At 39.2% G+C, this 89,769-nt stretch carries 85 protein-coding genes, 1 tRNA gene and 3 pseudogenes (1 of these 89 running past the window's edge); 30 read left to right on the top strand and 59 right to left on the bottom strand.

The features are described 5' to 3' along the window. Window positions 1–792: 792 nt before the first annotated feature. The 3 genes from L1283_RS09790 to L1283_RS09780 are packed head-to-tail and all read right to left on the bottom strand — an operon-like array spanning window position 793 to window position 2,890. Window positions 793–1,380, bottom strand: coding sequence for a M15 family metallopeptidase (locus L1283_RS09790; protein ID WP_115046004.1), 588 nt, complete (start codon window positions 1,378–1,380; stop codon window positions 793–795). Window positions 1,381–1,430: 50 nt separating this feature from the next. Beyond that, window positions 1,431–1,955, bottom strand: coding sequence for a hypothetical protein (locus tag L1283_RS09785; RefSeq protein WP_115046006.1), 525 nt, complete (start codon window positions 1,953–1,955; stop codon window positions 1,431–1,433). Beyond that, entirely contained in the window at window positions 1,952–2,890 is a 939-nt protein-coding gene (locus L1283_RS09780; protein WP_115046008.1) for a hypothetical protein, read from the bottom strand. The genes L1283_RS09785 and L1283_RS09780 overlap by 4 nt, the downstream gene beginning before the upstream one ends. A 260-nt stretch (window positions 2,891–3,150) precedes the next feature. On the opposite strand from L1283_RS09780, the pseudogene L1283_RS09775 reads away from it, so the two are divergent. Beyond that, a pseudogene (locus L1283_RS09775) lies at window positions 3,151–3,357 on the top strand (IS66 family transposase); the annotation flags it as partial. 48 nt (window positions 3,358–3,405) lie between these two features. On the opposite strand, the gene L1283_RS09770 reads toward L1283_RS09775, so the two are convergent. The 6 genes and pseudogenes from L1283_RS09770 to L1283_RS09745 form a co-directional block, all read right to left on the bottom strand. After that, window positions 3,406–4,257, bottom strand: coding sequence for a substrate-binding domain-containing protein (locus tag L1283_RS09770; protein ID WP_115049350.1), 852 nt, complete (start codon window positions 4,255–4,257; stop codon window positions 3,406–3,408). A 130-nt stretch (window positions 4,258–4,387) separates the two neighbouring features. Then, window positions 4,388–4,828, bottom strand: coding sequence for a hypothetical protein (locus L1283_RS09765; protein WP_424544477.1), 441 nt, complete (start codon window positions 4,826–4,828; stop codon window positions 4,388–4,390). Window positions 4,829–4,871: 43 nt separating this feature from the next. Next, window positions 4,872–5,111: pseudogene (locus tag L1283_RS09760) on the bottom strand (hypothetical protein); the annotation flags it as partial. 251 nt (window positions 5,112–5,362) lie between these two features. Beyond that, complete coding sequence (locus tag L1283_RS09755) at window positions 5,363–5,725, bottom strand: hypothetical protein (RefSeq protein ID WP_021188776.1); 363 nt, start codon at window positions 5,723–5,725, stop codon at window positions 5,363–5,365. Between the two features lie 47 nt (window positions 5,726–5,772). Further along, a complete protein-coding gene (locus L1283_RS09750) occupies window positions 5,773–5,952 on the bottom strand; it encodes a hypothetical protein (RefSeq protein WP_084825473.1) in 180 nt (59 codons plus the stop codon). A 137-nt stretch (window positions 5,953–6,089) separates the two neighbouring features. Beyond that, window positions 6,090–6,863, bottom strand: a complete 774-nt coding sequence (locus tag L1283_RS09745; RefSeq protein WP_115046010.1) for an NIPSNAP family protein — start codon at window positions 6,861–6,863, stop codon at window positions 6,090–6,092. Between the two features lie 305 nt (window positions 6,864–7,168). On the opposite strand from L1283_RS09745, the gene L1283_RS09740 reads away from it, so the two are divergent. Next, window positions 7,169–7,282 carry a winged helix-turn-helix transcriptional regulator gene (locus tag L1283_RS09740; RefSeq protein WP_201649433.1) on the top strand — a complete coding sequence of 38 codons (114 nt, stop codon included), beginning with the start codon at window positions 7,169–7,171 and terminating at the stop codon, window positions 7,280–7,282. Between the two features lie 271 nt (window positions 7,283–7,553). On the opposite strand, the gene L1283_RS09735 is transcribed toward L1283_RS09740, so the two are convergent. The 19 genes and pseudogenes from L1283_RS09735 to L1283_RS09645 all read right to left on the bottom strand — a co-directional run bounded on the left by L1283_RS09735 (window position 7,554) and on the right by L1283_RS09645 (window position 29,653). Continuing rightward, window positions 7,554–8,414 carry an RteC domain-containing protein gene (locus tag L1283_RS09735; protein ID WP_021188773.1) on the bottom strand — a complete coding sequence of 287 codons (861 nt, stop codon included), beginning with the start codon at window positions 8,412–8,414 and terminating at the stop codon, window positions 7,554–7,556. A gap of 86 nt (window positions 8,415–8,500) precedes the next feature. Beyond that, window positions 8,501–9,085 carry an HD domain-containing protein gene (locus L1283_RS09730; protein WP_236590823.1) on the bottom strand — a complete coding sequence of 195 codons (585 nt, stop codon included), beginning with the start codon at window positions 9,083–9,085 and terminating at the stop codon, window positions 8,501–8,503. A gap of 68 nt (window positions 9,086–9,153) precedes the next feature. Next, the gene (locus L1283_RS09725; RefSeq protein WP_115046016.1) at window positions 9,154–9,843 is read right to left on the bottom strand and encodes a VIT1/CCC1 transporter family protein; all 690 of its coding nucleotides are present in this window, start codon (window positions 9,841–9,843) and stop codon (window positions 9,154–9,156) included. A 165-nt stretch (window positions 9,844–10,008) separates the two neighbouring features. Further along, a complete protein-coding gene (locus L1283_RS09720; protein ID WP_429626081.1) occupies window positions 10,009–12,507 on the bottom strand; it encodes a cation-translocating P-type ATPase in 2,499 nt (832 codons plus the stop codon). A gap of 98 nt (window positions 12,508–12,605) precedes the next feature. Then, window positions 12,606–13,181, bottom strand: a complete 576-nt coding sequence (locus tag L1283_RS09715; RefSeq protein WP_021188771.1) for a cytochrome b/b6 domain-containing protein — start codon at window positions 13,179–13,181, stop codon at window positions 12,606–12,608. 3 nt (window positions 13,182–13,184) lie between these two features. Further along, window positions 13,185–13,883 (bottom strand): phosphatase PAP2 family protein, encoded by a 699-nt coding sequence (locus tag L1283_RS09710; protein WP_236590822.1) that lies wholly within the window; start codon window positions 13,881–13,883, stop codon window positions 13,185–13,187. A 59-nt stretch (window positions 13,884–13,942) separates the two neighbouring features. Beyond that, window positions 13,943–15,124, bottom strand: a complete 1,182-nt coding sequence (locus tag L1283_RS09705) for a DUF3570 domain-containing protein (RefSeq protein WP_021188769.1) — start codon at window positions 15,122–15,124, stop codon at window positions 13,943–13,945. 31 nt (window positions 15,125–15,155) lie between these two features. After that, window positions 15,156–15,374, bottom strand: coding sequence for a DUF4266 domain-containing protein (locus L1283_RS09700; protein ID WP_021188768.1), 219 nt, complete (start codon window positions 15,372–15,374; stop codon window positions 15,156–15,158). After that, on the bottom strand, window positions 15,371–16,300 hold the full coding sequence (locus L1283_RS09695) for an FAD:protein FMN transferase (protein WP_429626080.1): 930 nt from the start codon (window positions 16,298–16,300) through the stop codon (window positions 15,371–15,373). Before L1283_RS09695 ends, L1283_RS09700 begins: the two co-directional genes overlap by 4 nt. Then, window positions 16,297–16,737 carry a thioredoxin family protein gene (locus tag L1283_RS09690; RefSeq protein WP_021188766.1) on the bottom strand — a complete coding sequence of 147 codons (441 nt, stop codon included), beginning with the start codon at window positions 16,735–16,737 and terminating at the stop codon, window positions 16,297–16,299. The genes L1283_RS09695 and L1283_RS09690 overlap by 4 nt, the downstream gene beginning before the upstream one ends. Before the next feature lie 108 nt (window positions 16,738–16,845). Next, window positions 16,846–18,015: an efflux RND transporter periplasmic adaptor subunit gene (locus tag L1283_RS09685; RefSeq protein ID WP_286735076.1), complete on the bottom strand. Its 1,170-nt coding sequence runs from the start codon at window positions 18,013–18,015 to the stop codon at window positions 16,846–16,848. 12 nt (window positions 18,016–18,027) lie between these two features. Continuing rightward, a complete protein-coding gene (locus L1283_RS09680; RefSeq protein WP_286735074.1) occupies window positions 18,028–22,368 on the bottom strand; it encodes a CusA/CzcA family heavy metal efflux RND transporter in 4,341 nt (1,446 codons plus the stop codon). Between the two features lie 475 nt (window positions 22,369–22,843). Continuing rightward, window positions 22,844–23,239, bottom strand: coding sequence for a hypothetical protein (locus tag L1283_RS09675; protein WP_115046024.1), 396 nt, complete (start codon window positions 23,237–23,239; stop codon window positions 22,844–22,846). 108 nt (window positions 23,240–23,347) lie between these two features. Then, window positions 23,348–23,686, bottom strand: a pseudogene (locus L1283_RS09670) (conjugal transfer protein TraG); the annotation flags it as partial. 101 nt (window positions 23,687–23,787) lie between these two features. Then, on the bottom strand, window positions 23,788–23,946 hold the full coding sequence (locus L1283_RS09665) for an SDR family oxidoreductase (protein WP_021190864.1): 159 nt from the start codon (window positions 23,944–23,946) through the stop codon (window positions 23,788–23,790). A 98-nt stretch (window positions 23,947–24,044) separates the two neighbouring features. Beyond that, a complete protein-coding gene (locus L1283_RS09660; RefSeq protein ID WP_115046025.1) occupies window positions 24,045–24,659 on the bottom strand; it encodes a type I glyceraldehyde-3-phosphate dehydrogenase in 615 nt (204 codons plus the stop codon). Between the two features lie 119 nt (window positions 24,660–24,778). Then, window positions 24,779–25,969 (bottom strand): FecR family protein, encoded by a 1,191-nt coding sequence (locus L1283_RS09655; RefSeq protein ID WP_115046027.1) that lies wholly within the window; start codon window positions 25,967–25,969, stop codon window positions 24,779–24,781. 48 nt (window positions 25,970–26,017) lie between these two features. Then, window positions 26,018–26,623: an RNA polymerase sigma factor gene (locus L1283_RS09650; protein ID WP_115046028.1), complete on the bottom strand. Its 606-nt coding sequence runs from the start codon at window positions 26,621–26,623 to the stop codon at window positions 26,018–26,020. 810 nt (window positions 26,624–27,433) lie between these two features. After that, window positions 27,434–29,653, bottom strand: coding sequence for an NADP-dependent isocitrate dehydrogenase (locus L1283_RS09645; protein ID WP_286847985.1), 2,220 nt, complete (start codon window positions 29,651–29,653; stop codon window positions 27,434–27,436). 618 nt (window positions 29,654–30,271) lie between these two features. On the opposite strand from L1283_RS09645, the gene spt reads away from it, so the two are divergent. From spt to L1283_RS09630, 3 genes are all read left to right on the top strand, one after another. Next, entirely contained in the window at window positions 30,272–31,465 is a 1,194-nt protein-coding gene (spt, locus tag L1283_RS09640) for a serine palmitoyltransferase (RefSeq protein WP_286847984.1), read from the top strand. A gap of 291 nt (window positions 31,466–31,756) precedes the next feature. Beyond that, the gene (locus L1283_RS09635) at window positions 31,757–31,933 is read left to right on the top strand and encodes a hypothetical protein (protein WP_182982982.1); all 177 of its coding nucleotides are present in this window, start codon (window positions 31,757–31,759) and stop codon (window positions 31,931–31,933) included. Window positions 31,934–32,004: 71 nt separating this feature from the next. Further along, window positions 32,005–32,601, top strand: coding sequence for a methyltransferase domain-containing protein (locus L1283_RS09630; protein WP_182982981.1), 597 nt, complete (start codon window positions 32,005–32,007; stop codon window positions 32,599–32,601). Window positions 32,602–32,647: 46 nt separating this feature from the next. Here the strand turns inward: L1283_RS09630 and L1283_RS09625 are convergent, their stop codons facing one another. Next, window positions 32,648–33,370, bottom strand: coding sequence for a YoaK family protein (locus L1283_RS09625; protein ID WP_286847982.1), 723 nt, complete (start codon window positions 33,368–33,370; stop codon window positions 32,648–32,650). 960 nt (window positions 33,371–34,330) lie between these two features. Here L1283_RS09625 and L1283_RS09620 point away from each other — a divergent pair. Further along, window positions 34,331–35,059: a hypothetical protein gene (locus L1283_RS09620; RefSeq protein ID WP_286847981.1), complete on the top strand. Its 729-nt coding sequence runs from the start codon at window positions 34,331–34,333 to the stop codon at window positions 35,057–35,059. Between the two features lie 259 nt (window positions 35,060–35,318). On the opposite strand, the gene L1283_RS09615 is transcribed toward L1283_RS09620, so the two are convergent. The 3 genes from L1283_RS09615 to L1283_RS09605 are packed head-to-tail and all read right to left on the bottom strand — an operon-like array spanning window position 35,319 to window position 37,861. Continuing rightward, window positions 35,319–36,053, bottom strand: coding sequence for a prolyl oligopeptidase family serine peptidase (locus tag L1283_RS09615; protein ID WP_286847980.1), 735 nt, complete (start codon window positions 36,051–36,053; stop codon window positions 35,319–35,321). Between the two features lie 31 nt (window positions 36,054–36,084). Next, window positions 36,085–37,293: a hypothetical protein gene (locus tag L1283_RS09610; protein ID WP_286847978.1), complete on the bottom strand. Its 1,209-nt coding sequence runs from the start codon at window positions 37,291–37,293 to the stop codon at window positions 36,085–36,087. A gap of 25 nt (window positions 37,294–37,318) precedes the next feature. Beyond that, the gene (locus L1283_RS09605; protein WP_286847977.1) at window positions 37,319–37,861 is read right to left on the bottom strand and encodes a hypothetical protein; all 543 of its coding nucleotides are present in this window, start codon (window positions 37,859–37,861) and stop codon (window positions 37,319–37,321) included. 605 nt (window positions 37,862–38,466) lie between these two features. Here L1283_RS09605 and L1283_RS09600 point away from each other — a divergent pair. From L1283_RS09600 to L1283_RS09585, 4 genes are all read left to right on the top strand, one after another. After that, window positions 38,467–38,841 (top strand): hypothetical protein, encoded by a 375-nt coding sequence (locus tag L1283_RS09600; RefSeq protein ID WP_286847975.1) that lies wholly within the window; start codon window positions 38,467–38,469, stop codon window positions 38,839–38,841. An 81-nt stretch (window positions 38,842–38,922) separates the two neighbouring features. Further along, window positions 38,923–41,121 (top strand): TlpA family protein disulfide reductase, encoded by a 2,199-nt coding sequence (locus L1283_RS09595; RefSeq protein ID WP_312352262.1) that lies wholly within the window; start codon window positions 38,923–38,925, stop codon window positions 41,119–41,121. Between the two features lie 18 nt (window positions 41,122–41,139). Then, window positions 41,140–44,358, top strand: coding sequence for a SusC/RagA family TonB-linked outer membrane protein (locus L1283_RS09590; protein ID WP_286848423.1), 3,219 nt, complete (start codon window positions 41,140–41,142; stop codon window positions 44,356–44,358). A gap of 97 nt (window positions 44,359–44,455) precedes the next feature. Continuing rightward, entirely contained in the window at window positions 44,456–45,844 is a 1,389-nt protein-coding gene (locus L1283_RS09585; RefSeq protein WP_286848424.1) for a RagB/SusD family nutrient uptake outer membrane protein, read from the top strand. A gap of 53 nt (window positions 45,845–45,897) precedes the next feature. On the opposite strand, the gene L1283_RS09580 is transcribed toward L1283_RS09585, so the two are convergent. The 4 genes from L1283_RS09580 to L1283_RS09565 form a co-directional block, all read right to left on the bottom strand. Continuing rightward, window positions 45,898–46,254: a hypothetical protein gene (locus L1283_RS09580; RefSeq protein WP_286848426.1), complete on the bottom strand. Its 357-nt coding sequence runs from the start codon at window positions 46,252–46,254 to the stop codon at window positions 45,898–45,900. Between the two features lie 26 nt (window positions 46,255–46,280). After that, on the bottom strand, window positions 46,281–46,997 hold the full coding sequence (locus L1283_RS09575) for a MauE/DoxX family redox-associated membrane protein (RefSeq protein ID WP_312352261.1): 717 nt from the start codon (window positions 46,995–46,997) through the stop codon (window positions 46,281–46,283). A gap of 445 nt (window positions 46,998–47,442) precedes the next feature. Then, complete coding sequence (locus L1283_RS09570) at window positions 47,443–48,528, bottom strand: hypothetical protein (RefSeq protein ID WP_286849666.1); 1,086 nt, start codon at window positions 48,526–48,528, stop codon at window positions 47,443–47,445. Beyond that, window positions 48,525–49,220 carry a hypothetical protein gene (locus L1283_RS09565; RefSeq protein WP_286849664.1) on the bottom strand — a complete coding sequence of 232 codons (696 nt, stop codon included), beginning with the start codon at window positions 49,218–49,220 and terminating at the stop codon, window positions 48,525–48,527. The genes L1283_RS09570 and L1283_RS09565 overlap by 4 nt, the downstream gene beginning before the upstream one ends. 463 nt (window positions 49,221–49,683) lie before the next feature. On the opposite strand from L1283_RS09565, the gene L1283_RS09560 reads away from it, so the two are divergent. Continuing rightward, window positions 49,684–50,709, top strand: a complete 1,026-nt coding sequence (locus L1283_RS09560) for a hypothetical protein (RefSeq protein ID WP_286849663.1) — start codon at window positions 49,684–49,686, stop codon at window positions 50,707–50,709. Window positions 50,710–50,741: 32 nt separating this feature from the next. Next, window positions 50,742–51,050, top strand: a complete 309-nt coding sequence (locus L1283_RS09555; RefSeq protein ID WP_286849662.1) for a hypothetical protein — start codon at window positions 50,742–50,744, stop codon at window positions 51,048–51,050. A 717-nt stretch (window positions 51,051–51,767) separates the two neighbouring features. Here the strand turns inward: L1283_RS09555 and L1283_RS09550 are convergent. From L1283_RS09550 to purD, 3 genes are all read right to left on the bottom strand, one after another. Then, window positions 51,768–53,078: a site-specific integrase gene (locus L1283_RS09550; RefSeq protein WP_286849661.1), complete on the bottom strand. Its 1,311-nt coding sequence runs from the start codon at window positions 53,076–53,078 to the stop codon at window positions 51,768–51,770. Window positions 53,079–53,390: 312 nt separating this feature from the next. After that, window positions 53,391–53,462: transfer RNA gene (locus tag L1283_RS09545), tRNA-Glu, on the bottom strand. An 89-nt stretch (window positions 53,463–53,551) separates the two neighbouring features. Next, on the bottom strand, window positions 53,552–54,826 hold the full coding sequence (gene purD / locus L1283_RS09540) for a phosphoribosylamine--glycine ligase (RefSeq protein WP_112375194.1): 1,275 nt from the start codon (window positions 54,824–54,826) through the stop codon (window positions 53,552–53,554). 124 nt (window positions 54,827–54,950) lie between these two features. Here purD and L1283_RS09535 point away from each other — a divergent pair, with 124 nt between their 5' ends. The 7 genes from L1283_RS09535 to idi all read left to right on the top strand — a co-directional run bounded on the left by L1283_RS09535 (window position 54,951) and on the right by idi (window position 63,445). Next, window positions 54,951–57,623: a carboxypeptidase-like regulatory domain-containing protein gene (locus L1283_RS09535; protein WP_115046064.1), complete on the top strand. Its 2,673-nt coding sequence runs from the start codon at window positions 54,951–54,953 to the stop codon at window positions 57,621–57,623. Window positions 57,624–57,659: 36 nt separating this feature from the next. Next, window positions 57,660–58,424, top strand: coding sequence for an enoyl-CoA hydratase/isomerase family protein (locus L1283_RS09530; protein WP_115046066.1), 765 nt, complete (start codon window positions 57,660–57,662; stop codon window positions 58,422–58,424). 17 nt (window positions 58,425–58,441) lie between these two features. Then, the gene (locus L1283_RS09525) at window positions 58,442–59,125 is read left to right on the top strand and encodes a hypothetical protein (protein WP_115046068.1); all 684 of its coding nucleotides are present in this window, start codon (window positions 58,442–58,444) and stop codon (window positions 59,123–59,125) included. Between the two features lie 32 nt (window positions 59,126–59,157). After that, window positions 59,158–60,894: a phospho-sugar mutase gene (locus tag L1283_RS09520; protein WP_429626076.1), complete on the top strand. Its 1,737-nt coding sequence runs from the start codon at window positions 59,158–59,160 to the stop codon at window positions 60,892–60,894. Continuing rightward, window positions 60,894–61,436 (top strand): NUDIX hydrolase, encoded by a 543-nt coding sequence (locus L1283_RS09515; protein ID WP_088159778.1) that lies wholly within the window; start codon window positions 60,894–60,896, stop codon window positions 61,434–61,436. The genes L1283_RS09520 and L1283_RS09515 overlap by 1 nt, the downstream gene beginning before the upstream one ends. A gap of 79 nt (window positions 61,437–61,515) precedes the next feature. Beyond that, on the top strand, window positions 61,516–62,829 hold the full coding sequence (locus L1283_RS09510) for a nicotinamide mononucleotide adenylyltransferase (protein ID WP_075990474.1): 1,314 nt from the start codon (window positions 61,516–61,518) through the stop codon (window positions 62,827–62,829). A gap of 76 nt (window positions 62,830–62,905) precedes the next feature. Beyond that, window positions 62,906–63,445 (top strand): isopentenyl-diphosphate Delta-isomerase, encoded by a 540-nt coding sequence (gene idi / locus L1283_RS09505; RefSeq protein ID WP_429626075.1) that lies wholly within the window; start codon window positions 62,906–62,908, stop codon window positions 63,443–63,445. A 72-nt stretch (window positions 63,446–63,517) separates the two neighbouring features. Here idi and L1283_RS09500 read toward each other — a convergent pair whose 3' ends face one another. The 3 genes from L1283_RS09500 to gcvP form a co-directional block, all read right to left on the bottom strand. Further along, entirely contained in the window at window positions 63,518–64,345 is an 828-nt protein-coding gene (locus L1283_RS09500; RefSeq protein WP_429626074.1) for an N-acetylmuramoyl-L-alanine amidase, read from the bottom strand. 207 nt (window positions 64,346–64,552) lie between these two features. Then, window positions 64,553–65,209 carry a hypothetical protein gene (locus L1283_RS09495; RefSeq protein ID WP_075990471.1) on the bottom strand — a complete coding sequence of 219 codons (657 nt, stop codon included), beginning with the start codon at window positions 65,207–65,209 and terminating at the stop codon, window positions 64,553–64,555. Between the two features lie 211 nt (window positions 65,210–65,420). Next, window positions 65,421–68,294 carry an aminomethyl-transferring glycine dehydrogenase gene (gene gcvP, locus L1283_RS09490; protein ID WP_429626073.1) on the bottom strand — a complete coding sequence of 958 codons (2,874 nt, stop codon included), beginning with the start codon at window positions 68,292–68,294 and terminating at the stop codon, window positions 65,421–65,423. Between the two features lie 575 nt (window positions 68,295–68,869). Between gcvP and ctlX the strand changes: the two genes are divergently transcribed. Continuing rightward, window positions 68,870–69,820 carry a citrulline utilization hydrolase CtlX gene (gene ctlX / locus L1283_RS09485; protein WP_286898468.1) on the top strand — a complete coding sequence of 317 codons (951 nt, stop codon included), beginning with the start codon at window positions 68,870–68,872 and terminating at the stop codon, window positions 69,818–69,820. Window positions 69,821–69,971: 151 nt separating this feature from the next. Here the strand turns inward: ctlX and L1283_RS09480 are convergent, their stop codons facing one another. From L1283_RS09480 to rpmB, 9 genes are all read right to left on the bottom strand, one after another. Further along, window positions 69,972–70,379, bottom strand: a complete 408-nt coding sequence (locus tag L1283_RS09480; RefSeq protein WP_333621308.1) for a hypothetical protein — start codon at window positions 70,377–70,379, stop codon at window positions 69,972–69,974. Next, entirely contained in the window at window positions 70,376–72,691 is a 2,316-nt protein-coding gene (locus L1283_RS09475; protein WP_429626072.1) for a hypothetical protein, read from the bottom strand. Before L1283_RS09475 ends, L1283_RS09480 begins: the two co-directional genes overlap by 4 nt. A gap of 123 nt (window positions 72,692–72,814) precedes the next feature. Further along, window positions 72,815–73,108 (bottom strand): carboxypeptidase-like regulatory domain-containing protein, encoded by a 294-nt coding sequence (locus L1283_RS09470; protein ID WP_254667657.1) that lies wholly within the window; start codon window positions 73,106–73,108, stop codon window positions 72,815–72,817. A 341-nt stretch (window positions 73,109–73,449) separates the two neighbouring features. Continuing rightward, a complete protein-coding gene (gene bshC, locus L1283_RS09465) occupies window positions 73,450–75,039 on the bottom strand; it encodes a bacillithiol biosynthesis cysteine-adding enzyme BshC (protein WP_429626071.1) in 1,590 nt (529 codons plus the stop codon). Between the two features lie 362 nt (window positions 75,040–75,401). Then, complete coding sequence (gene rimO / locus L1283_RS09460) at window positions 75,402–76,739, bottom strand: 30S ribosomal protein S12 methylthiotransferase RimO (protein ID WP_070562563.1); 1,338 nt, start codon at window positions 76,737–76,739, stop codon at window positions 75,402–75,404. 18 nt (window positions 76,740–76,757) lie between these two features. Next, a complete protein-coding gene (gene ftsY / locus L1283_RS09455) occupies window positions 76,758–77,720 on the bottom strand; it encodes a signal recognition particle-docking protein FtsY (RefSeq protein ID WP_046672598.1) in 963 nt (320 codons plus the stop codon). Window positions 77,721–77,859: 139 nt separating this feature from the next. Continuing rightward, window positions 77,860–78,021 carry a DUF4295 domain-containing protein gene (locus L1283_RS09450; RefSeq protein ID WP_070562566.1) on the bottom strand — a complete coding sequence of 54 codons (162 nt, stop codon included), beginning with the start codon at window positions 78,019–78,021 and terminating at the stop codon, window positions 77,860–77,862. Window positions 78,022–78,072: 51 nt separating this feature from the next. Continuing rightward, window positions 78,073–78,255: a 50S ribosomal protein L33 gene (rpmG, locus tag L1283_RS09445; RefSeq protein ID WP_002998409.1), complete on the bottom strand. Its 183-nt coding sequence runs from the start codon at window positions 78,253–78,255 to the stop codon at window positions 78,073–78,075. 76 nt (window positions 78,256–78,331) lie between these two features. Beyond that, complete coding sequence (rpmB, locus tag L1283_RS09440; protein ID WP_046672597.1) at window positions 78,332–78,565, bottom strand: 50S ribosomal protein L28; 234 nt, start codon at window positions 78,563–78,565, stop codon at window positions 78,332–78,334. A 217-nt stretch (window positions 78,566–78,782) separates the two neighbouring features. Here rpmB and L1283_RS09435 point away from each other — a divergent pair, with 217 nt between their 5' ends. The 3 genes from L1283_RS09435 (at window position 78,783) to L1283_RS09425 (ending at window position 80,461) form a co-directional block, all read left to right on the top strand. Beyond that, a complete protein-coding gene (locus L1283_RS09435; RefSeq protein ID WP_046672596.1) occupies window positions 78,783–79,034 on the top strand; it encodes a hypothetical protein in 252 nt (83 codons plus the stop codon). Beyond that, window positions 79,018–79,740 carry a DNA repair protein RecO gene (gene recO, locus L1283_RS09430; RefSeq protein ID WP_429626069.1) on the top strand — a complete coding sequence of 241 codons (723 nt, stop codon included), beginning with the start codon at window positions 79,018–79,020 and terminating at the stop codon, window positions 79,738–79,740. The genes L1283_RS09435 and recO overlap by 17 nt, the downstream gene beginning before the upstream one ends. Window positions 79,741–79,972: 232 nt before the next feature. Further along, window positions 79,973–80,461 carry a DUF805 domain-containing protein gene (locus tag L1283_RS09425; RefSeq protein WP_201639939.1) on the top strand — a complete coding sequence of 163 codons (489 nt, stop codon included), beginning with the start codon at window positions 79,973–79,975 and terminating at the stop codon, window positions 80,459–80,461. Window positions 80,462–80,612: 151 nt separating this feature from the next. On the opposite strand, the gene L1283_RS09420 is transcribed toward L1283_RS09425, so the two are convergent. Both L1283_RS09420 and L1283_RS09415 read right to left on the bottom strand, forming a co-directional pair. Further along, on the bottom strand, window positions 80,613–80,807 hold the full coding sequence (locus L1283_RS09420; protein WP_046672594.1) for a hypothetical protein: 195 nt from the start codon (window positions 80,805–80,807) through the stop codon (window positions 80,613–80,615). Window positions 80,808–80,982: 175 nt separating this feature from the next. After that, window positions 80,983–81,174 carry a cold-shock protein gene (locus tag L1283_RS09415; protein ID WP_046672593.1) on the bottom strand — a complete coding sequence of 64 codons (192 nt, stop codon included), beginning with the start codon at window positions 81,172–81,174 and terminating at the stop codon, window positions 80,983–80,985. Between the two features lie 162 nt (window positions 81,175–81,336). Between L1283_RS09415 and L1283_RS09410 the strand changes: the two genes are divergently transcribed. From L1283_RS09410 to gcvT, 6 genes are all read left to right on the top strand, one after another. Further along, a complete protein-coding gene (locus L1283_RS09410; protein ID WP_046672592.1) occupies window positions 81,337–82,053 on the top strand; it encodes an SIMPL domain-containing protein in 717 nt (238 codons plus the stop codon). Window positions 82,054–82,055: 2 nt separating this feature from the next. Then, on the top strand, window positions 82,056–82,553 hold the full coding sequence (locus tag L1283_RS09405; RefSeq protein WP_070562577.1) for a DUF4112 domain-containing protein: 498 nt from the start codon (window positions 82,056–82,058) through the stop codon (window positions 82,551–82,553). A gap of 140 nt (window positions 82,554–82,693) precedes the next feature. Beyond that, the gene (locus L1283_RS09400; RefSeq protein WP_070562579.1) at window positions 82,694–83,062 is read left to right on the top strand and encodes a DUF4359 domain-containing protein; all 369 of its coding nucleotides are present in this window, start codon (window positions 82,694–82,696) and stop codon (window positions 83,060–83,062) included. Window position 83,063: 1 nt separating this feature from the next. Then, window positions 83,064–83,756, top strand: coding sequence for a pseudouridine synthase (locus L1283_RS09395; protein ID WP_429626068.1), 693 nt, complete (start codon window positions 83,064–83,066; stop codon window positions 83,754–83,756). Continuing rightward, window positions 83,750–84,568: a DUF6929 family protein gene (locus L1283_RS09390; protein ID WP_429626067.1), complete on the top strand. Its 819-nt coding sequence runs from the start codon at window positions 83,750–83,752 to the stop codon at window positions 84,566–84,568. Before L1283_RS09395 ends, L1283_RS09390 begins: the two co-directional genes overlap by 7 nt. 80 nt (window positions 84,569–84,648) lie before the next feature. Beyond that, complete coding sequence (gene gcvT / locus L1283_RS09385) at window positions 84,649–85,731, top strand: glycine cleavage system aminomethyltransferase GcvT (protein WP_070562585.1); 1,083 nt, start codon at window positions 84,649–84,651, stop codon at window positions 85,729–85,731. Window positions 85,732–85,764: 33 nt separating this feature from the next. Here the strand turns inward: gcvT and L1283_RS09380 are convergent, their stop codons facing one another. Genes L1283_RS09380 through L1283_RS09370 form a run of 3 tightly spaced genes read right to left on the bottom strand, consistent with a single transcriptional unit; the run spans window position 85,765 to window position 86,612 of the window. Then, a complete protein-coding gene (locus tag L1283_RS09380; RefSeq protein WP_070562589.1) occupies window positions 85,765–85,995 on the bottom strand; it encodes a DUF6358 family protein in 231 nt (76 codons plus the stop codon). 1 nt (window position 85,996) lies between these two features. After that, window positions 85,997–86,296: a hypothetical protein gene (locus L1283_RS09375; RefSeq protein WP_046672585.1), complete on the bottom strand. Its 300-nt coding sequence runs from the start codon at window positions 86,294–86,296 to the stop codon at window positions 85,997–85,999. 1 nt (window position 86,297) lies between these two features. Beyond that, window positions 86,298–86,612, bottom strand: a complete 315-nt coding sequence (locus L1283_RS09370; protein ID WP_070562591.1) for a rhodanese-like domain-containing protein — start codon at window positions 86,610–86,612, stop codon at window positions 86,298–86,300. Between the two features lie 247 nt (window positions 86,613–86,859). Between L1283_RS09370 and L1283_RS09365 the strand changes: the two genes are divergently transcribed. Beyond that, window positions 86,860–88,164, top strand: a complete 1,305-nt coding sequence (locus tag L1283_RS09365; protein WP_429626066.1) for a M20/M25/M40 family metallo-hydrolase — start codon at window positions 86,860–86,862, stop codon at window positions 88,162–88,164. A 9-nt stretch (window positions 88,165–88,173) separates the two neighbouring features. On the opposite strand, the gene L1283_RS09360 is transcribed toward L1283_RS09365, so the two are convergent. The 3 genes in view from L1283_RS09360 to L1283_RS09350 are tightly spaced (at most 7 nt apart) and all read right to left on the bottom strand, a layout consistent with a single transcriptional unit that may run on beyond the window. After that, the gene (locus tag L1283_RS09360; protein ID WP_286844807.1) at window positions 88,174–88,662 is read right to left on the bottom strand and encodes a GNAT family N-acetyltransferase; all 489 of its coding nucleotides are present in this window, start codon (window positions 88,660–88,662) and stop codon (window positions 88,174–88,176) included. Then, the gene (locus L1283_RS09355) at window positions 88,659–89,237 is read right to left on the bottom strand and encodes a hypothetical protein (RefSeq protein ID WP_070562597.1); all 579 of its coding nucleotides are present in this window, start codon (window positions 89,235–89,237) and stop codon (window positions 88,659–88,661) included. Before L1283_RS09355 ends, L1283_RS09360 begins: the two co-directional genes overlap by 4 nt. 7 nt (window positions 89,238–89,244) lie before the next feature. Further along, a protein-coding gene (locus L1283_RS09350; RefSeq protein WP_112375450.1) for a M20 metallopeptidase family protein crosses the window boundary here: on the bottom strand, window positions 89,245–89,769 show its final stretch. The gene runs 666 nt beyond the window's last position; 525 of the gene's 1,191 nt are visible here — the last part of the coding sequence; its start codon lies beyond the right edge, outside the window — the gene reads right to left on this strand; it ends in the stop codon at window positions 89,245–89,247.

Below are 89,769 nucleotides of genomic sequence, written 5' to 3'. Positions count from 1 at the left end.
ATGTTTGTCACTTTTGTGCTTTGAAACCAAATCTTTGAATAATTCGCGGTCGATAAGAGATAAAATCTGACTAAAAACATTTAAATTTATCATGGGGTGTGTTATAATTTTGTGATTTAAATATAGCGATCTCGCTATATCAAAACACCGCCATTTTTTAAACGTTTAGGACGCAAGTGATATTTAAACAATAAATTTTTATCGTTAGCAATGTTCATTTACAGCTTTAATATAATATCAAGGTAGATACTATTTCAAATTTTTGTATAAAGTATCCCATATCCTTCTAAATATGGACTTATCCTGTGCTATGATTTAAGCATCTCCCCAGATTCCCGGTTTAAGTCGAATTAAGGAATCTTTTTCACTTCTAGATAAGGTAAGCTTAGCAAAAATTAGAAAAGTCCAATCCAAGCTATAGGAAAAATGGGGCACTAACAATGGGGGCACTGAAAAACTATCAACAAAAAAAGGGCTTATGAATTTTTATGTTCGTAAGCCCTTTTCCTTTGTCTATTTGAAAGCTTTTATCAATAATGCTACAAATAACCGATTTCTCAAAGGGTTTAATCCGTGATTTTCGACCTTCTTGAAAATGCTAATTTTTCAAGGGGACTTTTTCAGTGCCCTCCTAACAATCGAACCATTTTTTTGCATCTTAAGAAATGGAACATAGGTGTAACTTGAAGAGGTATAACCAATTTATAATATTTATTTTACATCATAATAAATTTGGATTACATACGGGGGATGACCTATTTTCGGTGAAATTTCCAGTTTTTTAGACCACAATTAGATTTTCAATAAATGACCAAATCTCTTTTCCATTGTATTATTGATCTCTTTCCAAGAGAACATTTGTGATGGGGTAGCGAAGTTCGCTTGTAAATGGCAACTATCTTTTAGGGTTGTCCAACTATGACCCGAACAGATATTTAGTCGTTCAGCTTCATTAGCTAGAATTTCATAACCGTTTATACCATTAAATAAAAATTTGTTATCCCAACATAACTTATCCCCGATAAGCCACGCACAGTCAACCGCAAGACCAAACTGATGCCAAGATTCTCCAGGTAATGCATTAGTAGAAGTATCATTAATACTTGTTAAATCATCAATTTTCAATAGGCAGTTCGCTATGAAAGAAGCGTTTTGAATCCTTAAAAATTCAATTTTTTCTGCTATGTCAATATCTGAACGACCATTTTTCCAAAGATTTGCCTGTTTATAAGGATCTCTTAAACCTTCTGTTAATAGAAAGTCGACACCTTTACTTTCACAGCTTCTTAATAGAAGAGTGACTTTAAACGCAAAACTTGGATCTACCCCATTTAATACCATTTTGCTTCTTCTCCTATACTTCAATTTTAGCGTTTGCATAATACTAAAGTTAAATAACTTCAAACATCCATTAAAAGGTTCTTTTTCAGTTAATAATTGTCTTTGTAAACTTTTGAACTAGAAAAGTATGCGCTAATTTTGGTTGCGCAAAAAATAATTGTCATGGATAATAGTAATTTGATACCTTGAGTGACAAAATTAATAAATTCAAATTCTCTATTTCGAACGTCATTCTGAACTAAATATATGTATTTAAACAGATTCACTATAAAGCTAGGTAATGATAAAATAACCAAAGTGATACCAATTAAGATTAATCCACATCTATATGCTTCAAATTTATTGCAAGCTAATGCTTTATTATTTGTAGGATCATCGTTAATAAAAAAATGTACAAATACTTCAGATTTTAGTAGGAAGAGAAAGGCGATCAATAGTTGCAGAATCAGATTTGACAAAAGAATAAGAAGAACCGAATTTTGTTCATTCATATTGGCACTGCTATTTGATACAGCGTTATATAATAATAATTCTTTGCTTGAATTGATACTAAATAAAACTAGAAATATTCCTATGATTTTTATTGAAATATCAAATAGATCCTTTTTTTTCATAATTGAAAATTTTTATTTTTTATTGACCTTATGCTATTAATCTTTTTGTTTTTGTCAAATCCTACCTCTAGAATAAAATTTTCTATACCTTTTCTGCCACCTTGATATTTGTAATTCAGAAAAACATAATCTTCAGAGAATGTTGCTAATTTCTCAATCTGATTTATAAACACCATATCTTCACTTTGATTAAACTGTTTAGAAAGGTTTTGCCAATCACTTTGATTAATTTTCCCATTTAATCTTTGGGTAATGTAGTAGGAAGCATTTTTTAATTCATTACTTTTTACTTTTTTATAGAACTCTTTGAAGTTTGTGTCTAGCTCTAATAATTCATTTTGCTTAAGCAACCAAGATCTCTTCTTACTTAAATATACACTAATCTTATAAAATGGCTTTTTCCCTGCAACATTTAGAGGTAAATCTATCAGTTTTAGAGATGACTTAATCGAAATCGAATCATTTACTTTCCATGAATTTGATTGTACTATATTAACAAATTCTTTTTTTATATCATCAGGTGTATAATAGCCCTCTTTTTTACCAATTCCATGCTTTTCAGTAATTTCTTTTACTATATCTTCATATTTCAAGCACATTGCATAAATAAATTCTTTTGGTTTATTGCTCTGGGTACCTGTTTGAAAATTGCTGGTATCCCAGTCATATTGTATTTCTGCGAGGGCAGAGTCTTTTTTAAACGTTGTATAAAAAACTAATAGATTAGGAATAGTATTTTGCTCCCTTTGGAATATAATTGGTTGATTCCAACTGGCAACTGTTATGATTTTTGCAGTTGGCAGAAAAATTGCGTTCCCCATTTCTTTTTCTTTAGCTAGAAAATGCTGTAGCTTTTGGTTTATATCCGTATCTATCAATTTCTGTGATAGAACAAAATTAGGGATTAGGAGCAAAAGGATAATAAAATGTTTCATTTAGATTTTTCGATAGTAGTTTATTAAATATGTCGACAGCTTTTTTATGATATTTGAGGTTTGCGGACATGTATTTTATCCCCAATGTTTCATTGATAATCTCTAAAATAATCTTATGTGCATATTCCGATGATGTTGACCCCATTCCGGGCATACTGACCCCCCTGATTTTGGTTCAAGGGTTATCATTACCAATGACCTGACAATATTACCTTTTTTTTCTTAGACTTTCTCCCAGGTTATGTAAAACTTTACATAACCTGGGCCGGAAAAATTACCTCTTCGCCGGAAGCCATGAAGCAGCACAGCGTGCAGCGATGATCTACTCATTCTTTGCTATCTGCAAAAAGCATGATGTCAACCCTTTCGAGTGGTTAAAGCATACGCTGCAAAACATCATGTCAATAAACCATAAAAACTTAAAGAATCTTTATCCGCAGAACTTTAAAAAATCAACAGAACTGTAGTTCATAGGACGGATACATAGTTATTCGTTGTTTGTACTGCATGTTATTTTAGTGAATAAGGTAATAACCTGAGTTTTCGATGATCTTAGTCCCTTCACCCTTTGTCTCAAATTGAATAAATGAAAGCACTTTGCTCCATGATTTTTCGGGAATAAACTGATAGAGGGGGCGTTGAAAGAAGTATAATCTGTTTTTTATAGCTGTTGGGTCTAATGGGGATATGGCAATGGAATCCACGTTGTTTTTGATTTTCAATACCTTGATTCCATTGTTGTCTTGAATCTTCTTCGAAATATAACCAGCCCCGACATAACCGATACCAGACTTGTCAATTTTGATGGCTTCCAGAATTTGTGCGTTTCCGGTCATTTCCTTCGCCTTTTGACTATAGGCTATTTTTAGCTTTTTGCGAATAAATGAGTAAGTACCTGAGCTGCTCTGCCTGCCGTATATGTTTATTGGAACATGCTGTCCGCTTACTGATTCCCAGTTTTCGACTTCGCCACTCATGATTTTTGATAGTGTATTTACGTCCAGCTCCGTGATGGGATTATCACTGTGAACGACAAATGCAGTGGCATCTTCGGCAAAAACAACAGTCTTTAAAGGCATATTGTTCTTTTTGAAGAGCGCCAGTTCTTCTTCGGTCAGGGGACGTGATGAGTTGGCGATATCTGCTTGTCCATTTAATAGCGAAGTAATACCGAGTCCCGAGCCTCCGCCTGAAATGGCCATACTGAATGTAGGGTCCGTTTGGTTATATGCTTCGGCTAAATTAACGGCGAGATTGACCTCCGTATCTGAACCTTTCATTTTGATGGTGTGGTCGGTATTATCGCAAGACAGAAAAATGATATTAAGACCAAATAGGATTATAAAAACAAGGCGATATAAAATCATATTACTCATTATCACCAAAATAAAAAAATAAAAATGATCCTATGTTTACAAAATATTATCTTTTTATGAATATAAGATAGTATTTTGCTTACTATTTTTTTAAAAAAACGTTAGAAAAAGCTAAAGTAGCTTATAAATAACAGCTTACGAGGCGATCTATCGTTGTCGGTAACGATTTAGTAATGGTGCTCATCGCATTCAAATTCTTCGAATTTCCTTGTAAATCAATTACAAAAGTACAAAAAAAATGGGATGGAATATTCCTGCTCTTACTCATTTTTTGAGAACCATCTATTCCTAAAATCACAGGAGTTTCACTTAATAAACCAATCGGTTCTTTAAAAACATTTGTTTTAAATTTCGTATTAAACCTTTTTGTTATTGTTCTTGCCATTTCAATATGAGGGAGTTGGTCTTTCCCGACAGGAACAACATCACTTTTACAAAATAAAATATCAGCCGCCTGATGAACGGGATATGTATACATTCCGGCATTGATAACACTTTGACCCGAAGCTGTAATTTCTTCCTTTGTAGTGGGATTTCTATTAAGTTCTGCATTTGAAACCAATGATAAAAATGGTATCGTTAGTTGATTAAGTTCCGGTATGTGACTATGGGGAAAAAATATGTGTCTTATTTTTTAAAGGGTCTAATCCACAAGCCAAATAATCTAAAGTAAGTTCTGTAACGAATTTAGAAATATCCTGAAAAATATCTCTATCAGTTAATACTTGATAATCTGCAATTAAAATATAGGTTTCCACACCCAAATCTTGCAAACGAACTCTATTTTGTAATGAATCAAAATAATGTCCAATGTGCAAATTCCCAGTAGGTCTATCTCCAGTTAAAACTCTATGTTTTGAGGATTAAGATGTAAATCCTTTTCTAAGTCATTACTTCTTTTAATAGCAATATCTAATGATGTATAGTTAATCTCTTTATTATTTGAATCTGTCATATTTTAAAATTAGAATTTGGGATGGTGCGGAAATAGCGAACCGTCAGCCGAGTTTTGTCCTAAAGTTAAATAGAATTACCAAAGTCGAGCATTTAATGTCAAGCCGCACTATTGCAAATACCCTGTTAGCGGTTCGTTGTTCTATTTTTCATCTTTCTCAATAGCAATAATTGGCTGGTCAATACTCCATTTCCAAGTTCCGTCATTTTGTTGTCGCGCAACTTCGGCAGTCACAAATCCATTTAAAAGTCTGGATGAAGTCAACGCTAAATTTCCATTGATAATTGCTGGTCGCTGTTGACCTTTTTCAAATATAGGTTTATCAACCAATAATGAAATGTAAAAATCTCCTATTTCTACTTTACCTTTAGCAAATGAGTGATTTCTGTCTGTAATTAAAACAGCGTCATCTTCATATATTGATATTAGTCCATCAATATTTCCTGTGTTTATGTATTCCAAAAATAAGTCTGTAATATCTTCTGGTTTTAATGCTTTTTCCATTGTTTGTTAGTCGCTTTATTTTTAACTTGTCATGATATTTTTTAGGGTTACTTTGTCTTTGTTACAATGACCACTAATGACACGTAGCAAAAGTCAATGGCCATAGCTACACCAATAGCAATGCTGGCCACTGATAATATAACATTATTTGCACCAAGGACTGCCGCTCTAAGCCAATTAGTTTTATGGATATAATGGTTGTCGAAATAGTTATCGAAATTACTCATTTCATTATTTTGTGTGTTATTTTGTTCTTTAACTTTAATCTCATGCCAGTATGCCTCCTTTAGAATTTAACACAATACCGGTGAACTTTTCTTTGAAGACGGACATTATAAGGGAAGTAGGGTTTTAGCTGAAAGGTTTAATAGTCTGAATAAGCAGTAGCCTTCATCAGTATGATGTCTGCCTTGGAAACATTTTTTTGATATTCGGGTTTTGCAGACAAAGTTTTCCATTCATTATCGTCTCCGAAAGTTTTCCAATGGGCATCTCGATCTTTCATGTTTTCAAAACTTGTCATATACATAAGGTTGGGCATATGGCTGCCTGTAATTACCTCCGCATAAAAAACTGCATTGAAGTTTAATCTTTTAAAAAGAGGCACCTCACCCCCTTCATTAAACATGTGCACCTTATTACGATAAATCTTTTCAGTATGTCCTTCGTAACTTCTTAACTCATACACGTGTTCTGCTTTCGGTAAGCTAAGCTTAGGCAATTGCATCAGCGGTGCTGTTTTGAATGCTTTTAAAAAAATAGATTCAAATCGTGTATACGGTGGGGTCGTATACGGGGCATTGATATATTCATCTCCTGCTTTCATGTAGTCAGCGTTTCTTTCAAGTTGGGAAGGTATGCTAATCATTTGCTCTGCAGAAGCTAAAGGAAGAATTACATATATGTATTTTTTTGTTGCCGTATCATTTGCAATCGGTTTAAACACACCAATACTTTTTATTCCCAATTTGTGAGCGGCAGGAATAAAGGCTTTTTCATAATATTTATCAATAATATTTTCCTGTTCTATGGTGTTAAAATGATAAACTTTTATTTCATAAAACTCCTGTTTTTTCTGTGCAGATATTCCAGTGCTGAATAGCAGCATAGCGGCAAATAAAAAAATGAAATATCGCATATTTATTTTCTGTTTCCATAAAGGTATAAAAACCACTCCTTATATTCAATAAAACAATTGAATATTTATTTTGCAGGGTAAAAAATGCCCCTGGTGAAAGCAAGTCCGTGACTGGCTACTTTTCCTGTAGTACCAAACGCTGTAAATCTGGGTCATTCTTAATGCGTTCCATTTCACTTTCAATAATCCCTGCACTATTCTGCCTCACCCGCCTCTAATTAGTTTCGATTTCCAGCTTCACATTATCTGCCCTGTTTTTTTGATAAGAGATAATATCTGCGGTATCTTTTTCTACTACGATTACGGTGGAGTATGAACTGACCCAATCGGGTGAATCGTTCAAAACAGTCCTTGAATCTATGATTGAATGGGGATTGCAGCACAGTGAATTAACCCTCCATACAAAACAGCCTGATTGAGTATGCCCGGGTCTAATGTCTTTCTTTTATTACACTTTGGATAGAAAAATCTTACCCAAGTTGGGCATAGCTTGGGCTTTTTATTCATTTTAAAGTATAAATTTTGTATTTGCGGAATTTTCCGCTTATAAAATTTATAGGATATGAATTTCTCATTGAGTACTATACTTTCTGAAATCGAGCGTCAAGAACGCAATATTTCAGCAAAAGCAGATCACTTGATAGACGAGTCTTATCAGATGATGGACTTACCCCCAAAAGCTGGAGACATTTATTTATCAGTGAAAAAAAGGCTACGCATATTGTTTAAGGTAATCCCTTTCTTTTTCACAGGGAGTTGCGCAGCGCATAGGCTGTCAAGAAACTTCGTCCGGTTTATTTTTCTGGATTTAAGTTCCATAAATGTATGATAAAAGTCACCCAAACTGATATTGAATGTACTTTCAAATGTTTTGGCGATGACTTTGATGTCTGCATTTCTAAATACCCCTTGTGAATATAAGGCGTAAATCAATTCGGTTAAAGCGGTTTTGTTGCCTGTCCAGTTTAAAGGTGGGTTATTGGATTTTTTATGATTACAATTATAATTAGTATTATTTAGCTGATCTTCAAGATAGAGTTGTATCAGGTCATTGGCAATAATCTTTGCAGCTTTATAATCGTGGGAAGTGGAAAATCTATGGTCTGTTTCAAAATAAACAGTGTCCAAACTTAATTTTATATCATGTTTTCCTAGAACAAACAGCTTTTCATCGACAAAGGAATTGTTCGTTCGGTAGTATTTATAAAATTCGAGATTGTTGTCAAAATACCTTTTCAATTTTTTCAATTCTTCTCTAAAGTATTTCCGAATAGCCTTTGCGTCATTAGGCTTCTTAGTTTCAATTTTATAAATGGCATTATAGTAAATTAGTTTTGAAACAATGGTAGGTTTCAGATTTTTGAAAAAGTGGATTTCTTCATTAATGTCTTTAAACCCAATTTTTACTACAAATTGTTTTAAATCAGCTATTTTTTCTATAGTTAAGCCAATAGCCTTTTCGTATATCGCTAAAGAGTCATTCAATTCGACAGATAACTCATTAATTTCATCATCTAATTCTCTTATTATATTTTTACAATAATCTTTCATTTAAAAGCTAGTTTAAAATGGTTATTCGTTAAAGTGTTTCCCTTGTATTAAATCATAAATATTCAATAATAAAATTATTTGCATTCTTAAGAAGCCTTTATCAAACTTTTGAGATAAGCCACATTCGCATTCTTTCCGGCTAAGAGCCTGTCCTTGCAATAAGTGGTATAAAATTGGTGCTTATTGAGAAAGACCAATGATTTTTGTAATTTATCAGCTATTTTTTTCTTGGTACGTTGCTCTGTTTCTTTCCATACAAGTTTATCTATTTGTCGAAAATCATGGGTTCCTAAATGATATACATCAGCGTCCCTTAAAATCTCTTCGATCAAACCTTCAGGTTCAGCGTTTAACACTGTTGCCATAATTGCTTTGCTTATTTCAGCAATAGTACTGGGATCAATTTTCTGGCTATGTAGAAATTGTTCCATAATATATGCCCCTCTTTTTTCATGACCATCCATTGGCCCCAATAATTGACCGGTATCATGAAACCATGCCGCTGCGAACAAAACAAATCTTTCCTTATCGTTTAAATGATAAAAATCTGCCATTTCGGTTGCGTTTTTAACAACGGTCTGTGTATGTTCCAGATTATGGTAGCACAGATCCGGTGTAGTCCGCAATTCAAATAGGCGGACTACATACTTCTTTATTCTTTCTAAGTACATTTGCATCGATATTCAGTTGTCATTCATATTAAAATTGAATATTCATTTGATTTTGTTATTCATCTTTCTCAGGAAACATTTACACCAAATACATGCCCTACAATAGCAGTTACGGCCATTGCAATAGTTCCCCAGAAGCAGATTCTCATGACGGCTACCCCAATGTTGGATCCTCCGGTTTTAGCCGCTAAAGCCCCCAAAATCATCAGAAAAACAATTGAAAAAGCATATTGGTAATACACCATATCTTTTTCTGGAGCAAAAATTGCGAGAATCATTGGCAATGCAGCACCTGAAAGAAAGGAGAAAAAAGATGCTATGGAGGCCTGAAAAGGCTTTGCTATCGTAATTTCATTTATTCCCAATTCATCTTTTGCATGTGCTTCTAAAGCGTCGTGATCTGTTAGTTCTTTCGCGACGAGCATTGCGGTTTCTTTGCTTACCCCTCTTTTTTCATAAATTTTTGCTAATTCGTGGAGTTCAATTTCAGGCATTTTTTCTAACTCCATCTTCTCCCTGTTGATGTCCGACTTTTCTGTATCCGACTGTGAGCTTACAGAAACATATTCTCCTGCGGCCATCGACATAGCGCCTGCGATGGTTCCTGCCAAAGCTGCCAAAATTATAGCATGTCGGTTGGGCTCTGCGGCGGCAACGCCGATTACAATACTTGTGGTGGAAAGCAATCCGTCATTAGCGCCTAAAACAGCCGCCCTTAGCCAACCCACTCTGTTTACATAATGTTTTTCCAATTCCATTTTTGTAGTTATTTATATTGTTTAGTTTAAATTATTTTATTCTCCATCAATCATCTTGGATACGATTCCTTTTTTATTTGTCAATTCACCAATTACGATATTCACGGCATATTTTCCTTTGTGGAGGTTTTAAAAGTAATCTCGCATTGCAAAATCATTGCTTTATTATCTTCTTTTTATCCATTTATACATCTCAAACCACAGAACCGAAGCCGCCGAAATTAAATACGACATTCCTAATTCCGGGATGTTCAACCCGGTTACATTAAAGAAATCAGCAAAACGGGGTATATACAATATGGCAAAAAGTAATGCCAACGTTGCTCCGATGATAACCGGAAATAAACGGTTTTTGTATTTGAAGCTGTCGAATATACTATAAGTGAGAGAGCGGTTCGCTAGACTCAAAAATATATTGGAAAAAATTAAGGTAGTAAAAACCATTGCTCTTGTAGTTTCTTCGTTACTTCCCTTTTGAACGGCAAATTGATAAACGAATAATACACCTGCTGTAATTATCAAGCCTTGAATAATGCTGATGCTTAATTCTTTCCGGTTCAGAAAGGTTTCTGTCATTTTACGTGGCTTTTGTAACATTGCATTTTTCTCTATCGGTTCGTTTTCATAGACAATGGAACAGGTTGGCCCCATAATGAGCTCCAGAAAAATAACATGTACCGGCGTAAAAATATGCGGGTAAATCCAACCTAAAAACAAAGGCAGTGAAACGGTGAGAATAATCGGAATATGAATAGAGATAATATACTGAATAGCTTTTTTGATATTGGCGTAAATCCGGCGCCCTGCAGCAATTCCTGTAATGAGTTTGTCTAAATCATCGTTGGTAATCACCAGTGAGGCTGCTGCTTTGGCTATTTCTGTTCCTTTGTTTCCCATAGCGACACCAATATGAGCGGCTTTCAGTGCAGGGGCATCGTTCACACCATCACCCAACATAGCCACCACTTCTCCGTTTTGCTTCAAAGCGTTTACTATTGCCAGCTTTGCTTCGGGAAACATCCTTGTAAATAAGGTTGTTGTCTTTGAAAGCTCTATTAATTCTACTTCGGAATGATGAATGATTTCAGCACCATTAACAGCCGGAGTATGGTTGACAATACCCGCTTGTCGGGCAATGGCATTTGTGGTGTCGGCATTGTCGCCTGTAATCACTTTTACTTTAATTCCGGCATCGTAAATTTTCTTGAATACTTGCTGGATATTTTTTTTAGGAGGGTCGTAAAACACAGTAAATCCTAAAAAATCAAAATTGAAATCCTGCTGTTTTTCGGGAAAATTGTTTCCCTTAAAATAACATTTGGCAACGCCTAATATCCGGTAACCTTGTTTGCCAAAATCACTGATATGCTGACGCAGTTTGTCTTTTTCGTATTCCGAAAGATTGGAAACAGCAAGAATGGCTTCGGGAGCACCTTTGGCTGCCACTATTCTTTCGCCAGAATGGTTTTCAAAAAGATGCGTCATCATCGGAGGCTTACCGTCCAACGGATATTCGTGCACCATTTGAAAATCTTTCCGTCGGTCATTCGGTTGAGCTTGCTCATAAATCTCATGAAGTGTTTTTTCCATCGGATCAAACGGAACGGGTTCACTGCTCCACATCGCAAACTCAATGAGTTCGGAAAGTTCGGGTGCATTGAAACGTTCTTCGTCAAAAACCTGATTGGATTTGTAATCGAAAAGGGCTTTCAGTCGCATGGAGTTTTCAGTAATTGTTCCGGTTTTATCTGTACAAATTACAGTAGTGCTTCCCAGTGTTTCTACCACGCTGCTACGCTTGATTATTATACCTTCACGCATTAGTTTCCACGCTCCCAATGCCATAAACGTAGTGAAAGCCACGGGAATTTCTTCCGGTAAAATGGACATTGCCAAAGTCAGCCCGACCAATAGACTTTCTATAATATTCCGTGATTGCCAGAAACTGTATGCCCAAACCATCAGAAAAACCACTATTCCAATAACTGCCATCCATTTTACAAATTTGGTAATCTGGATTTGCAGTGGTGAACGCTCTTCTTTAATCTCCTGAATGGATTTTCCGATTTTTCCCAGCTTGGTTTCTGAACCGATTTTTTCTACTTTAAAAACCGCCAGTCCTGAAACTGTCAAAGTACCGCTATATATTTTTCTGTCTTCGGTATCCTGATTTTTAAACACAGAAAAACTTTCTCCTGTAAGAGAGGCTTCATTTACGGAAAAATCATTGCTGTGCACTATTTCACCATCGGCATTAATCATTTTTCCTTCCTCAGTAATGCATAAATCGCCCACGGCAATTTCGTGGGTAGCAATTTGTATTACTTTTGAATTTCGGATAACCGTGCTGAGTGGTTCGTTCAGTTTTTGCAGCGCTTCCAGTGCCTTTTTGCTGCGATTGTCCTGATAGAATGAGATACCTGAAACAGCTATGGTTGCTCCCAACATAAAAGCCGCTTCGGAATAATTGCCCACAATCACATAGATGACAGCCACTGCAATGAGTAAAAGCAACATCGGTTCTTTGAGAATAGCCAATAACATATTGTACCAGGTATTCTTTTTTATACTGTCTGAGTGGTTATAACCAAATTTATTTTGGGAAATTTTTAGCTCTTCTTCCGAAAGACCTGTGAGATGTTTTGGAATATTATAGGTTGTCATATTTTTTAATTTTAGATGATTAGTTTCAAGTATTGAAACTGCTTTCGGAATAACTAAATTAATAGGTTACCAATTATTTTTTAATATGAATTATTTATTTATTCTCCACCGATCATCTTGGAAACGATTCCTCTTTTATTTGTCAATTCACCAATTACGATTCCGCCAAAATGCAATAAAATGAATATCGGGAACCAATAAACTGCCCATTTGTGTATCGCAGATATCTGGTCACTCCATTGGCCATCTACCCATTTCAGGTAAAATCCCGTAATGATAGAAACGGCGACAAACAAGTAAAAAACGATATAAATAAATCCTTGCATTCTTTCCTTTACCGACTGGGATTTCTTCAACGGATCAGGAAATTTAATTCCCTTTACAAGCATATAAACTATCCTTGCCAAAAATGCCAGAACCATCATGTAGGCAGCATATTCATGCCATTCCCACATCGGTTTTTGAATGCTTTTTACCATAGATATTATCTGTTCCTTTTCCAGGGAAATGTTGTGCCTTTGCATCCCGGTTTGAACGGTATTAATAATTGTTTTTTTGCTCATCCAGTACATCCGTAAAAATCCGGTAATAAATAAAACAGACATTAATAGTGCAACCGACCAATGTAAGATCCGGTGGGTTGCCGTAAACTGATTTTTATTTTCTTTTTTCATTTTTTAAAATATTTTAATAATTCCTAATCCAAATTGTTTTGTTTGATAAGTGGGCAGAATAACCAATGATGACTGATTCTTTTTGCCGGTAAACCATTTTGAAATGGTCGGAAATAACCAATAAGCCATTTCTGTAGACAGAATGCCAATACCTGCACCGGCAATTACATCCCCAACCCAATGTTTGTCATTAAAAACCCGGTAGATGCCTGTCATGGCAGCAATCGGGTAGCCGGAAATACTTAGCCAAAAATTGGTTTCGTTATATTCCCTGAACATAAAATGTGCGGATGAAAAAGCCGTAGCCGTATGACCTGATGGAAAAGAAGTCTTACTGGAACCATCCGGACGTTCCTCGCCAACTAACTGTTTGGTGGGTAAAACGATTGCTGCCGATAGGAGTTGTGAGGTTATATAAATGATGGTTCTATCCTTAAAATTGTGCTTCCCTTTTACACCGGCCAGATTTAGTCCATAAACGGCAATAGCAGGTACATACTGTGTATAGTTGTCAATCTTGGCTCCGGGCAAGATATGTTCCATGCTCTCGTAACGGGTCGATTGGTTAAGCTTTTTCAAGTCATCGGACATTAAACTTAAAATACCATACGATACCAGAACTGAAGGAATGATGAGCTTCTTTGCCGAAAACTGATATACAGGATCTGTCTTTTGGGATATTACGCTACTGTCTGCCTCCATCTTTTGAGAAAAAAGTAACGTTGGGCATACAAGGAATACTAAGAATAGATATTTCATTTTTATTTAAACTTGAGGTTCAACGAAATAATATCACCCTTCATACCCGTTGTTTTTGTATAATGCCCATAGCGAATCTCAATCATATTGAATTTTGAGATTCCGAATAATCCGTTAGGAAGATTGAAACGCGCACCCATACCAAAGAACTGGCTGTTGAATTTGGACAGATCATAATTGCTGGTATAAAACTCGTTTGATTCGCTGTGTGTCTGATAAGCACCGAAATACTTCACCGCAGTCTGTGTATAATACCTGTAGAAAGGACTGAGCGAGACAAAAGGAGATAATTTTACGGGTGTTTCTATGTTGAAAGTATGGGAATTTATACCCCAGTTATCTGTATAATAGCGGTAGTAGGTACGAATAATGAACCTGTCACCTAAGAAATAATTGGCACGGAACCCCAAAGGAAGTTTGAACCTATTATCGGGAAGTTTTTCCTGATGTACACTATTATCAGAAAAATATACCCGGTGGAACGGCAGGCTCAATAGTCCATTTTGCTGAACGGCATCTACAAGAAATACGAGCTGCAAATTGGCATTGATAATCTGCGAATAGGAAAGTGATGCTGCGAAAGTATTCCGACCTTTTGTTCCGGCGTCTTCCTTTGTTCCGTAGGTTCTCAATTCTATTGGCGCAATAAGTTTTACCTGATCGAGATACCCATGAAGATTAGCCGTAAATTCCCCCATTTTATTGGCTGTTTTCTTAGAGAATCCAATATTTGCCCCAAATGACTGGTAGTCAAATTCCGTGGAAGAAGATACACCTGCCATAAAACTATTCCCTTTTTCTTCATTCTCCAGTTGCCAGGTTAATGATGGATAAACTCGGGTGTCACTACTCGATGCAGAAGAATTGGCTTTCAAATCTATCCTATCAGAGGAAGCTGAAGTATAGTGGTCTACACCCAATTCTCCTACAAAGGTGTGCTTGCGTTTTTTCTTGTCATACCGGATGAGTTTTACATTGATGATATTGGAAATATCTGTCAGCTTTTCTGTTCCGATACCGCCTGTTACCGCAGAATTGTTTCCATCCTGCCTGTAATAACTCGACACTAAGTTCACTTCATCCACCTTTAGTTTTCTTACCGAAGCAGAATCTTCTTTTATCTGCTGTGCCTGGACCTGATAAAAACTAAGAAGTCCTAACGCACTTATATATATTCGTTTCATTTTTCTTTTTTATGTTAGCATTTCACTGATTTTAATTACATCCGCAACCTCCGCCACTTTTCCCCGCATTGGCTCCGGAAGCACCTTCACGGTATGATTGAAAGTTCAGTTCAGTCCTTTCTATGGTACGATTGCTCAGTATCATTTCGGCATCGTTGAGTTTGTTCTTCTGATACTCTTTCACAGTGGTGCAAGAGCCAAGCAATAATGTACCGATAGCGCCTAACAGAATTATCTTATTTGTTCTCATAATAAATTGATATTTTTTGAAGTGAATATTTTGTTTTTATCATCTATGATGATGCATTCTATTTGATGGATTTGGTTAATCATTTCCAATCCTGCCTTAACGCCCATAATACTTACAGGTGTAGCCATCGCATCTGCGATCTCTGCATTGGGGCAGATAACCGTTACACTTTTAATCCCGGTAATCGGCATTCCTGTTTTGGGGTTGATGGTGTGTGAATATTTTTTTCCGCCAATCTTCACATATTTTTCATAGTTGCCCGAGGTGGCAATAGCCGTGTCTGTAAGGTTCAGATAAGAAAATGGCAGCCGGGCCTGATCAGGATTGGCAATTCCTATCGTCCAGGGTTTGCCGTTTGCCTGTTTACCCCAAACGGTTAAATCGCCTGAAGCATTGATGATACCAGAACCCACACCTTGCTTTTGCAAAATGTCCTTAGCCATTTCTGCGGCATAACCTTTCCCAATACCACCGAAACCGATACGCATCCCTTTTTCTTTGAGATAGACAGTACTGCTTTCCCTGTTCAGGAGTACGTTTTGATAATTGATGAGATAAACCATTTTCTTCGCTGTTTCAGCATCAGGGAGCTTGGTCATTGACCTGTCAAAATTCCACAGACCTTTATCTACCCCACCGTAAGTGATGTCAAAAAAACCGTTTGTAATGCTGCTGATGCGAAGGCTCCGCTCTATCAGGTTAAAAACTTCGGTATCTACCTTCACCGGCTGTATCCCGGCATTGTCATTAATCAGGTTTGTCTGGCTATCTGATTTATATGTGGTAAATAACTGCTCTATGCGTTTAATCTCCGCAATGGCAGAATCAATTTGCCGATGGGCTACAATCTCATCTGCGCCCACAACGGTGATTTCAAAAGCATTCCCCATCAGCTTTTCGGTTTTGCGAAATTCCTTTAGTGTCATTTTCTTACTTTTTTATATTGGGTGATGATTTCGTTCGTAAATCCTTCCACACCAACTTTTGGGAGGCCTTCCCAGGTTTTCAATACTTTTCCATCTTCATCCAATAAAAGTGTATAAGGGAAAGCACCACCGGGATTATATTGCTCCGCCAAAGCCTCATTTTCCTTTATGGTTTGGGATAGCGGTTGGTTTTTCTTTTTCCTGGGAAAATCAGCATTTACATACACCAAAAGACTATCAGCCATTTGTTTGTAAGTTTCATTTTCAAAAATGGTTTTGTGCATTTTGATGCAGGGCACGCACCAATCCGAACCGGAAAAATTTAACAGGATCAGCCGGTGCTGCTCTTTAGCCTGTTGTTTTGCATTATTTATTGTGGTCTGACCAAATGCATGGAACACGACGATCAAATTGAGTATCAAGAGAATCTTTTTCATTGTTTTAATTTTATAAATGAGTTCTTAATATGATAGTCTTTGAAATTGTAACCCGGTTGCTCAACTCCAATAACTACTTGGGTTTGCAATTTTTTGCGCTGTATGATGTTACTCTTCATCTTCCGTATTTTTTAATTTCATCAGAAGCGTGTAGGCATTTTTAGAAACGATGTTTTTACCTGTAAAATCGTCTGCGTTTACAATTTGGACAAAGCCGTTTTCTTTTGCGCCTACGGTTACGGGTAGCATTTTATAAGTTTGTTTTGCGGTTTGCACAAACACGTAATCCTTTCCCTCAAAATTCACCACGCTTTCTTCCGGAACGGCATGGGCGAACGTGGTTTTGGCTTCTATTTCAGCATTCATATACATGCCTGGGGATAGGCTTACACTGGGAGATTCAAAATGACAATGCACTTCCGAAATACCACCGTCCCCAACATTTCTACTAATGAGAATGATCTCTCCTTGATATTTTTTATCGGGTTCTGCATTGGAATAGGCCAGTAGTTTTTGTCCGATTTTCAGTTTATCTAAATCATTTTCGTAGACTTTCAGATTGAGGCGCAAATCATTGGGATTGACCAATTCAAATAATACATCTGAAGGGTTTACGTATTTCCCGATGTTCACATTTACCTTGCTCACAAAGCCATTGATTGCGCTGTAAACCGGAATAGTTTTGGTGATTTTATCCGCCGACAGGCTATTGGGATTGATGTTGATAAGACGTAATTGCTGCGCCAGGGCATTCATCATAATTTGTTGGTTATTCATCTCTGCCTGTGCCGTCTGCATCACCTTGTCGCTGCTGGCCTGGCTTTGGTTAAGGTCTTTTTGTCGCTGATAGTCCAGTTGCGCAAAGTGCAGTTTTGATTTGGCCTGCAAATAATCCTGTTGCAGCTTTATATATTGTGGATCTTCCATAACGGCAATCGTTTCTCCTTTTCGTACATACATTCCCGGCAGTAAGCGGGTACTTTTCAAGAAACCGCCCAATAGCACGTTTACCGAAATCAGGTTTTGTGGCGGGACATCTATTTTCCCATTTAGTTTTAAAACAGAAGCAATGTTTTTTTCTGAAAGACGTACCGTTTCAACCGCCGCATTCTTTAATTGGGCATCTGTTAACACGACGGTGTTGCTTTCATTTACAACAGCTTGTTTAACCGCTTCCTCAGGTTTGTTTTGGCATTGGACCAACAACAATATTCCTAAAGTGGGAAATAACATTTTTAGCTTGCCCAGGCTTTTATTTTTTATATTGAATGAATACATTGTTATAAGAATTTAATTGATATAATTGATTTGTATGATAGTATCGTTCAGTGCTTTGACAGCATCAGCATAATTGCTTTGAATGTTGATGGCCTGATTAATGAGTATCACAAAATCCAGGTAATTGATTTCCCCATTAACGAACTGCTTTTGTATTGTTTCTGTAACGACATCTGCACTTTTAAGTCCTTCATTTTCATAATAGTTTACAATCTCTAGATTGCTCCGGTAACTTTCCAAGAATTGTTTGTACCTGTTCTGCAAATAAGCACCTGTAGCCTGCAATTGGTTTTCTGTAATACTTTCGGTGATTTTAGAAGCATTGACTCTCGCTCTCTGCGCCTGTGAAAAAACAGGAATAGAAACACCAACCTGTACCGAATGGAATTGCGGAGAGGCATTGTACAGCTTATCATCAGCACCGGTTCCTTTGAAACTGTTGAGATTATAACCAATCATCAAACCGGGCAACAATTTGGATTTTTCTACTTTGGTTTGGCTCGCTGCAATATTTTTCTGCTGTGCCAGAACTTCTAAAACGGGATTTTTATTTGTTTCATTAACCTGTAACGGGAGTATTTTTTCAGAAGATTCCACTTTATAAACCGTATCCGAATTTAACAACCATTGCCACTGCAACTTCGCCTTTTCCAATTCCTGCTGTACCTGTTTCAACTGGATATTGATGGCAGCCTTTTGATTTTGTGCCGTTGTTTTTTCTAAAACATTGCTTTCTCCTTTTTGTAGGCGCAACAAAGATCTGGCATAAAAATCGGCATATAATGAATTGGCCTTTAGTAGCAGCTTTTCCTTTTCCTGCCAGAACAGGATGTTGTAAAACGTTTGGGTGACCGCTTTTTTTAATTCAAATTCTTTCAGGGATACATTCAGCAAACTGTATTTCCATTCCTCTGTAAATAACTCTTTTTGCCTTTTATAAACCGTTGGAAAAGCGATATTCTGTGCAACTCCGAACTTGGTATCCTTATATGCACTGTTGATCTGCCCATAATCAGCCGTGATGCTGGCCTGAGGAATATCTGCCGAAGTTTTGATGATCGCTTTGGCATAATCGGCTCTTAGGTTTTCCGTTTTTAGATTTTGGTTATTCTGAACCGCTAATGCAATCGCTTTGTCCAATGTGATTGTTTCCTGTGCATTTACAGAACCCGTTCCCATTAAAGTAACTGTTAAAACAATCAATAACGTGAGTGTTTTTTTCTTGAATATATTCAGTCTAAGCCCTTTTTCAAATGCGATAAACAATAAGGGAAGCACAAATAACGTGAGTAAAGTAGCGCCCATCAATCCGCCAATAACTACTGTTGCCAGCGGACGCTGCACTTCCGCACCTGCACCATTGCTTACTGCCATCGGAATAAAACCCAATGAAGCCACAAATGCGGTCATCAGTACCGGACGTAAGCGGGATTCGGTTCCGTCCACCACTATGCGGACAATGTTTTTAATTCCTGATTTTTTTAAACGGTTAAATTCGGCCACCAATACAATCCCATTTAAAACGGCCACGCCAAACAGCGCAATAAAGCCAATGCCTGCACTTATGCTGAAAGGCATTCCGCGAAGTGCCAAAAAGAAAATTCCGCCAATGGTAGACAATGGGATTGCGGTATAAATCAATAAACTTTCTTTCACTGATTTGAAAGCAAAAAATAAAAGCACAAATATCAAGGCCAATGAAATAGGCACCGCAACCATTAAACGGCTTTTTGCCTGGTTCAGATTTTCAAATGAACCACCGTATGTAATGGAGTACCCGGCCGGAAGCTTTATCTGCTTGTTTACTTTGCCCTGTAATTCCAGTACAATACTTTGTACATCCCTACCTTTTATGTTGAAACCGACAATAATTCTTCTCTGTGTATTCTCCCGCTGAATCTGGTTGGGACCATCTTTTATCTTTACTTCGGCCAACTGAGAAAGGGGAATCTGGTTGCCTGAAGGTGTAGGGATTAATAAATTCTGTACGTCTTCCAAATTCTTCCGCACATCGGCATTTAGTTTTACGACCATATCAAAACGTTTTTCTCCTTCAAAAACCAAACCCGTGCTTTGTCCGGCAAATGCCGTATTGACTACCTTGTTGATACCGGCTACAGACAAATGGTATTGGGCAATTATTGGGCGGTTATAGGTAATGATAATCTGGGGCATTCCGGTGACAGGTTCTATATAAAGGTTTTGTACACCGTCTACCGTATTGATTATTTTGCCCAATTTGTCGGCCGTTGCTGCGAGTGAATCCAGATCATCCCCAAAGATTTTCAATACCACATCCTGCCTTGCACCGGTCATCAGTTCATTGAACCGCATATTTACCGGGTACTGGAAACCTGCGGTAATTCCGGGTACGTCTTCCAAAGCTTTGCTCATTTTCTCGGATAGCTCCGGAAAAGTTTTGGCAGATGTCCATTCGCTCTTGTCTTTTAAAATAACCATCATATCGCTGGCATCCATTGGCATCGGGTCGGTAGGCACCTCACCACTTCCTATTTTGGTGACTACTTTAATCACTTCAGGAAAGCGTGTTTTTAAGATATGGGCAGCTTTTTGGGTACTTTCAATGGTTGTATTCAGATTACTTCCCGTCAAAACCCTGGTATCTACTGCGAAATCCCCTTCCTCCAATGATGGAATAAACTCACCGCCCAACCTTGACATCACAAAAATTGCCACAATAAACAATATTGAAACCACTGCGATAATGCGCTTGGGCATTCGGATGGCTTTTAGCAAGAACTTTTGGTAAAAAGCTTCTACACAGCGCATACCCCTGTCTGAAAGGTTGTGTTTATGGCTGATTTTCCTGCTCAGCACCCAGGAAGTCATCATTGGGATATAGGTAAGCGATAACAAAAATGCACCCAATAGGGCAAAGGCTACTGTCTGTGCCATTGGCCGGAACATTTTGCCTTCTATACCCTGCAAGCTTAGGATGGGTAGATAGACGATGAGAATGATGATTTGTCCAAAGACAGCACTGTTCATCATTTTTCCCGCAGAACCAATTACCGTGGTATCCATTTCTTTTTTGGATAAATTGGTCATTTGCTGAAACCTGGCATTGTGGGACAATTGGTGCATGACAGATTCTACAATGATGACGGCTCCATCTATGATCAGCCCGAAGTCCAATGCACCAAGGCTCATCAAATTGCCGCTTACGCCAAACATATTCATCATACAGATGGCAAATAGCATGGCCAGCGGAATAACCGATGCCACCAGTAGTCCTGCCCTGAAATTTCCAAGGAATAAAACCAACACGAGAACCACGATCAGTGCACCTTCCATCAGGTTTCTCTCTACGGTACTGATGGCATTGTTAACCATTTTGGTACGGTCAAGGAAAGGCTCAATTACGACGCCTTCGGGCAGTGTTTTCTGTATTTGGTCTACTCTTGCTTTTACATTCTTGATAACCTCGCTGCTGTTTGCTCCTTTCAGCATCATCACAACGGCGCCGGAAACTTCGCCCTGGTCATTGTAAGTCATCACTCCGTAACGGGTGGCATACCCCATCTTTACAGTGGCAATATCCCTGATGAACAAAGGTGTTTCGTTGTTTTTATTGGCAATGGAAATATTGCCTATATCCTCCAGAGTGCCAATCAGACCTTCACTCCGGACATATAGTACGGTAGGCCCTTTTTCGATATATGCGCCGCCGGTATTTTGGTTGTTTTCTTCTAAAGCTGAAAAAACATCATTGATGCTGATTCCATAGGCGTTGAGTTTATCAGGGTTTACCGCAATTTCATATTGCTTGAGTTTGCCTCCGAAACTACTCACTTCAGCAACCCCTTTCACGCTTAATAACTGTCTGCGTACAATCCAGTCCTGAATGGTGCGTAGTTCAGCAATATCATATTTTTGTTCATACCCTTTTTTAGGGCGGACCACGTATTGGTATATTTCACCCAATCCTGTGGAAATGGGTCCTAATGCCGGTGTGCCAATCCCTTGGGGAATCTGGTTTTGAACCTGTTGAAGACGCTCGGATACTTGTTGCCGTGCCCAATAAACATCTATACCATCATCAAAAACAATGGTAACGAGCGAAAGTCCAAAACGGGAAAAGCTGCGTATTTCTTTGGTGCCGGAAATATTGCCAGTAGCTTGTTCTATGGGGAAGGTAACCAGGCGTTCAATATCTGTCGCACCAAATGAAGGTGCTATGGTGATAACCTGCACCTGGTTGTTGGTGATGTCAGGCACGGCATCAACGGGCAGTTTTGTGGTTTGGTAAGCACCTATTCCTATGAGTGCTATGACCAAAAGCCCTATAATGAGTTTATTTCTTACAGAAAACTCAATGATTTTAGTAAGCATAATTTTACTTGTTAATCAAATTATTATTAAATACAATTACAGGTAGATACGGCAGTATCTATCGTAAAAAATAACAGGATTAACCAATTGACGATCACATTCTAAGAAGCCCCGATTTTATGGAGATAGGAATGCATAATAATGGTATAACACTTTCCTCTATGAGTATAGTGCATAACAAAATTGTACTTCAACAATTCATCAGGCAGCGTATAAAGAATACCCTAATAATGGAGTTGAAGATGAAATTCTATACAATCGTACTATAAGAAAAGTCTATGCAATAGATTATCACAAAATACAATGGGGTTATGTTTTTTACTGTGGAAGAAATCGAAAAGAAATACAATGTTCTTTCTCCAAAGTACAATACCAACCTACATTCAAAGGAATTTGCAAAAACGGCATAAAACAGCTTTCCTTATGCAAAGTGCAAAAAGAATTTACAAAAAATCAATCGGTCAAAAAGGAAGAATTAACAAGATTTTGGAGGCTGCCAGATAGCAGAGAGAAACTGATTTGAAACGAACGAATCATCAAAAGAAACTACCTTAGAGGATCTTTGTATATCAATTTTATGAATTGATTCAAAAAAAATCGGTTGGGGGTATACAAAGCAAAAGCTCAATACAGTTCCGTGCATAATGAAAGGAAGCTTTTGATCCTGGTCATAATCATCATCGTGCGGATGATTTTCAAGGTGATTGCCTTCGTAATGAAGTGCCAAAAACTCAATAACGGAAATTTGAGGGCTTTTTTCTTTATGTTCGAAATAATGCTCGACCAACATAGGAAATTTCAACAACTGACCTAACTCTGTTGTTGAAATAAGATACGTAGTTAGAAAAAATATTGCGAGCACTTTTTTCATATACACAAATATACGGAAAACTAACATTCAAAATGACATTTCACCGTAATTTATACTGTGTCTATATAAAATTTGCAAAATTTCGAAATTTAAACTCATTAGTGTTACTTACTGCGAAAACAAATGCTGTAAATTCGGGTCATTCTTGATGCGCTCCATTTCGTTTTGAACGATATTCAACACATCAGATTTTATCTGACGGTAATTGCTTTCAATTTGCTTTTTCATCTTATCCTCGTCGTGTTCATCTACAAAAGAAAGGATTTCTGGTATTTGCTGATAGGATTTGCTTTCTGCTGCTACCTTTTCATTGTCCACCACAATTTCAGCGTGAAATATTTTTTGCTCGATACGTTCATCAAAGTTATCCGATACGGAACCCACGAACATACCCTGCGTTAAGGTAGAAATTTTGGAAGCAGGAATAAGGCTGTCTAATTGTGCGGAGGCTAAGACGGGCCACACCTGCGTTATTTACCATGACATCCAGCTTGCCGTATTGTGTTAAAGCTCCTTGAGAAAAGTAGCCGAATTAGTATTTATTGTAGTCAAAAATGCTTTTTCCACAAATCGAAAAAGGACTTTTGTTTTAATAATGCGGAAAAATCAATCAATGCTTTTTTTATCCCTTCTGTAAGGGGTGCGGTAGCAAGTCCTATGCCGGTGCTTCCACCTGTAATTATTACGTTTTTATTTGTAAAACTCATTTTGTAAAACTCATTTTTTTATATGAGGGCACAAGAGTAAAAAGAGGAAATTCTTTTTCGGTTATTATAGCAATAAAATTATTTCCTTCAGGCAATTTTTAATTAGAAGAAACCTTGTCTATATGTGCAACCAGATCGAGAATTTTATTGGAAAAGCCATATTCATTATCATACCAACTAACTAATTTTACAAATGTCGGAGATAATGAAATACCTGCCTTTATATCTAATACAGACGTTCTTGTTTCCCCAATCATATCCGTAGAAACTACATCTTCGTTTGTATATCCGACAATTCCCTTCATGCCATTTTCTGCAGCATAAATTACGGCATTGCATATTTCTTCGTAAGAAGCCGGGGTTTTAAGTCGGAAAGTAATATCTGCTACCGATACATCTAGTACAGGAACCCTAAACGATAATCCGGTAATTTTACCAGCAAGTTCGGGAATGACCTTCCCGACAGCTTTAGCCGCTCCTGTCGCCGATGGAATGATATTGTTTGAAGCGGCTCTACCTCCTCGCCAGTCTTTTGAGGATGGGCCATCTACCGTTTTCTGTGATGAAGTTGTTGCGTGAACTGCCGTCATCAAGGCTTCTTCTACACCAAAATTATCGTTCAATACTTTAACTATCGGTGCTACGCAGTTTGTAGTGCAGGATGCGTTAGATACAAAAATTTCTCCATTGTAGTTTTTTTCATTTACCCCCATAATAAAAATTCCGAATCAATGAATTATTTGTTAAGACCAACACTTTTTTGCCAAGAACGATTGCCCCTGTTCTTGGCTCTTTTTATTGGTCTGCTCGTTAATGATATTACACCGTTATTCTATAAGACCATAAGCCTCCTTCCTTTAATTTCAAACTTTATATCACTTACTTCTTCTAGCCGATCTAATACGTCGCGTAAAGAGTTACTCTGTTGAAACGTTCCCGTTATTTTCTCTTCTGAATTCTTAACAATGTTGATTTCTTCAATGTTATACCATCGTCCTAATTGCTCAAGAATATCTGTAATTTTTGCATCATTAAAACTAAAGTATCCATCTTTCCAACTGGTTACATCACTCAGATCGACTCCTTTATTTAACATACTAAAGCCATTTTCATTTGTTGAATACTGATCCCCTGGTTTTAATATTACATTACTCTTTGGAGTTATCAACCGGATCGTTCCCTGAATCAAACTCGTTGTTGTCGTAACCTCATCTGAATATGCCCTGACATTAAATTTTGTACCAAGAACTTTAATCTTGGCCTGTTGGGTTTCTACATAGAAAGGTCTATCCATAGCATGCGCAATTTCAAAATATGCCTCGCCAATTAACTTGACATTCCTAGATTCTTTTTTGAAGACAATCGGATATTCCAGAGAAGCTCCGCTATTGAGAAATACGGTTGATCCATCAGCTAATAAAAGCTTACTTTTATATCCTTTAGGGCTAGAAAATATGATAGTTTCTCTGGTTAAACTAGAAAGATATTTCTCATTAGAATTTTGTTGAACTTTGTAAAGTATAGTTCCATTTTCCTCCTTAATGAGCGATACATCGATCGATTTCTCGTTTAACAATAAATTTCCACCCAGATAGGTAATCCGACCATCTGGCAACCTGAGCGAAGGTAAGCTATCTACTGGAAGCAATATATCTCTTGCTTCAGGATGAACAGCTGAAGCTACATGAGTTTGACTTATATGTGATGACCTATAATAGTTAAAGGTTATAATTCCTAGTATAATAAAGACAGCAAATATTCCAGCTATTCGTAAGAAATACCGATGTCTTTGAAACAGCAACTGAAGTGGAGTATTTCGCTTCCGACTTAACGATTCAATGGTGTCCCTTTTGATTTTTTTTGCTTGTATTTGAAAATCAACATCGGACACATCTATATTACTTAACTTATCTAAGGATTGATACCAATTTAACACCTTCATTTCTTCCTCAGGTGTGCAATCCCCATGTAGATATTTTCTTAATAAAGCCTTTGCCTGACTTTGTGTATTGTTCTTTTCCATTCACCTGTATAACCAATAAAAAGTGACACAGGTACTGTTAAGAAATTATTATGAAATAGTATTATTAATATGAATTGTAAAACTTATCAGAAGTAAGGTAGAATAATGGTTTCGACGAATTACAAAACGGAGATGTTTTAAGGCCGAAGTCAAATTATTCTTCACTGTCTGTTCGGATAAAGACAACGTTAAAGCAATATCTTTTACACTTAAACACTCTTCCCTACTCAGATAGAATATTGTCTTCATCGTTTCTGGCATTTTTTCAACAGCTTGATATAAAATCTGCTTTAATTCCTCTGCTATCATATCTTCTTCGATAGAAGAAGTGTATGAAATCTTGTAGCTTTGTGCTAGGAGCTGTTCGTTAACAACCATACGATTATTTTTTATCATTCGGTTTATAACCTCATATTTCGCCGCTTTAAAAAGATATGGATAAAGTGAATCTTCTGCCGTATAAATATCTCGGCGTTTATTCCATAGGGATAAAAATATATCCGGTACAATTTCCGCAGCATCTGTGACAGAGTTCAACCTCCTTGAAACATGTCGAACCAATATCTCCGTATATCTATACATCAGACACGAAAAAGCACTCTGGTCATCTTTCTGAAGTAGGAAGAGTAATTCTTGGTCAGACATCTGTTTCATACCACAAAACTAATCAAAGAATCATATCACAGTTTATTAAATTTATATTAAGGATAATATCTCATCCACCTGTAGTTTTACAGTAGTGTATTTCTATTCGAAAAACCAGAGTAGACCAACCGAATAATCCGGAGAGGCTTGTCATTTTAGCTTGCATATATAAAGGGCTTATATAGTTAGTGTGACTGGAACAACAAAATCTGCCATTTCTGGTATAATTGCAACGCTTGAGACGAAATTCGATATTACTGAGGAATTGACCTTAGCGATTAGAGGAGGAACACTTGGAGATATTTTATAGGAAATCTTTCTGTTACATGTGTGGTGATGTCCTATAATAGGACGATACAATAGAGCAAGCAGAAGTTGGGCAGAGCCCTACTTTTCTTGCCCCATTTACCAAAAATGGGGTTTAGAGTATCCTCCGGGGATACTCTCTTCGCTTCATGATAGCATTAAGCCTCTTTTTAGTATACTGGTTGGTATACTCAGCTCCTACCCAAACATAGAAATAATAGGCCGTATTTTCACAAATGTATTAATGCGTGTAAAACTCGCTAAGTTGGACTTTCCAACATGTGTGGGTTGGTCGGAAATTCATATTCGCCGCCCTCTTTACAAGAAAAGCAGTCAAATGAAGATTTATCAAGAAATAGACCTCTATTGACAATTAAATCAATAAAAATGTTATGCTCTTTATTTTTAGATAATATTCGATTCAGATCATAGTACCAAATCAAATATTATCTATAATAAGAAAAAAAATGCCAAACAGAGAATTACATAAATAAGGTTTGAAATGGTTCTACTTTAGATCCTCCCAATTATATTATTCAATGTATCGGAAGGACGCATTGTCTTAGCTGCCAACTCATCATTCGGGAAATAGTAACCACCAATGTTTTGTGCACTACCTTGTGCCGCGATCAATTCTTCATTGATTTTTACCTCATTATCTTTCAATTCTTTTGCAACAGCTGAAAATTTATCAGCTAATTCAGTATCCTTAGTTTGCGCCGCTAATGCCTGGGCCCAATATAAAGTCAGATAGAAATGTGAACCACGGCTATCAATCTGACCCACTCGACGCGCTGGCGACCTATCGTTTGCCAGGAATTCTGCTGTGGCGTCATCTAAAGCCTCTGCTAATACCAAAGCTTTCGGGTTATTTTGTGTTTGGGACAAGTGTTCCAATGAAGCTCCAAGTGCCAAGAATTCACCCAATGAATCCCACCTTAGATAACCTTCTTGAAGAAGCTGTTCTACGTGTTTAGGAGCTGAGCCGCCAGCGCCTGTTTCAAACAGACCTCCACCATCCATCAATGGAACGATAGATAGCATTTTAGCAGATGTCCCAACTTCTAAAATAGGGAATAGATCCGTCAAATAGTCACGCAGTACATTGCCTGTCACTGAAATTGTATCTTCTCCCTTACGAATGCGCTCCAATGAGAATTTGGTCGCGTCAATTGGAGATAAGATACGGATATCTAATCCTGTCGCATCAAGCTCTGGTAAATATTTTTCTACTTTCCTAATGATCTCTCGATCATGTGCACGGTTTTTATCCAGCCAAAATACTGCTGGTGTTTCAGATAGACGAGCACGGTTTACCGCTAATTTTACCCAATCCTGGATGGGCGCGTCTTTCGTTTGGCACATACGGAAAATATCACCTTCCTCCACCTTTTGCTCCATGAAAACGTTTCCTTCAGCGTCTACCACACGGATAGTACCATTTCCTGCCGCTTGGAAAGTTTTATCGTGTGATCCGTACTCTTCAGCTTTTTGAGCCATTAAACCTACATTTGGAACAGAACCCATCGTTTTAGGGTCTAATGCGCCATGCTCCTTACAGTCTTCAATAGTTGCTGCATAGACACCTGCGTAACAACGGTCAGGAACCATAGCAATCGTATCTTCTTCTTGACCTTCTTTATTCCACATCTTGCCTCCGATACGGATCATTGCTGGCATAGAGGCGTCGACAATGACATCCGAAGGAACATGGAAGTTTGTAATACCTTTATCTGAGTTGACCATCGCCAATGCAGGACCATTTGCAATAGTAGCATCAATTGCGGCTTTCACTTCGCCTTCTTTTGCGTGGCCTGCAATTTTAGCATATACCTCACCCAGGCCGTTATTTTTATTGATACCGAGTTTTTTGAACAGATCACCATATTGTGCGAAAACATCTGCAAAGTAAGTTTCAACAACGGCACCAAATATAATCGGGTCAGAAACCTTCATCATTGTCGCCTTTAAATGTGCGGACAACAGTACACCCGCTGTTTTAGCTTCTACTATTGCATCTGCAACAAAGGCCTTTAACGCATTTAAACTTAATATGGAAGAATCAATTACTTCATCCGCTTTTAAAGGAGAAAGTCCCTTCAATTCTGTCACGGCACCATGTGCATCAACAAATTCAATTTTAAATTGACAAGCATTTTCAACAGTTACGGATTGCTCTGAACCGTAGAAATCGCCTGAAGTCATCGACGCTACTTTCGTTTTGGAATCTTTGGACCAGGCCCCCATTTTATGAGCGTGTGTTTTAGCATAATTCTTAACTGCTTTAGGTGCACGACGATCGGAGTTCCCCTCACGTAACACTGGGTTTACCGCCGAACCAAGTACCTTTGCATATTTAGCTTTGACTGACTTTTCGTCTTCTGTTGTGGCTTCATCAGGATAATTTGGAATAGCGTAGCCCGCTTTTTGCAATTCAGCAATAGCACCTTTCAATTGAGGAATCGATGCTGATATATTGGGTAATTTAATGATATTCGCCTCCTGAGTTGTTGCCAACTGACCCAACTCGGCCAAAGCGTCAGCAATTTTTTGATCTTCTTTTAAAAATTCTGGAAAGCTAGCAAGAATACGGCTTGCCAAAGAGATATCTCTCAATTCGACGTCGATATCAGCTGTAGCGGTAATCGCCTGGACGATGGGTAAAAACGAATAAGTCGCCAATAGCGGAGCTTCATCTGTTTTTGTCCAAACAATTTTTGATCTGTTTGACATAATGATCTATTAGAAATATATTATATTTTAATACTTTGTGAAATGATTGAAAAATCTTTATTTCTCAAAAACTCACCTAAAGATAAGATTAAATTTAAAAAATCTGATATAAATTCAGAATTTCCTTCTTTTAAATGATTTTTTTTAAACAATAATTTTGTACAATCCATTAAAACGTGTTAAAAATTTTGTATTTTTGAATCAAATATTTGGAATGATGCGCGAAACTAAATCAAAGCAAACATCCTTTTGGCGGAAATATGAAAAACATGCATCGACAGAAATCTTCATGTATATAGTAATAGTTTTTATTATTTTATTTGGAATATTGCTTTTTCTGTAAATAGCTAAGATAGAGTGTATTTTATTTTTTTATAATTTACTAACCATAGATAGCATGTAGATATAAGTAAGCTATCCGACCGATGTTGTTAGGTATGTTGATTTCTTTCATGCCAAAATATAAGAGCATATTACACTGAATGCCGATTTGTATGTCGTTAAATTTGTATGTCGTTAAATTTTTGACAAACTTAGATTAGAATTTCAGGGAATTGATAAAATTATTCTGTTAAGATATTTGAATATAATTAATAAGATTTAAGCAACTGAAATTAGATGAATGACCTTTTTTTTAAAAGAGTTTCCAATTTGCCATATATAAATAAATTAAAGGAAGCTGGAAGCTACCCCTATTTTAGAACCTTGGGTTCGGAAAATAACAATGAAGTCTCTAGAAACGGAAAACAGATATTGATGTTCGGATCTAATTCATATTTGGGACTCACTAACCACCCAAAAATCAAGGAGGCTGCAAAGAACGCCATAGATAAATATGGTACGGGCTGTGCTGGCTCCAGGTTTTTAAATGGAAATTTGGATATTCATCTTGAATTGGAGCAAAAATTAGCACATTTTTTAGGAAAAGAAGATTCCCTGGTTTTTAGTACCGGCTATCAGGTGAATGTAGGGTTACTTTCATGTTTGACCGGACGTTCTGATTATTTGTTGATTGATGCCTATGACCATGCCTCCATTATTGATGGCTGTCGTCTTTCGCAATCAAAAGTATTCAAATTCGCCCATGATGATATGGAGGATCTCGAAAAGAAATTAAGAAAGTTACCTGTTGAAGCCATTAAATTAATAGTCGTTGACGGTATTTTTAGTATGGAAGGTAATATCGTTAAATTACCTGCTCTTAATTTCCTGGCGAAGAAATATAACGCAACAATTATGGTAGATGATGCCCATAGCTTAGGAGTATTAGGGGTTAAGGGGGCCGGAACTGCATCTCATTTTGGTTTGACAAAAGAGGTCGATCTAATCACAGGAACCTTCAGCAAAGCGATGGCATCTCTGGGAGGGTTTGTTGCTGCTGATCGTATAACGATAGAATATATTAAACATCACGCTAGATCTTTAATATTTGGTGCAAGCATGTCGCCCGCTTCGGTCGCGAGTGCAATTGCGGCATTAGATATCGTTCAAAATGAACCAGAACTAATTGAGAAGCTATGGGATAACACACATTATGCCAGGAAACTTATGGTGGAAGAAGGATTTGATCTGGGGAATTCGGAAAGCCCGATCATTCCAATTTATATTAGAGACGATTATAAGACATTTCTTATTACAAACTACCTTGAGAAAGAAGGTGTTTTTGTAAATGCAATTATTCCTCCAGCAGTGGCTGTGAATTGTTCTATGATAAGGCTCTCCCTTATGGCAACCCATAGCTTCGGGCAAATTGAATATGCTGTAAAAAAAATAAAAAATGCACTGAAACTGTTTAATGTTGAAATTATATAATTGCAAATGATCAATTTTATAAAAAGTTGAATATTTATTTTTCTTCTATATAAATAGTTCAGCATTTAAACTCTGATCCGGATGAGTTTATAAAAAATTACCCCTAATAAATGTAATTGTTCTCTCTTTAGAATAAGCCTGCCCAATATCCTTTAGAACCGAAATTAGATACAGCGAGGCTATGATTATTATCGGCGAACAACGGCAGGAATTTTTCCCTTTTACTATTATGAAGGTTGCAGCCGAGGAAAGAAATCCGTAAATTGCAAAACAAAAATACCAACGGATACCATGGACAATAATTTTCCGGAAAAACCGAAGGAAACTGGCGAAAATATCCTTAGATCTTATTCGGCGGGAGATCTCCAGCACCCGCACTGGTACATTTATGAATATGGGAACCACAGAAAAGTACTTGTTGAAATCAACCCCGAATCAGGTAAGGTCCATTTTCTCAGAGAACTCTAGAAATAGGTTCGAATTGATCCCGGGGATTCCCTCAAAGCCCACACTTCATCAGCCAAGGTTAATATTAAGCAATGATCTTTAAACTTTTACGTTCCGGTATCTCTATCGATGACAGCAGATTCAATGAAATTTATCCGCCCCACATAAAAGAACTTGCAGGACGCCACTGGACACCAGTGGATGTGGCAGAAATGGCAGCACGATATCTTGTTGAACAATCCGGTGACAGAGTTCTCGATATCGGTGCAGGGGCAGGAAAATTTTGTCTTGTCGGCGCCTCCTGTACCAGCGGGATGTTCTATGGAGTGGAACAGCGGGAATCACTGGTCGAGATATCCAACAACCTAGCCAGCAAACATAATATCCAAAATGTGGAATTTATACATGCCAACATAGACCAGATTTCCTTTACTGACTTCGATGCTTTCTACTTTTACAACTCTTTCTTTGAAAACCTGGATACATCCTGCCCGATAGACAATAAAATCCTCCCTAGTACAAAACTCTACGATCGTTATACGAGCTATCTCTGGGACCAGCTCCGCAGGACACCTGCCGGTACGCGTGTCGTTTCCTATTACAGCGGATGGGATGAGATCCCTGAAAGTTTCGATCTTGAATACACTGCTTTTGGTGGTTATCTCAACTTTTGGCGAAAAAGCTCCTAGAATTAGCGCTCACAAAGTAACCTCAAAAACATTTTAAAGTTCCCTGTTATTTGTTTCGATGTTTTCTGAGAGAGCGGTAATATACCATCAGTATACGGTCGTAATAAAGAGCGAACAACAGGATAAAAATGGGCAACAGGAGTGTTTTTCTTCCCAGCCAGCCAAACAGAAAAGCTCCGGTAATTCCTCCAAGAAAAAATCCTGTAATGATTATTCCCCTGAGCATGATCGAATTTTTAAGACGGCTCCTGTCATTTGGCCTCCTATAAAAAATAAGCTGCGACAGCTCAATGCCCAGATCTGTAAAAAGACCTGTTAGGTGCGTGGTACGGACGACAGATCCCGATATCTTTGTAACCAGAGCATTTTGCAGACCCATGGCCAGAAGCAATATACAGGAAAACAGTACAGGGGATCCGTGGTTCATAAACTCCGATAAAGCAACAGCAGCGAGAAAAAGTATCTCTATGGAAAGCGGTAGCATGTAGGAAAAATGATCCGTATTTTTAGATGTGAGTTCCATGCTGGTATTAGCAAGAAAAGCCCCAAGAAAAAAAGAACTTACATAGAATATGCTGAGCAGCATCAGCCTGTAATTGTGGAGATATAGATCTTCGGAGAGAAAGGCAAAATGTCCGGTAACATTTGTTGTCAATGTTCCAAATGCAAGGACACCGACAATATTGACCACACCGGCCACTGTCGACAATAACGCCGCAAGCTTGACATTGTGCCCAAAGGTCCTTCCTTTATTTCTGTGTCTGAACATAACCTAATATATGGGGTAATTACAGCTGACTGCCCGCCAAAAGATAAAGAAATTTCTCCAAAAATTGCGCTTATCCCGAGCGCAACAACCTTTATCGAACTGAATCATATCTTACAGAGCACAAAGAAATCGCCTGTCGTATCCGAGTGTTTCATGAGTCTATAAGGTGTATATGCAGTATAATTATAAAGCCTTTTTTTACTTTTAAAACCTCTGTCAACCGAAATTACTTCTGTATGGTAGAAACGGAATTCCCTGTTCCTATATATGGAGTCGTAAAAGATAATTAACCTGTCCAGTATAATCTGATCTATATCACTACTGATTAGCATATTGATTTATTATTGTTCGAAAACCGCGACATTAATTCATCCGGCAATCAATCGCCTGAGAAAAAGAAATGTTAATGTAGCCTGAGGAAAGAATTACTTTGAACAAAGCTTTCAATGACAAATTTAAAACAAAATTTTGTTACAAAAAAAACAAGATTTTTATTTTTAGTCAATGCGCAATGATCCAAAAAAAGGTCATCCGTTAGTCAGATCTATGGAATGTCAATATACTATCTGATGGATTATAAGCAAAAGATACCTGTAATTATTCTGCACCAACGTATAACCAATTAAAAAATAATGGGCACAGGTTCCTGACGTCCGGCCCATTATTTCAAATTTCTCTAATCGTAATAGATATCTTTATAACGAAATAACCTTTGTAATGTTTTCCATCGATATAATTAATTCTTTGATTGGAAAGTTTTACAGGCACAAGTATTTGAAGTATATACATTATTCATCCAGTTCACCTATCTTAAATTGTAAATGATAAAAATCTATCATAGGACTTTTAAAGCTAATTTGTACTGGTGAATATTTCTGAGATTTGAACTTATTACATTTTTATAAAGCATTCCTTAAATTCAATTTTCGTCGGATTGAGGATTTTCTTTAAATTGGGTATATGGTAGCATATTACTTTAAGGAAAGAAAAGTTTTTGATTTCCGGCCGCATCCATTTGAGCTGTGTAATATCCTAGGACTTAAGAAAGTATATGAGGATAAACATTTTCTATTGAAGGTGTATAATCTGATTGATGGATCATTCTATGACTATTATCTCTATCATCTGCAATATTATCTTTCTGTGAAAAACTCCTCGGAAAAGGACTTCATTTCCCATGTGTGGCAGATCACTTCTTCCAGAATAGCTCACTTTGAACGCCAGGTTCCTTTTTCTTCAAAACATTCTCTATATATCTCAAATATTAGAAAACTTAGGGAGTTCCGGATCTTTCTAGCTCCGCTGGACAAGTGGAATATCAAACCAAACCATACGATCGTTAAGGAAAAGGAAAAGCAGATAATAGGATTACGTGCTGAGCTTGAAATATTGTCAAAAAAACTTTCCGATCTGGAGAAATATGAGGTGTCCGTTAAACCGATGATACAAGATGATCATCTTCCCACTTTTATAGACCTGCTCCAACAGATGAGAAACCTGACGCTTCCGAATGGAAGGAAATTACTTGTCAGTGACCACGAAAGCTTCTATTATAAAATGGTCTCGAAATATTTTGTCTACAATAGCAAGGACATAACGGTCAATACCGTGTGGAACTATTTCGTACAGAAAGATCCAAAAGATTCCATGAAAGGCGTCAAAATCCCCGATCAATATTATTTTGTTTGAATACAATATATTCTAAACGGCTACTCTCCGCGATAAAGTTACTAAGCGTTTCGTTATCTACAAGTATATTCCTTTGGATCATTCTCATGGTTATTGTAATTTAAAGGTTAAAGTCTTTTTTCTGACATCAATATTTTGATATCTCATATAGATGGCCTTTACTAAAAATTTGTATTTCTATAAAGTTAACAAACTATACTATCTAAAACAGTATGCAAAATTCAATTATTCTAAAATATACTTGCTACATGTATCAATGTTAGTTTTTCCTCTGCCGCAACATCCACTCATAAATTTCAGGGTTAGTCTCATAAAGATACTGAATTCCGTGGCCTTCACCTTCGATTCGATGGAAGCTGATATTACCATTGCACTTCTTTAGACAGTCGGCTATTCGTTCTGTTTCATGTATGGAGATTTCGGTATCTGCGGTTCCGTGGAATGTCAGGATAGGAATATCTTTGAGCGTGCAAATCCGAGTGGTGTCGCTATCGTTTACACCTCCGCATAATGGAACAATGGCTGCTATTTTATCGGGGTGATCCAATGCTACAGTGTACGTTCCATAGCCGCCCATACTTATTCCTGTCACATAAACACGGCTTTTATCAATGCGGTAGTTTGAGGTTACTTCATTGTATAGCGAATCAAACCAATTTTCCGTAGACCAATATCTGCCTTCTGGACATTGCGGAGCGACCATAACAAAATCGAAATCCTTTCCCTTGTCTACTAAATAGGGAAGACCATAGACCTTAAGCTTTTCTAAATCATTTCCTTTTTGTGATCCCCCGTGAAGATAGATAACTAGAGGATATTTAGCGGTGTCTAAATGATAATTTTTTGGTCTGTATGTTAAGTGTTTGTAATAGACTTTTTGTTTTTCTTGTGCAAAGGATTGCGAAATAAAGAAGCTGAAAACGAGTACTGTGAGCAGGTTGGAATAAAGATAAAACTTAGTGCTAAAAAATTTAATGAGTACTTGAAAAGTCATATTGAAAGAGGGATAAGCCGTTTACTAATTTTTAATGCTGCGCTAGAGCTGCAATACATTCCTCCCGTATCTTCCAGAGTTCATCTAATGTATATGGAATTTTATTGATCTCGATCCAGCGCGATAAGTAATCTTTGTGATATTGAACCTTGAAGTCAGTGATTTGATCGGGGCTGATGTCGATTTCTTCTAACAGATCCAGTTCAAATTTAGTCTCGTTGACTCCAATGCCCGTAAAGTCCAAGATATGATTATGATTTCTCAAATAGTTGTGAGCCTCTGGGATATATTTTAAATCATATTTGTTTAGAACATTCTTGATACTAGGAGTATTCTTACTATTCATGGTGAAAATTCCCAAGATAAGCCTTAGACTGTTGTTCCTATTTTCATCAGCTAGTCTTTTCAATATAGCATGTTTGGTGCTACAGGTGCCACATTGTTCTTCAAACAAAACCAACTTATTATCCTTGTTTTGATTTCGTCTATAATCGAGATCACTTACCCATTTACTGGCTTGTTGGAATGTATTTATACCAATAGCTATAAATGATTCAGAGACCGCTCCTGATTTGCTTTCAATTTCAAAATCTAAAGGCTTGAAAAATAGTCTTCTGGAAAAAAAGTTCGTTCGACGATTGTCGAGAATTGGCTCTCCAGATTTTTTGTTTAAGAAGTATCGGATATTTTGAATTAAAAATCTTGGATGAAAGTTGGGACCGAATTTGTCGTGACTTCTGAAAGTATTGAATATTTCCAATGCTGTTCTGGTCGAGTCAAAATAATCGATTGCAATTAATTCCCTAAAGAAAAGTTGTACATTTTCGTAGCTACTTAGAAACAGTGTGGTTTCTAACTCTTCCTCTTTGTCCTCCACGATCATCTCAATAGGATCTGGATCAGCGCCATCATTTTTGATTATAATGATCCGTTTTGTTTTCTTACGGTCAATCTTGATTTCTTCTACTTCGAGTTTGTATAGATCGAAATTGCTTGTCTCTGGATTGCACTCTGTTAAGGATAGGACTTTAGCGAGATGAACACTATCCTCTGGGTCAATCAAAGTCGATTTAAAGGGATTTTCTGCGTCTCTGATGAAAAAATCGTGCTTTCCCAAAAGAAATGAACACTCAAAAACTGAAATTCCTTTTTCCTTTCTTGCCTTGTGAAACAATAAAACTTTATCAAATGAAATGGCAGGAAAAGTAGTATTCTGAATTTTTCTTTTTCTCGAGGTCATAATCTACATCAAATATACGGTTTTTCTAAGGTCTTTTAAATAGTGCTTCTTCTTCGCTTTTTCTAATTAAAATTTCTTTCTTAATCGCTTGATCTATAATTGAGGTGAAATCTTTTGCTTCCCAATTTTTCTCTGCTTTACTGCCGCAATATTGCGCAATTTCTTTTGACGTATGCCAATCATCGAAAAAAGTATCACTTTCTTCCACTAACAACAAATAAAGAGTTCCCGTCTGGCCTAATTCCTTAGGATCTATTTTGACTATGATTTTTTCGACCATCCTCTCTTCAAAATCTATTGGAGGATAGAAATCATTTAAAGTATAAGTAACATTGTATCCGAGTTCAAATGATTTGGTGGTGAAAGCCAAAGCGAGTTTATTTAGATGTTGATCATGATATCTCGCCGAATTAGAATTACTTTCAATTGCTCCCAATATGTTCCCATCAGGATCTAATCCGAGTATCTTCTGAATGTCCCTTGTATTAATACCTAAATGTGTCCTGATTTTACGGATGATGTTTATTATGTATAGCGAAATAGAACTAATTAATATGACTTTCTTCATTAGGCAATGATCGTCTATTAGTCATTTATAAAATGTATTAGTAAAAATTTGTATTTATTTAAATATTTGATTATATTTGTGTTGAATCTTAATTTTTTATTAAGTTTAGGTATTAGACTAGAAGAGTCTCGACTGTGAATTCCGACATTTCAATTGGACGAGGCGATAGGTTTAATGCCCATTACGATATTTTATATATATTTGATATATGCTATAGCGTGTGGGCCCTATCGTTACCGTTCCAAAGCCGTCGGAAGCTGACAGTACGGTTGGTAGTGGCCTGCTATAGTGCACTAAACCCAAGAGACTCATAAATTATAAAATCAATTTATGAGTATGAACAAAAAACAACAATCAAAAAACATCATCACTGCCCCCGAGTAGCTCGGCTGGTGTGGCCAAATAGGATTTGGATTCTCTTTGCCATGGATCGCGTATCGCCAATATTATACACCTTGTGCCCCCTCATTCAAACGCGCTCTGGCTCCCAGAATGAATTAATTATTACTAATGTGAACTGAGTGACATCAGGCTCCCAATAAAAAACTGATTGCGATCGGAGAGGGGATGCTATGTGCTTTCGGTTACGATTGACTTACTGAAAAATGAACAGGATTTTAGCGCTACAATTTGCTTTTGACCAGATGATTTATGATGTCCATAAGGTCGATTATGACCCTATAAAGGAGATTGAGGCATTCTGGAATCACTATGCGTTAGAGACTGTATCTGCTAATATACTACAGCTATTGAGCACGTATCTTGATGGTGGCGCAGGAGAGAATAGGCTCCTGAAAGATGAGGAAATGCAGGAATTTGCAACTGCATTGTATCGCGTATTGATCGCCTACAATGTCGCCAATTATCGCTATATAGACCTGCGTAAAATGCAGCTGTCAGCAGAAGATAAAGAGCGCATCGGAAAAGAAATGGAGTTGAGCAAAAAAGTCGTGGAATTTTTCAGCCGGTTATCGAAGTAACTACTAACCAACTAAATGATGAATACCCTGAAATTTTTAGCCTTTTTAAGGGGCTATATAACTTATATATTTCAAGTACCTGTGAAGCACTACTTAAGCACAGATATAGTACTATTTACGCAATTATTGCGTAAGAAAATTGGACAAGGAAAAACGTACTTTAAAGGTAGTTCGACCTTGCTAAAAAAGCGCTGTAAAATTAGCGCTCAGAATCTTCTAGAAAAAGCAGATTCTTCGGGCATCCTTCGGGTTTTGTTTGAGGATCGTTCGACACTGCGTCGTACCAGCGTCGACTCTTCTTCGGGAACGCTTCGACTGCTGTTCGAGTACGCTTCGGGTAGGAGTCGAAGCGTACTCGAAGCCCTGCCGAAGCCGAGCCGAAGAAGTGCCAAGCCTGTCTCGACCATGTCCCGAAGAAGTCTCGAAGCCGAGCCAACGGTCAGTCGACGAGCCGGAGAGGCATCGTCTTGTTTGGGCTTTTGCCTGATCAACTTCGCCCCAACTTCGGCCTTTCATGCAGTCGGCCTTGAGTTTTCATCGGGATCTCATCGGGCTACATCGATCAAAACCCAATGCCGACCCGATGAAAATCCGATGAAATGTAAAAATTCGGCAGGAATTGCTCAAAAGATGGTCGACTATAGCTTGGCACAAGAAACACACAAGCTTGACTATAGCGCGACCCTAGGTTCACCCTTGCTAAGCCCTTGTTATACACAAGGACAACTAAACAATTGCACAAGACCCACACAACAAAAGCAAGCTTTTCAGCAGGTGGGAGATGCTAGATTGACTTATGGAGTGGAATCTGAACAATCTGTTTTAAGGTATTTTAAGTCGATCTGTAAGGCTTTGGTATTTCGAATCAATACTTTGCTTGGATTGATAGGTTCAGTTGTTCAGCGGGCTTTAAAATGTCTTTTATTCGATGCGGATTATAAGCGTGCCTATCGCATGGTATTGACATGCTTGTTTTTATGTTTAGTTTCTATGTTTAGTTTATCGGCTCAGACGCCCCGCAAGGATAGCGGGGCGGATGGGCTCTCCCATCTTGTTGGTTTAAAGCCGGGTGATAAGATACCTGAGGTTGTATGGAACCAGTCGCTCGAATTGAATTATTTCAATGGGAAGAAAAAAACAATCAAGTTCTCTGATCTGAAAGGGAAGCTGATCTTACTCGATTTTTGGGCAACCACCTGTCCGAGCTGTATCGAAAATATTCCACACATGGAGGGAATCCAAAAGCGGTACCCAAAAGAACTAACAGTAGTATTGGTAAATAGCAAAAGAAACAAGGATACACCCCGCCGGATTAAGCTTGTATTGGATCGATACAAGGAAAAGTACAATTTTGAAATCAAACTGTTGACCTTATTGGATGATACGATACTAACAAACCTTTTCCCCCACAATACCATACCCAATATTACCTGGATCAATCAGGAAGGTACTTTTTTAGGAAATACATTGCCGGATGAAGTCAGCATAAAAAATATCGAAGCTATTCTCCATAATAAAAATGCCGATTTACAGCTGAGCGGTGAATTTCGGAATAAGGATAACAGAATGGCAACACCACCGATCTTTGATACAACAGGTGTTAAATTCCTGTCCGCTATAACTGGCTATTTACCCGACTATCTACCAACTTATCCGAACGTCGCCTATAAGAATGATAAGTCCAACTATCAAATGGTTAATGCGGCCTTCAATTTTATGCTAAGAATTGCTTTTAAAAATGAATTGAAAGGTTTTGAAAGTACCGACTATGTGTTTGAAGAGGGGTTAAAGTATAAGATCCAACAAATGATACTGGGCGGTTCGCTCCGCCAGTACAAATACAGCTATCAGCTCTTTGTAGCAGATACAATCTCGCCCGGCAGGGCTGAGCGCTATTTTCAGCAAGCTTTTAAAGATTACTTCCACCTCACTATAGAGAGGAAAAGAGGCCCGGTATCCTGTTACAAAATCGAAATTTTGGACAATATTTCGGATTTGAAATCCAAAGGCGGTATGCATTTGGTCAATGTAAAACCCGAGGAAGGTCCAATTTCCTTTCGGAACTTTCCCTTGATAACCTTGCTCAGCCTATTGCATCACTATGTTGACCTGCCGGTTTCCTATAACAGGAATGCAGACATGCAGATCGACCTCTCTTTTCCAGTGGGTTTTGAAAGGATGCCTGTGGAAGAGAAGCTGAGTTTTTTGGCCAGTAAGGGCATCCGTCTAACCCTGCAGCAGCAGGAAAAGGAATATCCCTATATCAGCCGTATCCATTAATCCTTAAGATCTATTATTATGAAAATATGCTATTTAATAACCCTTATACTCTGTTGTCCTTTTTTATGCTACGGTCAGCAAGATAACTTGCTGATCTCAGGTCAGGTCTATTCGGGTGAAAATAAACAGGCGCTCGGGGGAGTAACTGTCCGGCTGATGGGAAAGGGTACGCTGAGTCGCAGCAGCTCGGATGGAAAATTTACGATAAGGGTGCAGAGTTTGAAAGATTCACTGGTATTCTCCAGTGTGGGGTTTATCGAGAAAAAGTTGGCGGTAAGCTTCTTTGATCGTGAAAGACCTCTGTTTTTGGACAGGCAGGTTAACTACCTGCAAGAGGCGCTGGTCAGTACGGGTTACCAGACCGTAAAAGCGCGCGATATCACAGGGGCTGTCGAAGTTGTTTCCAGTGAATTGCTGGGTCAGCAGACGGGGTTAAATGTGCTCCAGCGCCTGAACAACGTAACCGCTGGCATACGTTTTGATAACCAGCCGATCAATAACCCCGACCTGCAGAAACTGAATTTTTCAGTCCGGGGCCTGAGTACAATAAATGGAAATCTTGATCCACTGGTCGTCCTGGATGGCTTTATCTATGAAGGGGCCATCGGCAATATAGACCCAAATAACATTGAATCTGTTTCCATATTGAAAGATGCCGCCGCAAGTGCCATCTGGGGAGCCAGGGCAGGCAATGGGGTGATCGTGATGACTTCCAAAAAAGGGACGCTCAGATCGGCTCAAGCGACGAAGATCTCGTTCAGCAATACATCGGTCATCAAACAGAAGCCTGACCTGAATCAGCTCTACCAGCCATCTTCCCGGGATTTTATCGAAGTAGAACGCATGTTGTTTGACGGTGGCTATTATGATACTTTCCTCAACTATCTACCCTATTATGCGATGACTCCGGTCATCAACCTGCTGGGTGGTAGAAAAAAGGGACTCGTTACGGAGGCCGATTCGGCGCGTACGATTGACTGGCTTGCCGGTCAGGATGGCCGTCGCAATTTTTCTGATAACTTTTACGGTACGGCTTTTTCCAATCAGCTTTCCCTACATATTGGTGGGGGAAGCAACTCAAACGCTTATGGATTGGGCGTAGGCTATACGACATACCGGACAGATCTGGACGCCCGGTCGCGAAAAATAAACCTGCTCCTGTCCAACAGCTATAGACCGGTGGAAAAACTCCAACTGGATCTCACGGTAAATTTTACCCAACAGCTTGACCGCTCCGGAAAACCTGATTTTTCAGCTTTTAACATTGTGGGGAAATCTGTGCCGTATCTTTATTTTAGAGATGAGAAAGGGGAAGAAGTGCCTTTTGAAAGCATGTATAACAAGGCTTACCTCGACCAGCATTATGCAGATGGATACCTGGACTGGGGATACTATCCTTTACAGGATTACAAACAGGACCGGAAGACTAATAATCTGAACGAGTTATTTGCAACAATCAATTTGCGCTATCAGGTGTTTGACTTTTTGAGTGCCAATGTTGGCTTTCAATGGCAGAATCAGCGTGCGGAGAATGAAAGGCTACATGAAAAGGATAGTTATTTTACGCGCTTAAAAATCAATCAGTTTATGACTGTTGATCCGGTAAGCGGGCAGCGCAAGTATAATGTACCCATGGGCGCTATCCGTGCGCTGGACCAGCAGCAGGGCAGGTCGTACACAGCAAGGACACAGCTGGATTTTAACAAAACCTTTGGCCAGCATCGTCTTCAGGGTATAGTCGGTGCAGAGGCCCGGGAAAATCAGCTGTCGGGAAGTTCAAATATCGCGTATGGCTATAATGAAGTGCCGCTCACTTCAGTGCCTGTGGATTACCTGACAACGTTCCCCACGGTACCTGACAATCTATATCTAAATATCGTCGGTGCCCCGATGTTTACAAAAACGACAAATCGTTTTGTTTCCATATACAGCAACTGGACTGACCTGTACCGTGATAAATACGGCCTGTCTGCAAGCATTAGAAAAGATGGCGCCAATATCTTTGGGGCAACCACCAATGACAAATGGTCGCCCCTATGGTCCGTGGGTGCTTCCTGGCAAATAAACCGTGAGGAGTTTTTTAAAATGAAGTGGGTAGACCAGCTCAAGCTAAGGGTTACGTACGGGTATAGTGGCAATGTCGATCTCCGCAAGACTCCGGAGCCCATTGCCGGAAGTGGGACAGATCCATATACCCTGTATCCCATGTTGGGGATTTCAAACCTGAATGATCCATCACTGCGCTGGGAGAAAGTAGGAATGCTAAACTTTGGTGCCGATTTCTCCGTATTAAAAGGCCGTTTATCGGGGTCGGTCGATCATTACCGGAAATATGGAAAAGACCTTTACGGCCAGACTGCATACGATTACACGACATGGGGAAATAGCGGAACGGTCGTCAAGAATATGGCTGAGATGCAGGGCAGCGGCTGGGATATCAAACTGAATTCGATCAATACGGCCGGCCCATTCAGGTGGAGCAGTAATCTTTTGTTGGGCATCAATAAAAATAAGACGACTGCTTACTACAGCAATCTGAATGAAGGCCTGGTGTATTTTCTGGCTGATGGCAACCGGATCAATCCCGTAGTTGGCCTTCCGCTGAATGCCCTTGCGGCGTACACCTGGATGGGGCTGAATAATCAGGGGATGCCACAGGGATTGTTGAATGGCCAGGCAAGTTCAGATTATACCGCCATATTTAGATCGGCTTCGATGAACCCAATGGGCAACGAGACGATCACCTATATCGGACCCGCCAAACCGACCTCTTTTGGGAATCTGATCAATACCTTTTCGTACCGTGATTTTGATCTTTCGGTCAATGTGAGCTATAAAGGTGGTTATTATTTTAATAAGCCAACGACCAGTTACTATAACCTGTTTCAGTCCGGGATAGCCTATCCTGATTTTGAGCAGCGCTGGTTAAAGCCGGGCGATGAAAAGGTGACCAATGTTCCGGCCATGAATTACCCGGTATCGACCGATGCGGATGCATTTTATGCACGGGCAAGTATCAATGTACTGAAGGGAGACCACCTGCGGCTGGAATACATCAATCTCAGCTGGAGAAAGCGGTATAAACTACGCGCAAAGGAACTGAATCTGCGTCTGTTTGCTAATGCGAGCAATCTGGGGATGATATGGCGTGCCAATAAAGAAAAGATTGATCCTGAATTTGCCTATAGACTTCGTCCGTCAAAGCAGTTTTCACTGGGAATACAACTGGAATATTAGATAGAAATAAAATGAAACCATCATGATTTTTCAAACCACACAGTGGGACGAATAAATCTGATAGCTTCATCATCGTTAAAAAACAAATTATATACAGATGAAAAAGATAAATAAAGGCCTGTTAATCATACTGGGTATCATTGGCATACTCATGCTGCACGGTTCCTGTAACAAATATCTGGATGTACAATCAAACGATGGATTGGTGATCCCCAAAAACCTGGAAGACCTGCAAAAATTATTGGATAATAGCTCAAAGATGAATCGGGGGATAGGCTCCATGGGGGAGATCTCCGCAGATGATTATTTTTTGGAACCATCGGTTTTAGCTATGCAGACGGATATGGACCGGTTAAATTATACATGGCGGAATAATCTGTATAATTTTAGCAACGACTGGTCGGCGGGCTATGGACCTGTTTATATCTGTAATCTGGTATTGGAACGTTTGAACAAGATCCAGCGGACAGCGCTGAATGCGGGAGACTACGATCGGATCAAAGGCACAGCGCTCTTTGGGAAATCCAATCAGTACCTTTCCTTACTGTGGAATTATGCGAAGGCTTATCAAAGTACAACAGCTGCGTCAGATCTGGGCATTGTGCTGCGTGGCTCCTCGGATATGAACGAAAAGTCAAAACGTTCTTCGGTATTGGCATGTTATAATACACTCATCAAGGATCTGCGCAATGCTGCGGAATTTTTACCGCAAACGGGTACGCATGTCATGCGTCCATCAAAAGCCGCTGCTTATGGTTTATTGGGCCGGGCTTACCTATCCATGGCGAAATATGATTCGGCTTATTATTATGCGGATAAAATGCTCCAGATCAATGATGACCTGATGGATTTTAATAAACCTGCTGAGGTCAATCTGACGGGCACAAATCCCTTTTTGCGCTACAATAAGGAGATCGTTGCGTATTATGAACAGACTTCCAATGGAACACCGTTGATCCGGATAGCACAGATGGATACCGTATTGTACCGTTCTTTTGATGCGGATGATCTGAGAAAACAGGCTTATTTTAAATCGGGAGTGAACGGTTATAAGGCTTTTAAGGGAAATTATGCCGTGGCATCCAATGCATGGGAAACGGTATCCCCATTTGGAGGTATTGCGATAGATGAAATGTATCTCATCCGTGCGGAATGTCTGGCGCGTGCAGGCAAGCTGGCGGAAGCACAGGCCGATCTCAATAGGCTATTAGCTACACGATATAAAGCCGGAACTTTTGAGCCTTATCAGTTGACCATCAAAAAGGATGTACTCGATCTGATATTAAGGGAGCGACGAAAAGAGCTGATCTTTAGGGGCCTGCGATGGATAGATATCAAGAGGTTGAATCTCGAAGGAGCAAATATTGTTCAAAGGCGGTTTCTGGACGGGAAGGAATATATTCTACAGCCTAACGCAAACCGTTATGCGCTACCACTGCCTGATGATATCATCCGGGTGACCGGGATGGAACAAAACCCACTTTAATGGAACAACCAAAGCCTCCCATATAGGGAGGCTTTGGTGTTTTGGGGAACTGTTTAATTTCGGTTCACCGGATTGAAAGGAGTCGAACTCGCCCCTCCGGTACGCTCGGGAATATAACCTGAAGCAGCGCCAGCATCACCGGGTGTTGCATCCAATGAAATTTTTGCCGGATCTAAAGCCGATCCGCTCAGGTCGGTGTTGTCAATCGGAAGCGAACAGGCTTTGTTGTCCGTCGGATTACAGCTATGCCCATTTGGCGTAGTCGTCCAGCGTGACTCATCAGCAACCTGAGAGGCATTCAATGGATCTCCGTTGAAATAAACAGTTACAGGAGCTAAACTTTTTCCTGCATAAGCCTCAGCACCTTTGAATGCTGAGAATCCGATAATCATGGCTCCTCCTAATATCATGTAGCCATAATTGTTTAAAAATTTGGTTAGCATGTTGCTACCCTCCTTTCTGTACTGTAGGCCAGTAATTGATCAGTGATAGTGCTGGCCTGCAAACTTTTGGTAAATAATTGCCGGTACGGTCCTGCGTACCGGTCGTATGTGGATGCCAGCAAGCCTTTTGAATTGCCGCTGACAGTGTTGGGCGCTTGATCGTCGTAAATGCTGTCCGGTGTGTACCACTTGTCATTTGTCCGCTTGAAGTGTGTGCTTTCGTATGTAATTGCTCCTATTGCTAGAAAGCCTATCAGGAATAGTGCTATGTTTGTTTTACCCGTTAATGTACGCTCTTGGTCTTTGACAGCAGTGCGGTGCAATGCCCACCCAGTTATGGAAAGGCCAAGAACTGTGATATTTATCAATAGATGCGCGGGCCAGGAGATATGGCTGAGAAAGCTGGTACACATACAGGGTTTCTGTGCATAGACATCCAATACCCCCAGACCGATATAGATCGTAAAAACGATAATTAATACGTTAGAAGCTCTCCATCCCAGGGAGCGTAGTCTCGCTGGTGGCAAAGCTAGTAATACTCCTATACCGATTTCCATGAGCGGAAGTAGCCAAAAGAGTATCGGAGCCAGAAAACTGATAACAGGCTGTTGCTCCAGGGCGATCCGAAAGGCTCCCAGTTGCCAGATCTTATCCATGCCGACATAGATCCAAAAAAGGATCATTACCGCCCGAAGGATTTTATATATCATGCTAGTTGTTTTATTTGCTTCCATAGCCTTAATTATTTGTGCCGTGGCATTTATTATTTTTCTCCGCTGTTTTATTATTTTCGGTTGGGGTTTTATTATTTCTTTAAAAACAGGGCGCCGTACCTGTCCCCTCCATCTGGTACAGCGGCCCGCCTGAGCGTCAGCTTCTACTTTCTCGTACGCTGTAAAACAAAGGTAGTATGGAAAACAGGCCGGCGCAGGTGTAACGAAATGGTTGATTTGGAAAAATTACCTGTCTCTATATGGTTTAAACAAAGACTGGGATGTAGTGAAGGGGTAATATGTGGTAAAAAATTAGGGAGCGGATTCTTGGTAAAACAGTCGATTTGGGTGTAGCTATGGCTGTTTTTGATCGGTAGAATAAACTTGCTGAGGGGGTGTAGCGATGGCATACCCCCTGTTTTTAAAAATTTCTGTATTTTACTTACTTTAATTCCGGGAACTGTCTATTCAGTTCGGCGAGCATCGTATTCAATACTTTACGGATACGGAGAGCAGTATGAAACTCGGTGCTTTTGTCCATCCTGGTCAGGCTATGGGCAGAAAGTAAGGTCCCTTCCCGTGTTTTGACAAGCCTGGAAAACACCTCCGCAACTTCTTTTTTCTCCGACGACCACATAATATTCGCCTTAACAGATATATGCATCCAAAGTTTGAGCTCTTTGCCATTGAAATTGCTCTGAATAAACTGTTGGGGATAATTCTGCATTGTTTCAGACGGGGAGATATTTTCATCCTCCATGTACTCGCGCATCAACTTCAGCAGGCTCCTACGGTTGCTATCATACGCGAAGTCCGGGATACAGGAGAAGTGTTTTGGAAAGCGTGACAGGGCATCCATAAATGAAGGGTCTGAAGTGTACAGTTCTTTCCATCGGTTGAAAAATCCCATATGGTTAAAATTCAGGTTGACCATCAGAACCAAAAAACGATAATGCCAGTTTTTACCCTGGCGTTTGTCGTCGGCCAATTGGCGCAGTGATTCGACCATTTTGGGCAGGTAATCCTGATGCCTGTATTGAATATAGGGAATCTTACCGTTTTCAAATAGGCTGTCCATAGCTGAGAGGATTTCACCAAGATAGACCTGTGGTATGTTTTTTTGAGCGAGTTTATCAAGGATAGAGGGCATATTTACATATACATATTCATGCAGCCTGAGGTAATAATGCTCCGGCAGCGGCGTACAGGGATCAATATCTTTTTTAAATAGATGTTCGATTCGCCCAAGTAATTCTTCCAGGGCAAATAGTGCTGTAGCATTTTCAATTTTACACTCTTTACAGAAGTTATTCAGTAAAGAGTGCAGCCGCAATAATTGCGTGTGGTATAGCCGTATGGCCTGACGGGCATTATCAACTTTGATAATCTCCCGGTGCGCCTGCAACGCAAGCGCAAAATTGTTATTGCAGACCTCTGTGATTTCACACAAATACGCTGGGATATCCTCGTTATCCAGATGGACTATGGCTTCTATGAGCATTGTCAGCTTTTGTAAACTTACGATCATCTGTACCTCCTTTTGATATCTTTATGATACCAGGGCCAGCCATAGACCCCGGGATGCAGATGGAGATTGAGCTTATCGCCTTCTTTCGCATTTTCATACAGTTTAGGGTGTACGTCCATCGGCATCTGATACTGCCGTCCTTCATAGGTAAAGGAAAGCAAGAGCTCATGAATATCACAGCACACTGGACATTTCTGAACGACTACGGCCGTAATCTGCACATTCTTGGCGTCCGGTGTATGCTGGCAGTTGCCAAGGATCAGCAGCATGCGCATATACCAGATACAGGCAATGATCATAATCGGAAATTGGATGCCATATAGTTTGATCAGGCCTATCTTCTTCCAAAAAAATAGATGTGCCAATACACAGATGACGAATGCTATTGGGATCCCCTTTTTCAAGGCTGTCCAAGACGGCTGGGAACTGATCAATAATTGATAAGGGAGCCGGTCAAATAGCGCAATGCTGCTGATCAGGACGCAGACAAAAAAAACAGAGAAAAGCTGCATCACACGCTCCTGATTACGGATCTCTAAAAAAGGAATCAGCACGACCAGGATACCGATGCTGTATACGTGCTGGGATGGTGTCGAGGCCATAAAAAGTCCATATAAAGTGACCAGCATAGCTATCGCAGTAAATATGTAATTGCGGCTGAATGGGAAAGGTATTTTCTTTATCGTCCTCATGATCCAGGGGTTTATAATCAGTGAACTATTACTTTTCAAAAATACCCATAACGACAGGGAATTTTTGCTGAATACCGCCTTAATTTCAACGAAGACCGATTTTTTACAGCGAAGGCTGATTTCGGAACAACGAAGAATGCATTTCAAACAATAAAGCTTTAAATTTTCGTCCAGTAGGGTAATTATTTAGATGAAATAGCGACATAAAAGAGGTGATTTTGGCGCTGGAAACGTTGTTTAAAAAATAATTGGCTAAATTTATATAACAAAAATTTATTCATAAAGGTAAAATTTTAACAGGAGCTCTTCAGCAGATATCTAGCCATATATGCCCAGATGAGCCATTGTATGTAGAAAAGTAATTTAATTTAATAACGTTGACGCTACCTGAAGGAGGAAGAAGCAAACAAACTTGACGCGCATGTATGTTTGGATAGCGTTTGTTAAAATATGATCGGAGTATATGAAAAGCATAGAGCAGGACAAATATCAAGATACGGAGGTATTGGCTGTAAATTATCCGGATGTGATCTGGCTATTGATCGCGTCTTGCGCCTTCGGCGGTGTTTGCTGGTATCTGGGCTATCAGGGGGCTTTAGCGGACTGGCTTACAGACTGGCCGATCATCACAAGCTATCTATTTTTTGCATTGATGGCGGCTATTACTTTCCTGTATATACGTTTGGTCATTGCGCTCCTGGACAAAAAGCAGAATTGGTTATACGTTCCGCAGAAACGTATAGGTACACAGTTCTTTTTTTGCTGTGTATTGCCCACAATTTTTTTGTTCTGGATTATCGGTCCCGATACACTGGCTAAGGATGAATGGCTGTTATTTCCTTTAATGGTCATATTTAGTGGTATTCTGGTCTTGAATATGTGCTACACGGTGTATTTCTATGTGGCTATTCATCAAAAGCAAAAAAAGCAAATTGTTGAACTTAAGGAAGTAAACCATCAGCAGCAGTTAAAAATTAAGGATCTGGAGAAGCAGGTTAATCTGTTTTCCCCTGATCTGAAAGAGGTGAAGGAAGTTCTGGAAACGGAGTCTAGTGATAAAGATATTGATTCCATGGAGGAAATCGACCTGCCGCTAATAAAAGCGATAGATCCGGAGCAGGAGGTATTCCTGCTCAATAATAAGATCCTTTCCCAAAAGATACTGTACAAAGATTTAGGGATTTTTACGTTTAAAAATAGTATGGTCAGTCTTTATCTGAAAAACGCGATGGACGAAAGTCTGACCTGTGGCGAACAGCGCAGCCTAAAGGAAGTTGTAAATAGCACTCGGGGTTTTGTACAGAAGATAGACAGGGATAAGGCGATACCGCTGGATATGATCAGGGCTTGCTACGGGTTGAAGCGTGGCCGGTTGCGCATTGTACTTAAAATACCGTTTGAAGGCCGGTATGATTTTGAGGTGTCTGATAAGATTGCCAGGCATATCCGGGAATGGGTCATGTTGCAGGTGCCCATAGAAAAGGAGTAATACAATAATAGATAAACTTTAAAAGATAGATTATGGAAAAAGCAAAGGTAAATAGCTGGAAATGCCGTGCTACTGGTAAAATTGGATTTCTTTCTTTAATCGAAGCACAATGGATAATGCTTAATTTTAAGTTCAAATCACGCGTTCGGAACAAACTGGATGGCAAACGGATCAAACACCGGATGGGTAAGGACGCTTGTAAAAGGGCTTATTATTGTAAGTTTTGTAGGGGCTACCATATCACCAAATGGGATAAAGGACACTTTAGCAACTACAAGACTAAGGCTGAATCTTGGAAGATACCCAGTGTGTTAGGAAACTGGAATTATTCGATTGAATAATCTGGCTAGCCTATTGTCCATTCCCGAAAAAGGTGTACAAAAGGTCTAATACAGTTCTTACTTTACACTGGGGATAGAAGGAGCATCAAGCGTAAATGAAGCGCCAATAAAGCGTTACCTAAGCGTAGAGAGTGCGTAGTAAGTGCGTTAATAGCGTACTTCCAGCGCACTTACTACGCACTTAGCCCATTGCAAGATGGTACATAACGCGATTATACCTATGGAATGTATTTTGATCGTTTTATCTACGCCTGGTGCATACTTGATAGTTGGTTTCAGTCCGGCCTCCCCCTGATCTGTTGGGATCGGTAAGAGCAGGTATATTAGCTGTCTATCCGTTACCTTATAGGATTTTCAGCCTGTCCATAAAAGATGAATTACCAGAAGGACCCTTGCCCGGTTGCCAGCGTTGGTAGACTGGCCCGGAATTATGGTCTTATAGCAAACGTCAAGTCGTCCACAATAAAACATTTATTGAACAAAATTTAAACAGGTGCTAAATATATCTCCAAAAAAAGTTCCTGATAAGATCTAGTAGCTCCAGCAGCGACATGGTTGATAAAGTGAACAGTTTTCCCGAAAAACTGACTGTATAAGCAGATATACCTGTACAGGTTATTTATAGACCAGATCAATATTCCAATTATCTTTTGGATTGGGATTTTATTGGAGGTATAAGAAAAGAAGCAATGTTCGTCACATTGCTTCCAGTACGATTTATGCGATATTTCTATCTCTATGACCCGTTCTTAAAAAGGTAAAAGACTGAGGAGCGCATACCTCTGCCACTTTAGCCGTTTTGGTTGGCGCAGGTTTATTCTCGATCTTTCTTTCCAGTCTGTCCATGTCCACCGCAACCCTATTGTCCAATAACTTCGCATAATGCTGCGTAGTTTTGATATCCGTATGTCCAAGCATTTTTGAAACTGTTTCAATAGGAACACTATTGGCAAGCGTCACAGACGTGGCGAAGGTATGGCGTGACTTGTGAAAGGTCAACTCTTTTGTGATCTCGCACAGATCAGCGATTTCCTTTAGATAACTGTTCATTTTCTGATTACTCAGCACAGGAAGTACCATATCCTTTGTCACACATGGTGGATAATCACGATAACGTTCAATGATCTCAAGTGCCTTGAGAAGCAGTGGAATATTCGATGAGGTTTCGGTTTTCTCCCTACTGGTAAATATCCAGAGTTTTCCGTCCACACCCTCGGCAATATCGGTCCATTTTAGTTTCTTCACATCCGCATAGGAAAGTCCTGTGTAGCAACAAAAGACAAAGATATCACGCACATGCGCTAATCTTGGTATCTTGAACAACTTTTCCTCTATCCTCCTTAGTTCTGCATCCGTCAGAAACTCCTTCTCTTTCGCCTTCGCCTTAATCTTATAAAAAGCAAATGGATCGTCCGTTATCCATCTATGCGAAATACAGATCTTGATGATCTTACGAAGATGTTTCATGTATTTTGCTGCCGACACAGCTGAACAGCCCATTGTTGCTCGCAGAAAGAATTCGTACCCTGTGACAAAAGCATGGTCAATCTTTCTCGTGTCAATATCCTGCGACCTGTATTCTTTCTCAAGGTATCCACAAATATGTAATAAAGAGGTCTTATACCCTTTGAGCGTATTGGGCTTGAATCCATTGCCCAAAAGTGCTTCCATCTGCATATTATGCTCCCTGAACACATCCAAGAAATTTTTACGTTTGATATCCTTTCCCTGATACTTAAGTTTGATCGATTCCGCTGTGATTTCCTCTGCGGCAGCCGTCATAGCGGTATGGATCGTACTTATTTTAGTTACGAGGGTATCAAGATAGCTGTTCAGCGTCTTTACAGCTTCAGTCGTGCCTTTCACCCGGTTGGCTTTGGAGTTCCATTTTGGCGGATCACATTCCCGTCCAGTGGAGACTTCTTTTTGGACACCATCTACGGTAATCCGCATGTAGATCGGCTTGGGACCACTAACGTAATTTTTTGGTTTCTTCAAGTAGAAGAGCAAGGAATAATTTGTACTCATGACAACATCATTTAAGTGAAAGAAACCCTTTCCCGACTTTCGGGAAAGGCTCTGCATCGCCATTGAAAAAACAATGAAAGCAGATGCAAATGTAGCCTTGCAACTAAAACGGATCAAGATGTTTAATTTTCAAACAACTTGATTATAAGAATGTTAAATACATCTCAGTGAGTAAGCAAATGAGCGAAAATGACTCACTGAATGACTCACTTTTTTCTTGGGAATTCGTGTAAGTTTTGTAGATACTGAAAAACAAAAAAGCCTGCAAATGTTTAATTTGCAGGCTTTTTTATGTTTTGACTTTTAGATGTGTAGCCCGTAGGGGAATCGAACCCCTGTTTCAAGAATGAAAATCTTGCGTCCTAACCCCTAGACGAACGGGCCTTTTAATGCAACTCCAATAACATTGTTGTTTTTGGAGTTGCAAATATAGACCTTAAAATCAGTATTCCAAAAATAATTTTAAATATTTTTTAAATAAGGTCGAAACCGATATCTCTTCTGAAGTATTTACCTTCAAAATATATCCTTCCGGCATCTGCAGTTGCCTGCTGAAGGGCTTCGAACAGCGAATCTTGCAATGTGGTAACAGCAATTACACGTCCACCTGCAGTAACAATCTTACCATCTACTTCTTTCGTACCTGCTTGAAATACGATGGATTCTTTGACATTTTCAATATTGGCGATCTCTTTTCCCGACTCATAATCTCCAGGATAACCTCCCGCAACCAACATGACAGTTACGGCAGTTTTAGGAGATACCGTATAGGAACGTTGCTCCAGATTACCCTGTGCAACACCTTCCAGCAAATCTAACAGATCCGATTCAATACGCGGCAATACAGATTCAGTCTCTGGATCTCCCATACGAACATTATACTCGATGACATAAGGCTCTCCTTCCACATTCATCAAACCGATGAAAATAAATCCTTTATATGGAATGCCATCTTTTTTAAGTCCTTCAACTGTTGGTCTGATAATACGCTCTTCTACTTTATTTAAAAATGTCTCATCTGCAAAAGGAACCGGAGATATCGATCCCATACCACCCGTGTTTAGGCCTGTATCCCCCTCTCCAATACGTTTGTAATCTTTTGCAGAAGGAAGCACTTTATATGAATTCCCATCTGTCAAAACAAAAACAGACAATTCAATTCCTTTTAAGAATTCTTCAACAACCACAACTCGGCTAGCTTCTCCAAACTTTGAATCTGCGATCATCGCCTTTAACTCTGCTTTAGCATCTTCCAGCGTCTCACAGATCAACACTCCTTTGCCTGCAGCTAAACCATCGGCCTTAAGCACAATCGGCAATTTTTGCGTTTCAAGGTAAGCCAATCCATCTTCCAACGATGTTGCATCAAACGATCTTGAAGCAGCCGTAGGTACGCCATGGCGATCCATAAATTGCTTTGAAAAATCTTTTGAGCCCTCCAATTGAGCCCCCTCCTGTTGCGGCCCTATTACCGGGATATCTTTTAAATCTTCCCGATTTAAAAAATAATCATGAATACCTTTTACCAAAGGCTCTTCGGGACCGACGAGCACCATTTGCACGTTATTCTCCAAAACGAAGGAAGCAATAGCAGCAAAGTCAGTAACTTTAATATTTACATTCTGACCATACGCACCTGTTCCAGCATTTCCTGGAGCAATAAACAATTGATCTAAACGTGGACTTTTCGACAACTTATAGGCGAAGGCAGATTCACGACCTCCTGAACCGATTATTAGGATATTCATAACACAAAGATATTTTTTTTATGCTAATTTTAAGGTATCAGATCGTTTAAAATGAGACTAATATTTTGATTTATAAATTGATTAAAGGAAAAATATTTTCTAATTTTCATAAAACATTAGTCATATGTACGCTAAATTACTGCTGTTAGTAAACTGCCTGTTATTCGCTTTGCTGGCGTCGGCCCAGATCGATCAGACCTTGCAGAAACTGGATACTTACCATGAACGGCACATCAAGGAAAAGATTTATCTCCATTTGGACAAAAATGATTATTCGGCTGGCGAAACTATGTGGTTTAAACTTTACTGTACCACCGCCCCTTTTAATTATTTGAGCAACATCAGTAAAATTGCTAATGTAGAATTGATTTCTCCCACCAATAAGATCATTAAGAGTATCAAAATTCCTATTACACTCGGTCTAAGTATAGGCGACTTCAATCTGCCGGACACTTTGGAAGAAGGCTCCTACCGCGTTAGATCATTTACCCGATGGATGCAAAATGACTCTGTAGCCAATTTCTATGAACGCGTCGTCCCCATTACAAATGGTCGATCTGATCATATCATAACGAAAAGTGAACTGGTCAAAAACGGAACAGAAAACATGTTCCAGATTAATCTGAAAACCATTCAGGGAGCCCCGCTGATTAATAACAACATCAGTTATACCCTACAACCGAACAACAATAAAGAGAAATCCGGCCGACTGAAATCAAACGATAATGGAACAATAGCGCTGGAATTGAAAGATGATTTTAAAGGCGGGACACTGTCTTTACAATTTCTTTCGCTGGATAAAAGACGTATTCTAAAAAGTTTTGTCATCCCGGATCCAAACAACCAAAATAGCATCCAAATTTTCCCCGAAAGTGGCGAACTAGTCAACAACATATTATCCAAAACTGGGTTCAAAATCCTTAGCCCTAATGGTTTAGGAAAAAAAGCAAAAATAAAAGTTGTGGAGGAAAATCAAACAACAGTTGCCGATTTTGAAACCAATGCACTGGGAATGGGAAGTATCCCGCTCGTCTTACAGACAGGAAAAAAATACGTCGCTACAGCCCTCTTCGAAGATGGATCGTCAACAAGTGCGTCATTACCGCCTGTACAGAATTCCGGATATGTTCTAACCGTAAATTCGGTACTAAAGGATAAGATTGCAGCGCAACTTTCCGCTACTGCAGACTTGGTCAATGGCAAAGATATTTATCTAATAGCCCAATACAATGGCCTTGTACTTCATGCCGCCAAGCAGAAACTAAACGGAGCGGAGATCCTATTCAATATTCCCAAAAAAAACCTGCCATCCGGAGTTTTACAGTTGTCTATCTTAACAGACCAAATGATTCCTATTGTGGAAAGACTCGTGTTTAACTACAATACGACATCGACTTTACTTCCTGTCTCCGTAGAACTCAACAAACCCAGCTTCTCAACACGCGATAAAGTGATCGCAAATCTTTCCGTTAACTATGAAGATAGTGACACCACGAGGTTTGCCGCGCTTTCTGCATCAGTGGTAAACCTCAGTAAGGTTGATTCTACGACAGACCGTTATTATTCATCTATTGTCTCGGAGCTCCTATTGAAATCTGATCTTCGTGGCTTTATTGAACGTCCCAATTATTACTTTGAGGATTTAACGAACATTAAACTGACAGAGCTGGACAATCTTATGTTGATCCAAGGTTGGCGCAAGTTGGACTGGAAGAATTACATAAGTACATCAACAACTTCGCTCCTTCCTGAAAAAGGACTTACCATCGCTGGGACCATCAAGAAAACGGCCCGAAAGGCTGTGGTTCCAAATGCTAAAGTAACCCTAATACCGACGAGCAATATGTTGCTGAGTGCAGATACGCTGACAGACAATAATGGCCGATTTTCATTTGACGAACTTTTATTTGCAGACAGCGTCAAGTTTATTGTGACAGGTGATGGCCCTAAAGAGAAAAAAAGAGTTGATATTGTTATCGACAACCCGCTTACCCCTCCTCTAAATCCGAGTAAAGATCAACCCTTGTTGGTCAACGACATCAATACCACGCTGCTTACACAACTGAAAAATAGCCAACAATTCCTTGGCGAATTGGAAGCGGCGGGCATAATCCAAAAGAGCATTCGGTTGGAAGAGGTACAGGTCAATAGAGTACGAACAAATAAAGCTGACAAGAACTCCAGAAACCTCAATGGGCCAGGAAATGCCGATCAAGTGATCTCTGCAGACGAATTATCTGGCTGTGCTACATTTGCTCAATGCCTCAATGGACGGCTAAATGGTGTTATTTTTCGAAATGGAATCCCTTACAGCACAAGATCGATGAATAGTCCGATGCAAGTTGTTCTCGATGGAATGTATATTGAACCCGAGCAAATAGATATGATCAATACTGCGGACATTGCGAGTGTTGAAGTCTTGCGTAGCATTGGAAACACGGCAATTTATGGCATGTATGGAGGCAGTGGTGTTATTGTGATTACCAGTAAATCCGGAGATGCAATTGCTTCATCTTATACACCCACAGGCATTGTAACCATCACGCCAAAAGGGTTATATGTACCCCGAACCTTTTTCAAACCCCAATATGATGCAACAATCCAACATAAGCTTACACGCGATCTCCGGACAACAATCGCATGGGAACCAAATCTGATTACACAGAAAGAAGGAAAAACACATTTCGATTTCTTTACTTCTGACGAACCTGGGACTTACAAACTAACCGTTGAGGGAATAAGCATGGATGGAAAAATTGCTCATCTGGAGTATTTAATAGAGGTAAAACCACAATAGCAGCGCAAACAAATCGTTATATTTAAAAACAAGGTTATGCAACATATTAAAACCAAAATAGAAGATCATATTTTAAGTATTTTCCTCGACAGGGGGAAGTCAAATGCCATCGACACTCAGCTATTGAAGGAACTGATAGACACCTTGGAATCTTCCCAGCAAAATGAAGCCATTTATGGTGCACTATTGATTGGCAAGGAAAACTTCTTTAGCGCAGGACTCGATCTAATTACCTTATTCCAATACGATGAAGAACAGATTCAGGAATTCTGGAATTTATTCTTGGAGGCGACATCGCTACTGGCCGCTTTTCCAAAGCCGCTCGTGGCTGCAATATCTGGTCATAGCCCAGCTGGGGGCTGCGTACTGGCACTCTGCTGCGATTATCGCATTATGGCCGAAGGGAATTTTGTGATTGGCCTTAATGAAATTCCAGTCGGACTCATCGTCCCTGAAAGTATATTTCAGCTTTATGCATTTTGGATCGGAAAACGGAATGCGTATCAGAATTTGCTCGAAGGTAAATTGCTCTCTCCTGTAGATGCAAAAACACAGGGGCTTATCGATGACATTGTTCCCGCTAATATACTCTTCAATACCGCAACAAAAAAGATAAAACAGATCACGCAGTTCAACCAAAAGACCTGGCAGACATCCAAATTGAACTTCCGAAAGGAAATAATCCTTAAATTGCGCGAGAATAGAGAAGAGACAATCCAGCGCATCCTCGAACAATGGTGGCTTCCGTCAACGCGCTCTATTCTAAAGTCAATCATTGAAAACTTGACTTCGAAGAAGTAATATTAAACAAAATCATCATGAGAAATCTCTTTTTCTTTATTCTTATTTGTCTCACTGCAAGCACAATCTCCTGCAGAAATAGTAAAAAAGAAGATAAGGCTATAAAAATCGTACAGGATTCAATTCCTGTGGATACCCTACAAAAACCTGACACGACTGAAAAGGAAGTAAAGAAAGAGAACTCCGAAACGCTGGAGGAAGTACTGGAGAAACTTGCCAAGGCATATTCTGAGCAGGACAGTAAAACAATAAATTCCTATATACATCCCAAATTGGGAATTTATATTATTTATCGTCCAGGCGCACTAGACTCTTATGTACACCAAAACAGTTTTAATTTTTCTAAGCCTGTACCAGAGTACCATTCTTATGAAAAGTTAACATACAAGGGTCCATTGAAGTCCGGAAAACTACCTATTTTTGATTGTGGTACGATGAAGTGGGATAAAGCCGGATTCTATTACGATAGAAAATCCCGCCCCAATGAATTATCTCAAACGGCAAAGTTCATGAATGAAATTCTTGACGCCAAAATTAGTAATACTGAATTACAGCGACTAAGAAATATAGAATTCAAAAGTTATAGAGCCATTATGACCTCCAATGAACATGAAGAACCCTTTGTTTTTCATGTGACAAAAGAGGGAGAAAAATGGTATATTACAGCCATAGACCGCGCTTATGCCGGATGTGACGCATAATATGTTGTACATTTTAACCAAACTTAACGATAATGAAAAATTTAGATAAAGACATACAAAGGAAAATCGAAGATTGGTTAACCCCAAGTTATGATGAAGGAACTCGAAAGGCAGTTCAGGATTTAATTGACAATAATGAAGAGACAGAACTTACGGATTCTTTTTACAAGGATCTTGAGTTTGGAACCGGTGGCTTAAGGGGCATTATGGGTGTGGGCTCCAATCGTATGAATAAGTATACGATCGGCAAAGCCACGCAAGGATTAGCCAACTATTTAAAGAAACAATTCCCAGATCAGGAGATTAAAGTAGCGGTATCTTATGATAGCCGCAACAATTCGCAGGCATTTGGCCAGCTGGTTGCCAACGTTTTTGCCGCCAACGGCATCAAGGTACATCTGTTCACCGAATTGCGCCCGACCCCAATGTTGTCGTTTGCCATTCGTCATTTCGGCTGTCAGAGCGGTGTTATGCTAACGGCTTCACACAACCCAAAGGAGTACAATGGTTATAAGGCTTACTGGAACGATGGCTGCCAGCTGACTGCACCTCATGATAAAAATGTAATCGACGAAGTAAACGCAATCAGTTCAGTGAGCGCTATTGAATTTGACGGGAATACGCAAAACATCATTCCTGTTGGGGAAGAAATCGATCAGCGCTATATCAATGCCAATAAAACATTAAGTATTCATCCGGAAGCGGTACTGGCTCAAAAAAACTTGAAAATTGTTTTTTCGCCGATACATGGTACCGGAATTACCATTGTTCCTAAAATGCTAGAAGCCTGGGGATTTGAAAATGTTTCAGTCGTTGCTGAACAGGCCACGCCCGATGGCAACTTTCCAACGGTAATCTATCCAAACCCCGAAGAGGAAGATGCAATGGCCTTAGCAAAGAAAAAAGGGGAAGAAATTGATGCTGAACTTGTATTGGCAACAGATCCCGATGCTGATCGTGTCGGGATTGCCGTAAAAAATAATAAGGGACAATTTCAACTGCTCAATGGTAATCAGATCGGCAGTTTATTGATATACTATGTCCTCAGTGCAAAAAGTGAACTAAAACAACTCGGATCGAATCCATATATTGTAAAAACTATCGTAACTAGTAATTTACAATCCGATATTGCAGATCACTATGGTGTAAAACATTATGAAACACTTACAGGCTTCAAATATATTGGTGAATTGATTACCAACCTAGGTGATTCAGCACAATATCTTGCAGGCGGAGAGGAGAGTTATGGCTATCTAGTAGGCGATCTAGTGCGTGACAAGGACGCTCCAAACGCTTGTGCTTTCCTAGCCGAAATGACCGCCTATTTCAAAACAAAAAGAAAAACAGTTTACGAAGTTCTATTAGATATCTACAAAGAATTTGGCTGTTATCAAGAAAAGCTCATTTCCCTAACTAAAAAAGGAAAGGCTGGTGCCGAAGAAATTCAAGCCATGATGAATGGCTTACGTCATAATCTACCAACCACACTCGGTGGAATAAAAGTCAAAGAAATCAGGGACTATCAGCTTTCCCAAATCACAGATATGAGTACAGGGGAGAGAAGAGCGATCTCATTGCCTAAATCTGATGTATTGCAATTTATAACAGTAGATGGCGATGTGATTTCTGCCAGACCATCGGGAACTGAACCCAAGATTAAATTTTACTGTTCTGTAAAAGAAAGCTTGAAAGATACTGCTGATTATTTCGATGTACAAACTATTTTGGAAGAAAAGGTTGACCGCATGATGAAAGATATTGTAAGCTAATGGAAAAGTGGAAACTATTATCCTCTGAATATATCTGTAAAGAGCCTTGGGCTACACTGCGCAGAGATACCTGTGAGCTTCCGGATGGACGGATCAATGACCATTATTACGTACTGGAGTATCCAGATTGGGTAAATATGATTGGAATTACTGAGCAGAACGAACTTCTGGTCATTAAGCAATACCGCCATGGAGCGGGCATTATTTCATTGGAGATTCCCGCAGGGACAACAGAAGCAGGAGAAGATCCTAAACATGCTGCTGTGCGTGAAATGCTTGAAGAAACAGGCTATCAATTTGATCAGATTGAAGAAATCGCCACGCTTTATGCCAACCCGGCGACAAGTGGCAATATTACCTATACCTATCTGATGACGGGGGGTAAAAAAGTTCAGGAACAGGCATTAGATGAACATGAAGAAATCGATGTTTATCGTATACCGCTTGAAGAAGCAAAAAGCATGTTGCTGGACAACAAATTCAGTCAGGCACTACATGCTAGTGCGCTATTCTATGCTTTCAACAAATTAGGCTTGTTATAAAACAAGCCTAATTTTATTCTGTTTTTTTCATTCATACTTTTAATTTTCACTAGCTTGCTGATTTTTGTACCTTTGCATCATGGCAAGAGAAATTTTTGAAACCAAGCGAAAGGCCCTGAAAATAAATCTAAACCCAGAGATTTATGGAACCTTTGCAGAGATCGGTGCTGGACAGGAAGTCGCACGTAACTTTTTCAACGCAGGAGCAGCATCAGGCACAATTGCTAAAACAATGTCAGCTTACGACATGGCTTTCAGTGATGCAATTTATGGTGAAGAGGCTGATGGTCGATATGTCAGCAGAACACGTTTAAAGAAAATGCTCTCCCATGAATTCAATCTTCTTACCCAACGACTTCATGGCGATAAATACTGCAACAAAAAATTCTTTGCTTTTGCAGATACGGTAACAACCCTCAATTTCACCAAGACAAATGAACCTCACGGCTGGATCGGACTTCGCTTCCAACATGAAGTTGGAGGCCCTACAAATGATATCATTGTCCATGTAAGACTACTAGACAGCGACAACCAATTGCAACAAAAAGTTTTAGGTATAATTGGTGTAAACCTATTATTTGCGGCTTATTATTATACAGACAATGTGCAGACCATGATCGAATCATTGGTCGATAACCTTTCTGTTGGTTCCGTTGAGATTGACCTGGTTAAATTAAACGGGCCTCTATTTGAAAACGTCAACCAACGTCTAATCAACTTATACCTGATTGCAAAAGGATTTGCTAAAGCCGCAATATTCCAGCCTGATGGTAAAGCGGTACAAATCAAAGATTATCTGTACAAAAAGAACATTATTTTACTTCGTACCAAATACCGTCAGAAATCCCTTCCAAACTTTGATCTCTTCAATCTTGCCGTTGAACAGTTCAAAAAAAATACGGGTGCAACTGACGCAGACACCATTGTATTAATTGAAGTCCTGATGGGAAATGTGTTGGAAGATACACATGAAATTACAGATGAAGACCTGCAAGAATTTGCTTCTAGGGCTGACGAACTATGTGCGACAGGCAATAATATTATCGTTAGCAACTTTAGAAGAAATAATCATTTAGCCGAGTTTATAAGCAACTTTAAGCCTAAGAACATTGGAATTGCAACCAACGTTTACAATTTAAAGAACATTTTCAATTCAGATAATTATAATAAAGAGTTATACACCAATGAACTTCTTTCCTATATCTCGGGGATGTTCAATAAAAATGTGAAACTCTACGCATATCCTTATCTCTTGAAAAAAGAAAATAAGATTATTACAACGCACAATATGCCGGTTTCTGAAGAAGCCAAACCTTTATTTGAATTCTTAATTAAAAACGGCTATATCATAGATATTGAAAATTACGATGAGAAATTTGTAAAAACCGTATAAGCAGATTATCTCCAAAATTATAATTTATTATATAGCCCAATTTTCTTAAATTGGGCTATATTTATTTTTGTGCCTTATGAAGCAAGAAAATGTAATACTGGTTGACAGCAATGACAGGATGATTGGTAGCATGGAGAAATATGAAGCCCATGAAAAGGGGCTATTGCACCGTGCTTTTAGTGTATTTTTGTTCAATGAGCAAGACGAATTGCTCCTGCAACAAAGAGCATTAAGTAAATACCACTGTGGCGGACTTTGGACTAATAGCTGCTGTTCGCATCAGCGCCTGGAAGAAAGTAACGTAGACGCCGCCAAAAGGCGCTTAATGGAAGAACTGGGCATTATAGCAATGGACCTTCAAGATACCTTCTCGTTCGTTTATAAGGCTCAATTTGACAACGGACTTACGGAGCATGAATTCGATTATGTCTTATTTGGAAAATTTAATGGAACTCCAGAATTTAACGAAGAAGAAGTTGCCGAAACAAAATACTTGAATCGGCAGGAAATTCAAGATGCAATACAACAGGCACCCCAGCAGTTTACGCCCTGGTTCAAACTCATCTATGAACGTGCTTTTGATACGTATTTCAGTATATATAAAAACAAATTATAACGGTCATATACCATACAAAAAAGATCCTGCCTTTTAAAAAGCAGGATCTTTTTTCTTTCGTTTGGTGAAGCACTATAAGAATTTTTTATAGATGGAATACAGAATCTTAAGGTCATTCTCTCCCATGAACGCTGTATTTACGTCCTGCTGAATGTAGTGAATCTTAAATGCTTTTATTGCTGCATCCGGGTTACTCACATCGTATCCGATGATACGTAATGCCATTTTCGGATTAAAGTCTGCTGGAGGCGTCTCTAAATAGTCCTCATACCAAAAACCGAATCCTTGATCAGCCAGTTTTTTCCAAGGAAAACGTGATGGATCGTTTTTTCGAGTTGGTGCCAGATCCATATGTCCAATAAAATTTGCCTGCGGAATTCTATAAGTCGTTTTTAAATAGGCCAGCAACTGCGTCAAGGCATTTATCTGTGCATCAGTCCAAGGGTCAGTGGTCCCATTATTGTCTAGCTCAATGCCAATAGAAGAAGAATTGAGGTCCGTATCATTGCCCCATTTCCCCAAGCCCGCATGATGCGCACGATAGAGGTCATTGACCATCTGCACTACTTTCCCATCCCGACCGACCACATAATGGGAGCTTACACCTGCTTTCGCGGAATGAAATGTACGGATGGTCTGTCCCAAGGAATCCTGTGCTGTATGATGAATAACAACAAAATTGGGCTTACGGATACCGAAATTAATCGAGGCGATCCATTGTTGATCTTTGACATTCACCTTCTCCAATTGACCGGTAACAGGCGATTGTTTATAGAGTTTTGACAATTCTTTTGCTTGCTTCTTATATACCTTTTCAGTCTTCGCGTATTTACCTCCCGCACAGGAAGCCAATAATGCTGTTGCGACACAAAGATTGATGGAAAATTTTAGTATCTTCATATTGAAATGTTTCAGCACAAACTAAGGTAAATTTGCCAACAAAAACAAATTTATTAGCTTCGTCCTATAGTTCGACATAATTTCCAAATATCCTTTTCTTATACATTGCGAAACAACGCTGCCTGCTTTAAAAAAAGCCCAAACCAATGTTTGAGCCTTTCCCATATCAACTATGCATTTCCTGCTTAACTGAAATTATATTTTCTATTATTTCAGTGCGCTGAGGTTCAATTTTGCCAAAAATCCTTTCAGCTCGTCGAGGCTATACCCATTCCCCCGAAGGGTAATCAGATAGCGGTCTTTCTCGAGATAACTTATTTCGGAGCTTTTTGCCGTTGAGCCTTCCACTCCTTTGCTATCTGTTGTTTTTGCTCGTTTACCTTCAAATTCGCCAGTTTTTTCTATTTCAGTATCTGTAATTTTCTCTGAATCTACCATGAAGCCCATTTGCGCCAAGCCCACGATTGCCGAAGCTGTCTCGCCCGCGCCATCAATGATATTGACTTTAATTTCCTTTTGGTTATCTACAGTATATGTCGCCTCTCCAGATACAACCTCTGCCCCATACATTGATCCGCCAGAATAGGACGTTCTTTTTAAACCATCTAAGCTTTCCGGTAAAAAAGCCTTCAACTCTTCCGAACTTAAGGGTTTCTCGGATTTAAGTTTGGCTTGAAGGTCTTCCAATTTTTTTGCTCCATCACTCAGATTACCCAAGTTGGATACTCCCTTAACTACATCCGAAATCCCAGCCTCTTTCTCCTTAGCATCTTCACCACCTTCACTGGATTTGCTGTTGCCGCAGCTCGCGACCAAAAGGCCCAGTCCTAAGAGAACAGGCATTACTTTCCATTGTCTTTTCATGATTATCAGTTTTAATTAAAACGCTAAAAAGAACAAAATAATATAATTAATCTAAATTTTAAAATCTGTTCGCATACGATCTTTAGCCCTTAAGGCGCGACCTAAATTTCTACCTGTTACTTGCATTACCTAGGTACTGCCGAATGGGACTGCGCTACACAAAAAAAGGCCTCTATACGAGTATAGAGGCCTTCCGTTATAACTACCGAGATTATGCTTCGGCGTATTCCTCAATTGAAGGACACGAACAAATCAATGTACGGTCACCTTGAGAGTCGTTCACACGACCTACTGAAGGCCAGAATTTACGTTCTCTTACATACTCCAATGGGTATGCGGCAGTTTGACGACTGTAAGGTCTGTCCCACTCATCTGCAGTTACAACCGAAGCTGTATGTGGTGCATGTTTCAGTACGTTGTTAGCTTGGTCCACGTCTCCTGCTTCAACCGCAGCGATCTCTTCACGGATAGCAACTAATGCATCACAGAAACGATCCAATTCAGCCTTAGACTCAGATTCAGTAGGCTCAACCATCAATGTTCCTGCAACAGGGAAAGAAACAGTCGGTGCGTGGAAACCATAATCCATTAAACGTTTTGCAATATCTGCAACCTCGATACCAAAGTTTTTGAATCCACGGCAATCTAAGATCATTTCGTGTGCACAACGTCCGTTAGTACCTGAATAAAGTACTGGATACGCATTTTCTAAACGTGCCTTAATATAGTTTGCATTTAATATTGCGGTTCTTGTCGCATTTGTCAAGCCTTCACCACCCATCATTGAAATATAAGCATGGGAAATAAGCAAGATTGATGCTGAACCAAATGGAGCTGCAGAAACAGCAGAGATACCCTCTTCACCAGAAGTCGAAACCACTTCGTGGTTAGGTAAGAAAGGAACTAAGTGTTTTGCAACACCGATAGGTCCCATACCTGGACCTCCACCACCGTGAGGAATACAGAATGTTTTATGGAGGTTCAAGTGACAAACATCGGCACCAATATGCCCTGGGCTTGTCAATCCAACCTGTGCATTCATGTTCGCACCGTCCATATAAACCTGACCGCCATTTGCATGAACAATTTCACAGACTTCAATGATCGACTCTTCAAATACACCGTGTGTAGAAGGGTAAGTCACCATCAGTGAGTTCAAGTTTGCAGCATGTTCAGTCGCTTTTGCTCTTAAATCTGGAATATCGATATTTCCTAATTCATCACATTTCACAACGACCACTTTTAAGCCTGCCATAGAAGCAGAAGCAGGGTTGGTTCCGTGTGCAGAAGCAGGGATCAAACAGATATTACGTCCATGATCACCACGGCTCTCATGGTAAGCACGGATAACCATCAGACCAGCGTACTCACCTTGTGCTCCTGAATTTGGCTGGAAACTCATCTTCGCAAAACCAGTGATCTCAGACAACCAATCGTTCAATTCACCGATCATTTGCATATATCCAGAAGTTTGATCTGCAGGAGCAAATGGATGCAAACCGCCAAATCTCGCCCAAGTAACTGGCACCATTTCAGCTGTAGCATTCAATTTCATCGTACATGAGCCCAATGGAATCATCGAGTGGCAAAGCGATAAATCTTTTGCTTCCAACGATTTGATATAGCGCAACATCTCATGTTCAGAATGATAGCTATTAAAATTTGGATGTGTTAAGTAGGCAGAAGTACGTACTAAATCGGCAGGAATTGAAGAACCTAAATTCTCTTCTAATGCATCGAAATCTACGTCATTCAATGTTTTACCTTGAATTTTAGCAAATACTTTGATAATCGTCTTAATATCTTCGTATGTGGTTGTTTCGTCGATAGCAATTGAAACTTCCGAACCATTATAATAGAAGTTTAACTCGTTATTTAATGCTTCAGATTTCAAAGCACCAGCATGAGCACCTAAGTCTACACGTAGTGTATCAAAATAAGCTGCATTCAATTGCGTATAACCCAACGACTGTAATGCTTGATCCAACAGATTGGCCAAAGCATTTATACGTGATGCTATATTTTTGATTCCTTCTGGGCCATGGTACACGGCATAGAAAGAAGCCATAATCGCTAAAAGAGCTTGTGCAGTACAAATATTTGAAGAAGCTTTATCACGGCGGATATGTTGTTCACGAGTCTGCAAAGCCATACGCAATGCATACTTTCCATTTGAATCGGAAGTAACACCAATAATACGACCAGGGATATTACGTTTGAAGCTGTCGCGTGTCGCAAAATATGCTGCATGAGGACCACCAAAGCCCATCGGTACGCCAAAACGTTGCGAATTACCAACAACAACATCTGCACCCCATTCTCCAGGAGGCGTTAACAATGCTAAACTCATCAAATCTGCCGCAGCACATACGGTAATATGCTTACTGTGAGCTGTAGCTGCAAATGATTTATAATCAACAATTGAACCATCCGCTGCAGGATATTGAACAAATGCAGCAAATACATCATCTGTTAATTCTGATTCAGCAATAGCCGCAATTTTAAGTTCAATACCAAAAGACAAGGCACGGGTCTTCAAAACATCAACCGTCTGCGCATAGGCATTGTCCGACACCAAGAATACATTAGCATCTTTATTTTTCCGAGCTGAATAAAGCATAAACATGGCTTCAGCTGCAGCCGTAGCTTCATCCAACAAAGAAGCATTTGCTATTTCTAAACCAGTAAAGTCACAAATTACAGTCTGGAAGTTCAATAAAGCTTGTAACCTACCTTGTGCGATCTCCGCCTGATAAGGAGTATACTGCGTATACCATCCTGGGTTTTCAAATACATTTCGTTGAATGACGCCCGGAAGGATCACATCGTAGTAACCTTGACCAATAAAAGATTTAAAAACTTTATTTTTCTCAGCGATTTCCGCAATACGCTTTAAATAGGCTACCTCAGACAATGCTTTAGGAAGATTTAAAGGTTTTGGAGCACGAATTTGAGAAGGGACCGTTTGGTCAATAAGTTGGTCAATTGACGAAACGCCTAATTTAGCCAACATTTCATTCGCTTCAACTGGACTTGGGCCATTGTGGCGACTTTCGAATTTTTCTTGGAAGTGTATATTGCTCATGTGTGCAAAAAGTTAACGCTTATAGATAGTTAGCGACATAATAATTAGGCAATTAACTCTCTTATAAACAGTCGTTTTTTGGATGAGCAAAGATAGCAAAATAAATGACTGAAAACGAAGCAAAAAAGTGGATAAAAAGTCAGTTTTACTGAGCTACTGAAATGCAATCGATTGTCTTTGTCAATTAATTTTTGGAATAACCTCAAACATACAGATTGTTCATTATAAATATAACAAACAATACAACAATCGCTTGCTACAATTTAAAAAAAACACCGGGTTATCTGTTATTTCACCTACGCATTTCTTTCATTACTTCACTATTCTTTTTTGCAATGCCAATGAATTTTCAATAAATTAGTATATGTACCAATTGTAAAGTGACTTCGAAATAACGATATACACTTTTTTGCAAAGAACAACTGATATCAAGGGTATTTTGCTATCAGGAATCTTAACAAAGAAAACATTATCCAGCTAGGGAAGGATCTCTTTTGACAAATGTAAATTATCACAAAAAACGAATATCATTTCTTTTTAACGAATATAAAACAGCGAAGTAACGATTATAAACCATGAGAAAACAGGTAACAGACAGCGTTCTTTTAGTAAGACCCTCTGTCTTCCGTAAAAATGAACAGACTGCGGTCAACAATTTCTTCCAAAAGGATATCGAAAATCTCAGTATAGAAGAAGTCAACAAAGAAGCGCAAGGAGAGTTCGACGCGCTAGTAAATGAATTGAAGTCACATGGAATTTTGGTGACTGTCATTCAGGACGACGAGAAATCAGAAAGCCCCGACAGTATATTCCCCAATAATATTGTCTCCTTTCATCAGGATGGAAAAATAATTTTTTATCCTATGTTTGCTCCCAATCGTCGAAAAGAACATTTATTGGATTTCGAAGGTCCGTTGAAGCAAAACGGTTATTATGTAAAACTAACTAAAGATCTCAGTGAAGCCGAAAACAATAAACAATATTTGGAGGGCACTGGCGCACTCGTTTTGGACCGAGCTCACCGTATAGCCTACTGTGCCTTATCCGAAAGGGCGGACAGAAGTATGCTCGATGAATATTGCAGAACTGAAAACTATACACCTGTTGTATTTCACGCCTTCCAAACTGTCCATGGAGAGCGGAGACCTATCTATCACACCAATGTGGTGCTAGCCGTAGGCGAAGACTTTGCCATCTTATGTCCGCAGGCAATTGACGATCCCGCCGAGCTCAAAACCCTACTGAAAAGTTTGAAAGATACAGGCAAGGAGATCATTGAAATCAACGAGAACCAACTCGAATCTTTTGCGGCAAACTGCCTCCAAGTGAGAAACAAATATGGGAATCGGTTTATTGTCCTGAGCAATCAGGCTTTATCCTCATTGACTTTATACCAAACAGCGCAATTAGAAAAGCATGGTAAAATCATCCATCAGGATCTACATGTTATCGAGACCTGTGGTGGCGGAAGTGTGCGTCACATGATGGCCGAAGTTTTTCTTCCGAAAGAAAAAATACTGAGCTAACCATCAAATATCACGATGCTAGCGGAAAACATCCTTTTAGCAGGTCTACTCTACCACTTTAGGCTTACGAATAAACAAATAAAATGCCCCTTGAAGCCATTGCTCAAAGGGGCATTACCTTTTCTAAAACAATCTAATTTCTCCAGCCAATTTAGAACGAATACCTCAATCCCAATTGGAATTGGTACGGATTTCCTGAAGGTGACACAATACCAGAGTTGTTCAATCTATAATTGAACTGTTGCTTAACCGGGTCAAATGCAGGAATTTCGGGATTACCATTTGCTGCCGCGGTTTTTGATACAGCGTACAACGATTGGTTACCTAAAGATTCATTGACTCCCCAGGTTTTCTTAAAGAGATTCGCGACATTGAATACGTCTGCAGAAAGCTCCAAAGCATGCGTTTTGTAGAGGTTGAATTTTTTAGCTATTCTTAAATCAATCAAACCGTAAAAACCATTAATACCACCATTTCTTTCCGCCATCTTACCTTCATACTTTTTAATATAATCTTTCAGACTTTGACTGGCTTCACCATTCGCCAACAAGGTATTCATGGCATCAGCCAAAGCTTTTGGTGTGTTTGTACTATTGGGATCGAAAATAAAGGCCAAGTCATTCGAATTGGATACAAAATCGCCATTGATGTTACCTCCAGCAAGTAAGCTGTAGCGTGTTCACCAATTCCCGAATAACGAACCCCTACACTGACACCATAAAATGTAGGTAGTGTACCATAAATAACAATTTTGTTTCGGAATTGATTATTCGAATAACTCATCTTACTCAAATCTCTTGGATCATCTTTTACCGCCAGCGATAAGGTCGCTGTATTGGCAACATTTCCATTGTAGGATGTGTTATCTTTCGCATCGTTCCACGTGTAGCTTACAGAAATCGATCCATCTTTGTAGTACTGATAACTTGCATCCAATACAACTGCAAACTGATTTACTTTTCCCTCAGAGTTCAGTTCTAACACGCGTCCAAACTTATTGGAAATCCTTCCCTGTTTCCAATCTGGAACACCATTGACAATAGCCGTCGCCGGCACGAATACCCCACGATTATCTTCATTCGCCAATCTAAAGAACGGATCTTGAACCATATTACGATCAACATACATGTAGTTGTTGCGTCCTAGATTCATATATCCTGAAAGACTTGCTTTTAATTTTTCGGTAAAGAAGTGCGTGTAAGAAACATTGGCCTTGTACACCACTGGTATTTTCGCATCAGCTCCGTAGGTATTGATCGTTGGCACTTGAAATTGAACCAAGGTTGGCGTTTTTGACGGATCTTGTCTGTACCCCACAAAATTAGGCGTAGGTACATCGTTACCGCGAACATCTACCGTTGCGAAATGCTTCCCATCAAAAGTTAAATTATTGATGGTCATATAATTATTAATATCAGATGCAAAGATACCTGCCCCTACACGGAAAAAATCTTTTCTTTCTTCATTCACATCCCAAGTCATCTGGAAACGCGGCTGTACTACAAAGGATTTCAACTTGTGATCTGTACGCACCCCCACTTCTTTCAATAATTCTTCATTCAGTGGAGAGGTTGGGTAATGACCATAATCCAATCGTAGTCCCGCAACCAAATCCAATCCTTTTGCCAATTTAGTCTGCAACTGTCCATACGCACCAGCATTAAATATCTTTCCAATAACAGTTGGATCTGCCACTAAGGGAACTTCCCGGTAAAATGCGTAAGGTTTTAAGTTTGCAAAATTTTGCAATGCCGTATTGGTCTCATCGTCCCTAAAATGAAAACGTCCGTTGACTTCACTTCCGTAAATCGAATTTGCATGTGTATACATCAAATCCACACCAAAAGTATAATTGATATTGTCTGTGCTATAATACAAGTTATTGACCAACTGTACGACATTATTCTTAAAGGACTCCTGGGCAAACCGATGACCGCCTAATTGGATGTTGGTCGACAGATTACTTCCATCAATGGTAGACACCACATTCTCAACAATGGCACGGGGAATGTTTTGACTAGGCAACATGTCGCCAGGACTACTTTTTTGAAAAGTATACAGGTGTTGCAATTTCAGTTCATTAGTAAGCTTGGGGGAAATGGAAGTCCGTAAAGTTGCTAAAAAACTGTTATCAATATTCTTGTCATTTCCGTATGATTCATATAAATTGATAGCGGTATTATCCTCCAGACCAAGTTTATTGAGGTCACTTGTAAAGTTATTGCGTATTGTCAATAAGTTCTTTTCATTGATCTGCCAGTCTATACGACCAAAAACAGCATCAGAATTACGTTTTTTATCGAAAGAACCATATTGCCTATCATTACTCAATCCATATTTTTCACGACCTATCCGAATATACTCATCTAAGGTAGATTGAGTAACATTGAAACGTTTTTCATCTGCGGGAGAATTGATATCCGCAATAATCAGTGGGCGGGCATCCCGTTGATGATCCCATGCAACAAAATAATGTAATTTGTCTTTAATGATCGGACCGCCCAATGTAAATCCATATTGATAGGTAGAAAAATCATTGCTTCGTTTGTTTCCTCTGATATCGTAGGGACTGGACAACCAATCGGCCCTTGAATAAAGCCAAGCGCTTCCGTGCGTTTGATTTGTTCCCTGTTTGGTCACCGCACTAACGGTTCCACCGCCCGCTCTTCCGTAGGTCACATCATACTGGTTGGTGACCACTTTAAATTCCCGGACTGCTTCTATCGAAATGGAGAAAGGTGCGCCGCTACGGCTGGTTGTCGAACCTGCAGAAGTCGGATTTTTGGCATTCATACCATCGATGGTAAAATTGGTAGAAGAGCCCAACTGGCCACCGATATTATCGCCCTTACTCAAAGGAGACAAATCCATTAGCGACGTAAAATTCCGGCCGTTGACAGGCAACTTCGCGATATCCTTGGCTGTAACCGCGGTAGCGGCACCTAGATTTTCTATTTTATTCTTCAGCGTACTTATTCCTGTTAATTCAACAGTTTACAATACATTCGACGTGTTTTGAATAGGAATGGTCAAGCGTACAATATCACCCTGATTTAAATTAAATCCCGAACGAACTTGTTCGCCATAACCTATATAAGTTACTTTGACGGTATAGGGACCACCTAAAGGCAACTCCTTAAAGTTGAAATCACCATTTGCATTGGTTGAGGTCTTCGTTGTGAAACCGGTCGATTCATTCCGTACTTCGATGGAAGCACCATGAACCCCTTTGTTGTTCTCGTCCGTAATCTTTCCGGAAAACCCCGCTTGGGTCGTTTGTGCGTACAACCCTGTTCAAAGTGCGATGGCACACGTTGTAAGTAGAAATTCTTTCATTTAGTTGTTGGTTGTGATAATGAAAGCAAAACTACATCGGAACTGTTAACAGGAGCTAAACGAAATATTATGAAATTATAAACAAAGCATTTCAACGTGTATATAAACAAAATGAAACTTCTTTAGGAAAAAAAGACAATACCGGAAAAGGCAACAAAAGTATTTTAAGATAGGGATAGAAATATCCCGATACTGCAAACATCATGATTTAGCAGACAGTAACAAAAAGAACGCAAACTGAAAATTCTTTCTGCCCAATAATATCACAAAAAAAGTCAGCCGAAGCTGACTTGCTAATACAAAATTGTAAACTTAAAATCCAATGGATTAAAGTATTTGTAAAGATCCCTAAATAGGTTATCTCCATATTTGACATAGAGTAACGCAAAATTTTCAGACCTTTCCTGTAGTCCTCCGCCAGGAAAGAGCTTTTCCTTCACATTATCAATATCGGTTAAAGCATGTTGATGATTTCGCTTTTCGGCTTTCATCAGCTTTTTCTCCAAATTATTGATCGCTTTTTTTAACCGCGCTTTTACCGCTTCCGTACTAGGGCCTAAACTTGGATCTATTTTGTGGGTTCGTAACTTTATCTTACCAAAAATAGCGTTCAGCTCCATCCATTCGTCATTAAGATTCAAACGTTCTTTGGTATGACGTCGAACATATTCTTTTTTCAGCACTTCTGCTGGACGAAAGATACTCTTAAAGGTTAGATCAACGCGAAATAATTTAGCCGCAACGTTGTCCTCAGTTATCATCGCTGAATTGCGCGGTATCAAAATTGGAAAATCTACCTGATATTGGTCAAAGTTAGACTTCAGTTGCATCCAGTAGACCATTTCGGCGCCACCACCAATATAAGCAAGATTGGGAAGTATAATTTCCTGATACATCGGACGCATAACCACATTTGGACTGAAACGCTCTGGATAATGATCAATCTCATGTTCAAGCTCAGCCTTCGTAAAATAAATATTCTGGTGCAATACTTCGTATCGACCATCCGCAGCGATCACCAAGCGCTCCCTAAAGTCATCCGTCAAATAAAAGAAATTAATCTCACGAGCATGCACTTGGGTAGAGAAACCATTTGATTCCAACTCTTCCGATCGCGCTGTTATTGCCTTAAAGCTTTTTTCAGATAAGATATCTTCCTTAATAATTGGCTTGAACAGTTCCTTCAATTCCCGGTCATCTGCATCGACGATCAAAAGACCGTAAGACTTAAACAACTCATTGACCATATACCGTGTTGCATCTGCTAATCGATCATGGTTCAAATAGGCTTCTTCTACAATGCGTGTCAGCCTGGTCGAATTTTCGGAAAGCCCTAAAATATTGGTATACTGCTTCACAGCATCAACGATTGTTGCGGTATCCATTCGCCCCGTAGCAGAAACAGCAGGAGTATCCCAAGCAATTTTCTTACCGAAGACTCTGGTGTGGTTGATCTCTTCAAAATCATGATCTTCAGTTGCCATCCAATATACTGGAATAAACGTTTTATCAGGATGCTTGGCATGTAAATCTTCAGACAAACGTATTGCCGTCATGATTTTAAAAATAAAATATAAAGGCCCCGTAAAAATATTGAGCTGATGCCCAGTTGTAATGGTATAGGAATTTTGGTCGAGCAACAGTTCTATATTGGCCGCTACAGCAGGAGAATCCTTTAATAGTTCGCCATATTGTTTTTTAAGACGCTCAACAAGAATTTCCCTGTGTTCAAATTTCTTCTTTTCGTTCAATTGCTTTTCAAAACCAGCCCAGGTAGGCCAATTCCCAACAAAAGGTTTTAAGGCTTCATCATGTGCCAAATAGGCTAATAAAGTCTTGGAGAAGCTATTTGTTTCACTATATTCAATATAAGTTGCCTTCATCTGCAAATTTTATTAATTATTCTCTATTCTTAATTGATAACGAAAATCCCCCAAAGCAACCTGACATGGCAGTGAATCTTTTCCGTTAATAGAACCTATTTTCAATTTCAATCAGAAGGCTGATTCATCCTGAAACTACAGGCTTTCTTGAATCTGATTTTAAACGGCTATAGATTGTTTAAAATGGGGATTGTACGTTTACAAATGTATCTAGTTTGCCCCGACAAAATAGTGAATTTTCACAAAAAGCTTGTCCCGCTTTTAAATTATATCATTTTACTGACAATTGCCTATAAACAAACGGGCCTCCTTTGACTAAGGGAGGCCCGTTTGTTTATATTATCATCTATAAGCTTTTATACTTATTTCCTTACAATCTCACCATATAGATCGAAATCTTCAGCTCGGTCGATTTTTACCTGAACAAAATCACCAATGCGTGCATAAGAATCTACCGCGGGAATCAAGACCTCATTGTCGACCTCCGGAGAATCGTATTCTGTCCGGCCAATAAAGTAATCGCCGTCTACCCGATCAACCAGTACTTTATAGGTATTACCGACTTTAGACTGATTGATATCGTACGAAATACCTTGCTGTATTTCCATGATGGCTTCCACCCGTCCTTCTTTTACTTCCTGTGGCACATCGTCCTCCAGAGAATGTGCGTGCGTCTTTTCTTCGTGAGAATAGGTAAAACACCCTAATCTGTCAAAACGGGTTTCTTCAACCCAATCCAACATCTCCTGAAAATCCTGTTCAGTTTCACCTGGATAACCACAAATTAATGTTGTACGCAAAGCGATATCTGGAACTTTGTCACGTATTGCGTTGACAAGATCAATCTGTTTCTGTTTTGTTGTACCTCTTCGCATAGACTTCAACATCGGATCAGATATATGTTGTAGTGGCATATCCAAGTAATTACAGATATTCGAACGTTCGTTCATTGCGTCCAAAATATCCATTGGGAAACCCGAAGGATAGGCATACTGCAGTCTGATCCATTCGATACCATCAACATCTGACAAATGGCGCATTAAATCAGAAAGATTGCGCTTTCCATAAATATCTAAGCCATAATAGGTCAGGTCTTGTGCAATCAGAATCAATTCTTTCGTGCCGTTCGACGCAAGAAATTTTGCCTCTTTGACAAGATCGTCAATGGATTTAGAAACGTGTTTACCACGCATCAGGGGAATTGCACAAAAAGAACATGGTCGGTTACAACCTTCAGCGATCTTAAAGTAAGAAAAATGCGAAGGTGTTGTCAATAAGCGCTCACCCAATAACTCGTGTCGATAATCAGCACCAATGGATGACAATAGCTCCGGTAAATCGTTCGTACCGAAAAAGGCATCAACATTGGGGATTTCAGCCTGTAACTCCGGCTTATATCGTTCAGAAAGACAACCTGTAACGATCACTTTATTGATTTTACCCTGATCTTTTAAATCCGAATATTGTAAGATCGCATCAATTGATTCTTGTTTGGCATTATCAATAAAACCGCAGGTATTGATTACGACAATATCATTCGCTTGTATATTGGATGCTTCATGCACGACTTCCATCTGATTGCCCTTTAACTGGCCCATCAGGACTTCACTATCGTGAATATTTTTCGAACAGCCCAAGGTTACCACATTGACACGTGGTTTATTTATCAAAGGGGCTGGTTTCGCGTATTTTGTCTTCATATGATTAGACGGTAGACTCTATTTGAAAAGGGAGTCGACAAATTCCTTTTTGTTAAACAACTGAAGATCACCAATTTTCTCTCCTACACCAATATATTTCACCGGGATCTTAAATTGATCAGATATACCAATAACCACCCCGCCCTTCGCCGTTCCATCGAGTTTCGTCAATGCTAAAGCGTTCACATCGGTTGCCTGTGTAAATTGCGTACATTGCTCAATGGCGTTTTGCCCTGTTGATGCGTCCAAGACCAACAAGATTTCATGTGGTGCACCTGGAACAACCTTTTGCATAACATTCTTAATCTTCGTGAGCTCATTCATTAGCCCAACCTTATTGTGCAAACGGCCTGCGGTATCAATGATACACACATCTTCGCCATTTGCTACTGCCGATTTCACGGTATCATAAGCCACTGAAGCAGGATCCGAGCCCATGGCCTGAGCGACAACACGCACGCCAACACGCTCACCCCATAATTTAAGTTGATCAACAGCAGCCGCCCGAAAGGTATCCGCTGCCCCCAATACAACTTTGCTTCCAGCTTGTTTCAGCTGATGAGCCAGTTTGCCAATAGTCGTTGTCTTGCCAACCCCATTGACACCTACAACCATAATAACGTATGGTTTATGATCGCCATAATTGAAATTCTCGAAATCAGCACTATTGTTCTCTGCCAGTAGCGTTTGAATTTCTTCTTTCAGGAGATTGTTGAGCTCAGAAGTAGAAACGTACTTATCTCGGGCAACACGGGCCTGTATGCGATCAATGATTTTTAAGGTAGTCGTAACCCCAACATCAGAAGTAACCAAAACCTCTTCCAGATTATCCAGCACATCGTCATCTACTGTTGATTTACCAACGACAGCTTTTGTAATCTTGGAAAGAAAGCCTTCTTTTGTTTTTTCCAAACCTTTGTCTAAGGCCTGTTCTTCTTCTTGTGTTTGTGGTTTTTTCTTAAAAAAATCAAATAATCCCATGGAGTGTAGTAGTGAAAATTGATGTTCAAATATAAACAAATGTCCTCAACAAAAAAAGCCCTTTCGGTAGGATACCAAAACGGCTATTTTTATCGAATTCTTTTTAAAGAAAAACTTTAAAAAAGGAAAATGCTACTCGTTATTTTTGAGCTGCAGCAACGACGTCTTTCACTTTATCGTTGTGAACCATACCTTCTTTGAAAGTATACGCGCCAGTTTTTGCAGATTTAGTAGTAATAATAACCTTTGTAAATTCTTTACCGCCACCTTTTTGTAACGATGCAACTGCTTTCTTTGCCATGGTATATTAATATTTTACTTAGCCTCTCTTTCAAGTGCTAAGATGTGTGACTTACTTAATTTCTTTATGAACAGTAACTTTTCTCAATACTGGGTTGAATTTTTTCAATTCCAAACGCTCAGTTGTGTTCTTTTTGTTTTTAGTAGTGATGTAACGAGACATTCCCGGAAGACCACTTTCTTTGTGTTCAGTACATTCTAAGATAACTTGTACTCTATTTCCTTTTTTAGCCATTGTTTTACTTTATTTTGAATCCTATTATAGGATTGAAATTCATGAATAATCTTAATGTAACAGGCGCGACAATCAATTAGATTGACCCTTTAACGATAAATTTATTGATCGCTGCTGTAATCCCGTTCTTATTGATAGTCTTGATAGCAGAAGTAGATACTTTCAACGTAATCCAACGATCTTCTTCTGGAATGTAAAAACGTTTCGTTTGTAAATTTGGATAGAATTTACGTTTAGTTTTAACGTTTGAGTGAGAAACGTTATTTCCTGTTAACGCCGCTTTGCCTGTTAAATCACAAATTCTTGACATGATATTATTTTTTTGTTGTCTTTATTACAATATGTTAATCCTTTGCACTCTCTGCAAAGAGTTTGCAAATATCTATATTTTTTTTTGGATAAGCAACAAGATAATTGGAATTATTTTTAAAAATAGTTCTACACAGGAAGGGTAAGGGCAAAAATAAAGGATTTTATTGTATTATATTTGCTCTGTAAAGAAAAATAGTTTTCAACAATTCACATTTATGAACAAATATCTTCGCAAGGGCTTAAGGGAAATAATCATTGGTGTCGTACTTGTAATCTTAGGATATTACCTCATGGAACAACGCTCCAACTGGTATAAACTTGCTATGCTTGTCGGAGTTATTGTATTTAGTATCGGTGTCCTGACTTTGATCTATCGCATGATTCGTAAAGTAGACCGAAATGCCATTATGGAGATGCGCGAAGAATCGCATAAAAAAGAGAAAGAAGGAGATGCTGATCAAAACTAGGGGTATTGTCCTAAAAACAACCAACTATTCGGAGAGTAGCCTTGTTGCGCAGCTCTACACCGAACAGTTTGGGATGCAATCCTATCTCATCACGGGCGCAAGGAAGCCTAAAGCAAAGATCAAGGCCAATATTCTTCAACCCTTACATTTACTGGAAATTGTCGCTACACATAAAGATAATGGTTCTTTACAGCGGATCTCCGAAGCGCGTCAAGTCCCTGTCTTGCAAGAAATACCTTATGATATTGTTAAAAGCTCGCTCGCACTTTTTCTGAATGAAATACTCTATAAAATTCTGAAGGAACAAGAAAATGACGATTATCTTTTTGAATTCATCCATCAGTCTGTACGTTGGCTAGATGAAACGCATTTAAATCTGGCCAATTTCCATCTTGTTTTTTTAATCAAGCTAACCCGCTTTCTCGGGTTTTATCCCGCTGAATCAAAACAGGCCCACCCTTATTTTAATCTTCATGAAGCTACCTTCTCCGATAGCCTTCCTGAACACCCGCTTGTATTACAGGAACCACATACGTCAATTTTCAGAAATTTAATCGAATCCGAATATTCGAATTGTGACCGCATAAAAATGACCGCTTCTGATCGACAATTCCTGCTGGAAAAAGTGCTCGACTTCTATCGTCTCCACCGCACAAATTTTAAAGAAATAAAATCGCTCTATATACTCGAAGAAATATTTAGATAAGCTACGCACAGCTTTCTCCTTTGAAAGCGAATTCTATGCTGCCTTTAGATCCAAAACAGGCGGATGAACGCGGCTATTCTTTTGCGCAAGCGCAGCAACTGTAGCTCTTCCAAACACTTACCCTTTTATAATAATTGATCTCTCGGATAAATTCTTGGTACATTTATTGTAAAAAAATTGAAATAACATTTTGATTTACTAGCATCATTTTCACCTAAAAAAGTCTTAAAATATGGAACTTAAAGAAAACTTTTTAAAGGTTGTTCGAGACAACTATGCCAACTTTGAAGGAAGGGCTCGCCGTAAGGAATATTGGATGTTTTTCCTTGCAAATCTCATCATTAGCGCAATATTTGCAATACTTGGACAAATTGCAAGCTTATTTACGTATGTCTCAGGTTTAGTAAGTTTAGCTTTACTAATTCCTGGAATAGCCGTTACGGTCCGAAGATTACATGACACCAATAAATCAGGCTGGTTTATATTAGTTGCATTGATTCCATTTATTGGTTGGATCTACCTGCTTTACTTATTGGTACTGGAAGGCGACAAGGCTTCAAATCAATATGGTCCAGATCCCAAAGGGATGGAAAACGTAACAAATCATCCTTTTACTCAAAGCCAAGATCCCTTCGGTTCTTCTCGGCCACAGGACCCATTTGGAAGTTCACAACCATCAAATCCTACGCCACCAGCACCTGATAAAGATCCTTTTGCTTAGATGCTAACAGCATAAAAAAAGCTTTCACAATTGTGAAAGCTTTTTTTATATTATTTTGCTTCTTCTCTATACCACATCAATGGTCGTCAAAAGAAAATATTCGATAGCCTACAAACATGTATACGCTCGTCGAATGCAATCCAATAAAAAATTAATGTCTGTGTTTTTTCTTTTGTTGTCCCGGAGCAAAATCACGTGCCGACTGCTCACCATAGTATTTTTTAGCATGCCCAGGAGGCATTCTTTTCGGACCACGGCCATGACCATGGTGATGATGGGCAGAATAACAGGCCGACATGGATAGCGCAATAACAACAGACAGCCCCAATACTAGAATACGTTTCATCTTCACTAACTATTTTTAAATATCCTATTACAATTATCAGTCCAAATTATTTACTCAAGCAAGTAAACACGCCCTGTCGCAGAATATCCTTTTCTAAGAGCCAGATTTCCCATAAAATAAAAAAGCCCATGCTGTTCGCATAGGCCTTTTCACAATAAATATATCTTGAATCTAATTAGATAACTCTTACATTTACCGCATTAAGACCTTTACGGCCTTGTTCAACTTCGTAAGATACATTGTCATTCTCACGAACTTTGTCTACTAATCCAGAAACGTGAACAAAAATTTCGCTCTCGCCTGAGTTAGGGATGATGAAACCGAAACCTTTGGTCTCATTAAAGAATTTTACTTTACCTTCTTGCATGGCACTATATTATTAATTTCCCTAAAGGTAGAGAAATAAAATCAAAAATCTTAACCTTTTTATTTTTTTTATCCGTTAAACTTTTTCATAAACTTTGGCTCCAATCTTGTAGCAATGCGATAATGGCAATCGTATTATTATAAAAAGTTAAAGACGAAAAATATGAAAAAAATACTATTAGGACTAGCCTTTTTAGGTTTGATGACCCAAGTAAACGCGCAACAAATGGTTAATAAAGAATTTGTATCTACGGTAGGCCGTGCAGAAGAAGAAGTAACACCAGATATTATCTATATTGATGTTACCCTAAAAGAGTTTTATGAGAACGGTAACACGAAGAAAAAGGCCGCAATAGAAAAGCTAGAAAAAGATCTGTTCGATTCGGCGACAAAAGCGGGTGTAAAAAAAGAAGATTTTACCATCCAGAATATCTGGAGCTATAATGTTCCGGATAAAAAGAAAAAAGACACCGATATCTTGCTCTCCAGACAATACCGTATTAAGGTAACCAACTTGAACAATTTGGGCCAACTATTAGACGGTGTTGACAAAGCCGGTATCCAAAGCACCTATATTAGCGAATATGATTATTCAAAGAAAAAGGAGTTGGAAAAAAGTTTAAAAACCAAGGCGGTATTGGATGCAAAAGTCAATGCTCAAATTTTGGCAGAAGCCGCAGGCCAAAAAATTGGTAAAGCGATCGTATTATCTGAAACACCACAACAAATTATATTTGGCGTACAACCGATGATGCGTAATGCCATGTATAAAGGTGCTATGGCCGAAGCAGCAGACAGCGCTGGTGACAGTGGGTTAGATTTAAATATCAGACCGATGAAAGTTACGAGTGAAATCAGCGCTTCATTTGAGTTATTGTAATCATGCATAGGGAAAAAACTCCAGCAGATAAATTAAAACAAATTGACCAAGATTTCGGTTGGATTGACCGAATATCTTGGTTAATGGATAATCAATTCAAGATTGGAAACTTTCGCTTCGGACTTGATCCAGTCTTGAATCTCATCCCCTTAGGTGGCGCGATAGCGGGCTTCGGAACCTCTCTGGTTCTTGTCATAGCCATGTGGCGTAACGGCGCCAGTCCAAAATTAGTCATACGCATGTTACTCAATATCTCGATTGATGCTGTTTTGGGTAGCATTCCTTTCCTCGGAAACTTTTTTGATTTTTTTAGCAAGGCCAATGAAAAGAACATCAAATTATTACGACAACATTACTACGAAGGCAAGCATTCAGGCTCGGGTATCGGTATAATCATCAGTATTCTAACGGTCTTCTTCTTATTCATCGGTGTTACATTTTATCTTATCTGGACGTTATTCTCTTGGGCATTCTCGCTATTGAATACCCTCGGATCCTAAATAAACCTCCTTGCTTCACCTATAGGGCAGAATCCTTCGCATTTCTCTTAAAACAGTTGCCCATATCTAATATCTATTTAATAATTTTGATCGCGATAGTCATCGTGTTATGACATCCAGAACTTAATCTCAAATTTAAAATGAGCAAAAAAAGAATATTTGCACTGATTTTGATCGTCATCATGCTGGCCGCAATTTTGACTAACCCAAGCAAAGAGGAACACGAAAAGGTTGTACGCGCGAAAGCTGAACAGCTATTGAAAAGCCAGCTTCATGCGAAAGATCAAGAGTTTTTCGGATTGGGGATGCAGCTCTTCGGAAATGACATCGTCGATAAATTTATCCAAAGTTCCGTTGTGGTCGACAACTACTATTTGTTTTCGCTAACCAAAATAAAATGGCAGGGTACAGAACAGATTATCGGTGGCGGAGCTTTTAAATACATCTGGCTGAGCCCAAAAATTGATGAAAAGGCCGACGAAATTATTGCTGCATTGAAAAAGATTTAACATGCCTTTAGAAATACTTTATCAAGACGAATCCATCGTTGCAATCAATAAACCACATGGACTATTGGTGCACCGATCTGCTATTGCGCGCGATGCTTCAGCGTTTGCCCTACAGCTCCTTCGGGACCAATTAGGAAAAACCGTTTATCCCGCACATCGTTTGGACCGGAAGACCGGAGGCATTCTGTTATTTTCATTAAATAAGGAGACGGACCAATACTTACAAAAAAGTTTTCAGGAGCGTAAGATCGACAAAAAATACCTCGCTGTTCTGAGGGGCTTCGCGCCAGCAGAAGGCCTGATTGACTATCCCTTAAAAAGGGACGATGGCACCGTTCAGGAAGCACAAACATCTTTTCGCTTACTTGCTCAAGGCGAGTTGGCCGTTCCCTTCGGAAAATTTCCGACAGCACGATACAGTCTCGTCGAAGCCAACCCAATTACGGGTCGTATGCATCAGTTACGTCGCCATTTTGCACATATCTTTCATCCCATTATCGGCGATCGTCCGCACGGATGCAACAAACAAAACAGGTTCTGGAAAGAAGCCTACCAAATGGATACCATGCTATTGCATGCGTCGGAACTGACCTTTAAACATCCATTATCGGGCGACGATATTCACATCAAAGCGCCTCTACAACCCGATTTCATCCGGGTATTGGAAATATTAAACCTCAACGCGATATGTTAAAATTGATTCTCGAAGCCATTATCAGCATATCCGGTATTACCGCAGCTTCCGGTATCGTCTACCAGAACAGGCAGATACATATCGTTTCTGACAATAGCAATTATATCTACAGCTATAGTATCACAGACCAAAAGTTGTCAAAAACGGCACTACGGCAGTCTGATCCAATGGAAAATAGGGCTAAAGCAGCTAAAATGGATTTGGAATCGATCACTTTCGATGGAAGCCGCTATTATCTCTATGGTTCTGGTTCTACCCCAAACAGAAACACTCGTTTTATTTGGGACGGCAAAACAGTCCTTCAGGAAGACTACAGTAACATCTATTCTTCCTTAATGGAAAAATTCAATATTTCCAAAGAAGACTTCAATATTGAAGGCGTAGTTCATTTAAAAGATAAGATCTTATTTTTTAACCGGGGAAATGGCCCTAAAGGCATAAATGCCATTTTAGAGTATCATCCGCTTGCTGCTGAACAATCCCGCTGTATCCCGATTGAACTACCCAAGCTCAATGGCATCTCGACAGGTTTCTCAGATGCCACCCTGGTTGGAAATGAAATCTATTTTATTGCTACCGCCGAAAATGCAAAATCGACTTATCTGGATGGAGAGATCAGTGGTTCCCTCCTTGGAAAAATACCTTCCGATCTTTCCGGCAAACCCGAGACATTCGAAATTCCCGAAAAGCATAAATTTGAAGGAATCACATTGAAAGAGGAAACTGCCCATGGCCTAATGTTCCTACTATGTGAAGATACCGATAGCGAAGATGATCATATGACCATCTATTCGCTCCGGGTAAGCAATTAAATCGATTGTTCTAAAATGGATTCACAGTGAGGAATCACGTATATTTTATTAAATTTGTAGCTGATTAAAACTTAATTTTTATGTTAAAAAATACTGCCCTTTCGGAGACGCACATTGCTTTAGGAGCAAAAATGGTTCCCTTTGCAGGCTTCAACATGCCCGTACAATACACAGGCATCAATGATGAGCACGAAACAGTTCGCACAGGTGTAGGAGTTTTTGATGTAAGCCACATGGGTGAATTCATCCTAAAAGGGGAAAAAGCCCTGGATCTACTTCAAAAAATCTCTTCCAATGATGTGTCAAAATTATACGATGGCAAAGTTCAATATGCTTATATCCCCAATGAAACTGGCGGTGTAGTTGATGACTTCCTAACATACCGTATAGACGATAAGACATATTTTTTGGTTGTGAATGCGTCAAATATTGAGAAAGACTGGAACTGGATCTCCAAATACAATACAGCTGGTGTGGAGATGAAGAATATCTCTGATCAAACCTCCTTATTCGCGGTACAAGGTCCTAAGGCTGCAGATGCACTTCAATCGCTTACCGACATCGAATTAGCTCCAATGGAATATTATACCTTTGCAAAAGGTACATTTGCGGGCGTAGAGAATGTGTTGGTTTCTGCAACAGGATATACGGGAGCTGGAGGTTTTGAAATCTATGTGGCCAATGAAGATGCCCAAAAAGTATGGGATGCTATTTTCGAAGCCGGTAAAGCTTATGGAATCAAACCTATTGGTTTAGGTGCCCGTGATACTTTACGTCTAGAAATGGGTTTCTGCCTATACGGAAATGACATCGACGATAATACCTCTCCTTTAGAAGGCGGTTTAGGCTGGGTAACGAAGTTTACAAAAGACTTTGTGAATTCTGCGGCGCTTAAAGCGGAAAAAGAAGCTGGTCTAAAGAAAAAGCTCGTTGGTTTCGAAATGATTGACAGAGGCATTCCTCGTCATGATTACGAAATTGTTGATGCTGATGGAAATGTAATTGGACGTGTGACTTCAGGTACACAATCACCAACATTGAAAAAATCAATCGGTTTAGGTTATGTGGACACAGCCTTTTCAAAAGACGGCACCGAGATCTTCATTCTGATCCGTAATCAAAAAATAAAAGCAAAAGTAACAAAACCACCATTTGTGAAGTAATAAAAAAAGCCTGCTTAAAGCAGGCTTTTTTTATTACTTCTTCTTTTGTTTTGTAATAAGTTGTTGTTTACCGCTTTCTTTTTGCTGAATAAGTGATCGAACCCGTTTGCTTAAAACAACACGGAGATAGATCAAAACCACCAAAAAGGCGATGGATAATCCCGTTACCAGCATGTTGCCGGCCTTATACCCTTCAAAACCACTGTAAACTAAAAATACAATAGCCAAACTCAACACTATATTTAGAAAAAAATACTTTAACATATCACTTTTTTATTAATCCCAATACCCGCTGTCTCCATCCGCCAAAGAAATAGAATGCTCCACCAACAATGTTTAATAAAACAATCGTCAAAGCCATCAGCATCCTTTCTGTGTTAGAAATTGTCCTCGAAAGCATGATTTCCCGTAGAACCAATATTACCCATAGGAGAGACAATAGAATGGAAAGGCTACCTAATATGGGGAATATACCAAGGTTAAATAATCGCGCTAAAATAGCTACGCTATAAAAAGCAAGACTAAACAAGAAAGCTTGCTTAGTCTGATGCTCCAAATTTTTCATCTTAATAAACGTCTAACTCTGGATCGATTTCCTCTTTCCAAGCTAAAATTCCGCCTTTTAAATTTGCAAGATTGTCAAAACCCTGTTGTTCCAATAACATAATCGCCTGTGCAGAACGTTTTCCAGAACGGCATTGTACGATAACAGGTTTATCTTTCGCAATCTTATCAGCTTCGATCAGTATACCTGAAAGTGGAATATTCAATCCATTTAAATTGGATACTTCATACTCAAAGGATTCACGAACGTCTATCAACTGAAAATCTTCGTTGTTATCGATTTTATTCTTTAATTCTTGTACAGATACTTCTTTCATTTTCAAACAATTTAATAGTCAAATATACTACATTTTTTCCGAAAGTGTTCGCTTTCCTGGATGCTCAAAATCAGTCGATGTTGCTAAGAGTAGCCTCAATTTTTAGTGTATTAACGGCATTAGAAATCTTAGATGGGTTTTGCCTGTCATCGGATCATTTGAAATGGATCATTTTAGGAAGTTTATTGTCTGCACAATTCGCTTGTAGAATTTTCCTTATCTTCACCCAGACTTTACTAAGCTTTATATGAATTCAATACCTAAAATTATACTGTCTATATCTTTACTTGCACTCTCGGCAGTAAGCTATGGACAGCAAGTTATTTCCGAGCAGGAACGCCAAGATGTGAGCCGCATACTCAATACCCTAGCCGCTGACGATATGCGTGGGAGATCGGCTTTGACAAAAGACATCGAACCAGCTGCAGATTTTATCGCTGCCGAAATGAAGAGAATAGGCCTTAGCCCCTACGCAGAACAAAATTACAGGCAAACATTCCAATTGGATAAAATCTCTCCGGTAAGCAAATCCGCAACCATCAATAAGCAGCTGATCCCAGCTGACCATGTTATTTCACTTGGAAACCACGTTGATTTACAGTGGGATAATCGAAGTAGCCTTAACATCGTCGAAATAAAATCGGGCGATGATTTTGCGAAAGTATTTAGAGAACATTCTCTAGCCAAAGAAAATACACTTGTATTGGTAGACCCCTCCTTTGAAAGCTATTTTGTGCGTTTTGGTCAAATGCTCAACTCTCCTAAATTTATAGAGGACCCCTCCAAACAAAAACCATCAATTGTCTACCTTTTAACAGCGGAGAAACCCCAAACTTTTCAAATTCATATTGAACGGAAGCTTCAAAATTTCCCCTTGTTTAACGTGGCAGGAATCATCCCCGGGAAAAGTAAACCGAACGAATACGTTATCTTTTCGGGACATTACGATCATATTGGCATCCTTCAGGCAGTAGGCCAAGATTCTATTGCCAATGGCGCCGATGACGATGCCTCAGGTGTGACCGCAATGTTAACCCTGGCAGATTACTACAAAAAACAAAATAATAATGAAAGGACCCTTATTTTCGTCGCTTTTACGGCAGAAGAACTGGGCATGTATGGCTCAAAATATTTTTCCAACCATATCAATGCGGACCAGGTAGTCGCTATGATCAATATGGAAATGATCGGAAAAGATTCCAAATTCGGTCCCAATACAGTGTATATTACAAGATACGATCAGTCGAATCTTGGTGAATTAATGCAGGAAAATTTAAAAAATACAAATTTCCGATTCTATCCTGATCCATATACCAAACAAAATCTCTTTTATCGAAGCGATAATGCGGTATTGGCAGCCAAAGGTGTGCCTGCGCATTCATTTTCAACATCCCAAATGGATAAGGATGAATATTACCATACCGTAAAAGATGAAGTGTCTACATTGAATGTTCAGAATATCATTTCCAGTATAGAAGCGATCGCCATAGGCACCTCCGGAATTGTAACAGGCAAACAAACACCTTCACGGGTCGAAAAACTAAAAGATTAGGCGACAGGCCTAAGCTTTTACTTCTTTTTGCATGACATAATCGTTTAGCACATAATCATAATAAGGAATATCAATCGTTTCAATGACCTCAAAGCCCTGCTTCAAATAGAAATGGTAAGCAGGATTATTTCTATTTACGTTCAATTCAAGAATCCCTTTACCCTTTAAGATGGTTTTTTCTGAAGCGAAGTCTATCAGCGCCTTTCCGAAGCCTTTTCCTTGCACATTGGGCATCAAATAAAGCTTTTCAATACGTATACGATCCTCAAGAGTTCGCAAGGCAATAAATCCCTGACCGATACCATCTTCTTTCAAGACATAAAAAAATTGGCCATTAACCATACTTTCTGCAAGTCCCTCAACGGTATAGCTTTTTTCGAGCATAAAGTCAATTTGATCTTGTGAAAGTATCTCTCCATAAGTAACAGGCCAAATACTATGCGCCATATTTGAAATGCTTCTGATATCGCTTTGTTCTGCCAATTCTATTGTTATCATGCAATCTTTTCTCCTATTAAAATGTATTTTATATGGGAAAATTTAAGGACAAATAAGCCGTCTTTTTCCATTTCGTATTCGTTGTCATTGATCTTAATCAAGCCTTCGTGCGTGTTTTTTTCATCAGCATCAAGCCCCTCAATTCGGATTCTTTCCCCTGTAGGCTTCCATTTGGTGAAGCCTGTTGTCACAAAACAATAGCGAACTCCTTTAGAGATAAGCACAATATTAATCTGCTCCAGATAGGGCTGGTAATAAGCCACATCAAGCTGATCAGTCAGGATATTCACCGCTTTGTATTGATGTGCTATCAGGTATTCTATAGCCGTCTTTAGAAAATCATTATCATAGGAAATGATCTTTAAATTTTCCTGTGAATCGTTAATGGATTTTTTTGTAAAAACGATATCGAACTTATAACCACGCGCATCCAATAAATCGATAGTTTCCGCCTCAATGACAATTGTGGGGCTCCATTCCAGCAGCTGCCCCAAGCCCTCTTCGTCGATGAGGAAAAGGTCTTCAATCAGTAATGCAGGTTCCTGATTCTCTCGAACAATGTGATGAGATGACATATATAATTTAATAACCGAGCCTACGCAAGGTAATGTATGCCATCAACCCCGTACTAATCTCCAAAGAAGTCTCATCCACGTCAAAGGTCGGCGTATGGACAGCTGAAGAGATACCACGTGCTGCATTACCTGTACCCAAACGATAGAAACAAGCATTAATTTCTTGTGAATAATAGGAAAAATCCTCCGCGGCAGGCCATAGATCTAAGTCTACCACATTTTCCTTGCCGAGATACTCTTCTGCAAATGTCCGTGCACTTTTAGTCAATTGGGGCTCATTGATTAGAAAAGGATAGCCCTTACGGACTTCAAATTCACAAGTCGCTCCCATACTTTCAGCAATGCTCACAGCAATCTTTACCATGCGCGCATGTGCTTCAGCACGCCACTCCTCATCAAATGTGCGAAACGTACCTTCCAGATAAACCTGATCGGGAATAATATTTGTAGCTCCGTTGGCCATAATCTTTCCGAAAGATAGCACAGTCGGTGTACGTGGATCTGCAAAACGACTAGCAATCTGCTGCAAAGC

The sequence above is a fragment of the Sphingobacterium sp. HSC-15S19 genome (genome assembly GCF_050433745.1).
GTDB classification, from domain to species: Bacteria; Bacteroidota; Bacteroidia; order Sphingobacteriales; family Sphingobacteriaceae; genus Sphingobacterium; species Sphingobacterium siyangense.
Note: the sequence above shows the minus strand (reverse complement) of the source record. Positions and strands in the feature narration are given on the sequence as shown.

Coding starts and splice junctions, on each gene's coding strand:
- L1283_RS09755 (WP_021188776.1), bottom strand. CDS start 5,725: ATGGAAAAAGCATTAAAACCAGAAGATATTACAGACTTATTTTTGGAA.
- L1283_RS09605 (WP_286847977.1), bottom strand. CDS start 37,861: ATGAAGAAAGTCATATTAATTAGTTCTATTTCGCTATACATAATAAAC.
- L1283_RS09625 (WP_286847982.1), bottom strand. CDS start 33,370: ATGTTCAGACACAGAAATAAAGGAAGGACCTTTGGGCACAATGTCAAG.
- L1283_RS09585 (WP_286848424.1), top strand. CDS start 44,456: ATGAAAAAGATAAATAAAGGCCTGTTAATCATACTGGGTATCATTGGC.
- L1283_RS09735 (WP_021188773.1), bottom strand. CDS start 8,414: ATGAAAGATTATTGTAAAAATATAATAAGAGAATTAGATGATGAAATT.
- gcvP (WP_429626073.1), bottom strand. CDS start 68,294: ATGAGCAATATACACTTCCAAGAAAAATTCGAAAGTCGCCACAATGGC.
- L1283_RS09360 (WP_286844807.1), bottom strand. CDS start 88,662: ATGATAACAATAGAATTGGCAGAACAAAGCGATATCAGAAGCATTTCA.
- ftsY (WP_046672598.1), bottom strand. CDS start 77,720: ATGGGATTATTTGATTTTTTTAAGAAAAAACCACAAACACAAGAAGAA.
- L1283_RS09730 (WP_236590823.1), bottom strand. CDS start 9,085: ATGTACTTAGAAAGAATAAAGAAGTATGTAGTCCGCCTATTTGAATTG.
- L1283_RS09785 (WP_115046006.1), bottom strand. CDS start 1,955: ATGAAAAAAAAGGATCTATTTGATATTTCAATAAAAATCATAGGAATA.
- L1283_RS09770 (WP_115049350.1), bottom strand. CDS start 4,257: ATGATTTTATATCGCCTTGTTTTTATAATCCTATTTGGTCTTAATATC.
- L1283_RS09375 (WP_046672585.1), bottom strand. CDS start 86,296: ATGAAAAATTTGGAGCATCAGACTAAGCAAGCTTTCTTGTTTAGTCTT.
- L1283_RS09660 (WP_115046025.1), bottom strand. CDS start 24,659: ATGGGGGTAAATGAAAAAAACTACAATGGAGAAATTTTTGTATCTAAC.
- L1283_RS09370 (WP_070562591.1), bottom strand. CDS start 86,612: ATGAAAGAAGTATCTGTACAAGAATTAAAGAATAAAATCGATAACAAC.
- L1283_RS09630 (WP_182982981.1), top strand. CDS start 32,005: ATGATCTTTAAACTTTTACGTTCCGGTATCTCTATCGATGACAGCAGA.
- L1283_RS09525 (WP_115046068.1), top strand. CDS start 58,442: ATGAGAAATCTCTTTTTCTTTATTCTTATTTGTCTCACTGCAAGCACA.
- L1283_RS09650 (WP_115046028.1), bottom strand. CDS start 26,623: ATGAAACAGATGTCTGACCAAGAATTACTCTTCCTACTTCAGAAAGAT.
- L1283_RS09715 (WP_021188771.1), bottom strand. CDS start 13,181: ATGAAAAAAGAAAATAAAAATCAGTTTACGGCAACCCACCGGATCTTA.
- L1283_RS09780 (WP_115046008.1), bottom strand. CDS start 2,890: ATGAAACATTTTATTATCCTTTTGCTCCTAATCCCTAATTTTGTTCTA.
- L1283_RS09520 (WP_429626076.1), top strand. CDS start 59,158: ATGAAAAATTTAGATAAAGACATACAAAGGAAAATCGAAGATTGGTTA.
- L1283_RS09400 (WP_070562579.1), top strand. CDS start 82,694: ATGAGCAAAAAAAGAATATTTGCACTGATTTTGATCGTCATCATGCTG.
- L1283_RS09555 (WP_286849662.1), top strand. CDS start 50,742: ATGGAAAAAGCAAAGGTAAATAGCTGGAAATGCCGTGCTACTGGTAAA.
- L1283_RS09530 (WP_115046066.1), top strand. CDS start 57,660: ATGCAACATATTAAAACCAAAATAGAAGATCATATTTTAAGTATTTTC.
- L1283_RS09420 (WP_046672594.1), bottom strand. CDS start 80,807: ATGAAACGTATTCTAGTATTGGGGCTGTCTGTTGTTATTGCGCTATCC.
- L1283_RS09425 (WP_201639939.1), top strand. CDS start 79,973: ATGGAACTTAAAGAAAACTTTTTAAAGGTTGTTCGAGACAACTATGCC.
- L1283_RS09790 (WP_115046004.1), bottom strand. CDS start 1,380: ATGCAAACGCTAAAATTGAAGTATAGGAGAAGAAGCAAAATGGTATTA.
- L1283_RS09395 (WP_429626068.1), top strand. CDS start 83,064: ATGCCTTTAGAAATACTTTATCAAGACGAATCCATCGTTGCAATCAAT.
- L1283_RS09645 (WP_286847985.1), bottom strand. CDS start 29,653: ATGTCAAACAGATCAAAAATTGTTTGGACAAAAACAGATGAAGCTCCG.
- rpmG (WP_002998409.1), bottom strand. CDS start 78,255: ATGGCTAAAAAAGGAAATAGAGTACAAGTTATCTTAGAATGTACTGAA.
- L1283_RS09675 (WP_115046024.1), bottom strand. CDS start 23,239: ATGAAAAAAGTGCTCGCAATATTTTTTCTAACTACGTATCTTATTTCA.
- L1283_RS09750 (WP_084825473.1), bottom strand. CDS start 5,952: ATGAGTAATTTCGATAACTATTTCGACAACCATTATATCCATAAAACT.
- L1283_RS09720 (WP_429626081.1), bottom strand. CDS start 12,507: ATGACAACCTATAATATTCCAAAACATCTCACAGGTCTTTCGGAAGAA.
- L1283_RS09405 (WP_070562577.1), top strand. CDS start 82,056: ATGCATAGGGAAAAAACTCCAGCAGATAAATTAAAACAAATTGACCAA.
- L1283_RS09725 (WP_115046016.1), bottom strand. CDS start 9,843: ATGGAATTGGAAAAACATTATGTAAACAGAGTGGGTTGGCTAAGGGCG.
- L1283_RS09615 (WP_286847980.1), bottom strand. CDS start 36,053: ATGACTTTTCAAGTACTCATTAAATTTTTTAGCACTAAGTTTTATCTT.
- purD (WP_112375194.1), bottom strand. CDS start 54,826: ATGAATATCCTAATAATCGGTTCAGGAGGTCGTGAATCTGCCTTCGCC.
- L1283_RS09475 (WP_429626072.1), bottom strand. CDS start 72,691: ATGGATTTGTCTCCTTTGAGTAAGGGCGATAATATCGGTGGCCAGTTG.
- L1283_RS09705 (WP_021188769.1), bottom strand. CDS start 15,124: ATGAAACGAATATATATAAGTGCGTTAGGACTTCTTAGTTTTTATCAG.
- L1283_RS09500 (WP_429626074.1), bottom strand. CDS start 64,345: ATGAAGATACTAAAATTTTCCATCAATCTTTGTGTCGCAACAGCATTA.
- rpmB (WP_046672597.1), bottom strand. CDS start 78,565: ATGTCAAGAATTTGTGATTTAACAGGCAAAGCGGCGTTAACAGGAAAT.
- L1283_RS09380 (WP_070562589.1), bottom strand. CDS start 85,995: ATGTTAAAGTATTTTTTTCTAAATATAGTGTTGAGTTTGGCTATTGTA.
- gcvT (WP_070562585.1), top strand. CDS start 84,649: ATGTTAAAAAATACTGCCCTTTCGGAGACGCACATTGCTTTAGGAGCA.
- L1283_RS09575 (WP_312352261.1), bottom strand. CDS start 46,997: ATGATATATAAAATCCTTCGGGCGGTAATGATCCTTTTTTGGATCTAT.
- L1283_RS09535 (WP_115046064.1), top strand. CDS start 54,951: ATGTACGCTAAATTACTGCTGTTAGTAAACTGCCTGTTATTCGCTTTG.
- L1283_RS09700 (WP_021188768.1), bottom strand. CDS start 15,374: ATGAGAACAAATAAGATAATTCTGTTAGGCGCTATCGGTACATTATTG.
- L1283_RS09655 (WP_115046027.1), bottom strand. CDS start 25,969: ATGGAAAAGAACAATACACAAAGTCAGGCAAAGGCTTTATTAAGAAAA.
- L1283_RS09565 (WP_286849664.1), bottom strand. CDS start 49,220: ATGAGGACGATAAAGAAAATACCTTTCCCATTCAGCCGCAATTACATA.
- bshC (WP_429626071.1), bottom strand. CDS start 75,039: ATGAAGGCAACTTATATTGAATATAGTGAAACAAATAGCTTCTCCAAG.
- L1283_RS09480 (WP_333621308.1), bottom strand. CDS start 70,379: ATGAATACCTTGTTGGCGAATGGTGAAGCCAGTCAAAGTCTGAAAGAT.
- L1283_RS09365 (WP_429626066.1), top strand. CDS start 86,860: ATGAATTCAATACCTAAAATTATACTGTCTATATCTTTACTTGCACTC.
- L1283_RS09635 (WP_182982982.1), top strand. CDS start 31,757: ATGGACAATAATTTTCCGGAAAAACCGAAGGAAACTGGCGAAAATATC.
- spt (WP_286847984.1), top strand. CDS start 30,272: ATGAATGACCTTTTTTTTAAAAGAGTTTCCAATTTGCCATATATAAAT.
- L1283_RS09510 (WP_075990474.1), top strand. CDS start 61,516: ATGGCAAGAGAAATTTTTGAAACCAAGCGAAAGGCCCTGAAAATAAAT.
- L1283_RS09600 (WP_286847975.1), top strand. CDS start 38,467: ATGAACAGGATTTTAGCGCTACAATTTGCTTTTGACCAGATGATTTAT.
- L1283_RS09580 (WP_286848426.1), bottom strand. CDS start 46,254: ATGATATTAGGAGGAGCCATGATTATCGGATTCTCAGCATTCAAAGGT.
- L1283_RS09710 (WP_236590822.1), bottom strand. CDS start 13,883: ATGGAGGCAGACAGTAGCGTAATATCCCAAAAGACAGATCCTGTATAT.
- L1283_RS09415 (WP_046672593.1), bottom strand. CDS start 81,174: ATGCAAGAAGGTAAAGTAAAATTCTTTAATGAGACCAAAGGTTTCGGT.
- L1283_RS09680 (WP_286735074.1), bottom strand. CDS start 22,368: ATGCTTACTAAAATCATTGAGTTTTCTGTAAGAAATAAACTCATTATA.
- rimO (WP_070562563.1), bottom strand. CDS start 76,739: ATGAAGACAAAATACGCGAAACCAGCCCCTTTGATAAATAAACCACGT.
- L1283_RS09690 (WP_021188766.1), bottom strand. CDS start 16,737: ATGAAAAAGATTCTCTTGATACTCAATTTGATCGTCGTGTTCCATGCA.
- L1283_RS09590 (WP_286848423.1), top strand. CDS start 41,140: ATGAAAATATGCTATTTAATAACCCTTATACTCTGTTGTCCTTTTTTA.
- ctlX (WP_286898468.1), top strand. CDS start 68,870: ATGAGAAAACAGGTAACAGACAGCGTTCTTTTAGTAAGACCCTCTGTC.
- idi (WP_429626075.1), top strand. CDS start 62,906: ATGAAGCAAGAAAATGTAATACTGGTTGACAGCAATGACAGGATGATT.
- L1283_RS09620 (WP_286847981.1), top strand. CDS start 34,331: ATGGTAGCATATTACTTTAAGGAAAGAAAAGTTTTTGATTTCCGGCCG.
- recO (WP_429626069.1), top strand. CDS start 79,018: ATGCTGATCAAAACTAGGGGTATTGTCCTAAAAACAACCAACTATTCG.
- L1283_RS09550 (WP_286849661.1), bottom strand. CDS start 53,078: ATGAGTACAAATTATTCCTTGCTCTTCTACTTGAAGAAACCAAAAAAT.
- L1283_RS09435 (WP_046672596.1), top strand. CDS start 78,783: ATGAACAAATATCTTCGCAAGGGCTTAAGGGAAATAATCATTGGTGTC.
- L1283_RS09560 (WP_286849663.1), top strand. CDS start 49,684: ATGAAAAGCATAGAGCAGGACAAATATCAAGATACGGAGGTATTGGCT.
- L1283_RS09450 (WP_070562566.1), bottom strand. CDS start 78,021: ATGGCAAAGAAAGCAGTTGCATCGTTACAAAAAGGTGGCGGTAAAGAA.
- L1283_RS09355 (WP_070562597.1), bottom strand. CDS start 89,237: ATGTCATCTCATCACATTGTTCGAGAGAATCAGGAACCTGCATTACTG.
- L1283_RS09695 (WP_429626080.1), bottom strand. CDS start 16,300: ATGACACTAAAGGAATTTCGCAAAACCGAAAAGCTGATGGGGAATGCT.
- L1283_RS09665 (WP_021190864.1), bottom strand. CDS start 23,946: ATGAGTTTTACAAATAAAAACGTAATAATTACAGGTGGAAGCACCGGC.
- L1283_RS09495 (WP_075990471.1), bottom strand. CDS start 65,209: ATGAAAAGACAATGGAAAGTAATGCCTGTTCTCTTAGGACTGGGCCTT.
- L1283_RS09685 (WP_286735076.1), bottom strand. CDS start 18,015: ATGTATTCATTCAATATAAAAAATAAAAGCCTGGGCAAGCTAAAAATG.
- L1283_RS09745 (WP_115046010.1), bottom strand. CDS start 6,863: ATGCGATATTTCATTTTTTTATTTGCCGCTATGCTGCTATTCAGCACT.
- L1283_RS09570 (WP_286849666.1), bottom strand. CDS start 48,528: ATGATCGTAAGTTTACAAAAGCTGACAATGCTCATAGAAGCCATAGTC.
- L1283_RS09610 (WP_286847978.1), bottom strand. CDS start 37,293: ATGACCTCGAGAAAAAGAAAAATTCAGAATACTACTTTTCCTGCCATT.
- L1283_RS09390 (WP_429626067.1), top strand. CDS start 83,750: ATGTTAAAATTGATTCTCGAAGCCATTATCAGCATATCCGGTATTACC.
- L1283_RS09410 (WP_046672592.1), top strand. CDS start 81,337: ATGAAAAAAATACTATTAGGACTAGCCTTTTTAGGTTTGATGACCCAA.
- L1283_RS09515 (WP_088159778.1), top strand. CDS start 60,894: ATGGAAAAGTGGAAACTATTATCCTCTGAATATATCTGTAAAGAGCCT.